The sequence below is a fragment of the Pseudomonas sp. B10(2017) genome (genome assembly GCF_002113295.1).
Taxonomy (GTDB): Bacteria; Pseudomonadota; Gammaproteobacteria; order Pseudomonadales; family Pseudomonadaceae; genus Aquipseudomonas; species Aquipseudomonas pudica.
The window spans coordinates 113,135-226,894 of record NZ_NEJU01000006.1 but is presented as its reverse complement, the minus strand read 5'-3'; the positions used below and the strand labels follow the sequence as shown (position 1 = coordinate 226,894).

Genomic DNA, 113,760 nt, shown 5'->3' with positions numbered 1-113,760 from the left:
TCGTCGCCACCTCCGTTCTACAACTTCGCCCACATGCCTGAGAAGGTTGGCCTGGATGCCTGGCACGAAGCCAAGGAAGCCGGCGTCGCCTACAAGCCTGCAGCCAAGTACGAAGCGATCCACATGCCGAGCAACACCTCCACCGGTTTGTTCATGGGCCTGTTCCTGACCGTCTTCGGCTTCGCCTTCATCTGGCACATCTGGTGGCTGGTTGGCGCGAGCCTGGTTGCAACCATCGCTGTCTTCGTTCGCCACGCTGCGCGTGACGACCAGGGCTACATGGTTCCGGCCGAAGAAGTGGCGCGCATCGAAGGCGAGCGCATGAAAGCGCTGGCCAAAGCAGGTGCTCTGCCTGCCGGCGCACGTGTCGAATCGTTTGAGCGGGTGTAATCAATGTCCAGTCAAGTAATGCACGGTGCTGCTCATGGTCACGACCATGGGCATGACGACCACCACCACGACTCGGGCCAGATGACCGTACTCGGTTTCTGGCTGTACCTGATGACCGACTGCATCCTGTTTGCGTCGCTCTTCGCCACCTACGCGGTGCTGTCCGGCAGTTTTGCCGGCGGCCCGTCGGGTCATGACATCTTCCAGCTCGATTTCGTAGCTGTTGAAACGCTGTTCCTGCTGCTGTCCTCGATCACCTTCGGCTTCGCCATGCTGAAGATGTTCGATGGCAAGAAAGCTGGCGTACTGGGCTGGTTGGCTGTGACCTTCCTGTTCGGTGCAGGCTTCATCGCGATGGAAATCTACGAATTCCATCACCTGATCGCCGAAGGCTTCGGCCCGCAGCGCAGTGGCTTCCTGTCGGGCTTCTTCGCCCTGGTAGGTACCCACGGTCTGCACGTGACCGCCGGCCTGATCTGGATGGCGATCATGATGTACCAGATCAACAAGCACGGCATCACGCCGACCGCCAAGACCCGCATGAGCTGCCTGAGCCTGTTCTGGCACTTCCTGGACGTGGTCTGGATCTGCGTATTCACCGTCGTCTACCTGCTGGGAGTTCTGTAATGGCTAACGCACACGACACTCATCACGAAGGTAACCACGGCAGCGTCAAGTCGTACATGATCGGCTTCATCCTGTCGATCATCCTGACTGCGATCCCGTTCGGCCTGGCCATGTCGCCAAGCCTGCCGAAGAACCTGACCGTTCTGATCATTGTTGCCATGGCCGTGATCCAGGTAGTAGTACACCTCGTGTACTTCCTGCACATGGACCGCTCGAAAGAGCAACGCAACAACGTTTCGACGTTCCTGTTCACCACTCTGGTGATCGCTCTGCTTGTCGGCCTGTCGCTGTGGATCATGTTCAGCATCCACTTCGAAATGTTGGCCAAGTGAGGTAAGACTGCATGTCCGTTAAGCACTTTATCCAAATCACCAAACCGGGGATCATTTTCGGTAACGTGCTTTCCGTGGCAGGCGGTTTCTTCCTTGCCTCGAAGGGCCATGTGGATTTCGCCCTGTTCCTGGCGGTGGTGATCGGTACTTCGCTGGTGGTCGCGTCCGGATGCGTGTTCAACAACTGCATCGACCGTGACATCGACCACAAGATGGAGCGCACCAAGAACCGCGTCATGGTCCAGGGCGGCATGTCGCTGCCCCTCGCGCTGATCTACGCCACCCTGCTCGGGGTGGCGGGTTTCAGCCTGCTGTATGTCCAGGCCAACCCGCTGTCGGCGTTCTGTGCGCTGATCGGTTTCATCGTCTACGTCGGTTTCTACAGCCTTTGGCTGAAGCGTAAATCGGTGCACGGCACCTTGGTCGGCAGCCTGTCTGGTGCCATGCCTCCGGTGATCGGCTACTGCGCCGTGAGCAACAGCTTCGACCTGGCTGCGGTTACCCTGCTGGTGATGTTCAGCCTGTGGCAGATGCCGCACAGCTTTGCCATCGCGATCTTCCGCTTCAAGGATTACAGCGCTGCCAACATTCCGGTCCTGCCGGTGGCACGTGGCATCCTCGCGGCGAAGAAGCAGATCGTGCTGTACGTGCTGGCCTTCGTGCTCGCGACCCTGATGCTTACCCTCGGCGGTTACGCCGGCCTCGGCTACCTGGCCGTGGCAGCAGCCATGGGCCTGTACTGGCTGTACATGGCCTGGGGTGGCTACAAGGCCGAGGACGACAGCAAGTGGGCCCGCAAGGTGTTCGGCTTCTCCATCCTCACCGTCACTGCCCTGAGCGTGATGATGGGTGTGGACAGCCAGACCGCTGCGGATGTGCTGATGACATACGCACGCTGATACTGCTGCCTGTTTCACGAAAACCCCGGCCACTGTGCCGGGGTTTTTTTATGGTGTTTTCCTGGGTTCTGAGCGTAGTACGCTCACTGTGGGAGCAGGGTAACTCGCGAAGAAGCCGGCCCTGAAAACATAAAATTCATATTTTCAAAAAATACATCTGAAAAATTTTAAAAAAACAGGAAATTGTCATTTACATGGCTACCGTCTCGGCATTATCTTCTGATCCAGGCCGCCACATCGGCCAGCGTCGCTCGGACGGTTCCGGGCGCTTACGTACTCAGAGGAAGCCATGGCCAACCCAGGTTCGCCGCGCCGCTTTGCGCGCATCGATCGTCTCCCCCCTTACGTCTTCAATATCACTGCCGAACTCAAGATGGCTGCCCGCCGCCGTGGCGAGGACATCATCGACCTGAGCATGGGCAACCCCGACGGCGCCACCCCACCGCACATCGTCGAAAAGCTGGTGCAGGTCGCCCAACGTGAAGATACCCACGGCTACTCCACCTCTCGTGGCATCCCGCGCCTGCGTAGGGCCATCTCCAACTGGTACAAGGAACGCTACGAGGTCGAGATCGACCCGGAAAGTGAAGCCATCGTCACCATCGGCTCGAAGGAAGGCCTGGCGCACCTGATGCTGGCTACTCTCGACCAGGGCGACACGGTGCTGGTGCCCAACCCCAGCTACCCGATCCATATCTACGGGGCGGTGATCGCCGGAGCCCAGGTGCGTTCGGTGCCATTGGTGCCGGGAGTGGACTTCTTCAACGAACTCGAGCGGGCCATCCGCGAATCGATCCCCAAGCCGAAGATGATGATCCTCGGTTTCCCGTCCAACCCCACCGCGCAGTGCGTGGAGCTGGACTTCTTCGAGCGCGTGGTGGCCCTGGCCAAGCAGTATGGCGTGCTGGTGGTGCATGACCTGGCCTATGCCGACATCGTCTACGACGGCTGGAAAGCCCCGTCGATCATGCAGGTGCCGGGGGCCAAGGACATCGCGGTGGAGTTTTTCACCTTGTCCAAGAGCTACAACATGGCTGGCTGGCGGATCGGCTTCATGGTCGGCAACCCCGAGTTGGTCAGTGCCCTGGCGCGGATCAAGAGCTACCACGACTACGGCACCTTCACCCCGCTGCAGGTAGCCGCCATTGCAGCACTGGAAGGCGACCAGCAATGTGTGCGGGACATCGCCGAGCAATACCGCCAGCGCCGCAACCTGTTGGTGAAGGGGCTGCACGAGCTGGGTTGGATGGTCGAGAACCCCAAGGCCTCGATGTACGTGTGGGCGAAGATCCCGCCGCAGTATGCGCACCTGGGTTCGCTGGAGTTTGCCAAGAAGCTGCTGGCCGAGGCCAAGGTATGCGTATCGCCGGGGATCGGCTTTGGTGATTATGGTGATGACCATGTGCGCTTTGCCCTGATCGAGAACCAGGACCGTATTCGCCAGGCGATTCGCGGGATCCGGCAGATGTTCCGGGCTGATGGGGTGGCCCGCAAATAAGCTGTTGGGGCCGCAAAGCGGCCCCGACTGACTCAAAGGCGATTTTTCCACCTGCATCCCACCGATTGATCTACCTATTTTTCTGCACTCATTTCTCACCACAGAGACCCACAAATGAGTGTTTTCACCGCCTACTTCTGCGGTACCGGTTCCCACCGCTTCGACGACGCCAACCCCAACTTCTGGAATGGCGAGCTGGTCTCGACCCTGGCCAGCAATGACCAGGGCCGCGAGTTTGCACACTGGATAGCCGTTGACGGCCCCGGCAGCGGCAACCTTCAGGACGACAACCTTTTCGTCGAGCCTGGCGGTTACTTCAACTGGACCGGCCAGTTGTTCGGTCGCGGCTGGGAAGAGAACGTCAACCATGTGCTGCAGGTGATAAAAGGCGAGAGCAGCTGGCAGCGCACCAAATTGAGCGAAGAAGAATACGAGCGACTGAAGAGCGCCGGCGTACCTATTCCGGATGCGTCCTCCACGGCTTCGTGGTTCTGGCGCACCTATGACTACGGTGACAGACACCCGACTCCACAGGAGCTGCAGGAGCGCATCATCAAGCTGTTCCGCAAGTCGCGCTTGCCGACCCAGGTGAATCTGGTGGGCTGGAGCAGGGGAGGGATCAGCTGCCACATGCTGGCTAACGCAATGGTGCAGGACCCAGTATTGCGCCGGATACCGGTGAACATCTTTGCCATCGACCCGGTGCCAGGGATCGGCAATGTGCAAGCCGAGCGCGTGACACTGGCTGATAACGTCAGGGAGTATGTCGGCTTCTATTCGCGGGACGAGCGCTCCAAAGGTTTTGCCTGCGTGATTCCTTCCGTCGCGAAGGCGACGCGAATCTGCGTCTACCCGATGCCAGGCCGGCATGCCACGCTGGTGGGCAATGCCTCGGCGGATGGTGCGGGCAAGGGCAAGGTGCTGGCAGAGCCGGGACTGATCGTCCGACATTTTGCCGAAGTCTGCCTGACCCGCTGGGGCGTGCAGCTAGACAAGCGGCTGACCTTGGGCGATAGCCAGTTGATGGAGTATCACCAGCTCATGGCGGCGGCTGACAAGCAGTATCAGGCCATGCGCAGTAAGTCCTACACCGTACTCACCGAAGGTGAAAAGAACGATCGGCTGGTGCATTGCGGCGAAGCGCGTACGTACTTCAGCAAGGTGCAGGGCGACGACTACGATCCGAGCGCCGGCCTGGCTTTACAGCGTTGGGATGCTGCGACTTACAAGTCCATCTGTTAGCACTTGCGGGCGGCCGGATCAGCGGCACATTTTTTTGTATTGCCCCTCTATCCAGCCGCCCCCTCTTGGATTGAAAATGGCGCCGCGGGCCAGCCCCGATAACAACAACCTTCCCTCCGTGCCATCATGTCCGAATACAACCCTTGCCTTGACTGCGGCGCCTGCTGCGGGTACTTCCGTGTGTCCTTTTTCTGGGGCGAATGCCAGTCTGCCGGGGGCCTAGTGCCGGATGACCTGGTGGTGCAGATCAACCCCACGCGCGTTGCCATGATCGGCACCGATGCCAAGCCTTGCCGCTGTGTCAGCCTGCAGGGCGAAATCGGCCGAGAGGTGGCTTGCACCATCTACGCCAACCGTTCCAGCCCCTGCCGCGAGTTCGAGGCGTCGTGGGTGGGTGGGGTGCATAACCCCAGCTGCGACGATGCACGTGCCGCGTATGGCCTGCCACCGCTGACCCCGCCGGGGGCCAACGAGCCGCATTGGCCGGATGATGGGGCTGAGGTGGCCTGAACGTATTTCGTTAGCCTCTACCGGCCCTTTCGCGGGTGAACCCGCTCCCACAGGGATCGCGCCGCGCTCAAGGCTGGTGCAGTACCTGTGGGAGCAGGTTCACCCGCGAAAGGGCCATTAGCTGCAAGAAGATTGCGGACCTGAAACCAAATGCTTCTGGTTTCTTGGGATTGGGGGTTAACCTGCGAAATTGGCTAAGACACTGGTCAATGACAATGGTAGTGGGATTGAACCGCGGAGATTGAGTAATGGCCCGATCTGCCTGGCGGGCTGGCCAGTAGCGACTGACAGATGCATGCCGAAAGGTTTGTGGTGGTTGAGATCGGGCGCCGCGCGGGCGGCACTCGATTTCCGCACCACCACCCACCCCACATGAAGTTAAACTGTCATCTCCCCAGCAATGGACAGGAGATCCGGCGTGACCCCACCCCGCAGTTTCCCCAGTGACCTCTGCCTCGACAGCCCGCGTCTGCAATTGCGCCCCATGCGCCATGCCGATGCCGCGCAGTGGCTGGCTATCATGGCCGACCCCGAGGTCATGCGTTATTGGCACCATGCCCCCTGGCAAGACCTTGCCGAAGCCGAAAGCGCCCTGGCCGCCGACCGCGAAGCCTATGCCAATGGCGACCAGCTCAAGCTTGGCATGTACCGCCGTGACAACGGCGAACTGATCGGTATGGTCCAGCTGTTCAACATCGATGATGTATCCCGCCGTGGTGAAATCGGCTACTGCCTGGCCAGCGCGGTGCAGGGCAGAGGCTATATGGACGAAGCACTGACCTGCTTCATCGACTACCTCGCCCACACCCTGCACATGCGCCGCCTGGAAGGCGAGATCGATCCGCGTAACCAAGGTTCGGCACGTACTCTGGAGCGCCAGGGCTTCGTGCTGGAGGGCACATTGCGTGCGCGCTGGTGCGTTGCCGGCGAGTTGTCCGATTCAGGTATATATGGCCTTCTGCTAGAGCCCCCGGTTGCCTAGGAAGTAAATCTCTTGCCCGTTTTCTACCTGAGTTTCAGCTTGCTGCTGTACCTGCTCGCACTGTTCTTTGATGGCGCGCTAATGAGTGGCGACCGCCACATGCCCGCCCTGCAGATGCTGTTGTACGGGCCCTGGGGCATGCCCTTCGGTTTGTACCAGTGGTTTGCCAACCCGCTGCTGGCCCTGGCGGTCCTTGCCCATCGGCGCTTTCGCCGGATGGCATTGCTGGTCGGGCTTGTGGCTGTGTATCTGGCGGCCAGCAGCTTTGGAATTGACCGCCTGCCGGACAATCAGAGCTATGAGTTTCATGACCTGGCCGGTTTCGGTGCCGGTTTCTACCTGTGGCTGGCGGCGATGGTGGTGTTTTGCGTGGGCCAGGCCTGGCATTGCTGGAGGGCCCGCAGTACCGACGACATGCCGGGCTGGAGCTGGCTGGATGTGGTGTTGATCGCGGCGCTTGGCGTGGCGCTGTATGCGGCGACGCAGATGCCGTCGCTGCGCTTCGAGCCGGGCAAGGTGCTGATGCCGCCGGAACAGCCGCAGGCGCTGTGATACCCACAAGGAGGGGTTGATGACCAAGCATTACCTGACGGGCCTGGCATTGGCCTGTGTGCTGCCGCTGGCTTTGGCGGATGATTACACGCCGGGTTACGGGCAGTGCATGGACAAGGCGTCCAGCACCGTTGCCATGAGCGAGTGCATTCGGGCCGAGACGCAGTTGCAGGACCAGCGTTTGAACCGGGTGTACAAGCAATTGATGGGCAAGCTGGATGACGGGCAACAGAAGAGCCTGCGTGATGTACAGCGCAAGTGGCTTGCCTACCGCGATGGCAATTGCCGGTTCCATGTGCAGGCCAGTGGCGGGACCATGGCGCAGCTGGAAGGTGGGAGCTGTGTGATGGGCATGACCCGCGACCGGGCGGCGGAGCTGGAGCGGGTGCTCAGCCCTGGGCTGTGAGGTTTTCTGTACTGGCCCTATCGCCGGCAAGCCAGCTCCCAAAGGGAGCGCATACTCTGTCAGGCAGTGCAATACCTGTGGGAGCTGGCTTGTCGTGGCGACGAACCGCGGCGATGGGGCGCGAAGCGGCCCCCTTTTTACTTGGGTTCGCGCAACGCCCGGGCCCTGAGGTACTCGCGCACTTCCACCGCATCCCCGGCAAACTCGATACGCTCTGTTTTCGCTGCACGCTGGTAGGCATACATCGGGTCGTAATACTCGTTCAGCAACCCTTCGATCCAGCCCCGGTGCAGGTCTACCGAGCCGTCTCGCTGTTGTTCTTCCAGGGCCTGGCGCAGGATTTCCGACAGCCGCTGATAGCGCTCTCCCCCCAAGCGCTTGTAGATGTTGGCCATGCTCTGCAGCATGCGTTCGGCAAACAGCCGGGGGCCCTCTTCTGCACCATGTACACTCACGAACTCGGCGCTGAGATTGATCACGTAGTCACGCAGAATGCGTTCCACCCTGTTGGCGAAGCTGTCCTCCAGCCACACCAGCGGATACTGCTGCATGCCCTGGTACAGCTCCAGCGGCACCGTGCAACTGCCCACAATGCGGCCTTCATCCTCCAGCACGAACTGCTCGATGCCACGGGCGCGCTTCTTCAGCACGTCGATGGCCAACCTGTTTTCGAAGTCGATCTGCGCCGGCTGCGCAGTGGCGCGTTTGCCGAAGCTGGAACCACGGTGGTTGGCATGGCCTTCCAGGTCGAGCACGTTATCCAGCTGGTGCAGCACGTCGGTCTTGCCGGTGCCGGTCAGGCCGCCTACCAACACGAAATCGCATTGCTCCACTGCCTGCTCGGTGGTCTCCAGGAGGAAGGTACGCATGGCCTTGTAGCCACCTTTCACGCGCGGGTACTGGATACCCGCCTCATCGCGCAACCAGCCCTGCACGATCTGCGATCGCAGGCCGCCACGGAAGCAGTACAGGTAGCCTTCCGGGTGAGCCTTGGCGAACGCTGCCCAGGCCTCCAGGCGTGCCTGCTTGGTGGCGCCGCTGACCAATTGGTGGCCCAGGGCGATAGCGGCGGCCTGGCCCTGTTGCTTGTAGCAGGTGCCGACCCTCTGCCGCTCCTGGTCATTCATCAGCGGCAGGTTGACGGCACCGGGGAAGGCGCCCTTGGCAAATTCGACAGGTGCACGCATGTCCATCATCGGCACATCGTCGAGGAACAACTGGCGGAAGTCGGTGCAGTCGGGGCGCATCAGATCACCTCGACCGCGTGGCTCTGTCGCTCGACCAGCTTGCCGATCGGTGCCAGCTGCAGGCCCAGTTCGGCGGCCACCGCCAGGAATTCGCCTTCACCTTCCGGGGTAACCGCCACCAGCAGGCCGCCGCTGGTCTGCGGGTCGCACAGCAGGTGCTTCTGGTCGTCGCTCAGGGCGCCAATCTTGTGGCCGTAGCTGTCGAAGTTGCGCAGGGTACCGCCGGGGATGCAGCCCTCGGCCAGGTAGTGGTCGACACTGGGCAGGCGCGGGACGGCTGCATAGTCCAGGTGAGCGGTAAGGCCACTGCCTTCGGCCAGTTCCACCAGGTGGCCCAACAGGCCGAAACCGGTGACGTCGGTCATGGCCTTGACCCCGTCAAGCTTGCCGAAGCGGCTGCCGGGGGTATTGAGGGTGCACATCCAGTCGCGGGCCAGGCCCTGGTCCTGGGGGCGCAGCTTGGCCTTTTTCTCGGCGGTGGTGAGGATGCCGATACCCAGTGGCTTGGTCAGGTACAGGCGGCAGCCTGCGCTGGCGGTGTCGTTGCGCTTTAGGTGGCGCTTGCTGACCACGCCGGTGACGGCCAGGCCGAAGATCGGCTCGGGGGCGTCGATGGAGTGGCCGCCGGCCAGCGGGATGCCGGCTTCGGCGCATACCGCGCGGCCACCGCGGATCACTTCGCGGGCCACTTCCGGGGGCAGCACGTTGACTGGCCAGCCGAGGATGGCAATGGCCATCAGCGGGTCGCCGCCCATGGCGTAGATGTCGCTGATGGCGTTGGTGGCGGCGATGCGGCCGAAGTCGTACGGGTCATCGACGATCGGCATGAAGAAGTCGGTGGTCGAGACCACGCCGCGCTCGTCATCCAGCGCGTACACGGCGGCGTCGTCGCGCGAGGCGTTGCCCACCCACAGTTTCGGGTCCAGGGCCTGGGTGCCGCTTTCAGCGAGGATCACATCCAGCACCTTGGGGGATATCTTGCAGCCACAGCCGGCACCATGGCTGTACTGGGTCAGGCGAATCGGCTCGCTCATGTGCACCTCAGGGGGTCAATTTGATGCGCGATTGTAGCAAAGCTGGCCTTTGCGCCTGCGGCTCTTATAATTCCCGTCGTCGGCGCATAGGCCGACCTTTCCCCGCTATTGAACCGGAGAACACCCATGCTCAAACGCCCTCTGGCGCTCGCCGCCGGCCTCGTGCTGTCTTGCTGTGCCGCTGTTGCCCAGGCTGCCGACACCCTGCGGGTCAGCGCCATCCCTGACGAAGCACCGACGGAACTGCAGCGCAAGTTCAAGCCTTTGGGCGAGTACCTGGCCAAGCAGCTGGGCATGGAGGTGAAGTTCGTGCCCGTGGCCGATTACCCGGCGGTTGTCGAGTCGCTGGCTTCAAACCGCCTGGACCTGGCCTGGCTGGGGGGCTTCACCTTCGTACAGGTGCACCTGAAGGACCCTGCCGCCACGCCGCTGGTGCAGCGTGAACAGGATGCGCAGTTCACTTCCAAGTTCATTACCGCCAACCCCAGTGTGAAGAGCCTGGCCGACCTCAAGGGCAAGTCGTTTGCCTTCGGTTCCATCTCGTCCACCTCGGGCAGCCTGATGCCGCGTTACTTCATGCTCAAGCAGGAAAACATCAAGCCTGAAGACTACTTCGGCCGCGTTGCCTACTCCGGCGCCCACGATGCCACCGTGGCCTGGGTACAGGCTGGCAAGGTCGATGGCGGCGTGCTCAACGCCAGCGTGTGGCAAAAACTGGTGGATGCGGGCAAGGTCGATACCGCCAAGGTGAAGGTGTTCGCCACCACCCCGACCTACTTCGACTACAACTGGACCGTGCGCGGCAACATGGACCCGGCGCTGAAAGAGAAGATCAAGAAAGCCTTCCTCGACCTTAACCCGGCCAACCCGGAGCACAAGGCGATCCTCGACCTGCAGGCGGCCAGCCGCTTCATCGAGACCAAACCTGAGAACTACGTGGGCACCGAGCAGGCTGCGCGCGAGGCCGGCCTGCTCAAGTGACATCGACAGTGGCTTCCAACGTGGCTATCCAACTGCACGGGGCCGGGCTGCGCCATGGCCAGGTGCGTGCGCTTGATGCCGTGAGCCTGTGCATCGGCCAGGGCGAGCGTGTTGCCATCATCGGGCCTTCGGGGGCGGGCAAGTCCAGCTTGCTGCACCTGATGGCGACCGCCATCCAACCCAGCAGCGGGCGCCTGGAACTGCTCGGCGAACAGCCCTGGGCGCTGTCCGCCAGAGCCCGCCAGCGTCTGCGTGCGCGGGTCGGCCTGGTGCACCAGGCACCACCCTTGCCACCGCGCCAGCGGGTAGTGACGGCGGTGCTGGCCGGCCGACTGGGGCAGTGGGGTGTGCTGCGCGGCCTGCTCAACCTGCTGTACCCCAGTGATGTGCCGGGGGCGCGCCAAGCGCTGGCCGAGCTGGGCTTGGCGGACAAGCTGTTCGTGCAGTGCGGGCAGCTGTCCGGAGGCCAGTTGCAGCGGGTGGGTATTGCCCGGGCGCTGTACCAGCGGCCGCAGGTATTGCTGACCGACGAGCCGGTGTCGGCCATGGACCCGGTGCTGGCTGACCACAGCCTGGCCTTGCTCAACCGCCATGCACAGGCCAATGGCGTGACCCTGGTGGCGAGCCTGCATGCCGTGGACCTGGCGCTGGCGCATTTCCCGCGGGTGATTGGTATCCGCGAAGGGCAGGTGGCGTTCGACTGCCCGGCACAAGCGGTGACCGAGCAGTTGCTGGATGCGCTGTACGCCAACGAACAACTGGCCTCACCGCCAAGCCAGGGGCCGACGTTGACCGTGCAGATTCCGCGATGCTGAAGCTTGATGCCCGCGACCCGGCGCTGCTGCCGCGGTTGCTGCTGGCCCTGCTGGCGGTGGCGGTGCTATGGCCTGGCATCCGCTTGAGCGAACTGAACCCCGGGGTACTGCTGCAGGAAGAGAACCGCCAGCAGATCGCCAGTTTCACCAGTGCCTTCTGGCCACCGGCACACGATGCCGGTTTCCTGTCGCTGCTGTATGAAGCCACCCTGCAGACCCTGGCCGTAGCCACGGCCGGCATGGCGCTGGCGTTGCTGCTGGCGGTCCCTGCCGGGTTGCTGGCCAGCCGCGCCCTGTCGCTGCGCGCCGCCTCCCGTGGGGGCCGGGCCGGCTTGTGGTCGCGTCTGCTGCGCCTGCCGGTGCGCTGGTTGCTGATATTCCTGCGCAGCGTGCCGGAAATCGTCTGGGCGTTGCTGTTCGTTCGGGCCGTGGGGCTGGGGCCGACGGCGGGCGTACTGGCCATTGCCATCACCTACAGTGGCATGCTCGGCAAGGTCTACGCCGAGATCTTCGAGTCGGTCGACCAGCGCCCGGCCCATGCCTTGCTGCAGGCGGGTAGTGGCCGCCTGGCTGCGTTTCTCTACGGCATATTGCCAAGTGCGGTGTCCGAAGTGGTGTCCTACACCGTGTACCGCTGGGAGTGCGCGGTACGTGCCTCGGTGGTGATGGGCTTTGTCGGTGCTGGCGGGCTGGGGCAGCAGATCGACCTGTCGATGCGAATGTTCGCTGGGGCGGAAGTGGCCAGCATGCTGCTGACATTCCTGGTCCTGGTGATGCTGGCAGACTTGCTCAGCCGCTTCCTGCGCTGGAGGCTGGCATGAACCGGGTCATCAATTTGCTGGTGCTAGGCGCCATCGTGGCTGCGGTGATGGCCTCGTTCGCATACCTGGAGCTGGACTTGCAGGCGCTGGTCGGCAACGGCGGGCTGGGGCAGATGGGCGAATATGCCGGGCGTTTCCTGCACCCGGACCTGTCTGCTGGGCAACTGCGTGCGGTTGCGCACGGGGCGCTGGAGACCCTGGCCATGTCCGGCCTGGGCACCTTGTTGGCCATGCTGCTGGGCATGCTGTTGGCGCTGCCGGCCGCTGACCGGTTCGGTTGGCCGCTGCAGGCCTGTGCGCGGTTGTTGCTGAATGCCCTGCGGGCCATCCCGGAACTGGTGTGGGCCGCGCTGACGGTGCTGGCGGCCGGGCTTGGGCCGAATGCCGGTACCCTGGCCTTGGCGCTGCATACCGCTGGTGTGCTGGGGCGGCTGTTTGCCGAGGCGCTTGAGAATGCACCGCCGGAGCCGGCGGCGGCCATCCGCTTGCAGGGTGGTAGCCAGGTGGCGGCATTCTGCTTTGGCACGTTGCCCAATCTGTGGCCGCAGTTGCTGGCGTATAGCCTGTATCGGTGGGAGAACAATATCCGCATGGCCAGCGTGCTGGGGTTTGTCGGTGCGGGTGGGTTGGGGCAGATGCTGTACACCACCTTGAGCCTGTTCCAGGAGGCCCAAGCCAGTACCGTGATCATCGGGATGCTGGTACTGGTGTTACTGGTGGATGCATTGAGTGATGTGTTGCGCCAGCGCTATGTGCGGGCCTGATCGATAGCCGGGGCTGCAAAGCAGCCCCGGCTATCGATCAGGCACCACCAACTTCGGCACACTGCGCTTCCCGCTGCATCGACTCCAGGTTGCGTTCGATCGTCTCGCAAATGCTGTCCATCTGGATCTGGTGTTCACTGAGTCTGAACGGGCTCTGCAAATCCGTCCCGATCCGCTCGATGGCCAGCAGCATGAAGCCCACCACCGTCGAAGCCAGCGGCGTGAACCAGCCCAGCGATTCCACCAGCCCCACCGGTACGATCAGGCAGAACAGAGTGATGAACAGCCGCGGAAAGTACACGTAAGGGTAGGGCAGCGGCGTATTGGCGATCCGTTCCATGCCACCCTGGGCATTGGACAGGTCCACCAGCGTCGATTCCAGCCTTGCCAGGCGAATGCTGTCCAGCCGCCCGGCCTGGTACTCACGCGCCAGCAATGCCGCCGAACCACTCAAAATGTCGTTAGCGAAATTGTTCGAGCGGTTGCGCCGCTCGAATTCCGCAGGCGGGATGAACGCCATCAGTTCATCCGGGCAGCGCTCACCCTTCAAGTGTGCCGCCAGGCAGTTCACATAGGCGATATGCCTGCGCAGCAGGGTAGCCTTGACCGGGTTCAGGCCATCTTCCGGGTCATCGATCAGGGTCAGCGCCTGCCGTGCGAAGCTGCGCGAACTGTTCACCAACGCCCCCCACAAGGTGCGCGCTTCCCACCAGCGGTTGTAGGCGCTGCTGTTGCGAAAGCTCACCAGCACCACCAGCGCCGAGCCCAGCAAGGTCAGCGGAATCAGCGGCAGGGTGAACTTGCTGTTGAAGAACAGCATGAAATCGATGGTGACCAGCACATCCCAGATCAACAGCCAGAACAGCGACCAGCCGATGTAGCCGACGGTCTTCACGACCAGGCGGTACTTGCGGGTGATGATGTCTTTCACGCGGGGTACCTCGAAGCGCGGGTGATGCAGGATCGGACGTCGAGGGATGGGCATGGTTCGGTGTGGTTCGTCAGGGGTTGTTACCAGACGTGTTCACAGAAAGCCCGAGCGTGCGGCGCTCACCCAGTAGCGACGTCTGGCAGTGACGCTTGCAGGTCACTGCCGCCGTGATCCATACGGAGGTGGACGCCGAGCAGAAACTATTGCACCGGATCACTCACCGGCTTGGCAAAGATGGCCTTGAGTTCGCTGGTCATCGGGAACTCCAGGTTCAGGCCTTTAGGCGGAATCGGCTGTTCGAACCAGCGCTGGTAGATCCCGTTGATTTCCCCTGAGCTGTACAGCTCGCCCAGCGACGCGTTCACCAGGGCGAGGAACTGCGGGTCATCCTTGCGCACCATGCAGCTGTAGATTTCCCGTGATTGCTCTTCCCCGACCACCACCCAATTGTGCGGGTCGCGGGCCTTGGCGCGTTCGCCGTAGAGCAATGCATCGTCCATGTAGAACGCCGCCGCCCGACCGGACTGCAACATCTGGAAGGCCTCACCATGGTCCTTGGCGCTGATCACGTACATGTTCATCTTGTTATCGACGTTGTAGCTTTTCAGATAGCGTTCGTTGGTGGTGCCTGCGGTAGTCACCACATTCTTGCCGCGCAGGTCGGCGAAACTCTTGATCCCGCTGTCCTTGGCCGTCAGCAACTGGCCTTTGACATAGATGAACCCGTAGGAAAACGCCACCTGTTTCTGGCGCTCTGCGGTGACGCCGGTCGAGCCGCACTCCAGATCAACGGTACCGTTCTGCACCAGCGGAATGCGGGTTTGCGATGTCACCAGGTTGTATTTCACCCTGAGCTGGGGCAATGCCAGCTTCTGCTTTACCCGCTCGACGATCTTGTTGGCCAGGTCTACCGAGTAGCCCATGGGTTGTCCCGAGTGGTCGCCCACATAAGAGAACGGTACTGAAGCATCGCGATAGCCCAGGGTGATGCTGTTGGCTCTGGCAATCTTGCCCAGGGTAGGCCCCAGCGCTGCTTCGTCAGCATGGGCCTGGGTGCCTAGCAACAGGCCAAGGGTGCAGCCGATCAACGTGATTTTTCGCATTGTTATTCTCCGTTGTAGATGAGGGGATCAGAGACATGCTGCAGTACGGTTATTTCCACCAGCCGCACGGGCGGTGAAACCCTGCAGGTCGATGGAGGGGCGGCGTTGGCCGATCAGTTCACTCAGCAGACGTGCGCTGGCGCAGGCCAGGGTAAAGCCCAGAGCACCATGGCCAAGGTTCAGCCACAGGTTGCGATACGCCGTTGCGCCCAGCAGCGGCACGCCGCTAGGCGTGGCCGGACGCATGCCGGCCCATTCGATGGCGTAGTCATAATTGCCGGCATTGGCGAAGGTCTCGCGGGCCTGGCGCCTGAGCAAGGCCAGGCGCTTGGGGTCCAGCGTCGGATCGAAACCGACAATGTCGACCATCGCCGCCACCCGCAACTGCTCTCCGATCCGGGCGTAGACGATCTTGCGGTCGTAGTCGGTGATGCTCAGGTCCGGCGCCCGGTGCTGGGCGCCGATCGGTACTGTCAGGCTATAACCCTTGAGCGGATACAGCGGCAGGTCGATGCCTGGCAGTGCCAGCAACGCACTGCGATGGCCGGCCGCAATCACCAGGTGCTCCACCGGCAGCACTTCGTCGTCCAGTTCAATCGCATTCACCATGCCATGCGCATGGCGAATTCCGGACACCGCCTGGCCCAGACGAAACTTGCAGCGTCCCGACGCCTGCAAGCGCGCCGCCAGCTGCTGGCAAAAGCTGTAGCAATCGCCGACCTCTTCATCCGGGGTATAGATGGCGCCGACAAAGGGCGCCTCCATCAGCGCTGGGTCCAGACGGGCACAGTCGGCGTGCGATAGCACCTGTTGTTGCTGGGGCACGGCAAGGTTCTTGCGCGCATGCTCGAAGCTGCTGGCCTTGCGGAAGGTGACCAGCTTGCCGTTGCGCCGCCAGTTGAAACCACCCAGGCCGTCCTCCTCACGCCAGGCTTGCAAGGTCGACTGGCTCAGCAGGGCGAGGCGCAGCAGATGGCCGGCGTTGGCGCGGTTGACCGAGGAGCGGCAAGCACCAAGGAAGGCTGCCATCCAGCGCCACTGCGCACGATCGAAGCGCGGGCGCAATCGCAGCGGCGATTCACCGCGCAGCATCCAGCCAATGGCCTGCAATGGCACGCCGGCGTCGGCCAGGGGCGCCACGTAGCGATAGGACAGCTGGCCGCCGTTGGCGAAGCTGGTTTCACTGCCCAACGAATCGCGAGCCTCGATCAGCGTCACGTCAAAGCCGTCGCGTACCAGTGCATAAGCGGTTGACAGGCCAATGACGCCACCGCCGATGATGCATACATGCTGAGCCATGTCAGTCCTTGGTCGTGGTTGGAACGAGGCTGAGGTTAGGGCCAGGTGACAGGTGGCGAAAAATGAATAAAGATCGCTGAGCCATAAACAAAGGTTATGGACTTGCCATGCGCCTTCGCCATATCGAGATTTTCCAGGCCATCCGCCAGACCGGCTCGGTCAGCGGTGCCGCACAGTTGCTGCACGTTTCCCAACCTGCCGTGACCAAGGTTCTGCAGCACGCCGAGCAGCAACTGGGCTTTCCGTTGTTCCTGCGGGTGCGCGGCAAGCTGCAGCCCACACCCGAGGCGCTGGAGCTGGAGCGTGAGGTCGACAAGGTCACGGAGAGCCTGCAAGGGGTGCGACGCCTGGCGCAAAGCCTGCGTCGCGCGCCAGGCCACAGCCTGCGGATCGGTGCGACCCCGGCACTGGCCCTGTCGCTGCTGCCGCCGGCCATTCATGAATGGACCCAGCGGTACCCGGAAATCGCCTGCGAGCTGTCCAGCGCCCACAGTCGCGAACTGGTGCAGAACCTGTTGATGCGGGAGATCGACGTCGCCCTGACCCTGCAACCGCCAGATCACCCTGCGCTCAAGGCTCAGGCACTGGCCAGCGGGGTGTTGGTAGCGTTGGCGCCGGCAGGTTATTGGCCACAGGAAGATGAAGGCAAGCCGCTGTCGTTGATGGCATTGGCCGATGCGCCCTTGATCGGGCTGTCCAGCGCCGACCCGCTGTCGGTGCGCCTCGACAGCTACCTCAAGGCTGTGGAGCCGCCGCCACGGGTGAGCATTGCGGTGCAGACCTATTCACTGGCCAGGGCGATGGTCGAATCCGGTGCTGGGCTGGCCGTCATCGACCCCTTCACCGCCCTTGGCGCGGCGCCTGGGGTGACCGCTATTCGTCCGCTGGCCCCGGCGTTGCCGATCACCTTGTATGCGGTGACCCGCGTTGCCGAACCGTCAGCGCATACACTGAGCGAGCTGCTGACGATTTTCAGCAGCCGTGCCCAGGGGCAGCTGGATCGCTGGCGCTGATTGCAGATATGCCCGGAAAGCGCATCAATGTCAGCCCGGACTCTCATGGAACTGCACATAACTAATTGAATTAGCAGGGACATTGTGGGAGCGGGCGTGCCCGCGAACACCGGCGGAGCCGGTGCCATACACCGCGTTGGGCGTTTCGCGGGCTCGCCCGCTCCCACAAGGGAATATGACACGCTCTCGAACATTGTTCCCTGTGCGACAGCGCAGCCCAGATCGCAGGCGAAAAAAAACCGACCATAAGGTCGGTTTTTTTCGGATCTTGGTGCCCCGAGGGAGACTCGAACTCCCACTCCTTTCGAAAACGGATTTTGAATCCGCCGCGTCTACCAATTCCGCCATCAGGGCATGTGGCGCGCAGTATAGAGAGCCGCCGCTGGTCGGTCAATCGGCTTTCATGGTCAATTTTCACACATTGGGCTAAACTTCCCGGCCCTGCCGAACCGAACATTATCATGCGCGTCGCCGATTTTTCCTTCGAACTCCCCGATTCCCTGATCGCCCGCCACCCGTTGGCCGAGCGCCATGGCAGCCGTCTGCTGGTGCTCGATGGGCCAACCGGCGCGCTGGCGCACCGGCAATTCCCCGACCTGCTCGAGTACCTGCGCCCGGGTGACCTGATGGTGTTCAACAACACCCGGGTGATTCCGGCGCGCCTGTTCGGCCAGAAAGCTTCCGGCGGCAAGCTGGAAGTGCTGGTCGAGCGCGTCCTCGACAGCCACCGGGTGCTGGCGCATGTCCGTGCCAGCAAGGCGCCGAAGGAAGGCGCGGTGATCCTCATCGATGGCGGCGGCGAGGCCGAAATGGTCGCGCGCCATGACACGCTGTTCGAGCTGCGCTTCACCGAAGAAGTGCTGCCACTGCTCGACCGCGTCGGCCACATGCCGCTGCCGCCGTACATCGACCGCCCCGACGAGGGCGCTGACCGTGAGCGCTACCAGACCGTGTATGCCAAACGTGCCGGTGCGGTCGCCGCGCCCACCGCAGGCCTGCACTTCGACGAAGCGCTGCTGGAAAAGATCGCCGCCAAGGGCGTCGAGCGGGCTTTCGTCACCTTGCACGTGGGCGCGGGCACCTTCCAGCCGGTGCGGGTCGACAAGATCGAAGACCACCACATGCATAAAGAGTGGCTCGAAGTGGGCCAGGATGTGGTCGATGCCATCGAGGCCTGCCGCGCCCGTGGCGGCCGGGTGGTTGCGGTCGGCACCACCAGCGTGCGTTCGCTGGAGAGCGCCGCGCGCGATGGCGTGCTCAAGGCCTTCAGCGGCGACACCGACATCTTCATCTACCCGGGCCGGCCGTTCCATGTGGTCGACGCGCTGGTCACCAATTTCCACCTGCCGGAGTCCACGCTGCTGATGCTGGTCTCGGCCTTCGCCGGCTACCCCGAGACCATGGCCGCCTACGCGGCGGCGGTCGAGCAGGGGTACCGCTTCTTCAGTTACGGTGATGCCATGTTCATCACCCGCAATCCGGCGCCACGCGGGCCCGAGGATCAAGCATGAGTCGCACCTGTCGAATGTCCTTCGAACTGCTGGCCACCGACGGCAAGGCCCGTCGTGGCCGCATCACCTTCCCACGGGGCACCGTGGAAACCCCGGCGTTCATGCCGGTGGGCACCTATGGTACGGTCAAGGGCATGCTGCCGCGCGACATCGAGGCCATCGGCGCCGAGATGATCCTGGGCAACACCTTCCACCTGTGGCTGCGTCCGGGCACCGAGGTGATCAAGAAGCACAACGGCCTGCACGACTTCATGCAGTGGAAAGGCCCGATCCTCACCGACTCCGGTGGCTTCCAGGTGTTCAGCCTGGGCGCCATGCGCAAGATCAAGGAGGAGGGCGTGACCTTCGCCTCGCCGGTTGATGGCGCCAAGGTGTTCATGGGCCCGGAAGAGTCGATGCAGGTGCAGCGTGACCTGGGCTCGGACGTGGTGATGATCTTCGACGAGTGCACCCCGTACCCGGCGGAGCACGACGTGGCGCGCGCGTCCATGGAGCTGTCGCTGCGCTGGGCCCAGCGCTCGAAGAACGCCCACGCCGACAACACCGCGGCGCTGTTCGGTATCGTCCAGGGCGGCATGTACCAGGACCTGCGCATGCGCTCGCTGGAGGGCCTGGAAAACATCGGCTTCGACGGCCTGGCCATCGGCGGCCTGTCGGTGGGCGAACCCAAGCATGAAATGATCAAGGTGCTGGATTATCTGCCAGGCCAGATGCCTGCTGACAAACCTCGTTACCTTATGGGGGTAGGCAAACCGGAAGATCTCGTTGAGGGTGTGCGCCGCGGCGTCGACATGTTCGACTGCGTGATGCCGACGCGTAACGCGCGCAACGGTCATCTGTTCGTCGATACAGGGGTGATCAAGATCCGCAATGCGTTCCATCGCCACGATGATTCGCCGCTGGATCCGACCTGTGACTGCTACACCTGCACCAACTTCTCCCGCGCCTATCTCCATCACCTGGACAAGTGCGGCGAAATGCTGAGCAGCATGCTGAATACCATCCACAACTTGCGCCATTACCAGCGCTTGATGGCCGGTTTACGCGAGGCTATTCAACAGGGTAAATTGGCCGCCTTTGTCGACGCCTTCTACGCCAAGCGCGGGCTTCCTGTGCCGCCTTTGGACTGACTGTCCGCATCCATTATTAGAAAATTACATTAGGAGTGCCCAATGAGCTTCTTGATCCCCGCCGCATACGCGGACGCCGCAGCACCTGCCGCCGGCCCAGCCGGTACCGGCTTCGAGTGGATTTTCCTGGTCGGTTTCCTGGTCATCTTCTACCTGATGATCTGGCGCCCGCAGGCCAAGCGTGCAAAAGAGCAGAAGAACCTGCTGAGCAACTTGCAGAAGGGTGACGAAGTTGTCACCAACGGCGGCATCGCCGGCAAGATCGTCAAGGTTTCCGATGATTTCGTGGTACTGGAAGTTTCCGACAACGTCGAGCTGAAGTTCCAGAAGGGTGCCATCGCGGCCACCCTGCCAAAAGGTACGCTCAAGGCTATCTGAGTTACCGGTTTCATTTTTCCAGTCGGGGCGCGCAAAGCGCCCCGCGTCTTGAACGGGCGGCGTGATGCTGAACAAATACCCTCTGTGGAAATACGCACTGATCGTGCTGGTACTGGCGATCGGTTTTATTTATTCCGCTCCCAACCTCTACCCGGATGATCCGGCGGTACAGATCAGTGGTGCCAGTTCGGCGCTGCAGGTGAACCAGGCTGACCTCGACCGCGTCAGCAAGGCGCTGGGCGATGCCAAGATCGCTGTGAAGGGCGCTAGCCTGGGTGAGAAGGGCAGCGGGCTGATCCGCCTGACCAATCAGGAAGACCAGCTGCCAGCCAAGGATGTAGTGCGCAAGGCACTGGGCGATGATTACGTCGTGGCCCTGAACCTGGCCCAGACTACCCCGCAATGGCTGCGCAACCTGGGCGCAAGCCCGATGAAGCTGGGCCTGGACCTGTCCGGTGGTGTGCACTTCCTGCTGGAAGTGGACATGGACAAGGCCATGAACGCCCGCATGAAAGTCTACGAAGGCGAGGTCAAGACCTTGCTGCGCAAAGAGCGCATCCGCTACCGCAGCCTGCCTCAGCAGGATGGCGGTATCATGCTGGGCTTCGCTGACGATGCTACCCGCGAACAGGCCCGTGCCCTGATCCGCAAGAATTTCAACGACTTCGACCTGACCACCACCGAGCGCAACGAGCTCGCCGTGCTGCGTCTGGCGCTGACCCAGGCGAAAGTCGCCGAGATCCGCGAATACTCGATCAAGCAGAACCTCACTACCGTCCGCAACCGGGTCAACGAGCTGGGCGTGGCCGAGCCGCTGGTACAGCGCCAGGGCGCCAACCGCATCGTGGTCGAGCTGCCAGGCGTGCAGGACACTGCCGAAGCCAAGCGTATCCTGGGTAAAACCGCCAACCTGGAGTTCCGTTTCGGTGCAGAGCCGGGCGCGTCCAAGGCCACTACCGAGGTGTTCGAGTTCCGTGAAGGCGGCCGTTCCGCCGCGGTCGAGCGCGGCCTGATCATCACCGGTGACCAGGTAACCGACGCCCAGGCCAGCTTCGACGAGCAAGGTCGCCCGCAGGTGAACATCCGCCTCGATGGCCACGGTGGCGAGCTGATGACTCGCGCTACCCGCAGCAACGTCGGTCGCAGCATGGCGGTGATCTTCATCGAGCAGAAGCCGGTCACCCGCTACGTCAAGCAGACCGTCGACGGCGTCGAGAAGGACGTTGCCGTACAGAGCTTCCAGGAAGAGAAGAAGATCATCAGCCTGGCGACCATCCAGTCGCCGCTGGGCAGCCAGTTCCGCATCACCGGCCTGAACGGCCAGGGCGAATCGTCCGAACTGGCCCTGCTGCTGCGTGCCGGTGGCCTGGCTGCGCCAATGTACTTTGCTGAAGAACGCACCATCGGCCCAAGCCTGGGTGCTGACAACATCACCAAGGGTATTGATGCGTCGCTGTGGGGCATGCTGTTCGTCTCGCTGTTCATCATCGCCATCTACCGCGCCTTCGGTGTGATCGCCACCATTGCCCTTGCAGGCAACATGGTCCTGCTGCTGGCGCTGATGTCGCTGCTGGGCGCAACTCTGACCCTTCCGGGTATTGCCGGTATCGTGTTGACCATGGGTATGGCGGTGGACGCCAACGTGCTGATCTTCTCGCGTATCCGCGAAGAGCTGAACGCTGGCATGTCGGTGCAGCGCGCCATTCACGAAGGCTTCAATCGCGCCTATACCGCGATCATCGACGCCAACCTGACCAGCCTGCTGGTCGGCGGCATCCTGTTCGCCATGGGTACCGGCCCGGTCAAAGGCTTTGCGGTCACCATGTCCCTCGGGATTTTCACCTCGATGTTCACCGCCGTCATGGTGACCCGTGCAATGGTCAACCTGACCTGCGGCGGGCGTGACATCAAGAAGCTGTGGGTTTGAGGGAGCTGCGATGAAAACCATCAACTTCATGGGCGTGCGCAATGCCGCGTTCGCCGTTACCGTGCTCCTCACCGTGCTGGCGCTGTTCAGCTGGTGGCAGAAGGGCCTTAACTTCGGCCTGGACTTCACCGGCGGTACGCTGATCGAGCTGACCTACGAGCGCCCGGCCGATCTCAAGGCGGTGCGTGCCGAGCTGGTCAATTCCGGCTTCAACGAGGCGGTGGTGCAGAGCTTCGGCGCCACCACCGACCTGCTGGTGCGCATGCCGGGCGATGACCCGCAGCTGGGCAACAAGGTTGCCGAGGCCCTGCAGAAGGCTGGCGGCGACAACCCGGCCAAGGTCAAGCGTGTCGAGTTCGTTGGCCCGCAGGTGGGTGAAGAGCTGCGTGACCAGGGCGGCATGGGTATGCTCCTGGCCTTGGGCGGCATCCTCATCTACCTGGCATTCCGCTTCCAGTGGAAGTTCGCCGTGGGTGCGATCGTCTCGCTGATCCACGACGTGGTGGTGACCCTGGGTATCCTGTCGTTCTTCCAGATCACCTTCGACCTGACGGTACTGGCGGCGGTGCTGGCGATCATTGGCTACTCGCTGAACGACACCATCGTCGTGTTTGACCGGGTGCGCGAAAACTTCCGCGTCATGCGCAAGGCCTCGCTGATCGAGAACATCAACGTTTCCACTACCCAGACCCTGCTGCGTACCATCGCCACTTCGGTTTCCACCTTGTTGGCCATTGCCGCGCTGCTGTTCTTCGGTGGCGACAACCTGTTCGGCTTCTCGCTGGCCCTGTTCATCGGCGTCATGGCCGGTACCTATTCGTCGATCTATATCGCCAACGTGGTGCTGATCTGGCTGAACCTGAGCAGTGAAGACCTGATCCCGCCGGCCAAGACCGACGGTGTGGACGACCGTCCGTAAGGCGTGCTCTACGCCGTTTGGCGGCCCAAAAGGCGTGAGTGTTGAACTCGCGCCTTTTTTTTTACTCCAAGGCTGGGAGAAGGCGGGTCGGACCCGCGGGTTATGATCAGGAGGTTCATGTGAACAAATCAATGCTTGTGGGTGCGGTACTGGGTGCTGTCGGTGTGACTGCCGGAGGTGCTGTCGCGACCTACAGCTTGGTCAACAAGGGGCCTGAATATGCACAGGTCACCGACGTGCAACCGATCAAACAACAGGTAAAAACCCCCCGTGAGGTCTGCAAGGACGTCGCCGTGACGCGGCAGGCGCCGGTCAAGGACCAGCACCAGATCGCCGGTACCGTGGTGGGCGCCATTGCCGGTGGCCTGCTGGGTAACCAGATCGGTGGTGGTAGCGGCAAGAAGATCGCCACCGTGGCCGGTGCGGTCGGTGGTGGTTATGCCGGTAACAAGGTGCAGGAGGGCATGCAGGAGCGTGACACCTACACTACCACGCAAACCCGCTGCAATACGGTCAACGACATCAGCGAGAAAGTGGTGGGCTACAACGTGAAGTACACCATTGGCGACAAGGTGGGGCAGGTGAAGATGGATCACGAGCCCGGGTCGACCATTCCGCTGGACAAGAATGGCAAGCTGATCCTGAGCGAAGCCGGGCAGTAATTTGAGTTGCCTGTACCGGCCTCTTCGCGGGTGAACCCGCTCCCACAGTGATCGCACAACCCTGTGGGAGCGGGTTCACCCGCGAAGAGGGCGGCACAGGCAATGCAAAACTGTCAGGCACAAAAAAAGCACCCCTAGGGGTGCTTTTTTGTTTGCCGGCAATCCGCGCTTAGCGCTTCATGTTCTCTGGCAGGTGCGGCTGGATAGCAGTCAGCACGGCCTTGAAGCACTTGATGTTGCCCGCAACGATATGGCCCTTGTCGAGGAAGTCATGGCCACCGTTGAAGTCGCTCACCAGTCCGCCCGCTTCCTGGATCAGCAGAACGCCGGCTGCCATGTCCCATTCGGACAGGCCCGACTCCCAGAAGGCGTCGAAACGGCCGGCGGCCACATAGGCCAGGTCCAGGCTGGCGGAGCCCGCGCGGCGGATGCCAGCGGTCTGGCCAGTCAGGGCGCGGAACATGCCCAGATAGTTGTCCAGGTCAGCCATCTGGCTGTCACGGAACGGGAAGCCGGTGCCCAGCAGGGCGCCTTCCAGGCTGGTGCGCGAGCTGACACGCAGGCGGCGGCCGTTGAGCTGGGCGCCACGGCCACGGCTGGCGGTGAATTCTTCCTGGCGAACCGGGTCGACGATCACGGCGTGCTCAAGGCGGCCACGGTATTTGCAGGCGATGCTGACCGCGAAGTGCGGGATACCACGCAGGAAGTTGGTGGTGCCATCCAGCGGGTCGATGATCCACAGGTAATCCTTGCCTTCTTCGCCGCTACCCGCGTGCAGGCCGGTTTCCTCGCCCTGGATGGAGTGGTTCGGGTAGGCCTTGCGCAGGGCGTTGACGATGCTCTGCTCGGCGGCGCGATCGACTTCGGAGACGTAATCCTTGGCCTCTTTCTCATCGACCTTGATGCTATCCAGGCGTTCGATGGAGCGGAAAATCAGTTCACTGGCGCTGCGAGCGGCGCGCAGGGCGATATTCAGCATAGGCTGCATGGGCGGGTCACCTGGAGATGTTAAAGAAGAAAGCCGATCATTCTAGCAGAAAACTTTGGCGGCAGAAGTGTCACATTTGCTTTCGTGGCGTTACGTCTGTCGGTTCTGTAAGATCGAAGGCCCTGATTCCTGCATCTGTGAGCACAACACCTTGCTGCAAAATATTCGTGTTGTTCTGGTCAATACCAGCCACCCCGGCAACATCGGCGGCGCTGCACGTGCCATGAAAAACATGGGCTTGTCGCGTCTGGTGCTGGTGCAGCCGAAAGAATTCCCCGCCGTGGATGCCAGTGCCCGAGCCTCGGGTGCCGACGATGTGCTGGACAACGCCCAGGTGGTCGACAGCCTCGAGCAGGCGCTGGTCGGCTGTAACCTGGTGATGGGCACCAGCGCTCGTGAGCGGAGCATCCCCTGGCCGCTGATCGGCCCGCGCGAGTGCGGTGCCAAGGCGGTGGAGCACGCCAACGGTGGCGAGGAAATCGCCCTGGTGTTCGGGCGTGAACACGCCGGCCTGACCAACGAAGAACTGCAGCGATGTCACTTCCACGTGCACATTCCCTCCAACCCCGACTTCAGCTCGTTGAACCTGGCCGCCGCTGTCCAGGTGCTCTCCTACGAGGTGCGCATGGCCTGGCTTGCCGCTGGTGCGGTGCCGGGCAAGGTCGAGAAGGTTGACGCCAGCGAGCTGGCGACCATGGACGAAATGGAGCTGTTCTACGACCACCTGGAAAAGACCCTGGTCGGTATCGGCTTTCTCGACCCCGAAAAGCCCAAGCACCTGATGCCGCGCCTGCGCCGGCTGTATGGGCGGGTGGCGGTCGAACGTTCGGAAATGAGCATTTTGCGCGGCATCCTCACCGAGACCCAGAAAGTGGTCCGGGGCGAGCCGCATAAACGGAAGGACTGACAGATGTTCGAACGCCTGCGTGAAGATATTCAAAGCGTATTCCACCGTGACCCTGCTGCGCGCAACGCCTTCGAGGTGCTGACCTGCTACCCGGGCATGCACGCCATCTGGCTGCATCGGCTGGGCAATGCCCTCTGGAAGCGTGATTTCAAGTGGCTGGCCCGCCTGGTGTCCAACTTCGGTCGCTGGCTGACCGGTATCGAGATCCACCCCGGCGCCACCATCGGCCGGCGCTTCTTCATCGACCACGGCATGGGCATCGTAATCGGCGAAACCGCCGAAATCGGCGACGATGTCACCCTTTACCAGGGCGTGACCCTGGGTGGTACCAGCTGGAACAAAGGCAAGCGCCACCCCACCCTGGAAAACGGCGTGGTGGTAGGGGCGGGGGCTAAGGTGCTGGGCCCGTTCACCGTCGGTGCCGGAGCCAAGATCGGTTCCAATGCGGTGGTGACCAAGGCAGTGCCAGCTGGCGCCACTGCGGTCGGCATCCCGGGGCGAATCATCGTCAAGAGCGAAGACAATGAGGTCGAGGCCAAGCGCAAGGCCATGGCCGAGAAGATCGGTTTCGACGCCTATGGTGTCAGTGGCGACATGCCCGACCCGGTGGCTCGTGCCATCGGCCAGATGCTCGACCACCTGCAGGCAGTCGACGAGCGGCTGGAGGGCATGTGCGGCGCCCTGACCAAGATGGGCAGCGATTACTGCGCCAAGGAACTGCCAGCCCTGCCGGAAGATGACTTCACGGAAGTTGCCCAGGTGGCTCAGCGCGACACTCAATCGCATTGATTGCGCCGCGCTGAAATCACGGTGACATACGGGGCGTGTGCTCACGCCCCCTGTCTGCTACAATCGCGCCCGCCTCCCTGATGCAAACCCGACTAAAGCACTAGGTCTAATAGTTGACTTAAATGCTCGGGAATCGCATACTCGCTCACATCCTGTAACTCCCGTGGTACCCAATAGCCATGCGACTGACTACCAAAGGCCGATACGCCGTGACCGCCATGCTCGACCTGGCGTTGCACGCGCAGCATGGGCCGGTGTCTTTGGCCGACATTTCCGAGCGCCAGGGCATTTCCCTCTCTTATCTGGAACAGCTGTTCGCCAAGCTGCGCCGCAGCAGCCTGGTCTCCAGCGTGCGTGGTCCAGGCGGTGGCTACCAGCTGTCGCGAGGCATGGAAACCATCCAGGTGGCCCAGGTCATCGACGCGGTCAACGAATCGGTCGATGCCACCCGTTGCCAGGGCCTCGGGGACTGCCATGCCGGTGACACCTGCCTGACCCACCACCTGTGGTGCGACCTCAGCCAGCAGATCCATGAATTCCTCAGCGGTATAAGCCTGGCCGACCTCGTCATGCGCCGTGAGGTGCAGGAAGTCGCCCAGCGCCAGGACCTGCGTCGTGTCGCAGGCCGAACCGCCCAGCTGGACAAGATTGAGACGTCCGCCGTCGATTGATCCCACCGGGACGACGAGCGACGCCACCGCCTGATAGGAGAGACAAATGAAGTTGCCGATCTACCTCGATTACTCCGCGACCACCCCGGTCGATCCACGCGTGGCCCAGAAGATGGCCGACTGCCTGCTGGTCGACGGGAACTTCGGTAACCCGGCTTCGCGCTCCCACGTCTTTGGCTGGAAAGCCGAGGAAGCGGTCGAGAACGGTCGTCGCCAGGTTGCCGAGCTGATCAACGCCGATCCGCGCGAAATCGTCTGGACCAGTGGTGCCACCGAGTCCGACAACCTCGCACTCAAGGGCGTCGCGCACTTCTATCAGACCAAGGGCAAGCACATCATCACCTCCAAGATCGAGCACAAGGCGGTCCTGGATACCGCTCGCCAGCTGGAGCGTGAAGGTTTCGAAGTCACCTACCTAGAGCCAGGCGAAGACGGCATCGTCACTCCGGCCATGGTCGAGGCGGCGCTGCGCGACGACACCATCCTGGTATCGCTGATGCACGTGAACAACGAAGTCGGCTCGATCAACGATATCGCCGCCATCGGTGAACTGACCCGCTCGCGAGGCGTGCTGTTCCACGTTGACGCCGCGCAGTCGGCCGGCAAGGTCGAAATCGACCTGCAGAAGCTGAAGGTCGACCTGATGTCGTTCTCGGCGCACAAAGTCTATGGCCCGAAAGGCATCGGCGCGCTGTACGTCAGCCGCAAGCCGCGTGTACGCCTGGAAGCCATCATTCACGGCGGTGGCCATGAACGCGGCATGCGTTCGGGCACCCTGCCGACCCACCAGATCGTCGGCATGGGCGAAGCCTTCGCTATCGCCAAGCAGGAAATGGCCGCAGAAAACGTGCGCATCAAGGCCCTGAGCGACCGCTTCTTCAAGCAGGTTTCGGACCTCGAAGAGCTTTACGTCAACGGCAGCAAGACTGCCCGCGTACCACACAACCTGAACCTGAGCTTCAACTACGTCGAAGGCGAATCGCTGCTGATGTCTCTGAAGGACATCGCCGTATCGTCCGGTTCGGCCTGCACCTCCGCGTCGCTCGAGCCGTCCTACGTACTGCGCGCCCTGGGCCGCAACGACGAGCTGGCGCACAGCTCGATCCGCTTCTCTTTCGGCCGCTTCACCACCGAAGAAGAAGTCGACTACGCCGCGCAGAAAGTCTGCGAGGCCGTCAACAAACTGCGTGAGCTGTCGCCGCTGTGGGACATGTACAAAGACGGCGTTGACATCTCCAAGATCGAGTGGGCCGCCCACTAAGCAGTCGCCGGCAAGAGCGGCTCCCTGATGAGGAAGGAATTGCACCATGGCATACAGTGAAAAGGTCATCGACCACTACGAAAACCCGCGCAACGTCGGCAAGATGAACGCCGAAGACCCGGACGTCGGTACCGGCATGGTCGGCGCCCCGGCCTGCGGTGATGTGATGCGCCTGCAAATCAAGGTCAACGAGCAGGGCGTGATCGAAGACGCCAAGTTCAAGACCTACGGCTGCGGTTCGGCCATCGCTTCCAGCTCCCTCGCCACCGAGTGGATGAAGGGCAAGACCCTGGACGAAGCCGAGACCATCAAGAACACCCAGCTGGCCGAAGAACTGGCGTTGCCGCCGGTCAAGATCCACTGCTCGGTACTCGCCGAAGATGCCATCAAGGCAGCCGTACGCGATTACAAGCAGAAGAAAGGCTTGATCTAAGTCGCCTGTTGCGAGGTAAGGAGTCCTGATGGCTATCAGCATGACAGAAGCCGCCGCCAACCACGTGCGGCGTTCCCTGGAAGGGCGCGGCAAGGGCGAAGGCATTCGCCTGGGCGTGCGCACCACCGGTTGCTCGGGCCTGGCCTACGTGCTGGAGTTCGTCGACGAGCTGGCGGACGAAGACCAGGTGTTCGAGAACCATGGCGTCAAGGTGATCATCGATCCCAAGAGCCTGGTCTACCTCGATGGCACCGAACTGGACTTCGTCAAGGAAGGGTTGAATGAAGGCTTCAAGTTCAACAACCCCAACGTGCGCGGTGAGTGTGGCTGCGGCGAAAGCTTCAACGTTTGAGGCTGGCTGTGGGTACTCCTTGTCATTTCGCATTGTTTGACCTCCAGCCAAGTTTCCGCCTGGATCTCGACAAGCTGGCCACTCGCTATCGCGAGCTGGCCCGCGAAGTCCATCCCGACCGCTTTGCCGACGCTTCCGAGCGCGAGCAGCGCGTGGCGCTGGAAAAGTCCGCGGCCCTCAACGACGCCTACCAGACACTGCGCAGTGCGCCGCGTCGCGCCCGCTACCTGCTGGCCATCGGCGGCCACGAAGTGCCTCAGGAGGTCACGGTCCACGACCCTGACTTCCTGTTGCAGCAGATGCAATGGCGTGAAGAGCTCGAAGAACTGCAGGACGAAGCCGACCTCGATGGCGTGGCTGTGTTCAAGAAGCGCCTGAAAGCCGCTCAGGACACGCTGAACGAGGACTTCGCCGCCTGCTGGGACGCCCCTGGCGAGCGTGACAAGGCCGAGCGCCTGATGCGCCGCATGCAGTTCCTCGACAAGCTCGCTCAAGAAGTGCGCCAACTGGAAGAGCGCCTCGACGATTAACCCGGTGCTGCCCGTGATGGCACCTAAGGTATTCAGATAAGCATGGCCCTACTGCAGATTGCCGAACCCGGTCAAAGCCCTCAGCCGCATCAGCGCCGCCTGGCGGTGGGGATCGACCTGGGTACCACCAACTCCCTGGTCGCCGCACTGCGCAGCGGCCGTAGCGAGCCCCTGCCCGACGCACAGGGCAACGTCATTCTGCCGTCCGCGGTGCGCTACCTCGAAGGGCGCAGCGAAGTGGGGCAGGCTGCGCGGGATGCCGCTTCCAGCGACCCGCTGAACACAGTGCTGTCGGTCAAGCGCCTGATGGGGCGCGGCCTGGCCGACGTCAAGCAACTGGGCGAGCAGCTGCCGTACCGCTTCGTTGGCGGTGAGTCGCACATGCCGTTCATCGACACAGTACAGGGGCCTAAAAGCCCGGTGGAAGTGTCCGCCGACATCCTCAAGGTGCTGCGCGAGCGTGCCGAAGCCACCCTGGGTGGTGAACTCGTCGGTGCCGTGATCACCGTGCCGGCCTATTTCGACGATGCCCAGCGCCAGGCCACCAAGGACGCTGCGCGCCTGGCCGGCCTGAACGTGCTGCGCCTGCTCAACGAGCCGACCGCCGCAGCCGTGGCCTATGGCCTGGACCAGAATGCCGAAGGCGTGGTGGCCATCTATGACCTGGGCGGCGGTACCTTCGACATTTCCATCCTGCGCCTGACTGCCGGCGTATTCGAAGTGCTGGCCACCGGTGGCGATACCGCCCTGGGTGGTGACGACTTCGACCACGCCATTGCTGGCTGGATCATCGAGCAGGCCGGGCTGTCGTCCGACCTGGACCCGGCCACCCAGCGCGCGTTGTTGCAGACTGCCTGCGCTGCCAAGGAAGCCCTGACCGACGCCGATGTGGTCAGCGTCAGCCATGGCACCTGGCAGGGCGAGCTGAGCCGCGCCGGCTTCGAAGCCATGATCGAGCCCATGGTTGCCCGCAGCCTCAAGGCCTGCCGCCGCGCCGTGCGTGACAGCGGTATCGAGCTGGAAGAAGTCAGCGCCGTGGTCATGGTCGGTGGCTCGACCCGCGTACCGCGTGTGCGTGAAGCTGTCGGCGCACTGTTCGGCCGCACTCCGCTGACCTCGATCGACCCCGACCAGGTGGTGGCCATCGGTGCCGCCATCCAGGCCGATACCTTGGCCGGCAACCGCCGCGAAGGTGGCGAACTGCTGCTGTTGGATGTCATCCCGCTGTCGCTTGGCCTCGAGACCATGGGCGGGCTGATGGAGAAGGTGATCCCGCGCAACACCACCATCCCGGTGGCGCGTGCTCAGGAGTTCACCACTTACAAAGATGGCCAGTCGGCCATGATGATCCACGTGCTGCAGGGCGAGCGCGAGCTGATCAGCGACTGCCGCTCGCTGGCGCGCTTCGAGCTGCGTGGCATCCCGGCCATGGTCGCCGGAGCGGCGAAAATCCGCGTCACCTTCCAGGTCGACGCCGACGGCCTGCTCAGCGTCGCCGCCCGCGAGCTGGGCTCGGGCGTGGAAGCCAGCATTCAGGTCAAGCCATCCTACGGCCTGACCGACGGCGAAATCGCCCGCATGCTCAAGGATTCCTTCGAACACGCAGGTTCCGACAAGCAGGCCCGCCAGCTGCGCGAGCACCAGGTGGACGGCGAGCGCCTGCTCGAAGCGGTACAGGGCGCCCTGGACGCCGACGGTGAGCGCCTGCTCAGCAGTGACGAGCGCGACGCCATCGAATTCCAGATGCAAGAACTACGTGATTTGCTGGCCGGCACCGATGGCGCAGCCATCGAGCAACAGACCAAGCGTCTGTCGCAGGTGACCGACGCATTTGCCGCCCGTCGCCTTGATTCGACGGTCAAAGCCGCACTGGCCGGGCGCAACCTGAATGAGATCGAGGAGTAACCGATGCCGCTGGTGACATTCCTGCCGCATGAGAAGTTCTGCCCCGAAGGGCTGACCGTGGAAGTCGAGACCGGGACCAACATCCTGGAGCTGGCCCACGACCATCACATCGAGATGGAAAGCGCCTGCGGCGGCGTCAAGGCCTGCACCACTTGCCACTGCATCGTGCGCAAGGGCTTCGACTCGCTCGAAGAAGCCGACGAACTGGAAGAGGACATGCTGGACAAGGCCTGGGGCCTGGAGGCTCAATCGCGCCTCGGCTGCCAGGTGGTCGTCGCTGACCAGGATCTGGTCATCGAGATCCCCAAGTATTCGCTCAACCACGCCGCCGAAGCGCCGCACTGAGGTTTGCCCCATGAGCCTGAAATGGATTGATGTACTTGAGATCGCCATCCAGCTTGCAGAAAGCAAGCCGGAAGTCGATCCTCGTTATGTGAATTTCGTCGATCTGCACCGCTGGGTGCTGGCGTTGCCAGAATTCAGCGACGATCCGTCACGCGGCGGTGAGAAAGTGCTCGAGGCCATCCAGGCGGCCTGGATCGAAGAAGCCGACTGAACGCGTCCTGCAGGTTAGGCAATCCCCTGGAACCCGCGTATAATTCGCGGGTTTAATTTTTCGCAACACTCATTTTTCTGGAGTTTTCCATGGCTGTTCAACGTACTTTCTCCATCATCAAGCCTGACGCCGTTGCCAAGAACGTCATCGGCGAGATCACCACTCGTTTCGAGAAAGCCGGCCTGCGCGTCGTCGCTTCGAAAATGAAGCAACTGTCCAAAGCCGAAGCCGAAGGCTTCTACGCCGAGCACAAAGAGCGCGGCTTCTTCGCTGACCTGGTTGCCTTCATGACTTCCGGCCCGGTCATCGTTCAGGTTCTGGAAGGCGAAAACGCCGTTCTGGCCAACCGCGAGCTGATGGGCGCCACCAACCCGAAAGAAGCTGCTGCCGGCACCATCCGTGCTGACTTCGCCGTTTCCATCGACGAAAACGCTGTTCACGGTTCCGACTCGGAAGCTTCGGCTGCCCGCGAAATCGCTTACTTCTTCTCCGCTACCGAGCTGTGCGACCGCATTCGCTAAGCGAAGCAGGTCTTGGGTGATTCCATGAGTGACATGACTGGCAAGATCAACCTGTTGGGCCTGACCCTGCAGGAAATGGAAAAATTCTTCGAGTCGATCGGAGAGAAGCGTTTTCGTGCCGGTCAGGTCATGAAATGGATTCACCACTTTGGCGTCGACGATTTCGCCGCCATGACCAATGTCGGCAAGGCCTTGCGCGAAAAGCTCGAGGCCGTTGCCGAGATTCGGGGCCCGGAAGTGGTCAGTGAAGACATTTCCGCCGACGGTACCCGCAAGTGGGTGGTCCGCGTTGCCTCCGGCAGCTGCGTCGAGACCGTCTACATCCCCACCGACGATCGCGGCACCCTGTGCGTGTCGTCGCAAGCCGGCTGTGCCCTGGACTGCAGCTTCTGCTCCACCGGCAAGCAAGGCTTCAACAGCAACCTCACCGCCGCCGAAGTGATCGGCCAGGTGTGGCTTGCCAACAAATCCTTCGGGACCGTTCCGGCCAAGATCGACCGCGCCATTACCAACGTGGTCATGATGGGCATGGGCGAACCCCTGCTGAATTTCGACAATGTCATCGCCGCCATGAAGATCATGATGGAAGATCTGGGCTATGGCATTTCCAAGCGTCGCGTCACACTGTCCACCTCGGGCGTGGTGCCGATGATCGACGAGCTGGCCAAGCACATCGACGTGTCGCTGGCCCTGTCGCTGCACGCACCGAACGACGAACTGCGCAACAAGCTGGTACCGATCAACAAGAAGTACCCGCTGAAGATGTTGCTGGAATCGTGCATGGGCTACATGTCCACCCTGGGTGGCAAGCGCGTGCTCACCATCGAGTACACCCTGCTCAAGGACGTAAACGACCAGCCTGAGCATGCTGCGCAAATGATCGAGCTGCTGCGCGACGTACCATGCAAGATCAACCTGATCCCGTTCAACCCGTTCCCGCACTCCGGCTACGAGCGGCCAAGCAACAACGCCATCCGCCGTTTCCAGGACCTGTTGCACCACGGTGGCTTCAACGTCACTACCCGCACCACCCGTGGTGATGACATCGACGCTGCCTGTGGTCAGCTGGTCGGCCAGGTCAACGACCGCACCCGCCGCAGCGAGCGCTACATCGCTGTGCGCCAGCTGTCCGCGGACGCCGAGCTGCAAGACAGCCCCGCCAGCCACTGACCGGGACCTTGCCCATGAGCCTGCGCGCCGCGCTGTCGATCCTTGCGCTTTCGCTGCTGGCCGGCTGCGTGTCGGGCGGTGCGGGCGACCCCCTGGCCAGCCGCCAGGGCAGGGCAGAGGCGGGGCGGGCCTATGTGCAGCTTGGGCTGGGTTATTTGCAACAGGGTTTGACCGAGCAGGCCAAGGCGCCGCTGGGCAAGGCCCTGGCCCTGGATGGCGGAGATGCCGACGCGCACGCCGCCCTGGCGCTGGTCTTCCAGGCCGAAGGCGAGCCGGCGCTGGCCGAAGCTCACTTTCGCAAGGCGCTGCACGCACGCGCGGGCGACACGCGAATTCGCAACAATTACGGCAGTTTCCTTTATGCTCAGGGGCGATTTGCCGAGGCCGAGCAGATGTTTCGCCTTGCCAGCGCCGATACCCTGTATCCTGAGCGCTCACGCGTGTACGAGAACCTGGGCCTGACCGCTCTGAAGCTCGAGCGCCGCGACCAGGCCCATGCGTATCTGCTGAAAGCTTTGCAACTCAACCAGCGGCAGCCGAAAGCCTTGCTGGAAATGGCTGAGTTGTCCTACGAAAACAGGCATTATGTGCCGGCCCGGGAATACTACGATCGTTTCAGCCAGTTGAGCGACCACGATGCCCGTAGCCTGCTGCTGGGCAGTCGCCTTGCCAGGGTATTCGACGAGCAGGGCACACTGGCCGAGCTGGGCCAGCAATTACAACGACTTTATCCCGGTACGCCGGAATATCAGCAATACCTGTCGGAGCAACGATGAAAGCCGCGCATCCCGAAGTAGCAGTAGCGCCTGGCCAGAACCCCGGTGAGCTTTTGCGTCAGGCCCGTGAGAACCGGGACTGGTCACAAGCCGAGGTGGCCCGCAAGCTCAACCTCACTGTCAGTTCGTTGAACCACGTGGAAACCGGCGCCTTCGACAAGCTGCCGGGGCATACCTTCGCCCGTGGTTATATCCGCGCCTATGCCAAGCTGATGGACCTGGACCAGGCTGCCCTGGTGGAGGCCTTCGACCGTTACACCGGCACCCACGCCAAAGGCAGCGACGTGCACTCGCTGGGCCGTATCGAAGAGCCGGTGCGGCTGTCTCACAATATCCTGCGCGGCGTCAGCCTGCTGCTGCTGGTAGCCGTGGTCGGTGGCGGCTTCGTCTGGTGGCAGGACCAGGGCAGCCTGCGTGGCAAGGACCTGGCCAAGATCGCCCTGGAGCACGTCGAAGTCGAAAGCGCCGACGGTACCACCCAGATTCACCCGCTCGATGAGCCTGAAGACCAGGCTGTCTCCGCTGGGCAGCAGCCCGAGAGCGCGCCGCTGCCGCTGGAGCAGGGCGCTGCCGAGCAGCCTGCCGCCGCCGAACAGGCACCGGCAAGCCCGGCACCTGCTGCTACCGCTGCCGCGGTGCCAAATCCAGCCCAGCAGGCGCCTGTGCCACCGGTCGCCAGCGCCCCTGCTGCAGCGCCTGCGCCGGTAGCACCGGTTGCCCCGGCTCCGGCCCCGGCGGCTGTTGCACCTGCTACGCCCGTAGCGGCCGTGGCCGCTGCCGAGCCTGTTGCCCCTGCCGTGGTGCCGACTGGCAGCGCCAAGGTCGCCATCCAGTTCGTCGCCGATTGCTGGACCCAGGTCACCGACGGCAACGGCAAGGTGCTGTTCAGCGCCATCAAGCGCAAGGGGGACAACCTCGAGCTGACCGGCAAGCCGCCGTTCTCGGTACGCCTGGGCTTTGCCCGTGGCGCCCAGGTCAGCTACAACGGCCAGGCCGTCGATGTTGCCCCGTTCACCAGTGGCGAGACAGCTCGCCTGAAGTTGGGACAGTAATCATGCACGGCGAATCTCCGATCAAACGTCGCGAATCCCGCAAAATCTGGGTCGGCAATGTACCGGTGGGTGGTGATGCCCCCATCGCGGTGCAGAGCATGACCAACACCGACACCAACGATGTTGCCGCCACCGTGGCGCAAATCCAGCGCCTGGTCGATGCCGGCGTGGACATCGTGCGCGTCTCGGTACCGGACATGGACGCCGCCGAGGCGTTCGGCCGCATCAAGCAGCAGGTCAGCGTGCCGCTGGTTGCCGATATTCACTTCGACTACAAGATCGCCCTGCGCGTGGCCGAACTGGGCGTCGACTGCCTGCGTATCAACCCGGGCAACATCGGCCGTGAAGACCGTGTGCGTGCGGTGGTCGATGCCGCCCGTGACCGGGGTATCCCGATTCGTATCGGCGTCAACGCCGGCTCGCTTGAAAAGGACCTGCAGAAGAAGTATGGCGAACCGACCCCGGCGGCGCTGGTCGAGTCGGCCCTGCGCCACGTCGAGCACCTCGACCGGCTGGACTTCCAGGACTTCAAGGTCAGCGTCAAGGCCTCCGATGTGTTCATGGCCGTGGAAGCCTACCGCCTGCTGGCCAAGCAGATCGTGCAGCCGCTGCACCTGGGCATCACCGAAGCCGGTGGCCTGCGTTCGGGGACGGTGAAATCCGCTGTCGGCCTCGGTATGCTGCTGGCCGAAGGCATTGGCGATACCATCCGTATCTCGCTGGCGGCCGACCCGGTCGAGGAAGTGAAAGTCGGCTACGACATCCTCAAATCGCTGCACCTGCGCTCGCGTGGCATCAACTTCATCGCCTGCCCGAGCTGCTCGCGGCAGAACTTCGATGTGGTCAAGACCATGAACGAGCTGGAAGGGCGCCTGGAAGACCTGCTGGTGCCGCTGGACGTGGCGGTGATCGGTTGCGTGGTCAACGGCCCGGGCGAAGCCAAGGAGTCCCATGTGGGGCTGACCGGCGGCACGCCGAACCTGGTCTATATCGACGGCAAGCCGGCACAGAAGCTGACCAACGACAACCTGGTCGATGAACTGGAAAAGCTCATCCGCCAGAAAGCGGCCGAAAAGGCCGAAGCCGACGCGGCGCTGATCGTCCGTGGCTGACACACAGAATTCGTAAGGACTTTTCGTGAGCAAATCGCTGCAAGCCATCCGTGGCATGAACGACATCCTGCCAGAACAGTCGCCACTGTGGCGCTACTTCGAAGGCACCGTGGCCGGCCTGCTGGACACCTACGGGTACAGCCAGATCCGCACGCCGATCGTCGAGTTCACCGAGCTGTTCAAGCGCTCCATCGGTGAAGTGACCGACATCGTCGAAAAAGAGATGTACACCTTCGAAGACCGCAACGGCGATTCGCTGACCCTGCGCCCCGAAGGCACCGCTGCCTGCGTGCGTGCCGTGCTCGAACATGGCATCACCGGCAACGGCCAGGTGCAGAAACTGTGGTACATCGGCCAGATGTTCCGCCACGAGCGCCCGCAGAAGGGCCGCTACCGCCAGTTCCACCAGATTGGCGTGGAAGTGTTCAACCTGGACGGCCCGGACATCGACGCAGAGCTGATCATGCTGACCTGGCGCTTGTGGGGCCTGCTGGGCATCCAGGACGCAGTCAAGCTGGAGCTCAACAGCCTGGGCACCAGCGAAGCCCGTGCACGCTACCGTGATGCGCTGGTCGAGTTCCTCTCGGCGCGCCTGGAGCAACTGGACGAAGACAGCCAGCGCCGCCTGAAGAGCAACCCGCTGCGCATTCTCGACAGCAAGGACCAGAACACCCAGGCGGTGCTGGTCGGCGCGCCGAAGCTGGAAGACTACCTGGACGAAGAGTCGCGCGTGCACTTCGAGGGCCTCAAGGCCCGCCTGGACGCTGCCGGCATTCCGTTCGTGATCAATACCAAGCTGGTGCGTGGCCTGGACTACTACAGCAAGACCGTGTTCGAGTGGGTCACCGACAAGCTCGGCGCCCAGGGCACCGTCTGCGCCGGCGGCCGTTACGACGGCCTGGTCGAACAGATGGGCGGCAAGCCGACCTCGGGCGTCGGTTTCGCCATGGGCATCGAGCGCCTGATCCTGCTGCTCGAAACCCTGGGCAAGGTGCCCGAGTCCATCAGCCGCCAGATCGACGTCTACCTGTGCGCCTTTGGCGAACAGGCGGAACTGGCCGGCCTGCGCCTGTCCGAAGGCCTGCGCGACCGCCTGCCGGGCCTGCGCCTGGCTGTCAACGCCGGCGGTGGCAGCTTCAAGAGCCAGTTCAAGAAAGCCGACAAGAGCGGCGCGCTGTTCGCGCTGATCCTCGGCGACGACGAACTGGCCAAGCAAGAGATCGGCTTCAAGCCCCTGCGTGGTCAGGGCGAACAACAGAACATTGCCTGGGATGCTCTGGCTGAGCACCTGGAAACCGCGATCGCGCAGGCGTAACGCGGTTCAACAAGCGAATAGGCGAAAAGGAGTATTGGGGTGTCGAGTACCGATGATGAACTGGCAGGGGTCAAGGACTGGTGGAACCGTAACGGCAAGCCGCTGCTGACCGGTGCCCTGCTGGCTGGCGTGGTGGTGTTGGGCTGGAATACCTGGCACAAGTACCAGAACAATCAGTCGCAAGGTGCCTCGCAGCTGTACCAGGCCTTGCTGGAGACCAGCCTGACGCCGACTGGCCAGCCTGACGCGACCAAGGTCGCGGAGCTGGCCGGCAAGCTCAAGAGCGAGTTCGGCGGTACCGCCTACGCCCAGTACGGCAGCCTGTTCGTGGCCAAGGTCGCGGTCGAGACCGGCAAGCTTGACGATGCTGCTGCCGAGTTGAAGAGCGTGCTGGACAAGCCGGCCGATGCCACCCTGGGCGAAATTTCGCGTCAGCGCCTGGCTCGTGTGCTGGCTGCCCAGAACAAGGCCGAGGACGCCCTCAAGCTGCTCGATGGCGACGCCGACAAAGCCTTCCTGGCCAGCCGCGAAGAGTTGAAAGGTGACCTGCTGGTGCAACTGGGGCGCGCCGACGACGCGCACAGCGCTTACGAGAAAGCCAAGGCTGCGTTGTCCGATGAGGCGGCGGTCGGTGGCCTGCAATTGAAGCTGGATGACTTGGCCAAAGGGGACGCGTAAGTGATCGGTTGGAAACATGCAGCAGTGCTGACCCTGGCCGTACTGGCCGCAGGTTGCAGCAGCAACAGCAAGAAGGAACTGCCTCCGGCCGAGCTGACCAAGTTCACCGAGGAAGTGGTGCTGAAGAAGCAGTGGAGCCGTTCGATCGGTGATGGCCAGGGTGAGACCTACAACACCCTGGTACCTGCCATCGAGAACGACCGTATCTACGCCTCCGACGTCAACGGCGAAGTCTTTGCTCTCGACCGCATCACCGGCGACGTGGTATGGAAGAAGGACCTCGAGCTGCCGGTATCCGGCGCTGTCGGCGTGGGCTACGGCCTGGTCATGATCGGTACCCTCAAGGGTGAAGTCATCGCCCTGGACTCCAGCACCGGTGAGGAGCGCTGGCGCTCCCGCGTCACAAGCGAAGTGCTGGCCCCGCCTGCCAACAACGGTGAGGTGGTGGTGGTGCAGACCCAGGACGATCGCCTGATCGGCCTGGATGCCGCCACTGGCGACCGTCGCTGGATCTACGAAAACACCCCGGCCGTGCTGACCCTGCGTGGCACCGGCGCGCCGATCGCCACCAACCGCCTGGCCGTCGCCGGCCTGTCCACCGGCAAGGTGGTGGCGGTGGATATCAACAACGGCGTGCCGGTTTGGGAGAGCCGCGTGGCAATTCCGCAGGGCCGTTCCGAGCTGGACCGAGTGGTCGATATCGACGGTGGCCTGCTGCTGTCGGGTGGTACCCTGTACGTCAGCACCTACCAGGGCCGCGTCGCGGGCCTGGACCTGGAAAGCGGCCGCGTGCTGTGGCAGCGTGATGCCTCCAGCTACGTGGGTGTCGCCCAGGGCTACGGTAACGTCTATGTCAGCGAAGCTTCCGGTACTGTCGAAAGCGTCGACGAGCGCTCGTCCAGCGCCCTGTGGACCAACGACACCATGGCTCGCCGCCAGCTGACCGCACCTGAGGTGTTCTCCAGCTACGTGGCGGTGGGCGACTTCGAGGGTTACCTGCACCTGCTGAGCCAGGTCGATGGCCGCTTCGTCGGCCGTGAGCGTATCGACAGTGATGGCCTGCGTGCCCGCCCACTTGTGGTCGGCGACACCATCTACGTCTTCGGCAACAGCGGCAAGCTCGAGGCACTGACCATCCGCTGAAGCTATGCTTGAAGCCTTGGCGGGCTTCAAGCCGCGGCGCAGGACACGCCGCCCGAACTCCGGCCGCTGCCTTGCAGCGGCCTTTGCATTTTCAAGAATTCAAGAGTGGAGAGCCGAATGGTTCCCGTAATCGCCCTGGTGGGCCGCCCGAACGTCGGCAAATCCACCATGTTCAACCGCCTGACCAAAACCCGCGATGCCATCGTCGGTGACCTGTCGGGCCTGACCCGTGACCGCCAGTATGGTGATGCCAGCTGGCAGGGTCGTTCCTTCATCCTGATCGACACCGGCGGTATCACCGGTGACGAAGTGGGCATGGACGAGAAAATGGCCGAGCAGTCGCTCATGGCCATTGAAGAAGCCGACTATGTGCTGTTCCTGGTCGATGCCCGGGCCGGCATGACCGCTGCCGACCAGATGATCGCCGAGCACCTGCGCAAGCGGAACAAGGAAGCGATCCTGGTTGCCAACAAGATCGACAACATCGATGCCGACGTGGCTCGCGCGGAGTTCTCGCCGCTGGGCATGGGCAACGCCATCCCGGTGGCCGGCTCCCAGGGCCGCGGCATCAACGCGCTGATGGAGGCTGTGCTCGGCCACCTGCCACGCGACCAGGTCGAAGAAGCGCTGGACGCCGAAGTCGCCGAGGGCGAAGAGGCGGTGCGCATCCCTGGCCCGAGCGAGAAGGATGGTATCAAGATCGCCATCATCGGCCGCCCCAACGTCGGCAAGTCGACCCTGGTCAACCGCATGCTCGGCGAGGAGCGCGTGGTGGTGTACGACCAGCCGGGCACCACCCGCGACAGTATCTACATCCCGTTCGAGCGCGATGACGAGAAGTACACCTTCATCGACACCGCCGGCGTGCGCAAGCGCGGCAAGATCCACGAGGAAGTCGAGAAGTTCTCGGTGGTGAAGACGCTGCAGGCGATCAAGGACGCCAACGTGGTGATCTTCGTCATGGACGCCCGCGAAGGCGTGGTGGACCACGACCTGAACCTGCTGGGCTTCGCCCTGGAAGCCGGCCGCGCCATCGTCATCGCCCTGAACAAGTGGGACGGCATGGAGCCGGGCGAGCGTGACTACGTGAAGACCGAGCTGGAGCGCCGGCTGTTCTTCGTCGATTTCGCCGACATCCACTTCATCTCCGCCCTGCACGGCACCGGCGTGGGCCACCTGTACAAGTCGGTGCAGGCCGCGTTCAAGTCGGCGGTGACCCGCTGGCCGACCAGCCGCCTGACGCAGATCCTCGAAGATGCCGTGAGCGAGCACCAGCCACCACTGGTCAATGGCCGCCGCATCAAGCTGCGCTATGCCCACCTTGGTGGTGCCAACCCGCCGCTGATCGTGATCCACGGCAACCAGACCGACAAGATTCCCAAGTCGTACTCGCGTTACCTGGAGAACACCTACCGCCGCGTGCTGAAGCTGGTCGGTACGCCTATCCGCATCGAGTACAAGGGCGGTGAGAACCCGTACGAGGGCAAGAAGAACACCCTCACCGACCGCCAGGTCAACAAGAAGCGCCGCCTGATGTCGCACCACAAGAAGGCCGAGAAGAAGCGCCGCGACAAGCGCTGATTCCGCGCCAGCTTCTTCGCGGGTAAACCCGCTCCCAGGTCCCAGACAGTTTTCGAATTCTGTGCAGTACCTGTGGGAGCGGGTTTACCCGCGAAGGGGCCCTTTGATCCAGCGCAATCCCCCTATTGTTTCAACCTTTTTCCTGACCGCTCGATCCGCTATGCTCGGACTCCACCCCGTGCCGGATACACCCCAGGAAAGAGGGCTCCATGATCCGCAGCAAACTGCCGAATGTCGGCACGACCATCTTCACCACCATGTCCCAGCTCGCCGTGCAGACGGGCGCGCTCAACCTGTCGCAAGGTTTCCCCGACTTCAATGGCCCGCAGGCACTGCTCGATGCAGTCGGCCGGCATGTGGCCGCCGGGCATAACCAGTATTCGCCGATGACCGGCTTGCCGGCCCTGCGCCAGCAGGTGGCGGCCAAGGTCGCGCGGCTTTACGGCGAGCAGGTGGATGCCGACCAGGAAGTGACCATCACCCCTGGCGCCACCGAGGCGATATTCTGCGCCATCCAGGCGGTGGTGCATGCTGGTGACGAGGTGATTGTCTTCGACCCTTGCTACGACAGCTACGAGCCGTCCGTGGAACTGGCCGGTGGCCGCTGCGTGCATGTACAGCTGAGCGACGGCGATTTCCGCATCGACTGGCAGAAGTTCAGCGATGCCCTCAGCCCGCGCACGCGCATGGTCATCCTCAATTCGCCGCACAACCCAAGCGGTGCGCTGATCACTCGCGATGACCTCGACCAGCTGGCGCGGCTGATCGCTGACCGCGATATCTACCTGGTCAGCGATGAAGTATATGAACACCTGGTCTACGACGGTGTGCGCCATGCCAGCGTGCTGGCCCACGAGCAACTTTACCGACGCGCCTTCGTGGTCAGCTCGTTCGGCAAGACTTATCACGTTACCGGCTGGAAGACCGGCTACGTTATCGCCCCGCCAGCACTGAGCGCCGAGCTGCGAAAGGTGCACCAGTACGTCAACTTCTGCGGGGTGACCCCGCTGCAGTGCGCCCTGGCCGATTTCATGGCCGAGCACCCCGAGCATATCGATGAACTGCCGGCCTTCTACCAGGCCAAGCGAGACTTGTTCTGCGGCTTGCTGGAAGGCTCGCGGTTCCGTTTCACCCGCACGGCGGGTACCTATTTCCAGCTGGTGGACTATTCGCAGATCCGCCCGGACCTGAACGATGTCGACATGTCGCTGTGGCTGACCCGTGAGCACGGCGTGGCGACCATCCCGGTGTCGGTGTTCTACCAGCAACCCATCCCCGAGCAACGCCTGGTCCGCCTGTGCTTTGCCAAACGAGAGGAGACGCTGCATCAGGCAGCGGAAAAACTATGCGCGATCTGAGCACACTGCCGAATCTGAAAGTCGCTCTTGTGCAGACCACCCTGGCCTGGCACGACCGCGAGGCCAACTATGCGCACTTCGAGGTGTTGCTGGAGCAGGTGGGTGAAGTGGACCTGGTGATCCTGCCGGAAATGTTCACTACCGGTTTCTCTATGCAATCGGAAAGCCTGTGCGAGCCGGAAAACGGCCCGACCTACAAATGGCTGAAGGCCCAGGCGAAGAAGTACAAAACGGTGATTACCGGCAGCGTGATCATCCAGGCCGCTGATGGCAGCCACCGCAACCGCCTGCTGTGGGCCCGGCCGGATGGCGAGATCTTGCACTACGACAAGCGCCACCTGTTCCGCATGGCCGGTGAGCACAAGCATTACACCCCGGGCGAACGCCAGGTGCAGTTCGAGCTCAAGGGCTGGCGGATTCGCCCGCTGATCTGCTACGACCTGCGCTTCCCGGTGTGGAGCCGGGATGCCCAGGACACCGACCTGTTGCTGTACACCGCAAACTGGCCGGCTGCGCGCCGCCAGCACTGGAACCGCCTGTTGCCGGCGCGGGGTATCGAGAACCTGTGTTATGTGGCTGCGGTGAACCGGGTGGGCACCGACGGCAAAGGCTTTGCCTATTCCGGCGACAGCCAGGTGCTGGACTTCCAGGGCGAGAGCCTGCTCAGTGCCGGGGAGGCGGACGGGGTGTTTACCGCGGTGTTGAGTGCGGCGGAACTGGCGGCCTATCGGGCCAAGTTCCCGGCCAATCTGGATGCTGACACCTTCGAGCTGCACTGACAGTCTGTACCGGCCTCTTCGCGGTTAAACCCGCGAAGAGGCCGGTGCTGGTTACATCGGTTTCCGATCAGTACACATCCCGCCGATACCGCCCATCCTCTATCAGCTGTTGCATTACAGCTTCCCCGAGGATGGCATTGAGCGCGGCATCTACCCCGGCAGCCATGCCTTGCAGGCTGCCGCAGACATACACACAAGCGCCATCCGCCACCCAGCGCTTGAACTCTTCAGCCTGCTGCAGCAACACATCCTGCACATACACCTTCTCGGCCTGATCCCGCGAAAATGCCAGGTCCAGGCGTGCCAGGTCGCCGCTTTCCAGCCAGCCTTGCAGCTCGTCACCACACAGCAGGTCATGCGCCCGGTTACGTTCGCCGAACAGTAGCCAGTTGCGCTGCTCGCCGGCATTCACCCGTGCGCGGAGCAGGCTGCGCAGGCCGGCCAGGCCAGTGCCGTTGCCGATCAACACCAGCGGTGCAGCAGTTTCCGGCAGGTGGAAGCTGCTGTTGCGCCGCAAACGCATGCTCAGCGTACCGTCAAGCGGCAGGTACTCGGTCAGCCAGCCGGAACCCAGGCCCAGGTTGCCATCGGCATGGCGTTCCTGGCGCACGATCAGCTCCAGCACGCCATCACTGGCGATCGAGGCAATCGAGTACTCGCGGCTGCCGATCGGTACCAGTGCGTCGACCAGAGCTTGCGGCTGAAGGCCGATCAGGTGATCGCGACGGGTCGGCAACTGGCGGCCGGCCAGGGCCTGGGCGAGGGTTTCGCCCAGGCCATTCACTTGCACCTTGGCCCCGGTGTCCAGCGCCATGCCATCGAGGAAGGCGTCGATCCTCGGCTGGCCATTGAGCGGCAGGATCTCCACCAGGTCACCGGCTTCCCAGCTGGCAGGCTGTTCCGGTCGCAGGCCCAGCAGGTACACCGGCTGGCCTTGGCTGCCCGGGTTGAGCAGTTCACGTCGCACCAGCGACCAGCTGCCGAAACTCGGCGGCTGCCAGGCAGCCACTGGCTGGGCGCCAGTCAGTTGCACCAGCTCCTGCTGCCACTGCTGCAGCGCGGCCTGGTCGGCGTTGTCCACTTCCACCGGGCTGAATGCACTGGTGGCACCGCGTTCACCCAGCCATGCCTGCAGGCGGCGGGCGAAGCCGCAGAAGTGCGGATACTGGCGGTCACCGAGGGCGAGCAGGGCATAGCTGAGGTTCTCCAGCGCCCAAGGTTGGCCGAGCACCTTGCGTTCGAAGGCGCGGGCGCTGTCGGGGGCTTCGCCGTCGCCGAAGGTGCTGACCACGAACAGTGCACGGCGGGCCTGGCGCAGGTCGCTTTCATCCAGTTCTGCCAGGGCGCGTACCTGCACTGGCAGGCCGGCGGCCTGAAGCTGCCCGGCGCTCTGCCAGGCCAGTTGTTCGGCAAGCCCGCTCTGGCTGGCAAAGCTGATCAGCCAGCTGTCGCCGCTGGTAGTATTGCTGGTGACGTTGCCACGGGCGGCACGCACCTGGCGCTTCTTGCGCCGGCGGTCGAGGTACAGCAGCCAGCCGGTGACGAAGAACAGCGGCATGGTCAGGCTGGCGATGGTGACGATGATGCGCCCCGGCAGCCCGAAGTATTCGCCCACGTGCAGGGCGTAGACGCTCTGCAGCAATTGGGCCTTGAAGGACTTGTCGGTATAGCGGTCATGTCTTTTCACTTGGCCGCTGGCCGGGTCCAGCACCAGGGTGTTGAAGGCACGTGGGTGGTCGGCGTTGTCCAGCAGGTAGAACAGGTTGGCCGGCTGGCCGCCTACGGGTGGCAGGCGCAGGTTGTACATCGCCAGGCCCGGGCCGGCCGCGACCTTGAGATTGGCCCATATCGCGTCGTAGTCGACCACCAGTGGTGGGGCGTTCTTGTCGATCTTCTGCGGCCCGTGGCGGCCACGGCCTTCGCCGCGCTTTTGCTGCTGGCCGGCGGCCGGCGCGTCGGCCAGCAGCTTGTTCAGGCCTTCGCGGTACCACTCGTAGGACCAGAACAGCCCGGTCAGGGCGAACAGCAGGTAGAACAGCAGGCACCAGGTGCCGGCCACCGCGTGCAGGTCCCAGTTGAAGGCGCGGCCTTTCTTGGCCCAGTCGAGGGTCAGCCAGGTGCGCCAGTCCAGCGCCTTGCGCGGCCAGCGCAGGTACAGGCCGGAGAGGCAGAAGAACACCAGCATCAAGGTGCAGGCACCGGTGATCTGCCGGCCGCTGTCGCCCATGGCCAGGAAGCGGTGCAGGTTGAGCATGAGGTTGAAGAAGCCTTGCCCGGCCACTTCTCCCTTGAGTTCGCCGGTGTATGGGTCTGCGTAGCGCAGCGGGCCACGGCGCTCGCCTGGTGGCGGGGTGAAGGAGACGCGTGCGGCGTTGCCTTCGCGCACATCGACCCACAGCATCGCTACCTTGTCGTGCTGCTGGGCCTCGACCCGCTGGACCAGTTCGGCCGGTGGCAGCACGCCCTCCGGGCGCACCTGGACCTTCAGGACATCGGCATTCAGCGCGCGCAGCAGCTCTTCCTGAAACGAGTACAAGGCCCCGGTGATACCCATCCAGGCCAGCACCAGGCCAGCGGTGATGCCAAAGAACCAGTGCAATTGGAACAGCGTCTTCTTCACCACATGATCACCTTGTGTTTCTGCCGCACACCGCGCGGCGTGCATTATGCCTTGATACGCAAAAGCCCCGCTCACGGGAATGAACGGGGCAGGGTGGGCTAGTCAGTCAGGCTTGTGTTGTCTGTACCGGCCTCTTCGCGGGTGAACCCGCTCCCACAGGTACTGCACTGACCTCAGGTCCAGGGATATCTGTGGGAGCGGGTTCCCCCGCGAAAGGGCCGGCACAGGCGCAGCCCATTCAACAGATCAGTCCCATCCCGGCGTCAGAAGTGGAAGCTGGTGGTCAACAGTGCAGTCCGCCCAGCGGCCTGGTTGGCATAGTGCCCACTGTAGGCCTTGTCGTAGTAGACCTCGTTGGTGAGGTTCTGCACGTTCAACTGCAGGTCGACGTGCTTGGTCAGCTTGTAGCTTGCCATGGCGTCGTAGCGCCAGTACGAGTCGACCATCACGCTGTTGGTGGTGTTGCCGAACACTTCATCGACATAGAAGGCACCACCACCAATGGTCAGCTTCGGGGTGACGTTGTAGGTGGTCCACAGGGTCAGGCTGTTGTTCGGTGTGTTGGGCAACTGATTGCCATCGTTGTAACCATCGACGAACACCGTGCCAACCCGCTGCGCGCCGCCGTCGACGAGCTTGGCATCCAGGTAGGTGTAGCCAGCGAATACCTGCCAGGCGTCGGTCAGCTTGCCGCTGGCGCTGAGCTCCAGGCCATCGACACGGGTCTTGCCGATGTTCTGGTAGGTGTTGTTATCCACCAGAACACGAGCGTCTTCCTTCTCGGTGCGGAAAATGGCTGCGGTCAACGCCAGGCGTTCGTCGAGCAGATCCCACTTGGTACCGATTTCGTAGTTGGTGGTTTTTTCCGGTTTCAGCTCGCTGGTGGTGGTGGCCGTGAGCAGTGCGTTGCCGTCGGAACCTTCGCCGAGCGAAGCGCCAGGCGGGGTGGCGGAGGTGGCATAGGACACATAGATGCTGCCGTTCTCGGCAGGCTTCCAGGTCAGGCCCAGTTGGCCAGTGACGAATTCACTGGTGTCCTCGGTCTTGAAGCTGGTGGAGCCGTTGGCCGCTTTGGTCTTGACCTTGGTGTCGAAGTGGTCGTAACGCAGGCCCATGGTCAGCAACCAGGCCGGGTCGAGTTCCAGCGTGTCGGTGAAGTAGATGGCGCGCGTGTTGCCAGAAGTATCGGCACCGGCTTCGGTGCGGCTGATGGTGCCGTCCCACTCTTCATGCGGATTTGGGTTCGGGAACGAGGTGCAGACACCAGAGATCTGGCCTGTTGCGCTCGAGCAGTTGCCAGCGCTGAAACCGGTGACGTCATATCCTGATTTCACCGATGTTTCCCGGCTGAGCTCGATACCAGTGGAGAAGCTGTTCTTCATGCCACCAACATAGAAATCACCATACAGGTCGGTCTGGTTGGTGGTCGTGCGGGTGTTGGCGACACGGTTGTTCGGGCGACGCCAGACTTCACCGTTGAGGATGTTGCCCTTGCTGTCGTCTGGCTGGCTGTAGATGTAGTCCTGCAGCGTGTTGCCGTGGCGCAAGGTGTTCTTGATGGTCAGCGAGTCGCTCAGATCGTGCTCGATGCTGATGGTCGAAATATCTGCACGGCTCTTGGAGAAATCGCGACCGACCAGGCCGTAGTAGTTGCTGCTGCTGCCACCGCCGTGGGTCGGCTTGTCCGGGTTGGCCGAGGTGCGAGCGGCCGAGCTGCCGGAGCGCAGGCTGTAGGGAATACCCGAATCCGGCAGGTCGTCGCTTTCGACGTGGTAGTAATCAAGGCTCACGCGGGTATCGGTGCCCAGACCGAACACCAGCGAAGGAGCCACGCCCCAGCGGTCGTAGTTGACCTCATCGCGGCCGGCGACGTTGCTTTTGTGGGTCATCAGGTTCAGGCGGCCAGCGACGCTGTCGCTGAACTGGTAGTTGCCATCCAGGGTGTAGCGCTGGGTCTGATCGCTGCCCCAGGTCCAGGCGCCGTCGAGCGAATTGCCCAGGTGCGCACGCTTGCTGACCATGTTGATGGTGCCACCGGCAGCGCCGCGGCCAGCGATCGAGGAGTTCGGGCCCTTGGCAACTTCCACCGACTCGATGGCGAAGATTTCGCGGGTTTGCGAACCGGTATCGCGCACGCCGTCCAGGTACATCGAGCTTTGGCTGTCGAAGCCGCGAATGAATGGGCGATCGCCGGAGGGGTTGCCACCTTCGCCGGCACCCATGGTGATGCCCGGCACGGTGCGCAGTGCATCTTGCAGGGTCAAGGCGCTGGTGTCCTTGATCACTTGCTGCGGGATCACGGTGATCGAGCGTGGGGTATCTACCAGCGGCGCGGTGTACTTCTGCGAGGAGGCCTTGTCGACCTTGTAATCGGTGCTGGCCTGTTCAGCCTTGCCGTTGACGCTGGTGGCGTCGAGGGTGATAGCGTTGCTGGCGGCCGGGTCGGCTGCATAGGCAGAGGAGGCACTGAGGGCAACGCCGATGGCAGACACGATCAGGCGTGGTGAACTCACTGCAGATGGTACGGATTGGCGCATTGCTAAGGACCTTCCCCAAGGTGGTAAGGCCGCGGATCTTAATGTAAGCAATTGTGAGTCACAATTGAGAGTAGTTACCATTCGTGAAGAATTTACAATCTTTACAATTTCCGTTTACGGTTTCATCAAGCTGAAACGTCTTAAGCGGCGAATGGGGCTTGTGAAGCGCAAAAGGGAATCAATATCATTGGCACCTTTACAATTTCCAACGGTGGCGCCGCCATGCTGCTTCACATCCCCGGCCTGTTCGACGCCGATGAACTGGCCCGTATCCGCGAGGCGCTGGAGCAGGCCGACTGGGCCGACGGCAAGATCACGGCCGGCTATCAGTCGGCCAAGGCCAAGCACAACCTGCAGTTGCCGGAAGGCCACCCGTTGGCCAAGGAGATCGGCACTGCACTGATCGACCGCCTGTGGCAAACCCCGCGCTTCATGTCTGCAGCCTTGCCGCACAAGGTGTTCCCGCCACTGATCAACTGCTACCGCGAAGGCGGCAATTTCGGCTTCCACATCGACAATGCCTTGCGCCAGCCCAAGGGCAGCCCGGAGCGGGTGCGTACCGACCTGTCTTCCACGCTGTTCCTCAGCGAGCCGAACAGCTACGACGGCGGCGAGCTGGTGATCCAGGACACCTATGGCGTGCAGCAGGTCAAGCTGGCAGCCGGTGACCTGGTGCTGTACCCCGGCACCAGCCTGCACAAGGTCAACCCTGTTACCCGAGGCCAGCGTTACGCCGCGTTCTTCTGGACCCAGAGCCTGGTGCGCGAGGACAGCCAGCGGGCGTTGCTGTTCGAGATGGACAATGCCATCCAGCAACTGACTGCCGATGTGCCGGACCATCCATCATTGCTGCAACTGACCGGCACCTACCACAACCTGCTGCGCCGCTGGGCCGAGGTCTGAATCGTGTCCTATCAGTTGCGGCGTGAGGAAGTGGTCGATGTGGCCGGTTTGCAGGCCATGCTGGAAGAAAGCCCTGGCAAGGCCGCCCAGGCGATCCTGGCGGCGGCCGGGCAGGGCGCGGTGGAGGCACAGTTGCTGCTGGGGCAGATCCTGCTGGACGGGCGCGGCATTCAGGCGGACGCTGCCGTCGCCAGGCGCTGGTTCGGCATCGCCGCGCAGGGCGGCAGTGCCATGGCGCACAACATGCTGGGGCGTTGCCTGGAGCATGGTTGGGGTGGTGAACCAAGCCAGGCGCAGGCAGCCATCCACTATGCGCGTGCGGCCGATGCCGGGCTGGACTGGGGGCTTTACAACCTGGGCAACCTGCTGGCTACCGGGCGCGGCATACCGGCCAACCAGGCGCAGGCGCTGATGTGCTACGAGAAGGCCGCGCACATGGGCCATGCCAAGTCGATGAACCTGTACGGGCGTTACCTGGAGCAAGGCATCGCCACGGCGCCCAACCCGGCACGGGCGGTGCGCTGGTACCGGCGTTCGGCCCAGGCGGGGGACTTTCGTGGCATGTTCAGCCTGGCGCTGGTGCTTGTCGAGCGGGGGCAAGTGGCGGAAGCCGGGCCTTGGCTGGAACGAGCGCGGGTCGAGGGAAACATGAATTTCCTGCGCAGCGCGCTGGTGACCTTGCAGGGTGCGGGGCCGGTGTTGATGGCCTTTGCGGCGCGGTATGCCGAGGAGATCGAACGGCGGGAAGCTTGAGGTTCCCTCAAGGCCCGCAGTACCTGTAGGAGCAGCCTTGTGCTGCGAAGAGGCCGGCATGACAAAAGATGGCCTTTGGCAGCTATGGCCTCTTCGCAGCACAAGGCTGCTCCTACAGGGAGTTGCACAGGCCTGAAGGCGGAAAGCACAAGTGAAAACGGGGCCTTGCGGCCCCGTTCTGCATTACAGGTAGTAAGCCTTCAGCGGCGGGAAGCCGTTGAACTCCACTGCGCTGTAGCTGGTGGTATAGGCACCGGTCGACAGCCAGTACAGGCGGTCGCCGATGGCCAGGTTCAAGGGCAGGCCATACTTGTAGTGCTCGTACATGATGTCGGCGCTGTCGCAGGTAGGGCCGGCAATGACCACTTCTTCGGTCTCGCCTTTCTTCTCGGTCCAGATCGGGAACTTGATGGATTCGTCCATGGTTTCGATCAGACCAGAGAACTTGCCCACGTCGGTGTAGATCCAGCGCTCGACGGCGGTGCGCGACTTGCGTGCAACCAGGACCACTTCGCTGACCAGGATACCGGCGTTGGCAATCAGCGAACGGCCCGGCTCGAGGATGATTTCCGGCAGGTCGTCACCGAAGTCTTCCTTCAGGAAGCGGATGATCTCTTCGGCGTAGGTTTCCAGGCTGTTGGTGCGGGTGATGTAGTTGGCCGGGAAGCCGCCACCCATGTTGATAAGCTTCAGCTCGATGCCGTCTTCTTCCTTCAGGCGCTCGAAGATCACCTTTACCTTGGCGATGGCAGCATCCCACACGCTGATGTCGCGCTGCTGCGAGCCGACATGGAAGGAAATGCCGTAAGGCACCAGGCCCAGGTCGCGGGCGAGGATCAGCAGGTCCATGGCCATGTCGGTCTGGCAGCCGAACTTGCGCGACAGCGGCCAGTCGGCAGTGGTCGAGCCTTCGGTGAGGATACGCACGTACACCTTCGAACCCGGTGCGGCCTTGGCGATGTTGCGCAGGTCGGCTTCCGAGTCGGTGGCATACAGGCGTACGCCCTTCTCGTAGAAGTAGCGGATGTCCTTGGACTTCTTGATGGTGTTGCCGTAACTGATACGGTCAGCGCTGACGCCGCGGCCCAGCACCTTGTCCAGTTCGTAGATCGAGGCGATGTCGAAGCTCGAACCTTTCTCTTTGAGCAGGTCGATGATTTCCACGGCCGGGTTGGCCTTGACCGCGTAGTACACCTTGGCGAATTCGAAACCAGCACGCAGGTCGTCGTAGGCCTGGCTGATCATCTGGGTATCGATGAGTACGAACGGGGTTTCCTGCTTGTCGGCGAACGCCTTCATTTTCTGGAAGGTGTCACGCGCGAAATAGTCTTCGACCTGGATCGACATGCTCAGGGACTCCATGGGCAAACTGAAAATTTAAGTGGCTGCAAACTGAACGTCCTCCGTATCCCCACTTTGGTTCGCCTACTCAGTACTTGAGCCGGATGGATCGTTTCCAGCATGGACGTTCGGCGCGCACTTTAGGGCGTGAAGAATGCAGAATCAACAGGCAATCCGGGCGTGATCGACGCGGATCGACGACCTGCCATTTGAATAACCGACCCATGTGACCGGCTGATGTTCCCGGCGAGGTTTCAAGCGTAAAAAATTGTGGAATGGGTCGTGTTGCGGCCTTCGCGGGTAAACCCGCTCCCACAGGGTTTCCCCTATCGCCGCGGCAACGGGTTTGCCCGCCAAAGGGCCTCAGGTGTTCATATTTATGGCCACATTTTCCTGGCACCGCCGTGCATGAAAAAGACGATAAATTTTTTGTTACCGACTGGCGGAATTGCCGTGTTGGATGAGAAACATTACTATTCGCACCCTTGTCTGCCTCCCTGATGACCCCGACCGTGTCCGGACCCAAAGGCTTCCTCGACCACTACCACGAGCTGATCGGCACCTGGACGCGCAAGTTGCGCAGTCGACAGCAGGCCGAGGACCTCACCCACGATGCCTTTGTTCGGGTACTGGAAAACCCGCGCGAGCAGGTCGAGCAGCCACGCGCCTATCTGCACCAGACCGCACGCAACATTGCCGTGGATGGTTTCCGGCGTGAGGACCGCCGCCAGGCCCTGGAGCTGCAAACCTTCGACGAAGGCGTGGCCGGCAGTGACGACCCCGAAGCCTACGTGCATGCGCTGGAGCTGGCCGACAGTGTCGAGCGGGCGCTGGCCGAACTGCCGCTCAATTGCCGGCAGGTGTTCATCTGGCAGAAGCTCGAAGGCCTGACCCAGGCCGAGATCGCCGAGCGCATGGGGTTGAGCAAGAACATGGTCGAAAAGTATATGATCCGCACGCTCCGGCATCTGCGTGAGCACCTGGATGTGTCGGCATGATGAGTCAGGAGACCTTTTCGATGAAACAGCACGGTACCGATACCGTCCGCGAACAGGCGGCGGCGTGGTTCGCCCGGGTGCAGGATGCGCCGCGCGATGCCGGGCTGCAGGCGCAGCTGCATGCCTGGCTGGAAGGCGATGCACGGCACCGTGATGAGTACCAGCAGCTCGCCCGCCTGTGGCAGGCCGCCGACTTCATCCCGCGCCAGCGCCTTGAAGCGCTGTGTCAGCCGGCCCCGGTACGCCAGTTGCCACGTCGGCGCTTCGCGCGCCAGGCCTTGGCCGCCAGCCTGGCCGCACTGGCGTTGGGCCTGGGCTGGGGCGGCTGGCATTACCAGCAACTGAATCATCAGGGCAGCTTGCAGACCGCCTTCAACGAACGCCGCCAGGTCGAACTGCCGGATGGTTCGCACCTTGAGCTCAATGGGAGCACGCGAGTGCAGGTCGCTTTCAGCGCCGGCCAGCGGCATGTCCGGCTGATGGCGGGTGAAGTGATGTTCACCGTCGCCCATGACAGTGGCAGGCCGTTCGTGGTCGACACCGCTCAGGGTAGCGTGACTGTCACCGGTACCCGTTTCGACGTCCGTCTGGACCCAGCCAGCACCCGTGTGGCGGTGGAGCAGGGCTCGGTGCGTGTGCAGGGCAAGGGCGCCTCGCTGGCGCAGCTCACGGCGGGCCAGGGCTCGCATATAGATGCACAAGGCCAGGTGGCCGCGCCCTATGCGGTGAATACCGGCGCCCTGACTGCCTGGCGCCAAGGCCGGCTGGTGTTCGACAACGCCACCCTGGCCGAGGTGGTGGCCGAAGCTTCGCGCTACCGCAGCCAGCCGCTGCGGGTCGCCCCCGGCAAAGTCGCGCAGTTGCGGCTGTCCAGCACCTTCAGCACCGATGACACCGACGCGCTGCTGCGTGCCCTGCCGAGCATCCTGCCGGTGGCCGTCAAGGCCAACGAAGATGGCTCGCGCGAAATAATCGCGAAATAGATTCAGGTTTTTTTCCGCTCGTTCGTCTTCCCCGCCAGCTGCAACTGCCAAGCATTTCCATTTGCATGCAGTTGGCGTTTATTCCGTACTCCAGGAAGTCTCGACGACGTGAACAACAAGCCCTTCCCACGCTTCCGCGCCCTGGCGCTGGCCCTGGCGGTCAGCGCCGTGGCCGTCAACAGCCAGGCCGCAGAGGCCGGCAGCACTATCCAGATTCAAGCCCAACCCTTGGCATCGGCGCTGAACCAACTGGGCCAGCAGACCAACCTGCAGCTGTTCTTCAGCCCCGAGCTGGTGGCCGGCAAGCAGGCCCCGGCGGTTTCCGGCCAGCTGGCGCCCGAGCAGGCGCTGCAGCAGTTGTTGCAAGGCAGCGGCCTGACCTACGAGATGTCCCAGGGCACCGTGGTGGTGAAGCCGGCTCAGGCCGATGGCATCCTCACCACCGGCAGCCTGGAGCTGGCGCCCACCGACATCAAGGTGGTGGGTGACTGGCTGGGAGACGCCCAGCAGAGCGTGGTGCAGAACCACCCCGGCGCGCGCACCGTGGTACGCCGCGAGGCGATGGTGGAGAAGGGCGCAATGAACGTGCGCGACGTGCTGCGCGGCATCCCTGGTGTGCAGGTGCAGGATTCCAACGGCACCGGCGGCAGCGACCTGTCGCTGAACGTGGGTGTTCGCGGCCTCACTTCGCGCCTGTCGCCACGCTCCACGGTGCTGATCGACGGCATCCCGGCCGCCTTCGCGCCCTATGGGCAGCCGCAGTTGTCGATGGCGCCGATTTCCTCGGGCAATCTCGACAGCATCGACGTGGTGCGTGGCGCCGGTTCCGTGCGTTATGGCCCGCAGAACGTCGGTGGGGTGATCAACTTCGTTACCCGGGCGATCCCGGAGAAGGCCTCGGCGGAGCTGTCCACCACCCTGGAAACCTCCCAGCACGGAGGCTGGAAGCATACCGAGTCGGCCTTCGTCGGCGGCACGGCGGACAACGGCATGGGCGTGGCGCTGCTGTACACCGGGGTGAATGGCAACGGCTACCGTGAAAGCAACAACGGCAACGACATCGACGACGTCATCCTCAAGACCCACTGGGCGCCGACCGACGTTGACGAGTTCTGGCTCAACTTCCACTACTACGACGGCCGCGCCGACATGCCTGGCGGTCTGACCCAGGCGCAGTACGACAGCAACCCGTACCAGTCGCTGCGCGACTACGACTACTTTGCCGGTCGGCGCAAGGACGTGTCGTTCAAGTGGCAGCGCCAGCTCGACGACGCCACCCAGTTCGAAGTGCTGACCTACTACACCGACAGCTTCCGCGGCAGCGCCATTGCCTCGCGCGACATGAAGACCCTGTCGTCGTACCCGCGCAACTACCACACCTTCGCCATCGAACCGCGGCTGTCGCGGATCTTCTTCGCCGGCCCGACCACCCAGGAAGTCAGCGTGGGCTACCGCTACCTGAAGGAAGCGATGCGTGAACAGTCGACCCGCCTGGCGCTGATCGACAACGTGCCGACGCCAACCCCGACCTCCGACGGCCATGTATTCCAGGACCGCAGTGGCGGTACCGAGGCAAGTGCCTACTACATCGACGACAAGATCGACGTGGGTAACTGGACCATCACCCCGGGTATCCGTTTCGAGCACATCAACACCGATTGGCGCGACCGCCCGGTGCTCGGTGCCAACGGCCAGCCGGTGCCGGAGAAGAAACGCAGCATCACCAGCAACGAGCCGCTACCGGCCCTGAGCGTGATGTACCACCTCTCCGATGCGTGGAAGTTGTTCGCCAACTACGAGACCTCGTTCGGCAGCCTGCAGTACTTCCAGCTGGGCCAGGGTGGTACTGGCAACAGCACGGCCAATGGCCTGGAGCCGGAAAAGGCCAAGACCTACGAGCTCGGTACCCGCTATGACAATGGTGGCTTTGCCGGTGAGCTGACGGCGTTCTACATCGACTTCGACGACGAACTGCAGTACATCAGCAACGATGTGGGTTGGACCAACCTCGGCGCGACCAAGCACCAGGGTATCGAGGCTTCGGTGCGCTATGACCTGGACGGGCTGGACCCGCGCCTGGAAGGGCTGTCGGTGAGCGGTGGCTACACCTATACCCGCGCTACTTATGAAGGTGACATTCCTGGCTTCAAGGGCCGTGACCTGCCGTTCTATTCACGCCAGGTGGCCACTGCCGGGGTGCGTTACGCAGTCAACCACTGGACCTGGAACCTGGATGCCTACGCCCAATCCAAGCAGCGCGCGCCGGGTACCGGGATCAATGCCGATGGCAGCTTCAACGGCGACTACATCACCGAGCCGAGTGCGGACGGGCAGTACGGCGATATTCCGGGTTACGTCACCTGGCATGCCCGTGGCGGCTATGAGTTCGGGCCCCAGATGTCCAACCTGAAGCTGGCGGCGGGGGTGAAGAACCTGTTCGACAAGCAGTACTTCACCCGTTCCAGTGACAACAATGCCGGCATCTATGTGGGTGAGCCGCGGACCTTCTATGTTCAGGCCAGTGTAGGGTTCTGAGCCGAGATCGCCGGGGCCGCTGTGCGGCCCATCGCGACACAAGGCCGCTCCCACAGGTACCGCGTCAAGCCCGAGGCTGATGCTGTACTTGTGGGAGCGGCCTTGTGTCGCGAAAGGGGCGCACAGCGCCCCCAGGGATTAAGAAACCACCGCCTCGGCCGGCGAGACAATGCAGGTCTTTGCTCCGCGCGAACGCCCCGAACTCAGGTAAGCCGCAATCGACTCCTGCGTCACCTCGCCCAGGAACACCTGCTCGGCATCCAGCACCGGCAGCCACGCCCGGTTGAACTCGTACATCCGCGACAACAGGATGCGCAAATGTTCATCATGCGACGCCGTGGCATTGAACGGCCGCAGGAAGTCGCCACAAGTCCCTTGCTGGCGATGCATATCACGGCGGCGCACGTAACCCAGCGCCTTGTTCTGTGCATCGGTCACCACCACGTACCGGCGGTCGTGCTCGTCCAGTAGCTCCAGCGCATCGCTCACCGGCGTCTGCGGGCTTACCGACGGCGCATTGTCTGCCGCATCCTCCGCACGCACCAGCAGCAGGCGTTTCAGGGTGCTGTCCTGGCCGACGAAGTTGCTGACGAATTCATCCGCCGGGTGCGCCAGCAAGGTGTCCGGGTGGTCCAGCTGCAACAGCTTGCCGGCGCGGAAGATGGCAATCTTGTCGCCCAACTTGATCGCTTCGTCAATGTCGTGGCTGACCATGATCACGGTCTTGTTCAACGCCCGCTGCATCTCGAAGAACTCGTTCTGGATCATCTCGCGGTTGATCGGGTCGACCGCGCCGAACGGCTCGTCCATCAGCAGCACCGGCGCTTCCGCCGCCAAGGCGCGGATCACGCCGATACGCTGCTGCTGGCCGCCGGACAGCTCGCGCGGGTAGCGCTGCAGGTACTGCTTGGGCTCCAGCTTGATCATGTGCATCAGCTCGCGGGCGCGTTCATGGCACTTCTGTTTGTCCCAGCCGAGCAGGCGCGGCACCACGGTGATGTTCTCCTCGATGGTCATGTTGGGGAACAGGCCGATCTGCTGGATGACATAGCCGATGTGCCGGCGCAGGGTGACCTCGTCCAGCCCGGTGGTGTCTTCGCCATTGATGAATACCTGGCCGGAAGTGGGCGTGATCAGGCGGTTGATCATTTTCAGGGTAGTGCTCTTGCCGCAGCCCGAGGGGCCGAGGAACACGCAGATTTCCCCTTCGTTGACGGTGAGGCTTACCGAGTCGACGGCTTTGACGTCCTTGCCGTTGACGTTGAAGGTTTTGCTGAGGTTCTTCAGTTCGATCATGAGCGCAGTCCTTCTGGAGTCAGGGCACGTTGCAGGGTTTGCAGGAGCAGGTCGGCGATGATCGCCAGCAGGCTGACCAGCACGGCGCCGACCAGCAGCATCGACATGTCGCTGCGGCTGATGGAGGTGAGGATGAGTACGCCAAGGCCGCCAGCGCCGATGGTGGCGGCGATGGTCATGACGCCGATGTTCATCACCACGGCGGTGCGCACGCCGGCAAGGATTACCGGCACGGCGATGGGCAGTTCGACCATGCGCAGGCGCTGACCGAAGGTCATGCCGATGCCGCGTGCGGCTTCACGGATGCCGGGCTCGACGTTGGTCAGGGCCAGGTAGGTGTTGCGCATGATCGGTAACAACGAATACAGGAACACCGCGGTAATCGCCGGTAGCGGCCCGAGGCCCTGGCCGAACCTGGAGTAGAACGGCAGCAGCAGGCCGAACAGGGCGATGGAAGGGATGGTCAGCAGCACGGTGGCGCTGGCCTGCAGCGGGCCGGCAAAGGCCGGGAAGCGGGTCATGAGGATGCCCAGCGGCACCCCGACCAGAATCGCCAGGCCCACGGCGACGCCGACCAGCATGATGTGCTGCCAGGTCAGTTGCAGCACCTGGGCCCAGTCGAGGTGGGCAAACGTGTCGAGCAGGCTCATGGCTGTACCTCGCTAGTCATTGGGTGCTCACGCAGGAAAGCGGCGGCGACCGTGGTCGGGTTCTGGTGTTCGACGTCGACCTTGGCATTGAGCTGGCGCATGGTTTCGTCATCCAGTTGCTCCGCCAGTGGCTTGAGCAGGCTGGCCAGTTTTGGGTTGGCGTCGAGTACCTGTTTGCGCACCACCGGCGCCGCGGTGTAGTCGGGGAAGTAGTGCTTGTCGTCTTCCAGGAGCTTGAGGTTGAACGCGTTCAGGCGACCATCGGTGGTGTACACAAGGCCTGCGAACACCTGGTTGTTGTGCATGGCGGTGTAGACCAGGCCGGCATCCATCTGGCGGATGTTGGCGCGCCCCACTTGCAGGTCGTACATCTGTTTCAGGCCTACCAGGCCGTCCGGGCGGTTGGCGAACTCGGTGTCCAGTGCCACCAGGTGGTTGCGATGGCTTTCGTCGCGCAGTACCTGGTTGAGGTCACTGATCGAATTTATCTGCGGATAAGCCTCGGCGACCTGCTTGGGCAGGCCCAGCGCGTAGGTGTTGCTGAACTTCGATGGGGTCAGCCAGATCAGGTCTTTCTTCGCATCCAGCGCCTTCACCCTGGCGAAGGTGGCCTCGGCACTGGGCATGCGCTCGTCGATATGGTTGTACGACACCAGCGACACGCCGGTGTATTCCCACATCAGGTCGAGTTGGCCGGTTTCCTGGGCCTGGCGCGCGATATTGCTGCCAAGGCCGGTGGTCACGCGCACGTCATAGCCGTTGGCACGCAGGTGTTGCGCGGTGATTTCGGCGAGTACGGTCTGTTCGGTGAACACCCGCGCGCCGATGCGGATCAGCGGTTTGTCCGCCGCCTGGGCGAATCCTGCGAACAGCACGGCGGCGCCAAGCAGCAAGGCGATTTTCTTGTTCATACGTTCCCTATCCTTATTGGGCCAGGCCACGTTCCAGCCAGCGCTTGCTGGAGAAACTCACCGCCGCGTCCAGCGCCAGCGCCAGCAGTGCGGTGCAGGCAGCCCCCAGCAGCAGCTGTGGCTGGTTGTTCAGGGCGATGCCGGGGAAGATCAGGCTGCCCAGGCTGTTGGCGCCAATCAGGAACGCCAGCGGTGCGGTGCCGACGTTCAGCGCCAGGGCCACGCGCACACCACCAACGATGATCGGCACGGCGTTGGGCAGCTCCACCTGCCACAGTTGCTGGCGCGGGGTCATGCCGATGCCGGTGGCGGCTTCCTTGAGCGAGGTGGGGACGTTTTTCAGGCCCTCGTAGGTGTTGCGCACGATCGGCAGGAGGGAGGCGAGGAACAGCGCGAAGATCGCGGGCCCGGCGCCGATGCCGAGGATACTCAGGGCGATGGCCAGAACGGCCAGGGGAGGGATGGTATTGCCAACGTTGAAGAACTGCATGAAGCGCTCGGCTTTGTCGACCCGGTGCGGTCGACTTAACGCAATGCCGGCGGGGATGCCCACGGCCAGCGCCGCCGCCATCGAAGCCAGCACCAGTACCAGGTGCGCTTGCAGGTAGAACCCAAGATCGTCGCGATAACGCGCGATCGTGTCGATGCCGATCCAGTGGACCAGCAGGGCCAGGATGACGAGCACGGCGGCCCATCCCAACAGCCCTTTTCCGTAGCGTTTAGCCACAGGCGGACTCCTTGTGTTGTCGGCGAGCACACTTCTTGGTTGCCGGCCAGTCCTGGCGGCGGGTGGTGTGTTCGCGAGTAGCAGCGTGACGCACGCCGAAGGCTGCGATCAGGCCATGAGCCGAACCCCGTCGGGCCCGAAAATGCTGATGAAACCAGCTCCCCAACCGAAGCGGGTTGCAGGGGAGTGGACGTCTCCGTGGGCGTAAAGGTTCCCATCTGAGGCGGCATTTGGCCAGTGTTAATCACTGGTTAGTCTGAAACTTGACGAGAAAAAGCAGCGGGTTGGTGCGCTGTAGGCGTTGAAATAACTGACCTTTGGCCATTTGTCGTGATAAAGCGGGTGGTTGTTGAATTTGTAATGGCAGTGCCGGCCTCTTCGCGGGCACGCCCGCTCCCACAGGGATCTCCACTGCTGTGCAGGCCTGTGCAGTACCTGTGGGAGCGGGCGTGCCCGCGAAAGGGCCGGAACAGGCACCGCCGGTTCATCAAGTTTTGGTCCCGGCCCAACTTCAGGTATGATATCGCCCCTTTTTAATCCCCCAGTCAGGCGATTTCCCATGACCAACCAGGCCGCCGAAGTCGCGAAGCGCCGCACTTTCGCAATCATTTCCCACCCCGACGCCGGTAAGACCACCATCACCGAGAAGCTGCTGCTGATGGGCAAGGCCATTGCCGTCGCCGGTACCGTGAAGTCGCGCAAGTCCGACCGCCACGCCACCTCCGACTGGATGGAAATGGAGAAGCAGCGCGGCATCTCCATCACCACCTCGGTGATGCAGTTCCCGTACCGCGAGCACATGATCAACCTGCTCGACACCCCCGGCCACGAAGACTTCTCGGAAGACACCTACCGCACCCTGACCGCGGTGGACTCGGCGCTGATGGTGCTCGACGGCGGTAAAGGTGTAGAGCCACGTACCATCGCCCTGATGGACGTGTGCCGCCTGCGCGACACGCCGATCGTCAGCTTCATCAACAAACTCGACCGTGACATCCGCGACCCGATCGAGCTGCTGGACGAGATCGAAGCCGTGCTGAAGATCAAGGCCGCGCCGATCACCTGGCCGATCGGTTGCTACCGCGACTTCAAGGGCGTGTACCACCTGACCGGTGACTACATCGTGGTGTACACCCCGGGCCACGGCCACGAGCGCACCGAAGCCAAGATCATCCAGAAGCTGGACTCGGACGAAGCCCGTGCCCACCTGGGCGACCAGTACGACTCGTTCGTCGAACAGCTGGAGCTGGTGCAGGGCGCCTGCCACGAATTCAACCAGGAAGAGTTCATCAACGGCCAGCTGACCCCGGTGTTCTTCGGTACCGCGCTGGGCAACTTCGGTGTCGACCATGTGCTTGACGCCGTCGTCGACTGGGCGCCGCGCCCGCTGGGTCGGGTTGCCCACGAGCGCACCGTGGAGCCAGTGGAAGAGAAGTTCACCGGTTTCGTGTTCAAGATCCAGGCAAACATGGACCCGAAACACCGCGACCGCATCGCTTTCATGCGCATCTGCTCGGGCAAGTACGAGAAGGGCATGAAGATGCGCCACGTGCGGATCAACAAGGACCTGCGTATCGGCGATGCGCTGACTTTCTTCTCGTCCGAGCGCGAGCAGCTGGAAGAGGCCTATGCCGGCGACATCATCGGGCTGCACAACCACGGCACCATCCAGATCGGCGACACCTTCACCGAAGGCGAGGCGCTGGGCTTCACCGGTATCCCGCACTTCGCCCCTGAGCTGTTCCGCCGGGTGCGCCTGAAGGACCCGCTGAAATCCAAGCAGCTGCGCCAGGGCCTGCAACAGCTGGCCGAAGAGGGTGCTACCCAGGTGTTCTTCCCTGAGCGCAGCAACGACATCATCCTCGGCGCAGTCGGTGTGCTGCAGTTTGACGTGGTCGCCAGTCGCCTGAAGGAAGAGTACAAGGTCGAGTGCGCCTACGAGCCGATCACCGTATGGTCGGCCCGCTGGATCGGCTGTGACGACAAGAAGAAGCTCGAGGAATTCCAGAACAAGGCCATGGAGAACCTGGCCATCGACGGTGGCGGGCATCTGACCTACCTGGCGCCGACCCGGGTCAACCTGTCGCTGATGGAAGAACGCTGGCCGGACATCAAGTTCCGCGCTACCCGCGAGCACCACTGATTTCGAGAGCTTGCTCCTGATTTTCAGGGCCTGCTCCTGCCCCTTGTGGGAGCGGGTTTACCCGCGAATGCGTCGGTAAACTCAACATCGCATTCGCGGGTGAACCCGCTCCCACAGGGACCGTGTCAAGGTCGAAATCAATTCCCGGCCTTGATACTGGTCCAGATCCGCGTGCGAATACGGTCGATCTTGGCCGGCATCGCCTCCAGCGCATACAGCTTGCCCATCACTTCCTCGCTCGGGTAAATCATCGTGTTGCCCTTCATCGCAGGCTCCACCAGCCCGTCCGCCGCGAGGTTGCCATTGGCGTACTGCACATGGTTGCTGATGTTGGCCATCACCTCCGGCTGCAGCAGGTAGTTCATGTAGGCATACCCGGCCTTTTCATCCGGTGCATCGGCCGGCATGGCGACCATGTCGAACCACATCGGTGCACCTTCTTTGGGTATCGAGTAGCCCACCTTCACCCCGTTCTTCGCCTCCTCGGCACGATTCTTCGCCTGCAGCACATCCCCGGAAAAACCCACCACCACGCAGATATCGCCGTTGGCCAGGTCGCCGGTGTACTTCGATGAATGGAAGTAGCTGATGTAGGGCCGCACCTGCATCAGCAGCGCCTTGGCCTTGTCGTAGTCCGCCGGGTTCTGGCTGTGGTGCGGCAGGCCCAGGTAGTGCAGGGCGATCGGTAACAGCTCGGGGCCGTTGTCCAGCACCGCGACGCCGCAGCTTTTCAGCTTGCTCATGTACTCGGGCTTGAAGATCAGGTCCCAGGAGTCCACCGGGACATTGTCGCCAAGCACCGCCTTGACCTTGTCGATGTTGTAGCCAATGCCGGTGCTGCCCCACAGGTACGGGAAGCCGTATTGGTTACCCGGGTCATTTACCTCCAGTGCCTTGAGCAACACCGGGTTGAGGTTGTGCCAGTTGGGCAGCTGCGACTTGTCCAGCTGCTTAAGGGCCTTGCCCTGGATTTGCCGGGCCATGAAGTGGTTGGACGGGAACACCACGTCGTAGCCGGAGTTGCCGGTCATCAGCTTGCCGTCGAGGGTTTCGTTGCTGTCGTAAACGTCGTAGGTGGGCACGATACCGCTGGCTTGCTGGAAGTTCTTCAGTGTGTCGGGGGCAACGTAGCTGGACCAGTTGTAGATCTTCACCGTTTCGGCGGCGCCGGCCACGCTGGCGGCCAGCATCAGGGGGGCGAGAAGGAGCGTGCGCATGTCGGGGTTACCTTGCTTTGTCTGTTGTTATCGAAGGCAGGCGATCAGCGGATCAGAAAATCAGAACGTAAGTCTTGCGAACGGTCTCCTGGATATCCCAGGTGCCCGTGCTGTTGGCCGGTAGCATCAGTGCGTCTCCGGCTTCTATGAACAAGGGCTCTCCACCGTCAGGGGTGAAGGTGCAGCGGCCCTTGGTGAAATGGCAGAACTCCTGCTGCACGATCTGCCGCCGCCAGCGCCCGGGGGTGCACTCCCAGATGCCGGTTTCGACGCCGTCGCTGCGCTCCACGCAGGTGATCGACGCTACCGCCACGGGCTCGCCAAGCGGTACCGCAACGGGGCTGGAGTTATCAAGCACGACGCTGTCGGTGTTCTTGAAATGGGTGATGCTCATGACCGGTAAATCCTGTGTCGGGGAAAGGGAAGTCAGTGCATGAAGCCTTCCATGAAGTCCGCAAGATTGCTGGCAAGGCGCCGCCTCCACGGCGCGCTGGCGGGGTTGGCGAGGGTCCGGTCCTCGTGGACGAAGCTCTGGATGATTGCGTTGTAGCCCAGCCAGCGGCAGGGCTCGGGTGGCCAACTGGCCAGGCTTGAAAGCGGGCGGTTGTCGAGCACCCAGGGTTGCGCGGTCAGTTCGTTGTGCTGGTCGAGGATCAGCGCCGCCAGGGTTCGCCCGCCCAGGTTGGTGGCACCGACGCCTTCGCCGCCGTAGCCGCCGGCCAGGGCGATGCCGCGCTGGCGGTCGCAGAGCATGTGTGGGCGGAAGCGCCGTGCCATGCCCAGGTTGCCGCCCCAGGAGTGGGTGATGCGCACGTGCTTCAGCTGCGGGAACAGTTCGCCGAACAGGTAGCGGCGCAGCTCGATTTCCTGTTCAGTGAGGCGGAAGTTTTCGCGCAGGCGGCCGCCGAAGCGGTAGCCGCCACGGGCGCCGAATACCAGGCGGTTGTCGGCCGTGCGCTGGCCGTAGGTGACCTGGCGGCTGCTCTCGCTGAAGGCCTGGCCCTGGTTCAGGCCGATCTGTTCCCAGGTGGCTTCCGGCAGGGGCTCGGTGGCTACCAGCAGGCTCTGTACCGGCAGCTGATGCTTGCCCAGTGGCGGCAGGCTGACGGCGTAGCCTTCCACGGCGGGTACCAGCCATTGGCAGCGAATGCGCGCCAGCGGGGTGCGCACCTCACCCGGCTGCCAGTCGATGGCTGGGGTGTTCTCGTAGATGGGTACGCCCAGCGCTTCTACCGCCCGGGCCAGACCACGCGCCAGTTTGGCGGGTTGGATGGTCGCGGTGTGCGGGCTGTAGATCGCGCCATAGGCATTGCTGACCCGCAACTGGGCGTCAAGCTGTTCGGGGCGCAGCCAGCGGTAGTCGTCCTCGGTCATGCCCTGGCGATAAAGGTTGTCGAGGTAGGTGCGCAGGCTGCGCTCCTGTTCCGGGTAGCGTGCGGCGCAGTACAGCACGCCGCCTTTGCGGTAGTCGCAGTCGATGCCTTCGCGTTGCAGCACGCCATGTACTTCATCGGGGATGGCATGCAGCAAGTCGATGCTGGCGCGGCGCTGCTGCGGCGACAGGGCGGCCAGAAGGCGGTCTTCGCCGAGCAGGTTGCCCATCAGCCACCCGCCGTTGCGCCCCGAGGCGCCATAACCGGCGATGTAGGCGTCGATTACTGCAATGTTCAGCTGCGGCGCCTGGCGCTTGAGGTAGTAGGCGGTCCACAGGCCAGTGTAGCCAGCGCCGATAATGCATACGTCCGCGTCCAGGTCCTCGCGCAGGGCCGGGCGGGCGCACAACGGCTCGTCTAGCTGGTCCATCCACAGGCTGAGCGTGCGCAGGGGTTGCATCGGGTTCGGCTCCACATCCGTCAGGTCTGTGGGCGATCCTAGTGGTGTCTACGGGCGGCTGTCTTACGTGCGTGCACGCAGGGAAATTTGCTTCAGGTATGCCTTGGGCGTAAGCCCGGTGTGCTCGCGGAAACACTTGTAGAACGCCGACAGGGAGTTGAAGCCGGCATTGAAGGCCAGCTCGTCGATCGTGGCCTCGATGCTGTCGTCATCGAGGCTGGCCATCAGGTGCTGCAGGCGGGCCTGGTTGACGTAGCGGTAGAAGCTTTGCCCTAGCACCTGGTTGAGCAGGTAGGAGATCTGGTTGCGGCTGTAGCCGCTGGCGTGTGCCACCTGCTGCAGGTCCAGCTCCGGGTCCAGGTAGGGGCGCTGGCGCTGGAAGTAGTGTTCCAGGTCCTGGGCCATGGTCGACAGTTGACGGGGCGACAGGCCCAGGCGGCTGGTGGCCGGGCGCGGGCCGGTAGTGGCATGGCCACTGCCGTTCCGGCGGACCAGCGTGGCGTATTCGTTGACCCGCCAGATCAGGCCGTCCTTGACGGTAATCGCCTCGCTGGACTGGAACGCAACCAGGCCGTCGCCGCCTTGGACCGTGACCTGGTACTGAATGAATGCTGTGCAGCCGTCCACGCGGATGCGGTCGCTGTGCACGATATCTTCGCCAGCTTCGTGAGGCAGGCAGGCGCGCACGTAGTCACGCAGTTCCTGATAGCCGAGCACGCGGTTCTGGAAGAAGTCGTGGTACTGAATGTCCGGGTGGTAGAGCGCAATGACGCCGTCGAGATCGCGGTGCTTCCAGCACAGGTGGTAGCGAAGCACGGTGTCGGCGGTAAGCGGGGTCTGCTCGGGGCCGTCAGGGAGGGTTCGGGCGGTCATGAGCCTGATAGTGCATTGCAGAACACCCAGCTGCAAGGGCGCGGATCCGGCATATTGCACGGTTTTGCCAAGCGGCTTGGGGAGTAAACCTTTGATTCGGTTGAGTATGATTTTTTGACCGTGATGGCATGGCGCGTGCACCTGTCAGTTCAACATCGAACAAGGAGAAAGGCCATGCGCTCGATACTGCTCTGGATGATTGGGGTACCGATTCCGGTGATTATTCTGATCTGGTTCTTCATGCATTGAGATTTTAAGGCCACTTTGCGGCCCATCGCGACACAAGGCCGCTCCTACAGGAGATCGCGGTCCCATGTAGGAGCGGCCTTGTGTCGCGATGGGCTGCAAAGCAGCCCCGGCTATCTAGAGGCTAAAGAAACTGCTCGGCATAGTGGCAAGCCACCTGCCGGGTACTCACCTGCCTGAGCGCTGGCACCTCCTTGGCACACCGCTCGGTCGCATACGGGCAGCGCTTGTGAAACGCACACCCATCCGGCGGGTTCAGCGGGTTGGGCAACTCCCCGGCAATGCGGATCTTCGGCTTCAAAGGGTCTGGGTGAATCGCCGGCGTCGCCGACAGCAGCGCCTGGGTATAAGGGTGCAACGGCCTTTCGTAGATATCTTCTTTCGGCCCCATCTCCGCCGGCCGCCCCAGGTACATCACCAGCACCTGATCGGCTACATGCCGCACCACCGCCAGGTTGTGCGAGATGAACACATAGGCAGTGTTGAACTCCTTCTGCAAATCCATGAACAGGTTCAGTACCTGAGCCTGGATCGATACGTCCAGCGCCGAGGTCGGCTCGTCCGCCACCAGCACCTTGGGTTGCAGCATCATTGCCCGGGCCAGGGCGATACGCTGGCGCTGGCCACCGGAGAACATGTGCGGGTAGCGCTGGTAATGCTCGGGGCGCAGGCCGACCTGTTCCATCATCTTCTGCACTTTTTCCCGCCGCTCGGCCTTGCTCAGCGAAGTATTGATCAGAAGCGGCTCGGCCAGCTGGTCACCAATCTTCTGCCGTGGGTTGAGCGAGGCGTAGGGGCTCTGGAACACCATCTGCACGTCGCGGCGCAGTTGTTTGCGCTCGCTCTTGCTGGCGCCTTTCACTTCGGTGCCGGCAATTTGCAGCGAACCGGACGACGGCTCTTCGATCAGGGTCAGCGCGCGGGCCAGGGTCGACTTGCCGCAGCCGGACTCGCCGACCACGGCCAAGGTCTTGCCGGCCTCCAGTTCGAACGACACGCCATTCAGCGCGCGGACCAGGGCGTGGCCCTTGAACAGCCCGCGGGAGACTTCGTAATGCCGGGTCAGCTCCCGGGCGGATAGAACGACGGCCATCACGCCACCTCCTGGTTCAACGGGTAGTAGCAACGCACCAGGCTATGGGCCTGGGGATCGAGGGGCGGGCGCTGGTGCCGGCAGTTGTCCTGCACGTACGGGCAGCGCGGTGACAGCAGGCAACCTACGGGGCGGTCGTAGCGACCGGGGACGATGCCGGGCAGGGTGGCAAGGCGTTCGGCACCGATGCTGTGCTCGGGGATCGCCGCCAGCAACGCTTCGCTGTAAGGGTGGGCGGGCACATCGAACAGCTCCGGCACCTGGCCCACTTCCACGGCCTGGCCGGCATACATCACGCACACCCGCCTGGCCGTTTCGGCGACCACGGCGAGGTCGTGGGTGATCAGGATGAGCGCCATGTTGCGCTCCTTCTGCAGGTTGACCAGCAGCTCCATGATCTGCGCCTGGATGGTCACGTCCAGCGCAGTGGTGGGTTCGTCGGCGATCAGCAGCTTGGGCTCGCCGGCAATCGCCATGGCAATCGCCACGCGCTGGCTCATGCCGCCGGACAGCTGGTGCGGGTAGGCGTCCAGGCGGCTTTCCGCAGCCGGGATCTCGACCTTTTTCAGCAGTTCCAGGGCACGCTGGCGCGCGGCCTTGCCCTTCAGGCCCAGGTGCTGGCGCAGCACTTCCTCGATCTGGTAACCCACGGTGTAGCTGGGGTTGAGCGCGGTCATCGGGTCCTGGAAGACCATGGCGATGTCCTTGCCCACCACCTTGCGTCGCTGGCGACCGCTGAGCTTGAGCATGTCGGTGCCATCGAACGTGAGCGAGTCCGCGGTGATGCGCCCGGGGGCGTCGATCAGGCCCATCAGGGCCATCATGGTCACGGACTTGCCCGAGCCGGATTCGCCGACGATGGCCAGGATCTCGCCGGCTTCCACCGTCAGGTCCAGGCCATCGACCACCGGTACTGCATTGGCGTCGCCGAAGCGCACGTTCAGGTTGTTGATCTGCAACAGTGACATGGCGTTCTCCTCAGGCGGCGTTCTTGAGTTTCGGGTCCAGCGCATCGCGCAGGCCGTCGCCCATCAGGTTGATTGCCAGCACACTGAGCAGAATGGTCAGGCCGGGCAGGCTCACCACCCACCAGGCGCGCTCGATGTAGTCACGGGCCGAAGCCAGCATGGTGCCCCACTCCGGGGTCGGCGGCTGTACACCAAGGCCGAGGAAGCCCAGGGCGGCGGCGTCAAGGATGGCCGAGGAGAAGCTGAGGGTGGCCTGCACGATCAGCGGCGCCATGCAGTTGGGCAGCACGGTGACGAACATCAGCCGTGGCAGCCCTGCACCAGCCAGGCGTGCGGCGGTAACGTAGTCGCGGTTCAGCTCACCCATCACGGCGGCGCGGGTCAGGCGCACGTAGGATGGCAACGACACGATGGCGATGGCGATCACGGTGTTGATCAGGCCTGGCCCGAGGATGGCGACGATGGCCACCGCCAGCAGCAGCGAGGGCAGGGCCAGCATCACGTCCATCAGGCGCATGATCGACGGGCCGAGCAGTTGCGGGAAGAAACCGGCCAGCAGGCCCAGCAGGATGCCTGGGATCAGCGACATCACCACCGACGACAGGCCGATCAGCAGCGACAGCCGCGCGCCCTGGATCAGCCGTGAGAGCAGATCGCGGCCCAGTTCGTCGGTACCGAGAATGAACTGCCAGCTGCCACCTTCGAGCCACACCGGGGGGGTCAGCAGGAATTCGCGATATTGCTCGCTCGGGTCGTGCGGGGCGACCCACGGCGCGAACAGCGCGCAGAACACCACCAGGCACATGAAGGCCAGGCCCATCACCGCGCCTTTGTTGCGGGCGAAGGCTTGCCAGAATTCTTTGTATGGCGAGGGGTAGAGCAGGCTCTGGTCCACCGGGCTGACCGGTGTGACGGATTTCGGAATCGGGCTAGTCATGGCGAAGGCCTCAGCGCTGATGACGGATGCGTGGGTTGGCCAGGCCGTAGAGGATATCCACGACGAAGTTGACCAGGATCACCAGGCAGGCGATCAACAGGATGCCGTTCTGGACCACGGGGTAGTCACGGGCACCGATGGCTTCGATCAGCCACTTGCCGATGCCCGGCCAGGAAAAGATGGTTTCGGTCAGCACCGCACCGGCCAGCAACGTGCCGACCTGCAGGCCGAATACGGTCAGTACCGGGATCAGCGCGTTGCGCAGGCCGTGCACGAACACCACGCGGGCCGGCGACAGGCCTTTGGCGCGGGCGGTGCGGATGTAATCCTCGCGCAGCACTTCGAGCATCGACGAGCGGGTCATGCGGGCAATCACCGCCAGCGGGATGGTGCCAAGCACGATGGCCGGCAAAATCAGGTGCATCACCGCGTCCTTGAACGCACCTTCCTCGTCGCTGAGCAGGGTGTCGATGAGCATGAAGCCGGTCTTCGGCTCGATGTCGTAGAGCAGGTCGATGCGCCCGGAAACCGGGGTCCAGCCCAGGCTTACCGAGAAGAACATGATCAGGATCAGGCCCCACCAGAAGATCGGCATGGAGTAACCGGCCAGGGAAATACCCATCACCCCGTGGTCGAACAGCGATCCGCGCTTGAGCGCAGCGATCACGCCGGCCAGCAGGCCGACGATGCCGGCGAACAACAGGGCGGCGAAGGCCAGTTCGAGGGTGGCCGGGAACAGGGTGAGGAACTCGCTCCACACGCTCTCGCGGGTGCGCAGCGATTCACCGAGGTCACCCTGGGCCAGCTTGCCGACGTAGTCCAGGTACTGGACCGGCAGCGGCTTGTTCAGGCCCAGGCGCTCCATGGCCTGGGCATGCATTTCGGGGTCGACCCTGCGCTCGCCCATCATCACTTCCACCGGGTCGCCGGGGATCAGGCGTATGAGCGCGAAGGTCAGCAAGGTGATACCGAAAAAGGTCGGTATCAGCAGGCCAAGGCGCCGGGCAATAAAGCTCAACATTGTCGGGGTTACCTCATCAGGCCGTGGGGCGATCAGCCCGCTACGGTGGTGCCGCCGGTTCCCGTGTGGGTTGCCGGCGGTCGTTGTTGTTCTACTTCACCTTGGTGGTGGCGAAGTTGTTGTTGGTCAGAGGGTTGATCACGTAGCCCTCCACGTTGTCACGCATGGCGGTGAACATCTTTGGATGGGCCATGCTGATCCAGGGTTGGTCGTCATCGTACACTTTCAATGCCTCGTTATAGAGCCTTGCACGCTCGTCGTTGTCGATCACTTCGCGGGCGCGGCTGATCAACTCCTGGAACTTAGGGTTGCACCAGCGCGCATAGTTCTCGCCGCTTTTGGCGGCATCGCAACTGAGCAGCGGGCTGAGGAAGTTGTCCGGGTCGCCGTTGTCGCCGGCCCAGCCGGTGGACACCAGGTCGGCCTCGCCTTTCTTGGCCCGGCGCAGCATTTCGGCCCACTCCATCACGCGGATGTCCAGCTTCAGGCCGATCTGTTTGAGGTCGGCCTGCAGCATCTCGGCAGACAAACGCGGGTTGGGGTTGGTCGGGCCGCCGCCGTTGCGCGTGAACAGGGTGATTACCGTACCTTCGGGCACGCCCGCCTGCTTGAGCAGATCGCGCGCCTTGGCCAGGTCGCGGGGCGGGTTTCTGTTCTCGTTGTTGTAGCCGATCATGGTCGGCGGGTACGGATTCACGCCGACCAGTGCATTGCCTTTGCCGAACAATTGGTCGACATGGGTCTGGCGGTCGAAGGCCATGTTGATGGCTTTGCGCACGCGAACGTCGCTCAGGTATTTGTGTTCGGTGTTCATCGAGATGTAACCGGTGACCAAGGCCTCGATCTCCTCGACCTTGAGTTTCGGGTCCTGCTTGATCGACGGTACATCATCGGGCTTGGGATAGAGTGCCACCTGGCATTCGTTGGCGCGCAGTTTCTGCAGGCGCACGTTGCTGTCGGTAGCGATAGCGAAGACCAGCGCATCGGCAGGCGGCTTGCCGCGGAAATAGTCCGGGTTGGGCTTGAAGCGAACCTGGGCATCCTTGTTGTAGCGCTGGAAGATGAACGGGCCGGTGCCGATTGGCTTGCTGTTCAACTCGGCAGCCTTGCCGGCCTTGAGCAGCTGGTCGCCGTACTCGGCGGAGTAGATCGAGGTGAAGCCCATGGCCATGTCGCGCAGGAATGGCGCTTCCGGTCGGTTAAGGGTAATCACCACGGTGTGCTCGTCGGCTTTGCTGACCGACTTGAGCAGGTCCTTGAAGCCCATGCTCTCGAAGTACGGGTACCCGACGCTGGTCTTGTCATGCCATGGATGGTTCGGATCGAGCTGGCGATTGAGGCTCCACAGGACGTCATCGGCGTTGAAGTCGCGGGTGGGCTTGAAGTAGTCGGTAGTGTGGAACTTCACGCCCTGGCGCAGGTGGAAGGTGTAGGTCAGGCCGTCTGCTGAAATGTCCCAGCGCTCGGCCAAGGCCGGCTGGACTTCGGTGGTACCGGGCTTGAAGTCGACCAGGCGGTTGAATACCGTCTCGGCAGAGGCATCGGCGGTAACCGCAGTGGTGTACTGGACGATGTCGAACCCTTCAGGGCTGGCTTCGGTGCACACCACCAGCGGTTTGGCCGCCAGTTGCGTGGCGCTGCCCAGGACCAGCGCTGCCAGGGCTAGGCGCAGCGGCAGCGATTTCATGAAAGCTTTCTGCATGGGTTGAAACTCCCTGCTTGCATTGATTCCAGCGTAGCCGCCACGGCCCGCAGCGAAGCAGGCCGTGGCGCCGGCGGTCAGAGAATGTTGAATGGAATGGTGGTCACCACCCGGAACTCATCCAGGCTGCCATCGCCCTGGGCCTTGCTGGCGCGGTGCGCGGTGTAGGTAGCACGGATGCTGGTGTCCTTCAGCGGCCCGCTCTGTACCGCGTAGCTGGTGCCGAAGCCCCACTCGTAGTGGGTTTCGCCATCCAGGCCGTTCACGTCATAGGCGGTACCGCGGTAATGGGTACCATCGATGCCCCAGCCGCGGGCGTTGTACAGGTTGAACTTCAGGCCCGGCACGCCGTACGGCGCCATGTTCAGCACGTAGGAGATCTGCAGCGATTTCTCGTTGGGGCCGTTGAAGTCCGACAGCAGCGAGTTGGCCAGGTAGATGCCGTTGGTTTCGTGCAGGTAGTCGAAGTACTCGTTGCCGTTGACCTGCTGCCAGGAGGCGCTGAGGGTGTGGGCCTGGTGGGTAAGGCCGAACGACAGGCTGTAGGTGTCGTTGTCGATATCGCCCATCTTCTTGCTGCCGGCGTCGACGGTCTTGTAGTAGTTCAGGCCAGTGCTCAGGCTGAGCACTGCGCTGTCGCCGAGCACGTGGTTGGCGCCGAAGTAGTACTGGTTCCAGAAGTCGTCGACCTTGGTGGCGTACAGGCTGGTGCTAAGGCTCTTGAACGGCTGGTAGTTGATGCCGGCGGTGCTGGCGCGGTCGGTTTCAACGCCAGTGGCACTGTACTCGCTGCGGAACTTGCTGAGGCTTTGTTCGGTACGCGGCGAGACGCGGTCGAAGGTGCCAAGATCGAAGCTCAGGTTGTCGAATTCGGCACTGTGCAAAAACGCGCCCTGGAAGCTCGAGGGCAGGGCACGGTTGCCGATGTAGGCGATCATCGGCGTGTCCACCGATTGGCGGCCGACGGTGAGGGTGGTGTTGGACACCCGCGCCTTCACGTTGGCCAGGCCCATCTTGCTCCACTGGCCAACCGGGTCGCCGTCGCTGTGGGTCAGGGTGCGGTTGTTGGGGCCGGCGACGTCCTCGCGGTTCTGTTGCAGGGCGATGGCATTGTAGCCGGCGGCTTCGACGGCGAAGCCGACGGTGCCCTGGGTGAAGCCGGAGCTGTAGTTGAGGATGGTGCCCTGCACCCAGTTCTCGCGGCTGTGAGTGTCGTGGCGGGTGCCGTCGCTCTTGTAGTACTTCCACAGCGGGGCGCGTGCGGCGCGCTCGCGGGCATACCAGTTGCGGGTGCTGCCGGACAGGCTCTGGCCATCGACGAAGCCGCTGGCCTGTTCCTGCTCGCTGCTGCCTTTGAGGGTGATGGGCACGTATTCCTGGCTTTGCGGGTCGGCCTGGGCCACGGTGGATAAGGCACTGATGGATAACGCCAGTGCGGTCAAGGTGAATAGTCTCAAGGTTAAAGCTCCCTTTCTGTTCTTCTAGTTATTGCCTGGCCTTGTGGGCCGGGCTTCTTGCTGCGGTGTTGCCAGGGTTGCCCGGGGTCTCCGGGCTGAATCGGGGAGTTGTGTTGGCTGTGCCGGCCCTTTCGCGGGTAAACCCGCTCCCACAGGGGCACCACAGGTTTCGGCATGTGCGCCGTACCTGTGGGAGCGGGTTTCCCCGCGAAGAGGCCCATGAGGGATAAAGATCAATCAACACTCACACCGGAAAAAACGTTGCGCCCGAAAGGGCTGACCTTGAATTCGGAAACCTTGATGCTGAGCGGTTGGTTGACCGTGGAGTGCGCCACCGGGGTAATCGGCACCTGTTGCTTGAGCCGCTGCTGGGCCTGTTTGTACAGGGCGGTGCGCTGCGCGCGGTCGGTGACCTGCTTGGCCTGCTTGACCAGGCTGTCGTACTGCGGATCGCACCACTGCGAGTAGTTGTTGCTGCCGATGGCATCGCAGTTGTAGAGGGTGCCCAGCCAGTTGTCCGGGTCGCCGTTGTCTCCGGTCCAGCCGATCAGAGCGATATCGTGCTCGCCGCTTTTCATGCGCTTGAGGTACTCGCCCCATTCGTAGCTGACAATGCGCACCTTGAAGCCGAGCTTGCTCCAGTCGGCCTGGAGCATCTCCGCCATCAGCTTGGCGTTGGGGTTGTACGGGCGCTGCACCGGCATGGCCCACAGGGTGATCTCGGTGCCTGGCTTGACCCCGGCCTGCTGCAGTAGCTGCTTGGCCTTTTCAGGGTCGAAGGGCGCGTCCTTGATGCTGTCGTCATAGGACCACTGGGTCGGCGGCATGGCGTTGACTGCCAGCTGGCCGGAATCCTGGTACACGGCCTGGATGATCGCCTGCTTGTTCACTGCCATGTCCATCGCCTGGCGCACTTCCAGGCGGTCGAACGGTGGGTGCTGGGTGTTGTAGGCGATGTAGCCGAGGTTGAAGCCAGGTTGCTGCAGCACTTGCAGTTTGCTGTCGGCCTTGAGTGCAGGCAGGTCGGCGGGGCGCGGGTGCAGGGTGACCTGGCATTCGTTGCGGCGCAGCTTCTGGATGCGCACCGAAGGGTCGATGTTGATCGAGAACACCAGGTTGTCGATCTTCACGTCCTGCGGTGACCAATAGGCCTTGTTGCCCTTGTAGCGGATCTGCGAATCCTTCTGATAACGCTGGAAAACGAACGGGCCGGTGCCAATCGGTTGCTGGTTGATGTCGCTGGGGCGGCCGCTGGCCATCAGCTGTTCGGCGTATTCGGCAGAGAGGATGGAAGCAAAGCTCATGGCCAGGTTCTGAATGAACGCGGCATCGACGCTGTTCAGAGTGAACACCACGGTCAGTGGATCGGTCTTTTCGACACGGGCGATGTTCTTGTCCAGGCCCATGCTGATGAAATAGGGGAACTCGGTCGGGTAGGCCAGGCGGAATGGGTGGTTCTTGTCGAGCATGCGGTTGAAGGTGAACAGCACATCGTCGGCGTTGAAGTCGCGGCTCGGCTTGAAGGTCTTGTTGCTGTGGAATTTCACCCCTTCGCGCAGATGGAAGGTATAGCGCAGGCCATCCTCGGACACCTCCCAGCGGGTCGCCAGGGCAGGGTGCACGGCAGTGCCCCCGCGTTCGAACTCGACCAGGCGGTTGTAGATCGGTTCGGCTGCATCGTTGTCGGTGGCGCTGGTGTACTGGGCAGTGTCGAAGCCGGCGGGGCTGCCTTCGGAACAGAACACCAGGTTGTTGGCCAGCAGGGCCGGTGATTGGCTGATCAGGCCCAGGGCAAGCAGGGCGGAAACTCGGGTGGTATGGCGCATGGCAAGTCCTTTTACGTCTGTTTGCGCCGCCTCGGGGTACGAATGGCGGCAACAGGTCGCCGACCCCGCTGCGGATGGCGGCGGGACGACATGAAAAGGTGGCAAGGTTGGCGGGCACCCGCCGCTCAGCGGGTGCCGTAGCTAGGCTATTTGTCCACGCTGACGCCGTAGAAGGAGTTCAGTCCGAATGGGCTGATCTTGAAGTCCTTCACCTTGGCGCTCATGGGCTGGTACACGGTGGAGTGGGCGATCGGGGTGATCGGCACCTGCTCCTTGAGGATGTGCTGCGCCTTTTGATACAGCTCGGTGCGCTTGGCCTGGTCGGAAGTGGCCTTGGCCTGCTTGATCAGGTCGTCGTAGGGCTTGTAGCACCACTTGGAGAAGTTGTTGCCGTTCATGGCATCGCAGCCGTACAGGGTGCCCAGCCAGTTGTCCGGGTCACCGTTGTCACCGCTCCAGCCGATCAGCATGGCGCCCTGTTCGCCGCCTTTGGAGCGCTTGATGTACTCGCCCCATTCATAGCTGACGATCTTCGCCTTGATGCCGACCTTGGCCCAGTCGGATTGCAGCATCTCGGCCATCAGCTTGGCATTGGGGTTGTACGGACGTTGCACGGGCATCGCCCACAAGGTGATTTCGGTGCCTTCCTTGATGCCAGCTTCCTTGAGCAGTTGCTTGGCTTTTTCAGGGTCGAATGGCGCGTCCTTGATGCTGTCGTCATAGGACCACTGAGTCGGGGGCATGGCGTTGACCGCCAGTTGGCCGGCGCCTTGGTAGACCGACTCGATGATCTTTTTCTTGTCCACGGCCATGTCCAGCGCCTCGCGGACTTTCAGCTGGGCCAGCGGGTTGGCCTCGTTGCTGCCCTTGACCTTGTCCATCACGTTGTAGGCGATGTAGCCGAGGTTGAAGCCGGCTTGCTGCGGCATCTGCAGCTTAGGGTCCTGTTTCAGCGGCTGGATGTCGGCAGGGCGAGGGAACAAAGTGACCTGGCACTCGTTCTTCTTCAGTTTCTGCATGCGCACCGACGCATCGGTGGTGATAGCGAAGATCAGGTTGTCGATCTTCACGTCATCGGGTTGCCAGTAGTCCTTGTTGCCCTTGAAGCGGATCTGCGCGTCCTTCTGGTACTTGCTGAACACGAACGGGCCAGTGCCGATCGGCTTCTGGTTGATGTCGGCGGCCTTGCCGTCCTTGAGCAACTGGTCGGCGTATTCGGCGGACTGGATCGAGGCGAAGCTCATGGCCAGGTTCTGGATGAATGCGGCGTCGACTTCGTTGAGGGTGAACTTGACAGTTTGTTCGTCGAGCTTCTCCAGTTTGGCGATGTTCTTGTCCATGCCCATGTCGGTGAAGTACGGGAACTCGGTGGGGTAGGCCTTGCGGAACGGGTGGTCCTTGTCGAGCATGCGGTTGAAGGTGAACAGCACGTCGTCGGCGTTGAAGTTGCGGGTGGGCTTGAAGTAGTCGGTGGTGTGGAACTTGACCCCTTCGCGCAGGTGGAAGGTGTAGGTCTTTCCGTCGTCGGAGACTTCCCACTTGGTTGCCAGACCCGGGATGACGGCAGTACCGCCACGTTCAAACTGGGTCAGGCGGTTGAACACGGTCTCAGCCGAGGCGTCGAAGTCAGTCCCTGTGGTGTATTGCCCCGGGTCGAAGCCGGCCGGGCTACCTTCGGAGCAGAACACCAGGTTGGACGCGGCGAGGGCCGACGGTGCGCCGGATAGCAAGCCTGCGCCTAGCAGGAACGGAATGACTGCGTGTTTGAGCATGGTGGCCTCATTGTTGTCATTTTTCGATTGAGGTGGCCTCGTGAGCCGACCTGCGGATACTTATGCAGGGGCTGTTCCCAATGCAATATGCCGAGGGATAGTTGACGCCAGAAAAGTGGTACGGTCGTACATGGATGTCGCATTGATATAACTTTCAGCGAAGTTAAACGTTTGCGGGGGCAAAATGATGGCTTTTTGCGGGATGTTGCGGGGGCGGGATTAGTGTAGGAAGCACCTAATTGGTGCGTAGGAAATGTCTGAATCTGCGTTTTTTCGACTGACCTCATCGGCGGCAAGCCAGCTCCCACAGGTACAACACAAGGGCTGAAACCTGTGGTGTATCTGTGGGCGCTGGCTTGCCGGCGGGCGCAATGCGCCCCCGGCGAACTCAAGGCATCTGCACTTCGATCAGGCCATCGGCATTCATGCTCACTTCACTGGTCCCGGCCTCGATGTCCGGCGCCGGTGCCGACTCATCAGCTCCCATGGCCTTCATCGCCATCGGCGCACTTCGCAGGTAAGGGCGTGGGTAACCGCTGCTGTTGAGGTTCAGGCTGACCACTTTATAGCCCTTGCCCCCCAGCGCCTCGGTAGCCAGCTGCGCACGCGCCTTGAAGGCATCCACCGCATCCTTGAGCAGTGCATCCTCGCTGGCCTTGCGCGTGGCCGGGGCGATGGAGAAGTCCATGCCACCCATTTTCAGCTCTTGCAGCAGGTCGGCGGTCAGCTGCGACAGGGCCGGGAAGTTGGCGCTTTCCAGGCGCAACTCGGCGCGCTCGCGCCAGCCGGTGATCTTCTGGCCCTTGCTGTCATATACCGGATAGCTGTTGCGGCTCCCCTGGCTGATCTTCACATCCTTGACCTGGCGCGACTGCTGTACTGCCTTGTTCATGGTTTCGGTGATCTGCTTGGCAAGCTTGCCCGGGTCGGTGTTCTGCGCTTCGCTGTACAGGGTAACGACCATCAGGTCACGCGCCACTTCCTTGCTGACCTCGGCACGCAGCGAGACCTGGTTGTAGCGCGGCTCATCGGCAGCCAGCGCCGGCAGACTGGCGAGCAGGCCGCAGGACAGGATCAGGGCGGTGCCGCGACGTGGGATTTGCATGTGGTACTCCTTGGCAATATAAGGCGTGGGTTGTTGTCATCCATTCCACGCATGGCCCATCAGACCGGCAACAGTGTAGTGGGTTCAAAAGTGCCATCATCAACCTGTGACAAAGTGTGGCGCTTTGCCGCATCGCTGCAGCGAGGCGCCCGGCTTCGGTATACTCCAGCCGATTTTTCTGGAGCACTCATCAGGAGAGCTCATGCTCGCCGCCGTACAACCGCTGTCCGCTACCCGCCAGAACCTCTGGCGCCTGACCGTCATTCGGGTCCTGGTCCTGGCTGCCCAGGCCGGCTCCGTGGGCGTCGCCTACTGGACCGAACTGCTGCCCTTGCCCTGGTTGTCGCTGGCCGGCACCTTGGCCTTGTCTTCGCTGCTGTGCGCCTTCACGGCCCTGCGCCTGCGCCTTTCGTTGCCGGTCACCGAGCTGGAGTACGCCCTGCAACTGGCCTGCGACCTGCTGATCCACAGTGCCTTGCTGTATTACTCCGGCGGCTCGACCAACCCGTTCGTGTCGTATTACCTGGTGCCACTGGCGATTGCCGCAGTCACCTTGCCGTGGCTGTATTCGCTGATCCTTTCCGGCATCGCACTGACCGCCTACAGTCTGCTTTTGGTGCAGTTCTACCCGCTTGAAGGCCTGCCGATGGCGCGGGACAAGATGCAGGTGTACGGCATGTGGCTGAGCATTGCCCTGGCAGCGGCAGTGATTACCTTCTTTGCCGCGCGCATGGCCGAAGAGCTGCGCCGCCAGGAGCAGCTGCGTTCAGAGCGGCGTGAAGAAAGCCTGCGTGACGAGCAACTGCTGGCCGTGGCCACCCAGGCCGCCGGTGCCGCCCATGAACTGGGCACGCCGTTGGCGACCATGAGCGTGCTGCTGAACGAGATGCGCCAGGACCACGCCGACCCGCTGCTGCAGGAGGACCTGCAGATCCTTCAGGACCAGGTGAAGCTGTGCAAGGAAACCCTGCAACAGCTGGTGCGCGCCGCCGAAGCCAACCGTCGCCTGGCCGTGGTGGAGCAGGACGTCACGGCCTGGCTGGACGAGGCGCTCAACCGTTGGCACCTGATGCGCCCGGAAGCCAGCTACCGCTTCCAGCGCCTGCGCGACGGCCAGGTGCCACGCCTGACCCCGCCGCCGGACCTGACCCAGGCCCTGTTGAACCTGTTGAACAATGCCGCCGACGCCTGCCCCGATGACCTTGAAGTGCGCCTGGACTGGGACGCCCATGACATCGTCATCAGCATCCGCGACCATGGCCCCGGCGTGCCGCCGGCCATCGCCGAAGCCATCGGCAAACCCTTCATTACCACCAAAGGCAAAGGCTTCGGCCTGGGCCTTTTCTTGAGCAAGGCCAGCGTGACCCGTGCGGGCGGTTCGGTGAAACTCTATAGTCATGAACAGGGTGGCACCCTGACCGAACTGCGCCTGCCTTATGGCAAGCGAGGAGATGAATGATGAGCGAAGAAAACCAGGTCGAAGGCGAAGAGCTGCCGCACCTGCTGCTGGTGGATGACGATGCCACCTTTACCCGGGTCATGGCCCGTGCCATGAGCCGCCGCGGTTTCCGCGTGAGCACCGCCAGCTCTGCCGAGGAAGGGTTGATCCTGGCCCAGCAGGACCTGCCGGACTACGCCACGCTGGACCTGAAGATGGACGGCGACTCCGGGCTGGTGCTGCTGCCCAAGCTGCTGGAGCTGGACCCGGAGATGCGCGTGGTGATCCTGACCGGTTACTCGAGCATTGCCACCGCGGTGGAAGCGGTCAAGCGCGGTGCCTGCAACTACCTGTGCAAACCGGCGGATGCCGATGATGTGCTGGCGGCGTTGCTGTCGGAGCACACCGACCTGGACACCTTGGTGCCGGAAAACCCGATGTCGGTCGACCGCCTGCAGTGGGAACACATCCAGCGGGTGCTGAACGAGCACGAAGGCAATATCTCGGCCACCGCGCGGGCGCTGGGCATGCACAGGCGGACCTTGCAGCGCAAACTGCAGAAGCGCCCGGTTCGGCGCTGATTCCTGCTGGGCTTGTACCGGCCTGTTCGCGGGCTTGCCCGCTCCCACAGGTACTGCACAGGTCTTGCGGCTTGTGTAATACCTGTGGGAGCGGGCAAGCCCGCGAACAGGCCGGTACTGACAGAAATTTCTCTGTAATACCCCGCGATCCCCGCAAGTCCCGGCCGTTGGCGTATCATTAGCCCCCTAACGGCAACCCCCTCCAGGATCGCTTGCGCATGCTCGCCCTTCTTATCCAGACACTGAACATCACGGCCCCGGTCTTCGCCATGCTGTTCATGGGCGTGCTGCTCAAACGTATCCGCCTGATCGACGACAATTTCAACCGCGTCGCCTCACAGTTGGTGTTCAACGTGTGCATGCCGGCGCTGCTGTTCCTCGGCATCTATCACGCCGACCTGGCCACGGCGGTCAAACCCGGCGTCCTTCTTTATTTCATCGTCGCCACCCTGGCCGGCTTCGCCATAGCCTGGGGCATGGCTATCTGGCGCAGCCCGCTGGCCGACCGGGGCATCTATACCCAGGGTGCGTTCCGTGGCAACAACGGCGTGATCGGCCTGGCCCTGGCCGCCAGTCTCTACGGCGACTACGGCATCTCCCTGGGTGCGGTGCTCGCCGGCCTGGTCATCCTCATGTACAACTCGCTGTCGGCAGTGGTGCTGGCGGTGTACAGCCCGGACCTGAAGTCCGACCCGTGGAGCATCTGCAAAAGCATTCTCAGCAACCCGCTGATCATCAGTGTGCTGGTGGCCACGCCCATGGCGTACGGCCAGGTGCCGCTGCCCAACTGGCTGCTCACCTCGGGCGACTACCTGGCGCAGATGACCCTGCCGCTGGCGCTGATCTGCATCGGTGGCACGCTGTCGATGGCGGCGCTGCGCGACAGTGGCAGGCTGGCCATCGACGCCAGCCTGGTGAAGATGGTCTGGCTACCGCTGCTCGGTACCCTCGGCGCCTGGCTATGCGGCTTCCGCGGCGCCGAGCTGGGCATCCTGTTCCTGTACATCGGCAGCCCGACCGCAGCGGCCAGCTACGTCATGGCGCGGGCGGCCAACGGCAACCATGAGCTGGCGGCGTCGATCATCGTGATTACCACGCTAATGGCGGCGATCACCACCAACATTGGTATTTTCATCTTGCAGTGGGGCGGATGGATCTAGATCCTTGACTGCAAACAACACAAAAAACACAGCCTCACTGAGCTAAAGGACACTTCATGCAAGACCAGAGCACGCCCGAGCGGTTACAGCGCGGGCTGAAGAATCGCCATATCCAGCTGATCGCGCTGGGTGGGGCCATCGGTACCGGGTTGTTCCTGGGCATTGCCCAGACCATCCAGCTGGCCGGCCCCTCCGTCCTGCTGGGCTACGCCATTGCCGGCCTGATGGCCTTCCTGATCATGCGCCAGCTCGGTGAGATGGTGGTGGAAGAGCCGGTGGCCGGCAGCTTCAGCCACTTCGCCCACCAGTACTGGAGCGAGTTCGCCGGCTTCGTCTCGGGCTGGAACTACTGGGTGGTGTACGTACTGGTCGGCATGGCCGAGCTGACAGCGGTGGGTATCTACGTGCAGTACTGGTGGCCCGGCTTCCCCACCTGGGCCACGGCGGCGATCTTCTTCGTGGTGATCAACCTGATCAACCTGACCCAGGTGAAGGTCTACGGCGAGATGGAGTTCTGGTTCGCCCTGGTCAAGGTAGTGGCCATCGTCAGCATGATCGGCTTCGGCGCCTGGCTGCTGGCCAGCGGCCATGGCGGCCCGGACGCCAGCGTGGCAAACCTCTGGCAGTACGGTGGCTTCTTCCCCAACGGCGTCAGCGGCCTGGTGATGGCACTGGCAGTGATCATGTTCTCGTTCGGTGGCCTGGAACTGGTGGGCATCACCGCCGCCGAGGCCGACAACCCGCGTCAGAGCATCCCCAAAGCCACCAACCAGGTGGTGTACCGCATCCTCATCTTCTACATCGGTGCCCTGGCGGTGCTGCTTTCGCTGTACCCGTGGCAGAAGGTGGTGCAGGGTGGCAGCCCGTTCGTGATGATCTTCCACGAACTGGACAGTGACCTGGTGGCGACCATCCTCAATATCGTGGTGCTGACGGCCGCGCTGTCGGTATACAACAGCTGCGTGTACGCCAACAGTCGCATGCTGTTCGGCCTGGCCAGCCAGGGCGACGCACCGCGTCAGTTGCTGAAGGTGAGCCGTAGCGGCGTGCCGCTGACCGCGCTGGGTGTGTCGGCTTTCGCCACCGGGCTGTGCGTGCTGATCAACTACCTGATGCCGGGTGAAGCCTTTGGTTTGCTGATGGCCCTGGCGGTGTCGGCGTTGGTGATCAACTGGGCGAGCATCAGCATCACCCACCTGAAGTTCCGCAAGGCCAAGCTGGCGGCCGGGATCACCCCGTTCTACAAGAGCTGGGGGCACCCGGTCACCAACTACCTGTGCCTGGCGTTCATCGTGCTGATCCTGGTGGTGATGTACCTGACCCCGCCGATTCGCATCTCGGTGATGCTGATTCCGGGGTGGATCCTGGTGCTGTGGGTGGCCTTCAAGATGAAGAAGGCTCGCCAGGCCAGGTAGGTAACACAGTACCGGCCTCTTCGCGGGCACGCCCGCTCCCACAGGTACTGCACAGGTCTCAGAGCCTGTAGGGTCCCTGTGGGGGCGGGCGTGCCCGCGAAGAGGCCGGTACAGGCTACCTATTGATAACTGTCGATCACTTCCTGTGCCGCACGGAACGCATCAATCGCCGCCGGCACCCCCGCATACACCGCGCAATGGAGCAGCGCTTCGCGAATCTCCTCCACCGTACAGCCATTGTTCAACGCACCGCGCACATGCCCCTTGAGCTCCTGCGGGCACTTGAGTGCGGTCAGCGTAGCCAGGGTAATCAGGCTGCGGGTTTTCAGCGGCAGCCCGTCGCGGGCCCACACGCTGCCCCAGGCATGTTCGTTGACGAAGTCCTGCAGCGGTTGGGTAAAGTCGGTGGCATTGCCCAAGGCGCGGTCGACGAACGCATCGCCCATGACCTGGCGCCGAATCTGTTCGCCGGTTTTCTTGCTGTCAGCCATGTTGTTTTCCTTAGTGTTGGCGGCGCCAGGCTCGTGCGGTGGTGTACAGCAACACCATGGCGAGCACCGGCAGTACGTAGAACAGCATCAACCGCTCCAGGCGGCCGGCCAGTGGCATGCCCATGGTGAACGCCGCCACGTGCAGCCCATAGGCCAGGTACAGGCAAAGGAACACCAGGCCTTCGGCGCGGGTGATGCGGTAACCGGAATAGAACACCGGCAGGCTCAGCGCAGCAACACCCAGCATTACCGGCAGGTCGAAGGCCAAGGCGTTGGGCGAGATCGACAGCGGCTCGGGAGCCACCAGTGCGGTCAGGCCCAGCACCGCCAGCAGGTTCAACAGGTTGCTGCCTATCACTGTTCCCACGGCGATTTCTCGTTCACCGCGCAGGGCGGCGATCAGCGCAGCAGCCAGTTCTGGCAGGGAAGTGCAGATGGCAACGACGGTAAGGCCGATGATGCGCTCGGACAGCCCCAGGTCGGTGGCCACCTCCACGGCGGCTTCAAGCAACAAGTGACCCGCCAGGCTCAGCAGACCCAGGCCGGCCAGCACCTGCAGCAGCGTGCCTGACCAGAAGCGCCCGGTGCTGCTGGTGACAGTGGCCGGTGCGGGGTAGGTGCGGGCGTAGTGGCGCGACTGGTGCCAAAGCATTGCCAGGTAGCCGGCCAGGCCGATCAGCAGCAACACCCCTTCGGCCCGGCCCAGGTGGCCGTTGGCGGATAACGCGTAGACCAGGCCGCTGGCGACGATCATCAGTGGAATGTCCAGGCGCACCAGTTGCCGCGACACGCGCAGCGGGATGATCAGTGCGGCCAGGCCGAGGATGACCAGTACGTTGAAAATGTTGCTGCCGATAACGCTGCCCACCGCCACATCTGGCGCGCCCTGGTAGGCGGCCTGCAGGCTCACGGTCATCTGCGGGGCAGTGCTGCCGAAAGCCACCAGGCTCAGGCCGATGATCAGAGGGCGTACGTGCAGGCGCTGGGCCAGGTGCAGCGCTGCGCGTACCAGCAGTTCGGCGCCGCCGATCAGCAACAGCAGGGCGATGCCCAGTTGCAGGAGGCTGAAGGTGGGAAGGATAGCCAGGTCGAAAATGGTCGGACTCCTGTCGCGTCAGTCGCTAAGCCCTTGTACTCGCACGCGCGCGGTTCCGCTACGGATCATGCCGATTTTTTCTGCGGCGGCACGTGAAAGATCGATCAGGCGGCCGCGGGTATGCGGGCCACGGTCGTTGATGCGCACCACGACGCTGCGCTGGTTGGCCAGGTTGGTCACCCGTACCCGGGTGCCGAAGGGCAGGCTGCGGTGGGCTGCGGTGAGCCCGTGCTGGTTGAATGGTTCGCCGCTGGCGGTGCGTTTGCCGTGGTGACGCGCGCCGTAATAGGAAGCGGTGCCGGTCTTGTCGTAACCGTCGGGGTCGATGTCCTGGCTGGCGCAGCCGGCCAGCAGGGAGAAGAGGGCGAGGGTGCTCAGGGATCGCTTTAGCAATTCGAATGCTCCGGTGCGGCCATTCGCGGCTAAAGCCGCTCCCACAGGTACGGCGCTGTACCTGTGGGAGCGGCTTCAGCCGCGAACGAGGGCGAAGCCCTCGCAGGACTACAGGGGTAAAACAATCACCCTTCGAGCTTGGCCTTGAGCAATTGGTTCACTTGCCCCGGGTTGGCTTTGCCTTTGGAGGCTTTCATCGCCTGGCCGACGAAGAAACCGAACATCTTGCCACGCTTGGCCTCGTCGGCTGCGCGGTACTGTTCGACCTGCTCGGCGTTGGCCGCCAGCACTTCGTCGAGCATCTTGTCGATCGCACCGGTATCGGTGACCTGCTTCAGGCCTTTGCTTTCGATGATGCTGTCGGCATCGCCTTCACCGGCGGCCATGGCCTCGAACACGGTCTTGGCGATCTTGCCGCTGATGGTGTTGTCGCGGATGCGCAACAGCATGCCGCCCAGCTGTGCGGCGCTGACCGGCGCCTGGTCGATCTCGATGCCCAGCTTGTTCAGCAGGCTGCCCAGCTCGACCATGACCCAGTTGGCAGCCAGCTTGGCATCGCCACCGATCTTCACCACTTCCTCGAAGTAGTCCGCCTGTTCGCGGCTGGAAGCCAGCACGTTGGCGTCGTAGGCCGACAGGCCGTACTGGTTCTGGAAGCGCTCGACCTTCTGCGTCGGCAGTTCCGGCAAGCCGGCGCGGACGGTTTCGAGGAAGCTGTCCTCGATCACCACTGGCAGCAGGTCCGGGTCGGGGAAGTAACGGTAGTCGTTGGCTTCCTCCTTGCTGCGCATGGAGCGGGTCTCGTCCTTGTTCGGGTCGTACAGGCGGGTTTCCTGTACCACCTTGCCGCCGTCCTCGATCAGGTCGATCTGGCGCTGGATCTCGCTGTTGATCGCGCGCTCGATGAAGCGGAACGAGTTGACGTTCTTGATCTCGCAGCGGGTGCCGAACTCGGCCTGGCCTTTCGGGCGAATCGACACGTTGCAGTCGCAACGCAGCGAGCCTTCGGCCATGTTGCCGTCGCAGATGCCCAGGTAACGCACCAGCGCGTGGATCGCCTTGACGTAGGCCACGGCTTCCTTGGCACTGCGCATGTCAGGCTCGGAGACGATTTCCAGCAGCGGGGTGCCGGCGCGGTTCAGGTCGATGCCGGTGGAGCCGCTGAAGTCTTCGTGCAGGCTCTTGCCGGCGTCTTCTTCCAGGTGCGCGCGGGTTACCCCGATGCGCTTGATGGTGCCGTCTTCCAGGGCGATGTCCAGGTGGCCCTTGCCGACGATCGGCAGGTCCATCTGGCTGATCTGGTAGCCTTTGGGCAGGTCCGGGTAGAAGTAGTTCTTGCGCGCGAACACGTTGCGCTTGCCGATCTCGGCATCGATGGCCAGGCCGAACATGCACGCCATGCGCACGGCTTCCTGGTTCAGTACTGGCAGTACGCCAGGCATGCCCAGGTCAACCAGGCTGGCCTGGGTGTTCGGCTCGGAACCGAAGGTGGTGGCGCTGCCGGAGAAAATCTTCGACTGGGTGGCGAGCTGAGTGTGGATTTCCAGCCCGATCACAACTTCCCATTGCATGTGTGAATTCCTCAGAAGCCGTTGGGGGCGCGGGTGTGCCAGTCGGTCACTTGCTGGTAGCGGTGCGCGACGTTGAGCAGGCGGCCTTCCTGGAAGTATGGCGCCAGCAGCTGCACGCCGACCGGCAGACCATCGACGAAGCCGGCCGGCATCGACAGGCCCGGCAGGCCCGCCAGGTTGGCGGTGATGGTGTAGACGTCTTCCAGGTACGCGGCGACCGGGTCGCTGCTCTTGGCGCCGAGCTTCCAGGCCGGGTTTGGCGTGGTCGGGCCGAGGATCAGGTCGACGTCGTTGAAGGCGGCCATGAAGTCGTTCTTGATCAGGCGGCGGATCTGCTGCGCCTTCACGTAGTAGGCGTCGTAGTAGCCGGCCGACAGGGCGTAGGTGCCGACCATGATGCGGCGCTGCACTTCGACACCGAAGCCTTCGCCACGCGAACGCTTGTACAGGTCGGTGAGGTCTTTCGGGTTTTCACAGCGGTAGCCGAAGCGCACGCCGTCGAAACGCGACAGGTTTGACGAGGCTTCAGCAGGGGCGATCACGTAGTAGGCCGGGATGGCGTGCTGCATGTTCGGCAGGCTGATTTCCTTGACCACCGCGCCGAGCTTTTCCAGCTCCTTGACGCTGGCCTGGACCAGGTCGGCGATGCGTGGGTCGAGGCCGGCACCGAAGTACTCCTTCGGCAGGCCGATGCGCAGGCCCTGCAGCGAAGCATTCAGGTTGGCGCTGTAGTCAGGCACAGGCTCTTCGATGCTGGTGGAGTCCTTGGCGTCGAAACCGGCCATGCCTTGCAGCAGCAGGGCGCAGTCTTCGGCAGTACGGGCCAGCGGGCCACCCTGGTCGAGGCTGGAGGCGTAGGCGATCATGCCCCAGCGCGACACGCGGCCATAGGTCGGCTTGAGGCCGGTGAGGTTGGTCAGTGCCGCCGGTTGGCGGATCGAACCGCCGGTGTCGGTGCCGGTGGTGGCTGGCAGCAGGCGTGCAGCCACTGCCGCGGCCGAACCGCCCGACGAGCCGCCCGGGACGTGCTCGAGGTTCCATGGATTCTTCACCGCGCCGTAGTGGCTGGATTCGTTGGCCGAACCCATGGCGAATTCGTCCATGTTGGTCTTGCCCAGGGTGACCATGCCGGCTTCCGCCAGCTTGGCAACCACGGTGGCGTCATACGGCGCCTTGAAGTTGTCGAGCATCTTCGAGCCGCAGCTGGTGCGTACGCCGTTGGTGCAGAACAGGTCCTTGTGGGCGATCGGTGCACCGAGCAGCGCCCCGGTTTCGCCAGCGGCGCGACGGGCGTCGGCGGCACGCGCCTGGCCCAGGGCCAGGTCTTCGGTGACACTGATGAAGCTGTTGATCTGCGGGTCGAGCTGCTTGATGCGCGCCAGCAGGGCGCCGGTCAGCTCTTCGGAGGAAAACGACTTGTCGGCGAGTCCGCGGGCGATCTCGGCCAGGGTCAATTGATGCATGGCAGGCTCTATCCCTTACTCGATGACTTTGGGAACCAGGTACAGACCGCTTTCGGTCGACGGCGCGATGGCCTGGTAGGCGTCGCGTTGGTTGCTCTCGGTGACCTGGTCGGGACGCAGGCGCTGGCTGGCCTCCAGGGGGTGGGCCAGTGGCTCGATGCCGGTAGTGTCGACCGCTTGCATCTGGTCGACCAGCCCGAGAATGCTGTTCAGTGCGTCAGTAATGCGTGGCAGTTCGCCATCATTCAGGCCCAGACGGGCCAGATGGGCGATCTTTTCCACGTCGCAGCGTTCAAGCGCCATGGGGATCTCCAGGGGAAACAAAGACCGGAATTTGGGTCCGCAGTGAGGAACATGTCAGCTTTCTGGCGGTCTAACGGCCGCGAAATTCTGCTGGCGTGCTCGGAAAAACAGCCAATTTAACATATTGGCTCCTTGCCCAAAATCCCTGCCATTGTTAGAGTTTGCCGCACTTTTTTACCCACGCTTTCCCCAGGGTCACTTTCCCATGTTCAAGAAACTGCGTGGCATGTTTTCCAGCGATCTGTCCATCGACCTGGGTACTGCCAACACCCTTATTTACGTGCGTGAGCGCGGTATCGTCCTGAATGAGCCCTCGGTTGTTGCCATCCGTACCCATGGCAACCAGAAAAGCGTCGTCGCCGTCGGTACCGAAGCCAAGCGCATGCTGGGCCGCACGCCTGGCAACATTGCTGCCATTCGTCCGATGAAGGACGGCGTCATCGCCGACTTCAGCGTCTGCGAAAAAATGTTGCAATATTTTATCAACAAGGTTCACGAGAACAGCTTCCTGCAGCCGAGCCCGCGCGTGCTGATCTGCGTGCCGTGCAAGTCCACCCAGGTAGAGCGCCGCGCCATCCGCGAGTCGGCCTTGGGTGCCGGTGCCCGCGAAGTGTTCCTGATCGAAGAGCCTATGGCTGCCGCCATCGGTGCCGGCCTGCCGGTCGAGGAAGCCCGCGGTTCGATGGTCGTCGATATCGGTGGTGGTACCACTGAAATCGCGCTCATCTCCCTGAACGGCGTGGTCTATGCGGAATCCGTGCGCGTTGGCGGCGACCGCTTCGACGAAGCTATCGTCACCTACGTGCGCCGCAACTACGGCAGCCTGATCGGCGAGTCCACCGCCGAGCGCATCAAGCAGGAGATCGGTACCGCCTACCCGGGTGGCGAAGTGCGTGAAGTCGACGTGCGCGGCCGCAACCTGGCCGAGGGCGTACCGCGTGCCTTCACCCTGAACTCCAACGAAGTGCTCGAAGCGCTGCAGGAATCCCTGGCGACCATCGTCCAGGCGGTCAAGAGTGCGCTGGAGCAATCGCCGCCCGAGCTGGCCTCGGACATCGCCGAGCGTGGCCTGGTGCTGACCGGTGGTGGCGCACTGCTGCGTGACTTGGACAAGCTGCTGGCCCAGGAAACCGGCCTGCCGGTGATCGTCGCCGAAGACCCGCTGACCTGCGTCGCCCGTGGCGGTGGTCGCGCCCTGGAGATGATGGACAAGCACGCGATGGACCTGCTCTCCAGCGAGTGATCCCGCTCGCTGTTCACGAGCGTCCGGTTTACAGGTAGTACGCACAGTGCTACCTGTATGTGCTGGGCTGGCGCCCATTCGGGGCGCCGTATCCATCAACCCGCAACCAGGCTGGTGCGTTGTCCCATGTCCAATGACCTCCTGAGTCGTCCACGAGGAACGGCCCATTAAACCGCTTTTCTCCAAGGGCCCTTCGCTGGGCGTTCGCCTGCTCGTCCTGGTGGTGATGTCGGTCGCGTTGATGGTTGTCGACGCGCGCTTCGACGTGCTCAAGCCCGTGCGCAGCCAGATGGGCCTGGTACTCATGGAGTCGTACTGGATCACCGACCTGCCGCAACGTGCGTGGCAAGGTGTGGCCGGCCAGTTCGGCAGCCGCACCGAACTGATTGCCGAAAACGAAAAGCTCAAGACCGAAGCCCTGCTGCTGCAGGGGCGCCTGCAGAAGCTGGCGGCCCTGACCGAGCAGAACGTGCGCTTGCGCGAATTGCTCAACTCCTCGGCGCTGGTCAACGAAAAAGTCGAAGTGGCCGAGCTGATCGGTGTCGACCCCAACCCGTTCACCCACCGCATCCTGATCAACAAGGGCGAGCGTGATGGCGTGTTCCTTGGCCAGCCGGTGCTCGATGCCCGTGGCCTGATGGGCCAGGTGGTCGAGCTGATGCCGTACACCTCGCGGGTACTGTTGCTGACCGATACCACCCATAGCATCCCGGTGCAGGTCAACCGCAACGGCCTGCGCGCCATCGCCAGCGGTACCGGCAACCCGGAGCGCCTGGAACTGCGCCATGTGGCCGATACCGCCGACATCAAGGAAGGCGACCTGCTGGTCAGTTCCGGCATGGGTCAACGGTTCCCGGCCGGTTACCCGGTGGCCACGGTCAATGAAGTGATCCACGATTCCGGCCAGCCGTTCGCCATCGTTCGTGCCATCCCCACCGCCGCGCTCAACCGCAGCCGCTACATGCTGTTGGTGTTCAGCGACCGGCGCAGCCCGGAACAGCGCGCCACCGATGCCGCCATCGCCCAGGAAGAGGCTGACCGCAAGGGGACCTCGGCTGCAGGCCAGCCGGCTGCGACGGTCGAGCAAGGCGCACCAGCTGGCAGCGCACCTGCCACGCCGGCTACACCAGCGGCCCCGGCAGCCCCGGCAGCGCAGCCTGCAGCCCCGGCTGCTGCACCTGCCACGCCGGCTACCGCGCCTGCCGCACCCGCTCACACCCGGAGGCAATGATGGCTGCATCACGCCGCAACAACGGCTGGGTCATCTGGCTGACTTTCGCCATCGGCCTGCTGCTCAGCGTCTCGCCCATGCCGCAGTTCATGGAAGTGTTCCGGCCTATGTGGCTGGCCTTGCTGGTGTCGTTCTGGACCCTCGCCGTACCGAACAAGGTCGGCATGACCACCGCGTTCGTGCTGGGCCTGGCCGAGGACGTGCTGTACGGAACCCTGCTGGGGCAGAACGCGCTGATCCTCACCCTCATCACCTTCCTGGTGCTGTCGTTGCAGCAGCGCCTGCGCATGTTCCCCATGTGGCAGCAGAGCCTGGTGATCCTGGTGATCTTCGGCATCGCCCAGCTGATCCAGCTGTGGCTCAGCGCGCTGACCGGCAACCGCCTGCCCACCCTGGCACTGGTCTGGTCGGCGGTGATCAGCGCCTTGCTCTGGCCGTGGATCAGTTTCGCCCTGCGCGATCTGCGCCGACGCTTGCATATCAACTGACGGCGCCGCCGCGACTGACAGGGAGATGTCTGCATGACCCCGCTATACCTGGCCTCAGGCTCGCCTCGTCGTCGTGAACTGCTGACCCAGATCGGGGTGCCGTTCAGCGTCGTCAGTGCCCCCATCGATGAAACTCCGCTGCCCGATGAAAGCGCCCCGGCCTACGTCGAGCGCCTGGCCCGGGCCAAGGCCGCCGCCGGCCTGGCCTGCATCGAAGGCCAGGCTGTGGTGCTGGGCGCAGACACTGCCGTGGTGCTCGATGGTCGTATTCTTGGCAAACCGGAAAACCGCGAAGATGCTCTGGCCATGCTGGCCGACCTTTCGGGCCGCGAGCACCACGTACTGACTGCGGTCGCCCTGAGTGATGGACCGCGCGTGCAAAGCCTGTGCGTCACCAGCAAGGTGCGCTTCCGTGCGATCAGCGCCGAGGAAGCGCAACGCTACTGGGCCAGCGGCGAGCCCGCGGACAAGGCCGGCGGCTATGCCATCCAGGGCTTGGGAGCGGTGTTCGTCACCGGCCTTTCCGGCAGCTACTCGGCGGTGGTCGGCTTGCCCCTCAGTGAAACGGCCGAACTGCTTGGCCAATTCGGCATTGCCTGCTGGCAATCGCCCGCGCATACGCCAGAGGTAACAAACCAGCGGTAGCCAGCACTGCATACGCCATCCATCATTACCAAAGACCTTTGACGAGAGCCTGCCATGAGTGAAGAGATCCTGATCAACATCACCCCGATGGAGTCGCGCGTGGCGGTGGTGGAAAACGGGGTGCTGCAGGAAGTGCATGTCGAGCGCACCCAGCGCCGGGGCATCGTCGGCAATATCTACAAAGGCAAGGTGGTGCGCGTGCTGCCGGGCATGCAGGCGGCTTTCGTCGATATCGGCCTGGAGCGCGCGGCATTCATCCATGCCTCGGAAATATCCCAGCGCGAAGGCTCTGCGGTAGAAAACATTACCGCCCTGGTGCACGAGGGGCAGGCCTTGGTGGTGCAGGTGACCAAGGACCCGATCGGCACCAAGGGCGCGCGTCTGACTACCCAGCTGTCGATCCCGTCGCGCTACCTGGTGTACATGCCCCGCAGCAGCCATGTCGGCATTTCGCTGAAGATCGAGGACGAAGCCGAGCGCGAGCGCCTCAAGCAGGTGGTCAGCGACTGCATGGAAAGCGAGAACATCAAGGACGCCGGTGGCTTCATCCTGCGTACCGCTGCCGAAGGCGCACGCGCTGAAGAGATCCTGCAGGATATTCGCTACCTGCGCCGCCTGTGGGAGCAGATTGGCACCCAGATCAAGACCTGCGGCGCGCCCACGGTCATCTACGAGGACCTGGGCCTGGCCCTGCGCACCCTGCGCGACCTGGTCAACCCGAAGATCGAGAAGATCCGCATCGACTCGCGGGAAACCTTCCAGAAGACCACGCAGTTCGTTGGCGAGCTGATGCCGGAAATTGCCGATCGCCTCGAGCACTACCCGGGCGAACGGCCGATTTTCGACCTGTACGGCGTCGAGGACGAGATCCAGCGTGCGCTGGAACGCAAGGTGCCGCTGAAATCCGGTGGCTACCTGGTGGTCGACCCGGCTGAAGCGATGACCACCATCGATGTGAATACCGGCGCCTTCGTCGGCCATCGAAACCTCGAAGAGACCATCTTCAAGACCAACCTCGAGGCCGCCACCGCCATCGCCCGGCAGCTGCGCCTGCGCAACATCGGCGGCATCATCATCATCGACTTCATCGACATGGAAGACGAAGAGCACCAGCGCCAGGTGCTGCGCACTCTGGAAAAGCAGCTGGAACGCGATCACGCCAAGACCAACATTATCGGCATCACCGAGCTGGGCCTGGTGCAGATGACCCGCAAGCGCACGCGGGAAAGCCTGGAACAGGTGCTGTGCGAGCCCTGCCTGGCCTGTCAGGGCCGTGGCAAGCTGAAAACCCCCGAGACTATCTGTTACGAAATCTTCCGCGAGATCCTGCGCGAGGCCCGCGCGTACCAGGCCGAAGGCTACCGCGTGCTGGCCAACCAGAAGGTGGTCGACCGGTTGCTGGATGAAGAGTCCGGTAACGTCGCGGAGCTTGAGGCCTTCATCGGCCGAACCATTCGTTTCCAGGTGGAGTCGATGTATTCGCAGGAACAATACGATGTGGTGCTGCTCTGAGGCCTTCTGAAACGCGCCGCAGGTGGGCCGGGCTGGCAAAACCGGCACGACGGGCCATCATGGATAAACGACCTGGAGGGCCATGGCCATGGGACGTCTGACCCGCGTTCTTGTCGCCTTGACCCGCTGGGGGCTGGGCTTTTGCGCCCTGCTGGCGGTGTTGGTGGCGCTGTATGTCAGCCTCGGCCGCGAACTGGTGCCGTTGGTGGCCGAGTACCGCGCCGATGTGGAGAGCAAGGCCGAACAGTCTTTGGGCCTGCCTGTGCACGTTGGTGCCCTGGAAGGCCGCTGGAGCGGCCTGGCACCGGTGCTGCGGGTGCGCGACCTGCAACTGGGCGAGGGGGCCACAGCCCTGCGCCTGGACGACGTCAAGGTAGTACCCGATGTCTGGGCCAGCATCACCGCCCGCGAGGTACGCCTTGCACGCATTCAGTTGGGCGGCCTGCAACTGATCCTGCGCGAGAACGAGCAGGGCGCCTGGAGCCTCGAAGGCCTGCCGAAGAAAGATGATTCGCCGCTCGATCCTGCCGAGTTGTTGCAGCGCCTGCGCCAGTTGGGCCGTATCGATGTGTTCGACAGCCAGGTCACCCTGCACCCCTGGCAGCGCGACCCGTTGACCATGACTTATGTGAGCGTCGGGCTGCAAGCCGGGGCTTCGCGCCATGCTCTGGACCTGCGCGCGACTCTGCCCGATGGCCAACCCCTGTCGCTGAACCTGCGCGGCCGGGCCACGGCCAACACCTGGCGCGACGGCCAGGTCGAAGCCTACCTGAGCCTGCCACAGAGTGACTGGGCGCGTTGGCTGCCGCCACGCCTGCTGGGCCAGTGGCATGCCGACGCCCTGCGGGCCGGCGGCGAGTTCTGGGTCGATTGGCGCAAGGGGCAGTTGCAGCAGGCCGTCGTACGCCTCAATGCACCGGAGCTGCAGGGCGCCTATGTCGGGCGAAAGGCGGCCAAGCTGACCAACCTGGCGCTGGGTGCCTGGTTCCAGCGACGGGAGCAAGGCTTCGATGTGGTGGTCGACTCCCTGGCCATGGACGTTGGCAAGACCCGTTGGGAATCGCACCTGCAGTTGCGGCAGCGTGCAGGCGAGGACGCTGCCACGGAAAGCTGGCAAGTGCAGGCCGACCGCCTCGACCTCACGCCGTTGACCCCGCTGATCGATGCTCTCGCGCCGCTGCCGGACAAGGTCATGGCCGTGATCGATGGCCTGAAAGTGACCGGCGCGCTGCGCAATGTGCGTCTGGAGGCACGGCCCAAGGCCGAAGGTGACCAGCGTCTGCAATTCGAAGCCAATCTGGAGAAGGTCGGTTTCGATGCCTATCACAATGCCCCGGCAGCCGGTAATGTCAGCGGCAGCATCAGCGGTGACCTCGGCCACGGTGAACTGCGCCTTGATACCGATGCGTTCATGCTGCACCTTTACCCGATCTTCGCCAAACCCTGGCACTACCAGAAGGCCAATGCGCGCCTGACCTGGGCCTTGGACAAGGAAGGTTTCACCTTGGTCGCGCCTTACCTCAAGGTACTCGGCGAGGAGGGCAAGATCGCCGGTGACTTCCTCATTCGCCTGTTGTTCGAGGAGGGCCGCGAGGATTACATGGACCTGCGCGTCGGCCTGACCGAAGGCGATGGCCGCTACACCGCCAAGTACCTGCCCGAGGTGCTCAGCCCCGCCCTCGACGAATGGCTGCGCAGTGCGATCGTCAAAGGCACGGTGGACGAAGGCTACTTCCAGTATCAGGGCTCGCTGAACCATGGCGTCGCGCCGGAAGCTCGCAGCATCAGCCTGTTCTTCAAGGTGCGTGATGCCGCCCTGGACTTCCAGCCGGGCTGGCCGCAGGTGCAGCACGTGGATGGCGATGTGTTCATCGAGGACAGTGGCGTGCGCGTCAAGGCCGAGCGGGGCGTACTGCTCGACACCAAAGTCAGCGATGTGAGCGTCGACATCCCGCATGTCGACGAGGGCCAGCAAAGCCACCTGTACCTCGATGGCAACTTCGACGGCAGTCTGGGCGATGGCCTGAAGATTCTCAAGGAAGCGCCAATCGGCACTGGTGAGATATTCGCAGGCTGGGAGGGCGAGGGGCCGCTCAAGGGCAAGGTCAAGCTCGACATTCCGCTGGCCCACGGGCAGCGGCCGAAAGTGCAGGTGGACTTTGCCACCGACGATGCGCGGCTGAAGGTGGCACCGCCGAATCTGGAGTTGAGCCGCCTGAAGGGCGACTTCAGTTTCGATTTCGACAAGGGCCTGAGCGGCAAGGGCATCAGCCTGCAGGCCTTCGGCAAGCCGGTGACGGCGCAAATCACGGCCGAAGGCCAGCCAGGGCAGATGCAGACCCGCATCAACGCCAATGGCCAGGTCTCGCTCAAGGCGCTGACCGACTGGCTGCAGTTCAAGCAGGCCTTGCCGGCTTCGGGCGACCTGCCCTACCAGTTGCAGGTCAGCCTGGGTAGTCGAGACAACCGACTACGTGTCGACTCCAGTCTCAAGGGCCTGGCCATCGACCTGCCGGCACCGTTCGGCAAGGCTGCGGCGGATGCCCGTGATAGCCGTTTCAGCATGAGCCTGCAAGGCCCTGAGCGGCGCTTCGACGCGGCCTATGGCGACCTTGCCCGCTTTGCCTACGCCGCTCCGGCCGACAAACTGGCCCAGGGCCGTGGCGAGTTGTTGCTGGGCGCAGGTGACGCCCAGCTACCTGCCGGGCAGGGCCTGCGAGTGCGCGGCCGCCTGGAGGCATTGGACCTGGCGCCCTGGCAAGAACGGGCGGCGCAATTGGTGGGTGGCGATCCGGGTGGCAGCGCGCGGCAGAACCTGCAAGGAGTCGACCTGAGCATTGGCCAACTGAAAGCCTTCGGCATGGATCTGAACCAGGCCGTGGTGCGTCTTGCCCGTGTTGGCGCTGCCTGGGATCTGCGCCTCGATAGCAGGGAGGTTATCGGCAACGCACGGGTGCCGGATGCCAAGGGCGCGCCCATGGTCGTGCGCATGCAGACCCTGCGCCTGCCCGCTGCCACCGATGCTGAAAAGCAGGCCGAGGAGGGCCTGGACCCATTGGCTTCATTCGACCCGCGCAAGGTGCCGGCGCTGGACCTCAGCATCGACAAGCTCTATCGCGGTGACGACCTGTACGGCAGTGCGTCGCTCAAGTTGCGGCCGACCGCGCGTGGCGTGACCGCCAGCGACATCGACCTCGACTTCAAGGGCCTGCGTATCGATGGTGGCGGCGGCTGGGAAGGCGAGCCGGGCAGCACCAGCAGCTGGTACAAAGGGCGCCTGGACGGCAAGAACCTGGCGGATGTGCTCAAGGCCTGGGGCTTTGCCCCGACCGTGACCAGCCGCGACTTCCGTCTGGATGTGGATGGCCGCTGGCCGGGTTCGCCGGCCTCGGTGAGCCTCAAGCGCTTCTCCGGCAGCATGGATGCAGCGCTGCGCACCGGTCAGTTCGTCGAGGTTGAAGGCAGCGCCCAGGCGCTGCGGGTGTTCGGCCTGCTGAACTTCAACTCCATTGGCCGGCGCTTGCGCCTGGACTTCTCCGACCTGTTCGACAAGGGCCTGGCCTACGACCGGGTCAAAGGCTTGCTGGTGGCCAGTGACGGTGTCTACGTGACCCGCGAGCCAATCGCCGTGACCGGCCCATCGAGCAACTTTGAGCTGGACGGTACCCTGGACCTGGTAAGCGACCGGGTCGATGCCAACCTGCAGGTGAGCCTGCCAGTGACCAACAACCTGCCGCTGGCGGCCCTGATTGTCGGCGCGCCGGCCGTGGGCGGGGCGCTGTTCCTGGTCGACCGGCTGATCGGCGACCGCGTGTCGCGCTTCGCCAGCGTGCACTACCGTGTCGAAGGTCCTGTGAAAGAGCCTAGAATCACATTTGTGAAACCTTTCGAGAAATCCCGCTAGGAGTGCCCATGAAGGCAGCTGTCATACAGATGGTCAGCCAGGACGATGTGCTGGCCAACCTGCAGCGCGCCGGTGCCCTGCTGGAGCAGGCCGCCATTGGCGGTGCAAGGCTGGCTGTGCTGCCGGAAAACTTCGCCGCCATGGGCCGCAAGGACGCCGCTGCCATCGGTCGCGCCGAAGCGTTGGGTGAAGGTCCGATCCTGCCATGGTTGAAACGCACCGCCCGCGACCTCAAGTTATGGATTGTCGCAGGTACCTTGCCATTGCCACCGGTCGGCCAGCCCGAAGCCAAGGCCCATGCCTGCTCGCTGTTGATCGACGAACACGGTGAAGTGGCGGCACGCTATGACAAGTTGCACCTGTTCGATGTGGACGTTGCTGACAACCGTGGCCGCTACCGCGAGTCCGACGACTACGCCCACGGCGCCCAGGTGGTGGTGGCCGATACGCCGGTGGGGCGGCTGGGGCTGAGCGTGTGCTACGACCTGCGCTTCCCCGAACTGTACAGCGCACTGCGCGCCGCCGGCGCGGAACTGATCACTGCGCCGGCCGCTTTCACTGCGGTAACGGGCGCGGCGCACTGGGAAGTGCTGGTGCGTGCTCGGGCCATCGAGACCCAGTGCTACCTGCTGGCTGCGGCACAAGGCGGAACTCACCCGGGGCCACGGGAAACCCATGGCCATGCGGCGATCGTCGACCCCTGGGGGCGCATCGTCGCGGAACAGGCGCAAGGTGAAGCGGTACTGCTCGCCGAGCGCGACATTGACGAACAAGCGTCCATCCGGGCGCGCATGCCGGTGGTATCGCACCGGCGCTTTTTCTCGCAGGGCGCGTTGCGGCCTGCGCACACCTCGGAGTGACTATGAGCCAGATGTTATCCACCGTCAGCGAGCAGCTCCTGGCCCCAGGCGGCTTGACCCTGGACAGCCTGCAGAGCGTGCTGGGTGAGTTGGCCGGCCCCGGCATCGATGCCGCCGACCTGTATTTCCAGGGGCAGATCTCGGAAACCTGGGCGCTGGAAGACGGCATCGTCAAAGAGGGCAGTTTCAACCTCGACCAAGGCGTGGGCGTGCGTGCCCAGTCCGGTGAAAAGACCGGCTTTGCCTACAGCAACACAATCAACCTCGAAGCGCTGACCTCGGCAGCCCGTGCCGCCCGTTCAATCTCCCGTGCCGGGCAGAACGGCAAGGTACAGGCCTTCCGCAGCCAGGACGTGACCGCCCTTTATCCGGCGGACAACCCGCTGGATGTGCTCAGTCGTGCCGAGAAGGTCGAGCTGCTAAAGCGTGTCGACGCCGCCACCCGCGCCCTGGACCCGCGTATCCAGCAGGTCAGTGTGAGCATGGCCGGGGTCTGGGAGCGCATTCTGATCGCTGCGGCCGATGGCAGCCTGGCCGCCGACGTGCGCCCGCTGGTGCGTTTCAACGTCAGCGTCATCGTCGAGCAGAATGGCCGCCGCGAGCGTGGCGGGCAAGGCGGTGGCGGGCGTACCGACTACCGCTTCTTCACCGAAGAGCGGGTCATGGGCTATGCCCGCGAAGCGCTGCGCCAGGCCCTGGTGAACCTGGAGGCGATCCCGGCACCGGCTGGTACCCTGCCGGTGGTGCTGGGTTCGGGCTGGTCGGGCGTGCTGCTGCACGAGGCCGTCGGCCATGGTCTGGAAGGTGACTTCAACCGCAAGGGTAGTTCGGCGTTCAGCGGCCGCATTGGCGAGAAGGTGGCATCGAGCCTGTGCACCATCGTCGACGACGGCACTCTCGAGGGCCGCCGCGGCTCGCTGAGCGTGGATGACGAAGGCACCCCGACCGAGTGCACCACGCTGATCGAGAACGGTGTGCTCAAGGGCTACATGCAGGACAAGCTGAACGCGCGCCTGATGGGCATGGCGGTCACCGGCAATGGCCGCCGCGAATCCTACGCGCACCTGCCGATGCCGCGCATGACCAACACCTACATGCGTGCCGGCGAAAGCGACCCGCAGGAAATCATCGCTTCGGTGAAGAAGGGCATCTACTGCGCCAACCTCGGCGGTGGCCAGGTGGACATCACCAGCGGTAAGTTCGTGTTCTCGACCAGTGAGGCCTACCTGATCGAAGACGGCAAGATTACCGCGCCGGTGAAAGGAGCGACCCTGATCGGCAATGGCCCGGAAGCGATGAGCCGGGTGTCGATGGTCGGTAACGACCTGGCGCTGGATAGCGGGGTAGGGACTTGCGGCAAGGACGGGCAGTCGGTGCCGGTGGGGGTCGGGCAGCCGACCTTGAAGCTGGATGCGATTACCGTGGGCGGTACAGGGGCGTGATGTCTTCGGGGACCGCTTTGCGGTCCATTCGCAGCACAAGGCTGCTCCTACAGGGATCGCGTATTTCTGTAGGAGCAGCCTTGTGCTGCGAATGGGCTGAGAAGCGGCCCCAGGGTGATCAGCGCAACCCGCGCTGCAGCTCGTCGAGATCGCGGATGTACTTGAACACCTTGCGCGCGGCGGCAGGCGGTTTGTTCCGCGCCTTCTCGTGCTGGGCATGGCGCACCAGCGAGCGTAGTTGCTGGCGGTCGGTGTCGGGGTATTCGTTGACGAAGCGCTCGAGGTCTTCGTCGTTACCGTCGATCAACCGGTCACGCCAGCGCTCCAGGCTGTGGAAGCGTTCGTTGTACTGGCGGGTCGAGCTGTCCATCTGTTCGAGCAAGGCGTGGATGGCATCCAGGTCCTGTACGCGCATCAGCTTGCCGACAAACGACATGTGGCGTTTGCGGGCACCGTGAGCGGTGTGCTTGCTGGCTTCGGCCAGGGCCTTGCGCAGCTCGTCGGTCAACGGCAGGCGAGCCAGGGTATCGGCCTTGAGCGTGGTAAGGCGCTCGCCGAGTTCGACCAGCGCATGCAGCTCGCGCTTGATCTGGGTTTTGCTTTTTTCGCCGTCGAAGGCGTCGTCGTTTGAATCAACCATGGTGGCAGTCCGCTAGAAATCGCCGCCATGATAACCAGTCGGGGGCCGCTTGTCCGGCCCGGTCGTAGAATGACCCTCGCCGAACGCAGAATTTGAGTGGAGAGAACCATGAGTGCAGTCCAGAGCGTAGGTCCGAAAGACCTGCCAGCATTGCAGGAGCAGGTCGAGGCGATCATCGCCGAAGCGCGCCGCCAGGGGGCCAGTGCCTGCGAAGTGGCGGTGTCGCTGGAACAGGGCCTGTCCACCACGGTACGCCAGCGAGAAGTCGAGACGGTCGAGTTCAACCGCGACCAGGGCTTCGGCATCACCCTGTATGTGGGCCAGCGCAAAGGCTCGGCCAGCACTTCGGCCAGTGGCCCGGAAGCAATCCGCGAAACCGTCGCCGCCGCTTTGGCGATTGCCAAGCATACCTCCGAAGATGAATGTTCCGGCCTGGCCGACGCGGCGCTGATGGCTCGCGAGATCCCGGACCTGGACCTGTACCACGACTGGAACCTCGAGCCGGAGAAGGCCATCGAGATGGCCCTGGCCTGCGAGGCGGCGGCATTCGACGCCGACCCGCGTATCCTCAATGCCGACGGCACCACCCTCAATACCCACCAGGGCTGCCGCGTGTATGGCAACAGCCATGGTTTCATCGGCGGCTACGCCTCGACCCGGCACAGCCTGAGCTGCGTGATGATCGCCGAAGGCGACGGCCAGATGCAGCGTGACTACTGGTACGACGTGAACCGCCAGGGTAACTTGCTGGCCGACCCGCGTAGCATCGGCGTGCGCGCTGCCCAGCGTGCCGCCAGCCGCCTGGGGGCGCGGCCGGTGCCGACCTGTGAGGTGCCGGTGCTGTTCTCGGCCGAGCTGGCCGGTGGCCTGTTCGGCAGCTTCCTGTCGGCCATTTCCGGCGGCAACTTGTACCGTAAATCCTCGTTCCTGGAGGGGACCATTGGTCAGCGCCTGTTCCCTGGCTGGCTGACCCTCGACGAGCGCCCGCACATTCCGCGGGCACTTGGCAGTGCCGCGTTCGACGGCGATGGTTTGGCTACCTATGCCAAGCCGTTCGTCGACAAGGGTGAGTTGGTGTCGTACCTGCTGGGTACCTATTCCGGGCGCAAGCTGGGTTTGCCAAGCACGGCCAACGCTGGTGGTGTGCACAACCTGTTCGTCAGCCATGGTGTCGAAGACCAGGCGGCGCTGATCCGGCGCATGGGCCGAGGGTTGCTGGTGACCGAGTTGATGGGGCATGGCCTGAACATGGTGACGGGGGATTATTCCCGTGGCGCGGCGGGGTTCTGGGTCGAGAATGGCGAGATTCAGCACGCGGTGCAGGAAGTGACCATTGCCGGGAACATGAAAGACATGTTCCAGCAGATTGTCGCGATTGGCAGCGATCTTGAGACCCGCAGCAACATTCACACCGGATCGGTGCTTATCGAACGGATGACCGTTGCTGGTAGCTGATCTTTAGCCTGTACCGGCCTCTTCGCGGGTAAACCCGCTCCCACAAGTATTGCGCAGTCTTCAGGTGTGGCGCGGTCCCTGTGGGAGCGGGTTCACCCGCGAAGAGGCCGGTGCAGGCAGTAGAGATCTCTCAATGCAACAAAAGAGACCCGGCCCCCACGCCGGGTTTTTGTTTCATCACTTCCCACTTGAAGTGATTCTGTCTATCAATTAATAATGAATATCATTATCCAGTAACCCGGCGATGATGTTCATGAAACCCGTCCTCCGCGAACTGCCCTACCTGGAAAACTGGCGCTGGCTCAGCCGACGCATCCGCTGTGCGCTCGAGCCCGACGAACCGCGCCTGATCGAGCATTACCTGGCTGAAGGCCGTTACCTGGTGTGCTGCACCGAAACCTCGCCATGGACGGTGGCGCTGACCTCCTTCCGACTGCTGCTGGATACCGCCTGCGACCGCATGCTGCCCTGGCATTGGCGCTGCCTCTGCCTGGACCAGGCCTGGCGCCCGCTGCTGGACCTGCGCAACCTCGACCGCGAGGCCCGGAACCAGCGCTGGCAGCCCTACGCCCTGCAGTTGGCCAACTGCCGCCTGCTGCCGTCGATTTCCCCCGATGAACTGATGCAAGGATTTGATGATGAGTGATACCCGTATCGAGCGTGACAGCATGGGCGAACTGCAGGTGCCGGCCCAGGCCCTGTACGGTGCCCAGACCCAGCGCGCGGTCGACAATTTCCCGATCAGCGGACAGCGCATGCCGGCCCAGTTCATTCGAGCACTGCTGCTTGCCAAGGCTGCCGCGGCCAAGGCCAACGTCGAACTGGAGCAGCTGTCGACTGCGCAGGGCCAAGCCATCGTAACGGCTGTCGAGCAACTGCTGGCGGGGGACTTCATCCAGCATTTCCCTGTGGATGTGTTCCAGACCGGTTCCGGCACCAGTTCGAACATGAACGCCAACGAGGTTATCGCCACTCTGGCCAGCCGCGTGCTGGGTGAGGCTGTCAATGCCAACGACCACGTCAACTGCGGCCAGAGCAGCAACGACATCATCCCGACCACCATTCACGTCAGCGCCGCGCTGGCCCTGCACGAGCAGTTGCTGCCAGCCCTGGCGCACCTGGTGCAGGTGATCGAGGCCAAGTCGGCGCAGGTGCATCAGTACGTGAAGACCGGCCGCACCCACCTGATGGATGCCATGCCGGTGCGCATGAGCCAGGTGCTGGATGGCTGGGCGGCGCAGATCAATGGCGCCAAGGCTCACATCGAAGCGACCCTGCCAAACCTGCAGGCGCTGGCCCAGGGTGGCACCGCCGTGGGTACCGGCATCAACGCCCACCCGCAGTTCGCTGCCGGTTTTGCCCGCCAGCTCAGCAGCCTGACCCAGGTCGAGTTCACCCCCGGGCAGAACCTGTTCGCCCTGATCGGCTCGCAGGACACTGCTGTGGCCCTGTCTGGCCAGCTCAAGACTGCCGCCGTGGCGCTGATGAAGATCGCCAATGACCTGCGCTGGATGAACTCCGGCCCGCTGGCCGGGCTGGGCGAAATCGAGCTGCAAGGCCTGCAGCCGGGCTCTTCGATAATGCCGGGCAAGGTCAATCCGGTGATTCCGGAAGCCACTGCCATGGTCGCCGCCCAAGTGATCGGCAATGACGCCACCATCGCCATCGCTGGCCAGTCCGGCAACTTCGAGCTGAACGTGATGCTGCCGGTGATCGCCCGCAACCTGCTGGAAAGCATCGAGCTGATGGCCAACGTCAGCCGCCTGCTGGCCGACAAGGCCATCGCCAGCTTCAAGGTCAACGAAAGCAAGCTCAAGGAAGCCCTGGCGCGCAACCCGATACTGGTCACGGCGCTGAACCCGATCATCGGCTACCTGAAGGCCGCCGAAATCGCCAAGACCGCCTACAAGCAGGGTCGCCCGATCATCGACGTGGCGCTGGAGCACACCGACCTGTCGCGTGACCAGCTGGAAGCGTTGCTGGATCCGGAAAAACTTACCGCCGGAGGTATCTGACCCCGAGTCACGGCCCAAGCGCCAGCGGTGACCGCGTTGGTCATCGCTTACCCCATGTCTACGGAATTCAACGATATGCCCCATACCTTGCCTGCACTGCCTTACGCCTACGCTGCGCTGGAACCGCACATCGACGCGCAGACCATGGAAATCCATCACACCAAGCACCACCAGACCTACGTCAATGGCCTCAACGCCGCCATCGAAGGCACCGAGTGGGCTGAGTGGCCGGTGGAGAAACTGCTCGGCGCGGTCGGACAATTACCGGAACTTTTGCGTGGTGCGGTGACCAACCATGGCGGCGGGCACGCCAACCACAGCCTGTTCTGGACCGTGATGTCACCGCAGGGTGGGGGAGAGCCGCAGGGCGCTCTGGCGCAGGCCATCGAGGAACAGCTGGGCGGCTTCGATGCCTTCAAGGAGGCCTTCACCAAGGCTGCGCTGACCCGCTTCGGTAGTGGCTGGGCCTGGCTCAGCGTGACCCCGCAGAAAACCCTTGTAGTGGAAAGCAGCGGCAATCAGGACAGCCCGTTGATGCACGGCAACACGCCAATCCTCGGCCTGGATGTGTGGGAGCATGCGTACTACCTGAAGTACCAGAACCGTCGCCCGGAATACATCGGTGCCTTCTACAACGTCATTGACTGGTCGGAAGTGGAGCGCCGCTACCTCGACAGCCTGAAGTGAGTCTTTCCGGTATGCGCTCCAAGGTGATGACTGTCAGCCGTGTGCGCCTGTTTCGGCTGGCGCTTGGGACTTTGCTGTTGCTGGCAGGCACTGCGCTGCTATTGGCGCGCGGCTTCGCCTGGTTGGACCTTGCCTGGCCAGCTTGGGGCTGTGTATCGGCTTGCGCCGGATGATGATGTTTTCACCGGCTTCGCTGTGGGGAGCGGCACATAACTCATTGAATTAGCGGGGACTCTGTGGGAGCGGCTTTAGCCGCGAACAACGGCGAAGCCGGTGCCATGCACCGCGTTGGATTCTTCGCGGCTAAAGCCGCTCCCACACGGGTACGCGTACCGCTTGCACAGGCGATTTGTGCTGAAAAGCTGTTCCCACACGGACCGTGCAGGCCTGCGAAATTCATTCGCCTTCGTCGAAATAATTGTTGATCAGCTCGACCAGCGCTGCCATCGCATCGTCGTCCTGCTCACCTTCGGTATGAAGGTGCACCTGCGTACCTTTGCCGGCCGCCAGCATCATTACCGCCATGATGCTTTTGCCATCCACCAGCTTGTCCGGCGCACGGCCAACCCTGACCTGGCAGGGGAAGCGGCCGGCAACGCCGACGAACTTGGCTGCCGCCCGGGCATGCAGGCCCAACTTGTTGATGATGGTTATTTCACGGGCGGGCATCGTGGGGCGGATCCTTGGGCTAGAGGTCGCGGTGGCGGACCTGGACGTTTTTCAGGGATTGCTGCAGCAGCTGGCCAAGGCGTTCGGTGATGTACACCGAGCGGTGGTGACCGCCGGTGCAGCCAATGGCAATGGTGACGTAGGCACGGTTGCTGGCGGCGAAGCGGGGAAGCCACTTGAGCAGGTAACTGGAAATGTCGTTGAACATCTCTTCGACATCCGGCTGTGCGGCCAGGTAGTCGATGACCGGTTGGTCGAGGCCGGAGTGCTCACGCAGCTCGGGCTTCCAGTAGGGGTTGGGCAGGCAGCGCACATCGAACACCAGGTCTGCATCGACCGGCATTCCGCGCTTGAAACCGAACGACTCGACCAGGAACGCGGTGCCAGGCTCGGGCTGGTTGAGCAGGCGCAGCTTGATCGAATCACGCAACTGGTACAGGTTCAGGCTGGTGGTGTCGATCTTCAGGTCGGCCAGGTCTGCAATCGGCCCCAGCAATTCGCTTTCCACCCGAATCGCTTCCGCGAGCGAGCGGTTGGCGTTGGTCAGCGGGTGGCGCCGGCGGGTTTCCGAGAAGCGCTTGAGCAGCATGTCTTCGTCGGCATCCAGGTACAGCACGTCGCACTGGATATGCCGAGCGCGGGCTTCTTCGAGCAACTCGGGGAAACGCGTCAGGTGGCTGGGCAGGTTGCGCGCGTCGATCGACACGGCGACCTTGGGTTGCAGCAACTCGGTATTGATCAGCGCATTTTCCGCCAGTTGTGGCAGCAGCCCGGCGGGCAGGTTGTCAATGCAGTAGAAACCGTTGTCTTCCAGGACATCGAGGGCGGTGCTCTTGCCGGAGCCGGACCGGCCGCTGACGATGATCAGGCGCATGTTCAGTGCTCGTTCTGTACGTCCAGGACAACCTGGAACAGGGCCTCGCTGCTGGTGGCCGCACGCAGGCGATCACGGACCTCCTTGCGATCGAGCATGCTGGCAATCTGGCGCAGCAGTTCCAGATGGGCATCGGTGGCGGCTTCTGGCACCAGCAGGACGAACAGCAGGTCCACCGGCGCGCCATCGATGGCGTCGTAGTCGATAGGGGCTTCCAGATGCAGCAGGGCGCTGACCGGAGCGGAACATCCTTCAAGCCGGCAGTGCGGGATGGCGATGCCGTTGCCGAAACCGGTCGAGCCGAGTTTTTCCCGGGCGATCAGTTTTTCGAAGACGTCTTGCATCTCCAGTTCGGGCACTTGATCGGCGATGACGGTGGCGACCTTTTCCAGGGCGCGCTTCTTGCTGCCGCCCGGCACGTTCACGAGGGAACGGCCGGGGGTCAGGATGGTTTCAAGTCGGATCATGGATGAGGGGGATCAGCGGGCAGCTGCACCTTGCAGCAGGCTTTGCTGTTTTTCCTTGTGTTTTTTCAATTGGCGGTCGAGCTTGTCTGCCAAGGCGTCGATCGCTGCATACATGTCTTCGTGTTCGGCGTTGGCAACCACTTCGCCGCCGGGAATCTGCAAGGTCGCCTCGACCTTCTGCTGCAGCTTCTCGACTTTCATGATGACCTGCACGTTGGTGATCTTGTCGAAGTGACTTTCCACGCGAGCGAGCTTTTCAAGCACGTAATCGCGCAGTGGCTGGGTGACTTCTACATGCTGTCCACTGATATTGACTTGCATACAGCTTCTCCTTTGTTGCCCGTGCATAAAGAGGCAGATCTTGCACCTGCCCCACAAACGCTGTGGCACATCTCAGGGGCTACATCAGTCGCTTGCGCTCGCTCGACGGTGCGATGCCGAGGGACTCGCGGTACTTGGCGACGGTGCGACGGGCTACCTGGATGCCTTGTGCCTCCAGTAAACCAGCGATCTTGCTGTCACTCAATGGCTTTTTCTGATTTTCCGCCGCAACCAGTTTCTTGATGATCGCGCGGATCGCCGTAGACGAGCATTCTCCGCCTTCGGAGGTGCTGACGTGGCTGGAGAAAAAGTATTTCAGTTCGTAGATGCCACGCGGCGTGTGCATGTATTTCTGCGTGGTTACCCGCGAAATGGTCGACTCGTGCATGCCCACCGCTTCGGCGATGTCATGCAGCACCAACGGCTTCATCGCTTCGTCGCCGTGATCGAGGAAGCCGCGCTGGTGCTCGACGATCTGCGTGGCCACCTTCATCAGGGTTTCGTTGCGGCTTTGCAGGCTCTTGATGAACCAGCGCGCTTCCTGCAACTGGTTGCGCATGAAGGTGTTGTCGGCGCTGGTGTCGGCCCGGCGCACAAAACCGGCATATTGCGGGTTGACGCGCAGGCGCGGAATGGCCTCCTGGTTCAGCTCCACCAGCCAGCGGTCGCTGTCCTTGCGCACGATGACGTCGGGCACCACGTACTCAGGCTCGCTGGACTCGATCTGCGAGCCGGGGCGCGGGTTGAGGCTTTGTACCAGCTCGATGACCTGGCGTAGCTCGTCTTCCTTGATTTTCATGCGACGCATCAGCTGGCTGTAATCACGGCTGCCGAGCAGGTCGATGAAGTCGGTGACCAGGCGCTTGGCTTCGGCCATCCACGGCGTGCTGGCGGGCAGCTGGCGCAGTTGCAGCAACAGGCATTCGCCCAGGGTGCGGGCGGCAATGCCGGCTGGTTCGAACTGCTGGATGCGGTGCAGTACCGCTTCGACCTCGTCCAGCTCGATATCCAGCTCCGGGTCGAAACCGGCGCAGATTTCCTCGAGGGTATCTTCCAGGTAGCCCTGGCCGTTGATGCTGTCGATCAGGGTGACGGCGATCAGGCGGTCGGTGTCGGACATCGGGGCCAGGTTCAGTTGCCACAGCAGGTGGCTTTGCAGGCTTTCGCCGGCCGATGTGCGGGTGGTGAAGTCCCACTCGTCGTCGTCGTTGCTCGGCAGGCTGCTGGCGCTGGTCTGGTAGATGTCTTCCCAGGCGGTGTCGACCGGCAGTTCGTTGGGGATGCGCTCGCTCCACTCACCGTCTTCCAGGGTGTCGGCACTGGTGGTGCTTTCCTGGAAGCTGTTGTCCTGGACTTCGGCGGCCGGCTTGTTCTCGGCGTTGTCCGCCATCGGGTCGCTGTTGTCGAAGTCGTCGCCGTCTTCCTGACGTTCGAGCATCGGGTTCGACTCCAGCGCTTCCTGGATTTCCTGTTGGAGGTCCAGGGTGGAGAGCTGGAGCAGGCGGATGGCCTGTTGCAACTGCGGTGTCATCGTCAGTTGCTGGCCCATTTTTAGGACGAGCGATGGTTTCATGGCTGGGGCTTAATACCTTGTTCGCCGGCGCGCATGCGCCATCCACTACACGAGGGCGCCGGGGCGCCAGATCAAGCAAGTTTTATGCCTTAAATTGTAGCGTTTGCCTAGAGCACTGTAACAACTTTACCCCGGCCTTCAGGGCGATTTGCCAGTACTCCAGGCGCGTGCCGGGGTCAGAGCCGGAACTCGTGGCCCAGGTAAACCTCTTTGACCAGGTCGTTGGCCAGGATGGTTTCGGAGTCGCCTTCAGCGATCAGCCGGCCATCGTTGACGATATAGGCGGTTTCGCAGATATCCAGGGTCTCACGCACGTTGTGGTCGGTGATCAGTACACCGATACCCTTGGCCTTGAGGTGATGGATGATCTGCTTGATGTCGCCGACCGAGATCGGGTCGACACCGGCAAACGGTTCGTCCAGCAGGATGAACTTGGGTGCGGTCGCCAGCGCGCGGGCAATTTCCACGCGGCGGCGCTCACCACCGGACAGGCTCATGCCGAGGTTGTCGCGAATGTGGCTGATGTGGAACTCCTGCAGCAGGCTTTCCAGTTCTTTGCGCCGGCCGTCGCGGTCGAGGTCCTTGCGGGTCTCGAGGATGGCCATGATGTTGTCGGCCACCGACAGCTTGCGGAAGATCGAGGCTTCCTGCGGCAGGTAGCCGATGCCGGCGCGGGCGCGACCGTGCATGGGCTGGTGGCTGACATCGAGGTTGTCGATCAGCACGCGCCCCTGATCGGCCTGGACCAGGCCGACGATCATGTAGAAGCAGGTGGTCTTGCCGGCGCCGTTGGGGCCGAGCAGGCCGACGATCTGGCCGCTGTCGATCGACAGGCTGACGTCGCGTACGACCTGCCGCCCCTTGTAGCTCTTGGCCAGGTGCTGGGCTTTGAGGGTTGCCATTTACTCGGCCTTCTTCTTGGGCTGGATCACCATGTCGATGCGCTGACGCGGCGAGGTCACGTTGCCACCGCGACCGGCGGTTGCCACCTGGGTCTGGGTGTTGTAGACGATCTTCTCGCCTTCGGTGGTGTTGCCTTCGTTCTCGACCTTGGCGCGGTCGGTGAGAATCACCATGTCCTTCTGCGACTGGTACTGGATGGTCACCGCCCAGCCTTTCATCTTGTCCGGTTTGGCTGCGCTCTGCTGCTGCTCGAAGTAGGCCAGGTTGCCCACCGAGGTCACCACGTCGATGTCGCCGGAGGCGGAGCGGGTGATGGTCACGGTGTTGCCTTTGATCATCATCGAACCCTGGGTGATGATCACGTCGCCGGTGTAGGTGGCCACGCCCTGCTTGTCGTCCAGGTGGGCGTTGTCGGCCTGGATGCGGATAGGCTGGTCACGGTCGTTCGGCAGGGCGAGGGCGCTCGCGCTTCCCAGTGCTGCGCTCAGGCTGAGCAAAAGGGGGAGGGTTTTAACGAGCCTCATACTGTCCTCTTACGTTAGAGAGCAAGTCCATCTTGCCTTCTTTCAAATACGCTTTCATTCCTTTGCCCGTAGTTGTGCCACCGGCGCCGTCGATTCTAACGGCTTGCTCGGTCTGCGCATATTGCTTCTGCGGGAACACGGTCATGCGTGAGCTGGTAATGATCATTTCGCGCTGCTTTTCGTCGGTGCGGGCGACCCGTACGTTGTCGATCAGTTCGACTTCGCTGCCGTCCGGGTTGACTTCGGCGCGAGTGCTCTGTACGTGCCAGGGGTATTCGGTACCGCGGTAAAGGTGCAGGTCCGGCGTGGTCAGCAGGGTGATTTCGCTGGCCTTGAGGTGTTCGACCTTGTCGGCAGTCATTTCGTACTGCAGCTTGCCATCGGGCAGGAACTGCAGGCTGTGAGCGTTGACCGCGTAGTAGTCGATGGCGCTTTCGTCGACCTGGGCCACCGGCTTGTCGAGGAAGCTTTCCGGGCTGACATTCCAGTAGCCGATCGCCACCAGCAGGGCGGCGATTACCGCGAGCAGCGCAATGTTGCGGGCTTTCTTGCTGAACATGGGCAGCCTTACAGGTAGTTGGCGTTGGCAGCGTCCAGGGTGCCCTGGGCCTGCATGATCAGTTCGCAGAATTCACGGGCCGCGCCTTCGCCGCCACGTGCCTGGGTCACGCCATGGGCGTGTTGGCGCACGAACGGCGCGGCGTTGGCGACCGCCATGCCCAGGGCCACGCGGCGGATTACCGGCAGGTCGGGCAGGTCGTCGCCAAGGTAGGCCACTTGAGCATAGCTCAGGCCCAGTTCGGCGAGCAGGCCGTCCAGCACCACCAGTTTGTCCTCGCGGCCCTGGTACAGGTGCGGGATGCCGAGGTTCTTCGCCCGGCGCTCGACCACCGGGGTCTTGCGCCCGCTGATGATCGCGGTGGTCACGCCCGAGGCCATGAGCATCTTGATGCCCTGGCCGTCGAGGGTATTGAACGTCTTGAACTCGCTGCCGTCCTCTAGGAAGTACAGGCGCCCGTCGGTGAGCACGCCGTCCACGTCGAACACTGCCAGCTTGATGTTCTTGCCGCGTTGCATGAGGTCCTGGTTCATTCCATCGCTCCTTTACATCACGCCGGCGCGCAGCAGGTCGTGCATGTTCAGGGCGCCGGTGGGGCGGTCCTCGCGGTCCACCACCACCAAGGCGCCGATCTTGTGGTCTTCCATGATCTTCAGGGCCTCGGCCGCGAGCATTTCGGCGCGGGCCGTCTTGCCGTGCACGGTCATTACCTGGTCGATCAGGGTGGTGTGGACATCGATGTTGCGGTCAAGGCTGCGGCGCAGGTCGCCGTCGGTGAAGATCCCCGCCAGCTTGCCATCGGCTTCGACGATCACGGTCATGCCCAGGCCTTTGCGGGACATTTCAAGGAGTGCGTCCTTGAGCAGGGTGCCGCGGGGCACCTGGGGCAGTTCGTCGCCGGCGTGCATCACGTTCTCCACCTTGAGCAGCAGGCGGCGGCCCAGAGCACCACCCGGGTGCGAGAAGGCAAAGTCTTCCGCGGTGAAGCCGCGAGCTTCGAGCAGGGCAATGGCCAGCGCGTCGCCCAGCACCAGCGATGCGGTGGTGGAGGAGGTGGGTGCCAGGTTCAGCGGGCAGGCCTCTTGCTCGACGCGGGCGTCGAGGTTGACCTCGGCAGCCTGGGCCAGGGGCGAGTCCGGGTTGCCGGTCAGGCTGATCAGCTTGATGCCCAGGCGCTTGATCAGCGGCAGCAGGGTGACGATTTCGGCGGTGCTGCCGGAGTTCGACAGGGCAAGGATGACATCATCGCGGGTGATCATGCCCATGTCGCCATGGCTGGCTTCGGCCGGGTGCACGAAAAACGCCGGCGTGCCGGTGCTGGCCAGGGTGGCGGCGATCTTGTTGCCGATGTGCCCGGACTTGCCCATGCCGACCACGACGACCCGGCCCTTGCTGGCCAGGATCAGTTCGCAGGCCTTGACGAAATTGTCGTCGATGCGCGCCAGCAGGGCCTCTACGGCCTCGAGTTCCAGGCGCAGGGTGCGTTGGGCGGATTGGATCAGCTCGCTGGATTGGCTCATGTCGAAAAAGCAATGCCTGATGAAAAGGCGGCGATTATAGCTGCAATGAAAGAAACCCTCACGCTTTCGATTGCCGTGGTGAATGTCTGGTCAGCCTGTCGCAGGGCTGAACGACTCGTTAGCCGGCCTTGGGGCGGTGCTGTCAGCGGTGCTATAGTTCGCCGCTATTCGGCCTGCCTGGGGCGCTTGTGCCTTCCAGATGGAGGCCGACGTCCATTAGGACGAGGCTGCACTAGCAAGGAGTCTAGATGAGTGTGGATAGCGCCTACGCGGTCGAGTTGAAGGGGGTTACCTTCAAACGCGGTTCGCGCAGCATTTTCAGCAATGTCGACATTCGCATCCCGCGCGGCAAGGTCACCGGTATCATGGGACCATCGGGTTGCGGCAAGACCACGTTGCTCCGCCTGATGGGCGCGCAGCTGCGCCCCTCCAGCGGTGAGGTCTGGGTTGCCGGGCAGAACCTGCCGACGCTGTCGCGCAGCGACCTGTTCGACGCTCGCAAGCAAATGGGGGTGCTGTTCCAGAGCGGCGCGCTGTTCACCGATCTCGATGTGTTCGAGAACGTCGCGTTCCCGCTGCGCGTGCACACCCAGCTGTCGGACGAGATGATCCGCGATATCGTGTTGATGAAGCTGCAGGCCGTGGGGCTGCGCGGTGCCATCGACCTGATGCCCGACGAGCTGTCCGGTGGCATGAAGCGCCGTGTGGCGTTGGCCCGGGCGATTGCGCTGGACCCGCAGATCCTCATGTACGACGAACCGTTCGTCGGCCAGGACCCGATCGCCATGGGTGTATTGGTGCGTCTGATCCGCCTGCTCAACGACGCCCTGGGTATTACCAGCATCGTCGTTTCCCACGACCTGGCGGAAACCGCCAGCATTGCCGACTACATCTATGTCGTAGGTGATGGCCAGGTGCTGGGCCAGGGGACGCCTGACGAGCTGATGGGCTCGGACAACCCGCGCATTCGCCAGTTCATGAAGGGCGACCCGGACGGCCCGGTGCCTTTCCATTTCCCTGCGCCTGACTACCGCGCCGACCTGCTGGGAGCGCGTTGATGCGCAGAAAATCCTTACTCGAACGTGTCCGCCTGCTGGGGCGCTCGGCCATTGACGTGCTGGCGGTGCTGGGGCGCTCCTGCCTGTTCCTGTTCCATGCACTGATCGGCCGTGGCGGCATCGGTGGCGGCTTCCAGCTGCTGACCAAGCAGCTGTACTCGGTGGGCGTGCTGTCGCTGGCGATCATCGTCGTGTCCGGCGTGTTCATCGGCATGGTGCTGGCGCTGCAGGGCTTCAGCATCCTGACCAAGTACGGCTCGGAGCAGGCGGTGGGGCAGATGGTCGCCCTGACCCTGCTGCGTGAGCTCGGCCCGGTGGTGACGGCATTGCTGTTCGCTGGCCGTGCCGGTTCGGCGCTCACCGCGGAAATCGGCAACATGAAGTCCACCGAGCAGCTGTCGAGCCTTGAAATGATCGGCGTCGACCCTCTCAAGTACATCGTCGCGCCGCGGCTGTGGGCCGGTTTCATTTCGCTGCCGTTGCTGGCGCTGATTTTCAGCGTGGTCGGCATCTGGGGTGGCTCGTGGGTCGCGGTGGACTGGCTGGGCGTCTACGAGGGCTCGTTCTGGGCCAACATGCAGAACAGTGTTTCGTTCACCGACGACGTGCTCAACGGGCTGATCAAGAGCCTGGTATTTGCCTTCGTCACGACCTGGATCGCCGTATTCCAGGGGTACGACTGTGAGCCCACCTCAGAAGGGATCAGCCGTGCCACCACCAAGACCGTGGTCTATGCCTCGTTGGCAGTGCTGGGTCTGGACTTTATTCTGACCGCCTTGATGTTTGGAGATTTCTGATGCAAAACCGCACCCTGGAAATCGGTGTCGGCCTGTTCCTCCTGGCCGGGATCCTGGCGCTGCTGCTGCTCGCCCTGCGTGTCAGCGGGCTGTCGGCCAGCCCGAGCAGCGATACCTATAAAGTTTATGCCTACTTCGACAATATCGCTGGTTTGACGGTCAGAG

At 63.0% G+C, this 113,760-nt stretch carries 110 protein-coding genes and 1 tRNA gene (2 of these 111 only partly in view); 67 read left to right on the top strand and 44 right to left on the bottom strand.

Annotated elements, in window-relative coordinates:
- From cyoB to CAF92_RS10610, 10 genes are all read left to right on the top strand, one after another.
- Positions 1–390 carry the final stretch of a cytochrome o ubiquinol oxidase subunit I gene (gene cyoB, locus CAF92_RS10655; protein WP_013970980.1) on the top strand. The gene continues 1,629 nt to the left of window position 1, outside the view, so 390 of the gene's 2,019 nt are visible here — the last part of the coding sequence; the start codon falls outside the window, past its left edge; it ends in the stop codon at positions 388–390.
- Positions 391–393: 3 nt separating this feature from the next.
- Complete coding sequence (gene cyoC, locus CAF92_RS10650; protein WP_025337745.1) at positions 394–1,017, top strand: cytochrome o ubiquinol oxidase subunit III; 624 nt, start codon at positions 394–396, stop codon at positions 1,015–1,017.
- Complete coding sequence (cyoD, locus tag CAF92_RS10645; RefSeq protein ID WP_003259128.1) at positions 1,017–1,349, top strand: cytochrome o ubiquinol oxidase subunit IV; 333 nt, start codon at positions 1,017–1,019, stop codon at positions 1,347–1,349. The genes cyoC and cyoD overlap by 1 nt, the downstream gene beginning before the upstream one ends.
- Positions 1,350–1,360: 11 nt before the next feature.
- Positions 1,361–2,248 carry a heme o synthase gene (gene cyoE / locus CAF92_RS10640; protein WP_025337747.1) on the top strand — a complete coding sequence of 296 codons (888 nt, stop codon included), beginning with the start codon at positions 1,361–1,363 and terminating at the stop codon, positions 2,246–2,248.
- A 289-nt stretch (positions 2,249–2,537) separates the two neighbouring features.
- The gene (alaC, locus tag CAF92_RS10635; RefSeq protein WP_085600695.1) at positions 2,538–3,746 is read left to right on the top strand and encodes an alanine transaminase; all 1,209 of its coding nucleotides are present in this window, start codon (positions 2,538–2,540) and stop codon (positions 3,744–3,746) included.
- Positions 3,747–3,860: 114 nt separating this feature from the next.
- Positions 3,861–4,988: a hypothetical protein gene (locus CAF92_RS10630; protein WP_085600693.1), complete on the top strand. Its 1,128-nt coding sequence runs from the start codon at positions 3,861–3,863 to the stop codon at positions 4,986–4,988.
- A gap of 126 nt (positions 4,989–5,114) precedes the next feature.
- The gene (locus tag CAF92_RS10625) at positions 5,115–5,498 is read left to right on the top strand and encodes a YkgJ family cysteine cluster protein (RefSeq protein ID WP_046616073.1); all 384 of its coding nucleotides are present in this window, start codon (positions 5,115–5,117) and stop codon (positions 5,496–5,498) included.
- A 418-nt stretch (positions 5,499–5,916) separates the two neighbouring features.
- Complete coding sequence (locus CAF92_RS10620; protein WP_012270565.1) at positions 5,917–6,480, top strand: GNAT family N-acetyltransferase; 564 nt, start codon at positions 5,917–5,919, stop codon at positions 6,478–6,480.
- A 12-nt stretch (positions 6,481–6,492) separates the two neighbouring features.
- The gene (locus tag CAF92_RS10615; RefSeq protein WP_085600691.1) at positions 6,493–7,032 is read left to right on the top strand and encodes a hypothetical protein; all 540 of its coding nucleotides are present in this window, start codon (positions 6,493–6,495) and stop codon (positions 7,030–7,032) included.
- Positions 7,033–7,051: 19 nt separating this feature from the next.
- Entirely contained in the window at positions 7,052–7,438 is a 387-nt protein-coding gene (locus CAF92_RS10610) for a lysozyme inhibitor LprI family protein (protein ID WP_085600689.1), read from the top strand.
- Positions 7,439–7,575: 137 nt separating this feature from the next.
- Here CAF92_RS10610 and mnmH read toward each other — a convergent pair whose 3' ends face one another.
- Together mnmH and selD are read right to left on the bottom strand one after the other, a co-directional pair.
- Positions 7,576–8,685 (bottom strand): tRNA 2-selenouridine(34) synthase MnmH, encoded by a 1,110-nt coding sequence (gene mnmH, locus CAF92_RS10605; protein WP_085600687.1) that lies wholly within the window; start codon positions 8,683–8,685, stop codon positions 7,576–7,578.
- Positions 8,685–9,719: a selenide, water dikinase SelD gene (gene selD, locus CAF92_RS10600; protein WP_085600686.1), complete on the bottom strand. Its 1,035-nt coding sequence runs from the start codon at positions 9,717–9,719 to the stop codon at positions 8,685–8,687. Before selD ends, mnmH begins: the two co-directional genes overlap by 1 nt.
- Positions 9,720–9,845: 126 nt before the next feature.
- Here selD and CAF92_RS10595 point away from each other — a divergent pair, with 126 nt between their 5' ends.
- The 4 genes from CAF92_RS10595 to phnE are packed head-to-tail and all read left to right on the top strand — an operon-like array spanning position 9,846 to position 13,100.
- A complete protein-coding gene (locus CAF92_RS10595) occupies positions 9,846–10,700 on the top strand; it encodes a putative selenate ABC transporter substrate-binding protein (protein WP_085600683.1) in 855 nt (284 codons plus the stop codon).
- Positions 10,701–10,720: 20 nt separating this feature from the next.
- The gene (locus tag CAF92_RS10590; RefSeq protein ID WP_085600739.1) at positions 10,721–11,515 is read left to right on the top strand and encodes a phosphonate ABC transporter ATP-binding protein; all 795 of its coding nucleotides are present in this window, start codon (positions 10,721–10,723) and stop codon (positions 11,513–11,515) included.
- Entirely contained in the window at positions 11,509–12,336 is an 828-nt protein-coding gene (locus tag CAF92_RS10585) for an ABC transporter permease (protein WP_085600681.1), read from the top strand. The genes CAF92_RS10590 and CAF92_RS10585 overlap by 7 nt, the downstream gene beginning before the upstream one ends.
- Complete coding sequence (gene phnE / locus CAF92_RS10580; protein WP_085600679.1) at positions 12,333–13,100, top strand: phosphonate ABC transporter, permease protein PhnE; 768 nt, start codon at positions 12,333–12,335, stop codon at positions 13,098–13,100. The genes CAF92_RS10585 and phnE overlap by 4 nt, the downstream gene beginning before the upstream one ends.
- Positions 13,101–13,137: 37 nt before the next feature.
- Here the strand turns inward: phnE and CAF92_RS10575 are convergent, their stop codons facing one another.
- The 3 genes from CAF92_RS10575 to CAF92_RS10565 all read right to left on the bottom strand — a co-directional run bounded on the left by CAF92_RS10575 (position 13,138) and on the right by CAF92_RS10565 (position 16,433).
- Positions 13,138–14,031, bottom strand: coding sequence for a bestrophin family protein (locus CAF92_RS10575; RefSeq protein ID WP_085600677.1), 894 nt, complete (start codon positions 14,029–14,031; stop codon positions 13,138–13,140).
- 200 nt (positions 14,032–14,231) lie between these two features.
- Entirely contained in the window at positions 14,232–15,134 is a 903-nt protein-coding gene (locus tag CAF92_RS10570) for a transporter substrate-binding domain-containing protein (protein ID WP_085600675.1), read from the bottom strand.
- Positions 15,135–15,161: 27 nt separating this feature from the next.
- Complete coding sequence (locus tag CAF92_RS10565; RefSeq protein WP_085600673.1) at positions 15,162–16,433, bottom strand: D-amino acid dehydrogenase; 1,272 nt, start codon at positions 16,431–16,433, stop codon at positions 15,162–15,164.
- A gap of 107 nt (positions 16,434–16,540) precedes the next feature.
- On the opposite strand from CAF92_RS10565, the gene CAF92_RS10560 reads away from it, so the two are divergent.
- Positions 16,541–17,446 carry a LysR family transcriptional regulator gene (locus CAF92_RS10560; protein WP_085600671.1) on the top strand — a complete coding sequence of 302 codons (906 nt, stop codon included), beginning with the start codon at positions 16,541–16,543 and terminating at the stop codon, positions 17,444–17,446.
- Between the two features lie 269 nt (positions 17,447–17,715).
- On the opposite strand, the gene CAF92_RS10555 is transcribed toward CAF92_RS10560, so the two are convergent.
- Positions 17,716–17,800 (bottom strand) — tRNA-Leu (locus CAF92_RS10555).
- A gap of 107 nt (positions 17,801–17,907) precedes the next feature.
- Here CAF92_RS10555 and queA point away from each other — a divergent pair.
- The 6 genes from queA to CAF92_RS10525 all read left to right on the top strand — a co-directional run bounded on the left by queA (position 17,908) and on the right by CAF92_RS10525 (position 23,973).
- A complete protein-coding gene (gene queA / locus CAF92_RS10550) occupies positions 17,908–18,957 on the top strand; it encodes a tRNA preQ1(34) S-adenosylmethionine ribosyltransferase-isomerase QueA (RefSeq protein WP_085600669.1) in 1,050 nt (349 codons plus the stop codon).
- Between the two features lie 14 nt (positions 18,958–18,971).
- Positions 18,972–20,087, top strand: a complete 1,116-nt coding sequence (gene tgt, locus CAF92_RS10545; protein WP_013971009.1) for a tRNA guanosine(34) transglycosylase Tgt — start codon at positions 18,972–18,974, stop codon at positions 20,085–20,087.
- A 42-nt stretch (positions 20,088–20,129) separates the two neighbouring features.
- A complete protein-coding gene (gene yajC / locus CAF92_RS10540) occupies positions 20,130–20,465 on the top strand; it encodes a preprotein translocase subunit YajC (RefSeq protein ID WP_003259111.1) in 336 nt (111 codons plus the stop codon).
- 64 nt (positions 20,466–20,529) lie between these two features.
- Positions 20,530–22,392, top strand: a complete 1,863-nt coding sequence (gene secD, locus CAF92_RS10535) for a protein translocase subunit SecD (RefSeq protein ID WP_046615815.1) — start codon at positions 20,530–20,532, stop codon at positions 22,390–22,392.
- A gap of 10 nt (positions 22,393–22,402) precedes the next feature.
- Positions 22,403–23,311, top strand: coding sequence for a protein translocase subunit SecF (gene secF / locus CAF92_RS10530; protein ID WP_085600667.1), 909 nt, complete (start codon positions 22,403–22,405; stop codon positions 23,309–23,311).
- A 119-nt stretch (positions 23,312–23,430) separates the two neighbouring features.
- Entirely contained in the window at positions 23,431–23,973 is a 543-nt protein-coding gene (locus tag CAF92_RS10525) for a glycine zipper 2TM domain-containing protein (RefSeq protein ID WP_013971012.1), read from the top strand.
- Between the two features lie 169 nt (positions 23,974–24,142).
- Here the strand turns inward: CAF92_RS10525 and suhB are convergent, their stop codons facing one another.
- The gene (gene suhB, locus CAF92_RS10520) at positions 24,143–24,961 is read right to left on the bottom strand and encodes an inositol-phosphate phosphatase (protein ID WP_025337769.1); all 819 of its coding nucleotides are present in this window, start codon (positions 24,959–24,961) and stop codon (positions 24,143–24,145) included.
- A gap of 151 nt (positions 24,962–25,112) precedes the next feature.
- Between suhB and trmJ the strand changes: the two genes are divergently transcribed.
- From trmJ to CAF92_RS10415, 21 genes are all read left to right on the top strand, one after another.
- The gene (gene trmJ, locus CAF92_RS10515; protein WP_015269011.1) at positions 25,113–25,868 is read left to right on the top strand and encodes a tRNA (cytosine(32)/uridine(32)-2'-O)-methyltransferase TrmJ; all 756 of its coding nucleotides are present in this window, start codon (positions 25,113–25,115) and stop codon (positions 25,866–25,868) included.
- A gap of 3 nt (positions 25,869–25,871) precedes the next feature.
- A complete protein-coding gene (cysE, locus tag CAF92_RS10510) occupies positions 25,872–26,657 on the top strand; it encodes a serine O-acetyltransferase (RefSeq protein ID WP_046615813.1) in 786 nt (261 codons plus the stop codon).
- A 179-nt stretch (positions 26,658–26,836) separates the two neighbouring features.
- On the top strand, positions 26,837–27,328 hold the full coding sequence (gene iscR / locus CAF92_RS10505; protein ID WP_008092572.1) for a Fe-S cluster assembly transcriptional regulator IscR: 492 nt from the start codon (positions 26,837–26,839) through the stop codon (positions 27,326–27,328).
- A gap of 46 nt (positions 27,329–27,374) precedes the next feature.
- A complete protein-coding gene (locus tag CAF92_RS10500) occupies positions 27,375–28,589 on the top strand; it encodes an IscS subfamily cysteine desulfurase (RefSeq protein ID WP_013971017.1) in 1,215 nt (404 codons plus the stop codon).
- A 46-nt stretch (positions 28,590–28,635) separates the two neighbouring features.
- Entirely contained in the window at positions 28,636–29,022 is a 387-nt protein-coding gene (gene iscU, locus CAF92_RS10495) for a Fe-S cluster assembly scaffold IscU (protein ID WP_003248539.1), read from the top strand.
- Between the two features lie 28 nt (positions 29,023–29,050).
- Positions 29,051–29,374 carry an iron-sulfur cluster assembly protein IscA gene (iscA, locus tag CAF92_RS10490; protein WP_003257854.1) on the top strand — a complete coding sequence of 108 codons (324 nt, stop codon included), beginning with the start codon at positions 29,051–29,053 and terminating at the stop codon, positions 29,372–29,374.
- Between the two features lie 8 nt (positions 29,375–29,382).
- Entirely contained in the window at positions 29,383–29,904 is a 522-nt protein-coding gene (gene hscB / locus CAF92_RS10485) for a co-chaperone HscB (protein WP_046615812.1), read from the top strand.
- A 42-nt stretch (positions 29,905–29,946) separates the two neighbouring features.
- Complete coding sequence (hscA, locus tag CAF92_RS10480) at positions 29,947–31,809, top strand: Fe-S protein assembly chaperone HscA (RefSeq protein ID WP_046615811.1); 1,863 nt, start codon at positions 29,947–29,949, stop codon at positions 31,807–31,809.
- Between the two features lie 3 nt (positions 31,810–31,812).
- A complete protein-coding gene (gene fdx, locus CAF92_RS10475; RefSeq protein ID WP_013971020.1) occupies positions 31,813–32,154 on the top strand; it encodes an ISC system 2Fe-2S type ferredoxin in 342 nt (113 codons plus the stop codon).
- 10 nt (positions 32,155–32,164) lie between these two features.
- The gene (gene iscX, locus CAF92_RS10470; RefSeq protein WP_003257859.1) at positions 32,165–32,365 is read left to right on the top strand and encodes a Fe-S cluster assembly protein IscX; all 201 of its coding nucleotides are present in this window, start codon (positions 32,165–32,167) and stop codon (positions 32,363–32,365) included.
- Between the two features lie 89 nt (positions 32,366–32,454).
- Positions 32,455–32,886 carry a nucleoside-diphosphate kinase gene (gene ndk, locus CAF92_RS10465; protein ID WP_023382208.1) on the top strand — a complete coding sequence of 144 codons (432 nt, stop codon included), beginning with the start codon at positions 32,455–32,457 and terminating at the stop codon, positions 32,884–32,886.
- A gap of 24 nt (positions 32,887–32,910) precedes the next feature.
- Positions 32,911–34,056, top strand: a complete 1,146-nt coding sequence (rlmN, locus tag CAF92_RS10460) for a 23S rRNA (adenine(2503)-C(2))-methyltransferase RlmN (protein ID WP_046615810.1) — start codon at positions 32,911–32,913, stop codon at positions 34,054–34,056.
- Positions 34,057–34,070: 14 nt separating this feature from the next.
- A complete protein-coding gene (gene pilW / locus CAF92_RS10455; RefSeq protein ID WP_085600665.1) occupies positions 34,071–34,832 on the top strand; it encodes a type IV pilus biogenesis/stability protein PilW in 762 nt (253 codons plus the stop codon).
- On the top strand, positions 34,829–35,884 hold the full coding sequence (locus CAF92_RS10450; protein ID WP_085600663.1) for a RodZ domain-containing protein: 1,056 nt from the start codon (positions 34,829–34,831) through the stop codon (positions 35,882–35,884). The genes pilW and CAF92_RS10450 overlap by 4 nt, the downstream gene beginning before the upstream one ends.
- Positions 35,885–35,886: 2 nt before the next feature.
- The gene (gene ispG, locus CAF92_RS10445; RefSeq protein ID WP_038408727.1) at positions 35,887–36,996 is read left to right on the top strand and encodes a flavodoxin-dependent (E)-4-hydroxy-3-methylbut-2-enyl-diphosphate synthase; all 1,110 of its coding nucleotides are present in this window, start codon (positions 35,887–35,889) and stop codon (positions 36,994–36,996) included.
- A gap of 25 nt (positions 36,997–37,021) precedes the next feature.
- Positions 37,022–38,311, top strand: coding sequence for a histidine--tRNA ligase (gene hisS / locus CAF92_RS10440; protein ID WP_085600661.1), 1,290 nt, complete (start codon positions 37,022–37,024; stop codon positions 38,309–38,311).
- Between the two features lie 39 nt (positions 38,312–38,350).
- Positions 38,351–38,989, top strand: coding sequence for a tetratricopeptide repeat protein (locus tag CAF92_RS10435; RefSeq protein WP_015269019.1), 639 nt, complete (start codon positions 38,351–38,353; stop codon positions 38,987–38,989).
- Positions 38,990–40,132 (top strand): outer membrane protein assembly factor BamB, encoded by a 1,143-nt coding sequence (gene bamB, locus CAF92_RS10430; RefSeq protein WP_025337779.1) that lies wholly within the window; start codon positions 38,990–38,992, stop codon positions 40,130–40,132.
- A gap of 117 nt (positions 40,133–40,249) precedes the next feature.
- Positions 40,250–41,713: a ribosome biogenesis GTPase Der gene (gene der, locus CAF92_RS10425; protein ID WP_025337780.1), complete on the top strand. Its 1,464-nt coding sequence runs from the start codon at positions 40,250–40,252 to the stop codon at positions 41,711–41,713.
- Between the two features lie 209 nt (positions 41,714–41,922).
- Positions 41,923–43,071 (top strand): pyridoxal phosphate-dependent aminotransferase, encoded by a 1,149-nt coding sequence (locus CAF92_RS10420; protein WP_085600659.1) that lies wholly within the window; start codon positions 41,923–41,925, stop codon positions 43,069–43,071.
- Positions 43,059–43,850, top strand: a complete 792-nt coding sequence (locus CAF92_RS10415) for an amidohydrolase (RefSeq protein ID WP_085600658.1) — start codon at positions 43,059–43,061, stop codon at positions 43,848–43,850. The genes CAF92_RS10420 and CAF92_RS10415 overlap by 13 nt, the downstream gene beginning before the upstream one ends.
- Before the next feature lie 67 nt (positions 43,851–43,917).
- On the opposite strand, the gene CAF92_RS10410 is transcribed toward CAF92_RS10415, so the two are convergent.
- Together CAF92_RS10410 and CAF92_RS10405 are read right to left on the bottom strand one after the other, a co-directional pair.
- Positions 43,918–46,473 (bottom strand): sulfite reductase flavoprotein subunit alpha, encoded by a 2,556-nt coding sequence (locus CAF92_RS10410; protein ID WP_085600656.1) that lies wholly within the window; start codon positions 46,471–46,473, stop codon positions 43,918–43,920.
- 260 nt (positions 46,474–46,733) lie between these two features.
- The gene (locus CAF92_RS10405; protein WP_085600654.1) at positions 46,734–49,007 is read right to left on the bottom strand and encodes a TonB-dependent siderophore receptor; all 2,274 of its coding nucleotides are present in this window, start codon (positions 49,005–49,007) and stop codon (positions 46,734–46,736) included.
- A gap of 222 nt (positions 49,008–49,229) precedes the next feature.
- Here CAF92_RS10405 and CAF92_RS10400 point away from each other — a divergent pair, with 222 nt between their 5' ends.
- Together CAF92_RS10400 and CAF92_RS10395 are read left to right on the top strand one after the other, a co-directional pair.
- Positions 49,230–49,910 (top strand): Fe2+-dependent dioxygenase, encoded by a 681-nt coding sequence (locus CAF92_RS10400; protein ID WP_085600652.1) that lies wholly within the window; start codon positions 49,230–49,232, stop codon positions 49,908–49,910.
- Between the two features lie 3 nt (positions 49,911–49,913).
- Positions 49,914–50,663, top strand: coding sequence for a tetratricopeptide repeat protein (locus CAF92_RS10395; protein WP_085600650.1), 750 nt, complete (start codon positions 49,914–49,916; stop codon positions 50,661–50,663).
- A 183-nt stretch (positions 50,664–50,846) separates the two neighbouring features.
- Here the strand turns inward: CAF92_RS10395 and CAF92_RS10390 are convergent, their stop codons facing one another.
- Positions 50,847–52,010: a type III PLP-dependent enzyme gene (locus CAF92_RS10390; RefSeq protein WP_015269027.1), complete on the bottom strand. Its 1,164-nt coding sequence runs from the start codon at positions 52,008–52,010 to the stop codon at positions 50,847–50,849.
- Between the two features lie 494 nt (positions 52,011–52,504).
- Between CAF92_RS10390 and CAF92_RS10385 the strand changes: the two genes are divergently transcribed.
- From CAF92_RS10385 to CAF92_RS10375, 3 genes are all read left to right on the top strand, one after another.
- The gene (locus CAF92_RS10385; RefSeq protein ID WP_046615799.1) at positions 52,505–53,002 is read left to right on the top strand and encodes a sigma-70 family RNA polymerase sigma factor; all 498 of its coding nucleotides are present in this window, start codon (positions 52,505–52,507) and stop codon (positions 53,000–53,002) included.
- Between the two features lie 20 nt (positions 53,003–53,022).
- Positions 53,023–53,985, top strand: a complete 963-nt coding sequence (locus CAF92_RS10380; RefSeq protein ID WP_085600648.1) for a FecR family protein — start codon at positions 53,023–53,025, stop codon at positions 53,983–53,985.
- 108 nt (positions 53,986–54,093) lie between these two features.
- Positions 54,094–56,520 carry a TonB-dependent siderophore receptor gene (locus CAF92_RS10375; protein WP_085600646.1) on the top strand — a complete coding sequence of 809 codons (2,427 nt, stop codon included), beginning with the start codon at positions 54,094–54,096 and terminating at the stop codon, positions 56,518–56,520.
- A 138-nt stretch (positions 56,521–56,658) separates the two neighbouring features.
- On the opposite strand, the gene CAF92_RS10370 is transcribed toward CAF92_RS10375, so the two are convergent.
- From CAF92_RS10370 to CAF92_RS10355, 4 genes are read right to left on the bottom strand one after another with little or no spacing between them, the layout of a single operon-like run.
- Positions 56,659–57,816 carry a betaine/proline/choline family ABC transporter ATP-binding protein gene (locus CAF92_RS10370; protein ID WP_085600644.1) on the bottom strand — a complete coding sequence of 386 codons (1,158 nt, stop codon included), beginning with the start codon at positions 57,814–57,816 and terminating at the stop codon, positions 56,659–56,661.
- Positions 57,813–58,466, bottom strand: a complete 654-nt coding sequence (locus CAF92_RS10365; RefSeq protein ID WP_046615795.1) for an ABC transporter permease — start codon at positions 58,464–58,466, stop codon at positions 57,813–57,815. Before CAF92_RS10365 ends, CAF92_RS10370 begins: the two co-directional genes overlap by 4 nt.
- Positions 58,463–59,377, bottom strand: coding sequence for a glycine betaine ABC transporter substrate-binding protein (locus tag CAF92_RS10360; protein WP_085600642.1), 915 nt, complete (start codon positions 59,375–59,377; stop codon positions 58,463–58,465). The genes CAF92_RS10365 and CAF92_RS10360 overlap by 4 nt, the downstream gene beginning before the upstream one ends.
- 13 nt (positions 59,378–59,390) lie before the next feature.
- The gene (locus CAF92_RS10355; RefSeq protein ID WP_046615793.1) at positions 59,391–60,104 is read right to left on the bottom strand and encodes an ABC transporter permease; all 714 of its coding nucleotides are present in this window, start codon (positions 60,102–60,104) and stop codon (positions 59,391–59,393) included.
- Positions 60,105–60,663: 559 nt separating this feature from the next.
- Between CAF92_RS10355 and CAF92_RS10350 the strand changes: the two genes are divergently transcribed.
- On the top strand, positions 60,664–62,247 hold the full coding sequence (locus CAF92_RS10350) for a peptide chain release factor 3 (RefSeq protein WP_003257876.1): 1,584 nt from the start codon (positions 60,664–60,666) through the stop codon (positions 62,245–62,247).
- Positions 62,248–62,384: 137 nt separating this feature from the next.
- Here the strand turns inward: CAF92_RS10350 and CAF92_RS10345 are convergent, their stop codons facing one another.
- From CAF92_RS10345 to CAF92_RS10280, 13 genes are all read right to left on the bottom strand, one after another.
- Complete coding sequence (locus CAF92_RS10345) at positions 62,385–63,464, bottom strand: polyamine ABC transporter substrate-binding protein (protein WP_046615792.1); 1,080 nt, start codon at positions 63,462–63,464, stop codon at positions 62,385–62,387.
- A gap of 52 nt (positions 63,465–63,516) precedes the next feature.
- Complete coding sequence (locus CAF92_RS10340; protein ID WP_046615791.1) at positions 63,517–63,858, bottom strand: cupin domain-containing protein; 342 nt, start codon at positions 63,856–63,858, stop codon at positions 63,517–63,519.
- A gap of 32 nt (positions 63,859–63,890) precedes the next feature.
- Complete coding sequence (locus CAF92_RS10335) at positions 63,891–65,297, bottom strand: FAD-binding oxidoreductase (protein ID WP_085600640.1); 1,407 nt, start codon at positions 65,295–65,297, stop codon at positions 63,891–63,893.
- Between the two features lie 63 nt (positions 65,298–65,360).
- A complete protein-coding gene (locus CAF92_RS10330) occupies positions 65,361–66,170 on the bottom strand; it encodes a nuclear transport factor 2 family protein (protein WP_085600638.1) in 810 nt (269 codons plus the stop codon).
- Positions 66,171–66,540: 370 nt separating this feature from the next.
- Complete coding sequence (locus tag CAF92_RS10325) at positions 66,541–67,509, bottom strand: peptide ABC transporter ATP-binding protein (RefSeq protein WP_024086321.1); 969 nt, start codon at positions 67,507–67,509, stop codon at positions 66,541–66,543.
- Positions 67,509–68,477 (bottom strand): ABC transporter ATP-binding protein, encoded by a 969-nt coding sequence (locus CAF92_RS10320; protein WP_046615788.1) that lies wholly within the window; start codon positions 68,475–68,477, stop codon positions 67,509–67,511. The genes CAF92_RS10325 and CAF92_RS10320 overlap by 1 nt, the downstream gene beginning before the upstream one ends.
- Positions 68,478–68,487: 10 nt before the next feature.
- Positions 68,488–69,414, bottom strand: coding sequence for an ABC transporter permease subunit (locus tag CAF92_RS10315; protein ID WP_025337799.1), 927 nt, complete (start codon positions 69,412–69,414; stop codon positions 68,488–68,490).
- Positions 69,415–69,424: 10 nt separating this feature from the next.
- Complete coding sequence (locus tag CAF92_RS10310; RefSeq protein ID WP_012316108.1) at positions 69,425–70,435, bottom strand: ABC transporter permease subunit; 1,011 nt, start codon at positions 70,433–70,435, stop codon at positions 69,425–69,427.
- 91 nt (positions 70,436–70,526) lie between these two features.
- The gene (locus CAF92_RS10305) at positions 70,527–72,137 is read right to left on the bottom strand and encodes an ABC transporter substrate-binding protein (RefSeq protein ID WP_172827466.1); all 1,611 of its coding nucleotides are present in this window, start codon (positions 72,135–72,137) and stop codon (positions 70,527–70,529) included.
- A gap of 77 nt (positions 72,138–72,214) precedes the next feature.
- Positions 72,215–73,594 (bottom strand): OprD family porin, encoded by a 1,380-nt coding sequence (locus tag CAF92_RS10300; protein WP_046615787.1) that lies wholly within the window; start codon positions 73,592–73,594, stop codon positions 72,215–72,217.
- A 233-nt stretch (positions 73,595–73,827) separates the two neighbouring features.
- Positions 73,828–75,420 carry an ABC transporter substrate-binding protein gene (locus CAF92_RS10290; RefSeq protein WP_085600634.1) on the bottom strand — a complete coding sequence of 531 codons (1,593 nt, stop codon included), beginning with the start codon at positions 75,418–75,420 and terminating at the stop codon, positions 73,828–73,830.
- Positions 75,421–75,566: 146 nt separating this feature from the next.
- Entirely contained in the window at positions 75,567–77,192 is a 1,626-nt protein-coding gene (locus CAF92_RS10285; RefSeq protein ID WP_085600632.1) for an ABC transporter substrate-binding protein, read from the bottom strand.
- A gap of 388 nt (positions 77,193–77,580) precedes the next feature.
- Positions 77,581–78,297: an SIMPL domain-containing protein gene (locus CAF92_RS10280; protein WP_015269044.1), complete on the bottom strand. Its 717-nt coding sequence runs from the start codon at positions 78,295–78,297 to the stop codon at positions 77,581–77,583.
- A 202-nt stretch (positions 78,298–78,499) separates the two neighbouring features.
- Here CAF92_RS10280 and CAF92_RS10275 point away from each other — a divergent pair, with 202 nt between their 5' ends.
- From CAF92_RS10275 to CAF92_RS10260, 4 genes are all read left to right on the top strand, one after another.
- A complete protein-coding gene (locus CAF92_RS10275; RefSeq protein WP_025337805.1) occupies positions 78,500–79,756 on the top strand; it encodes an ATP-binding protein in 1,257 nt (418 codons plus the stop codon).
- Positions 79,756–80,316, top strand: a complete 561-nt coding sequence (locus tag CAF92_RS10270; RefSeq protein WP_025337806.1) for a response regulator transcription factor — start codon at positions 79,756–79,758, stop codon at positions 80,314–80,316. Before CAF92_RS10275 ends, CAF92_RS10270 begins: the two co-directional genes overlap by 1 nt.
- Positions 80,317–80,534: 218 nt before the next feature.
- Positions 80,535–81,476 (top strand): AEC family transporter, encoded by a 942-nt coding sequence (locus CAF92_RS10265; protein ID WP_085600630.1) that lies wholly within the window; start codon positions 80,535–80,537, stop codon positions 81,474–81,476.
- A gap of 56 nt (positions 81,477–81,532) precedes the next feature.
- On the top strand, positions 81,533–82,891 hold the full coding sequence (locus CAF92_RS10260) for an amino acid permease (RefSeq protein ID WP_046615783.1): 1,359 nt from the start codon (positions 81,533–81,535) through the stop codon (positions 82,889–82,891).
- Between the two features lie 119 nt (positions 82,892–83,010).
- On the opposite strand, the gene CAF92_RS10255 is transcribed toward CAF92_RS10260, so the two are convergent.
- The 6 genes from CAF92_RS10255 to gatC form a co-directional block, all read right to left on the bottom strand.
- Positions 83,011–83,382: a carboxymuconolactone decarboxylase family protein gene (locus tag CAF92_RS10255; protein ID WP_046615782.1), complete on the bottom strand. Its 372-nt coding sequence runs from the start codon at positions 83,380–83,382 to the stop codon at positions 83,011–83,013.
- 10 nt (positions 83,383–83,392) lie between these two features.
- A complete protein-coding gene (locus CAF92_RS10250; RefSeq protein WP_085600628.1) occupies positions 83,393–84,436 on the bottom strand; it encodes a calcium/sodium antiporter in 1,044 nt (347 codons plus the stop codon).
- Positions 84,437–84,496: 60 nt separating this feature from the next.
- Complete coding sequence (locus CAF92_RS10245; protein WP_046615780.1) at positions 84,497–84,871, bottom strand: septal ring lytic transglycosylase RlpA family protein; 375 nt, start codon at positions 84,869–84,871, stop codon at positions 84,497–84,499.
- A 125-nt stretch (positions 84,872–84,996) separates the two neighbouring features.
- On the bottom strand, positions 84,997–86,442 hold the full coding sequence (gatB, locus tag CAF92_RS10240) for an Asp-tRNA(Asn)/Glu-tRNA(Gln) amidotransferase subunit GatB (protein ID WP_013971062.1): 1,446 nt from the start codon (positions 86,440–86,442) through the stop codon (positions 84,997–84,999).
- An 11-nt stretch (positions 86,443–86,453) separates the two neighbouring features.
- The gene (gene gatA / locus CAF92_RS10235; protein ID WP_024086328.1) at positions 86,454–87,905 is read right to left on the bottom strand and encodes an Asp-tRNA(Asn)/Glu-tRNA(Gln) amidotransferase subunit GatA; all 1,452 of its coding nucleotides are present in this window, start codon (positions 87,903–87,905) and stop codon (positions 86,454–86,456) included.
- Between the two features lie 15 nt (positions 87,906–87,920).
- Entirely contained in the window at positions 87,921–88,208 is a 288-nt protein-coding gene (gatC, locus tag CAF92_RS10230; RefSeq protein ID WP_003255165.1) for an Asp-tRNA(Asn)/Glu-tRNA(Gln) amidotransferase subunit GatC, read from the bottom strand.
- Positions 88,209–88,413: 205 nt separating this feature from the next.
- Here gatC and mreB point away from each other — a divergent pair, with 205 nt between their 5' ends.
- From mreB to tldD, 8 genes are all read left to right on the top strand, one after another.
- The gene (gene mreB / locus CAF92_RS10225) at positions 88,414–89,451 is read left to right on the top strand and encodes a rod shape-determining protein MreB (RefSeq protein WP_003255163.1); all 1,038 of its coding nucleotides are present in this window, start codon (positions 88,414–88,416) and stop codon (positions 89,449–89,451) included.
- Between the two features lie 226 nt (positions 89,452–89,677).
- Positions 89,678–90,682: a rod shape-determining protein MreC gene (mreC, locus tag CAF92_RS10220; RefSeq protein WP_046615778.1), complete on the top strand. Its 1,005-nt coding sequence runs from the start codon at positions 89,678–89,680 to the stop codon at positions 90,680–90,682.
- Entirely contained in the window at positions 90,682–91,170 is a 489-nt protein-coding gene (mreD, locus tag CAF92_RS10215) for a rod shape-determining protein MreD (protein WP_015269051.1), read from the top strand. Before mreC ends, mreD begins: the two co-directional genes overlap by 1 nt.
- A 33-nt stretch (positions 91,171–91,203) precedes the next feature.
- Positions 91,204–91,815 (top strand): nucleoside triphosphate pyrophosphatase, encoded by a 612-nt coding sequence (locus tag CAF92_RS10210; RefSeq protein WP_046615777.1) that lies wholly within the window; start codon positions 91,204–91,206, stop codon positions 91,813–91,815.
- A gap of 54 nt (positions 91,816–91,869) precedes the next feature.
- Complete coding sequence (rng, locus tag CAF92_RS10205; protein ID WP_013971067.1) at positions 91,870–93,327, top strand: ribonuclease G; 1,458 nt, start codon at positions 91,870–91,872, stop codon at positions 93,325–93,327.
- An 82-nt stretch (positions 93,328–93,409) separates the two neighbouring features.
- Positions 93,410–97,231, top strand: a complete 3,822-nt coding sequence (locus tag CAF92_RS10200; RefSeq protein ID WP_085600626.1) for a YhdP family protein — start codon at positions 93,410–93,412, stop codon at positions 97,229–97,231.
- A gap of 8 nt (positions 97,232–97,239) precedes the next feature.
- The gene (locus CAF92_RS10195; protein ID WP_085600624.1) at positions 97,240–98,091 is read left to right on the top strand and encodes a carbon-nitrogen hydrolase family protein; all 852 of its coding nucleotides are present in this window, start codon (positions 97,240–97,242) and stop codon (positions 98,089–98,091) included.
- Positions 98,092–98,093: 2 nt separating this feature from the next.
- Positions 98,094–99,533 carry a metalloprotease TldD gene (gene tldD, locus CAF92_RS10190; protein WP_085600623.1) on the top strand — a complete coding sequence of 480 codons (1,440 nt, stop codon included), beginning with the start codon at positions 98,094–98,096 and terminating at the stop codon, positions 99,531–99,533.
- Positions 99,534–99,651: 118 nt separating this feature from the next.
- Here the strand turns inward: tldD and yjgA are convergent, their stop codons facing one another.
- On the bottom strand, positions 99,652–100,173 hold the full coding sequence (yjgA, locus tag CAF92_RS10185) for a ribosome biogenesis factor YjgA (protein WP_003255152.1): 522 nt from the start codon (positions 100,171–100,173) through the stop codon (positions 99,652–99,654).
- Positions 100,174–100,281: 108 nt separating this feature from the next.
- Here yjgA and pmbA point away from each other — a divergent pair, with 108 nt between their 5' ends.
- The 4 genes from pmbA (at position 100,282) to CAF92_RS10165 (ending at position 104,330) form a co-directional block, all read left to right on the top strand.
- Positions 100,282–101,628, top strand: a complete 1,347-nt coding sequence (pmbA, locus tag CAF92_RS10180) for a metalloprotease PmbA (protein ID WP_046615774.1) — start codon at positions 100,282–100,284, stop codon at positions 101,626–101,628.
- Between the two features lie 244 nt (positions 101,629–101,872).
- Complete coding sequence (locus tag CAF92_RS10175; RefSeq protein WP_046615773.1) at positions 101,873–102,274, top strand: hypothetical protein; 402 nt, start codon at positions 101,873–101,875, stop codon at positions 102,272–102,274.
- A complete protein-coding gene (locus CAF92_RS10170) occupies positions 102,267–103,643 on the top strand; it encodes a lyase family protein (protein WP_085600621.1) in 1,377 nt (458 codons plus the stop codon). Before CAF92_RS10175 ends, CAF92_RS10170 begins: the two co-directional genes overlap by 8 nt.
- A gap of 75 nt (positions 103,644–103,718) precedes the next feature.
- Positions 103,719–104,330, top strand: coding sequence for a superoxide dismutase (locus tag CAF92_RS10165; protein ID WP_085600619.1), 612 nt, complete (start codon positions 103,719–103,721; stop codon positions 104,328–104,330).
- A 396-nt stretch (positions 104,331–104,726) separates the two neighbouring features.
- Here CAF92_RS10165 and CAF92_RS10160 read toward each other — a convergent pair whose 3' ends face one another.
- The 10 genes from CAF92_RS10160 to CAF92_RS10115 form a co-directional block, all read right to left on the bottom strand.
- Positions 104,727–104,999, bottom strand: a complete 273-nt coding sequence (locus CAF92_RS10160) for an HPr family phosphocarrier protein (protein ID WP_013971075.1) — start codon at positions 104,997–104,999, stop codon at positions 104,727–104,729.
- A gap of 19 nt (positions 105,000–105,018) precedes the next feature.
- Positions 105,019–105,873: an RNase adapter RapZ gene (rapZ, locus tag CAF92_RS10155; protein ID WP_085587488.1), complete on the bottom strand. Its 855-nt coding sequence runs from the start codon at positions 105,871–105,873 to the stop codon at positions 105,019–105,021.
- 2 nt (positions 105,874–105,875) lie between these two features.
- Complete coding sequence (gene ptsN / locus CAF92_RS10150; protein ID WP_046615769.1) at positions 105,876–106,340, bottom strand: PTS IIA-like nitrogen regulatory protein PtsN; 465 nt, start codon at positions 106,338–106,340, stop codon at positions 105,876–105,878.
- Positions 106,341–106,352: 12 nt separating this feature from the next.
- Positions 106,353–106,661 (bottom strand): ribosome hibernation-promoting factor, HPF/YfiA family, encoded by a 309-nt coding sequence (hpf, locus tag CAF92_RS10145; RefSeq protein ID WP_003255135.1) that lies wholly within the window; start codon positions 106,659–106,661, stop codon positions 106,353–106,355.
- 79 nt (positions 106,662–106,740) lie between these two features.
- Positions 106,741–108,234: an RNA polymerase factor sigma-54 gene (locus CAF92_RS10140; RefSeq protein WP_046615768.1), complete on the bottom strand. Its 1,494-nt coding sequence runs from the start codon at positions 108,232–108,234 to the stop codon at positions 106,741–106,743.
- Between the two features lie 176 nt (positions 108,235–108,410).
- Positions 108,411–109,136, bottom strand: a complete 726-nt coding sequence (gene lptB, locus CAF92_RS10135; protein WP_046615767.1) for an LPS export ABC transporter ATP-binding protein — start codon at positions 109,134–109,136, stop codon at positions 108,411–108,413.
- Complete coding sequence (gene lptA, locus CAF92_RS10130; protein ID WP_015269063.1) at positions 109,137–109,661, bottom strand: lipopolysaccharide transport periplasmic protein LptA; 525 nt, start codon at positions 109,659–109,661, stop codon at positions 109,137–109,139.
- Positions 109,648–110,220: an LPS export ABC transporter periplasmic protein LptC gene (gene lptC / locus CAF92_RS10125; protein ID WP_046615766.1), complete on the bottom strand. Its 573-nt coding sequence runs from the start codon at positions 110,218–110,220 to the stop codon at positions 109,648–109,650. The genes lptA and lptC overlap by 14 nt, the downstream gene beginning before the upstream one ends.
- Before the next feature lie 8 nt (positions 110,221–110,228).
- A complete protein-coding gene (locus tag CAF92_RS10120; protein ID WP_024086339.1) occupies positions 110,229–110,753 on the bottom strand; it encodes an HAD family hydrolase in 525 nt (174 codons plus the stop codon).
- 12 nt (positions 110,754–110,765) lie between these two features.
- Entirely contained in the window at positions 110,766–111,740 is a 975-nt protein-coding gene (locus CAF92_RS10115) for an SIS domain-containing protein (RefSeq protein ID WP_003257920.1), read from the bottom strand.
- Between the two features lie 248 nt (positions 111,741–111,988).
- Here CAF92_RS10115 and CAF92_RS10110 point away from each other — a divergent pair, with 248 nt between their 5' ends.
- The 3 genes in view from CAF92_RS10110 to mlaD are tightly spaced (each overlapping or abutting the next) and all read left to right on the top strand, a layout consistent with a single transcriptional unit that may run on beyond the window.
- Complete coding sequence (locus tag CAF92_RS10110) at positions 111,989–112,798, top strand: ATP-binding cassette domain-containing protein (protein WP_012270662.1); 810 nt, start codon at positions 111,989–111,991, stop codon at positions 112,796–112,798.
- On the top strand, positions 112,798–113,595 hold the full coding sequence (gene mlaE, locus CAF92_RS10105; RefSeq protein WP_013971083.1) for a lipid asymmetry maintenance ABC transporter permease subunit MlaE: 798 nt from the start codon (positions 112,798–112,800) through the stop codon (positions 113,593–113,595). The genes CAF92_RS10110 and mlaE overlap by 1 nt, the downstream gene beginning before the upstream one ends.
- Positions 113,595–113,760, top strand: partial view of an outer membrane lipid asymmetry maintenance protein MlaD gene (gene mlaD / locus CAF92_RS10100; RefSeq protein ID WP_003257921.1) — the start only. 320 nt of this gene lie beyond the right edge of the window; 166 of the gene's 486 nt are visible here — the first part of the coding sequence; its start codon is at positions 113,595–113,597; its stop codon lies beyond the right edge, outside the window. Before mlaE ends, mlaD begins: the two co-directional genes overlap by 1 nt.

Coding starts and splice junctions, on each gene's coding strand:
- cyoC (WP_025337745.1), top strand. CDS start 394: ATGTCCAGTCAAGTAATGCACGGTGCTGCTCATGGTCACGACCATGGG.
- cyoD (WP_003259128.1), top strand. CDS start 1,017: ATGGCTAACGCACACGACACTCATCACGAAGGTAACCACGGCAGCGTC.
- cyoE (WP_025337747.1), top strand. CDS start 1,361: ATGTCCGTTAAGCACTTTATCCAAATCACCAAACCGGGGATCATTTTC.
- alaC (WP_085600695.1), top strand. CDS start 2,538: ATGGCCAACCCAGGTTCGCCGCGCCGCTTTGCGCGCATCGATCGTCTC.
- CAF92_RS10630 (WP_085600693.1), top strand. CDS start 3,861: ATGAGTGTTTTCACCGCCTACTTCTGCGGTACCGGTTCCCACCGCTTC.
- CAF92_RS10625 (WP_046616073.1), top strand. CDS start 5,115: ATGTCCGAATACAACCCTTGCCTTGACTGCGGCGCCTGCTGCGGGTAC.
- CAF92_RS10610 (WP_085600689.1), top strand. CDS start 7,052: ATGACCAAGCATTACCTGACGGGCCTGGCATTGGCCTGTGTGCTGCCG.
- mnmH (WP_085600687.1), bottom strand. CDS start 8,685: ATGCGCCCCGACTGCACCGACTTCCGCCAGTTGTTCCTCGACGATGTG.
- selD (WP_085600686.1), bottom strand. CDS start 9,719: ATGAGCGAGCCGATTCGCCTGACCCAGTACAGCCATGGTGCCGGCTGT.
- CAF92_RS10595 (WP_085600683.1), top strand. CDS start 9,846: ATGCTCAAACGCCCTCTGGCGCTCGCCGCCGGCCTCGTGCTGTCTTGC.
- CAF92_RS10585 (WP_085600681.1), top strand. CDS start 11,509: ATGCTGAAGCTTGATGCCCGCGACCCGGCGCTGCTGCCGCGGTTGCTG.
- phnE (WP_085600679.1), top strand. CDS start 12,333: ATGAACCGGGTCATCAATTTGCTGGTGCTAGGCGCCATCGTGGCTGCG.
- CAF92_RS10570 (WP_085600675.1), bottom strand. CDS start 15,134: ATGCGAAAAATCACGTTGATCGGCTGCACCCTTGGCCTGTTGCTAGGC.
- CAF92_RS10565 (WP_085600673.1), bottom strand. CDS start 16,433: ATGGCTCAGCATGTATGCATCATCGGCGGTGGCGTCATTGGCCTGTCA.
- CAF92_RS10560 (WP_085600671.1), top strand. CDS start 16,541: ATGCGCCTTCGCCATATCGAGATTTTCCAGGCCATCCGCCAGACCGGC.
- queA (WP_085600669.1), top strand. CDS start 17,908: ATGCGCGTCGCCGATTTTTCCTTCGAACTCCCCGATTCCCTGATCGCC.
- tgt (WP_013971009.1), top strand. CDS start 18,972: ATGTCCTTCGAACTGCTGGCCACCGACGGCAAGGCCCGTCGTGGCCGC.
- yajC (WP_003259111.1), top strand. CDS start 20,130: ATGAGCTTCTTGATCCCCGCCGCATACGCGGACGCCGCAGCACCTGCC.
- secD (WP_046615815.1), top strand. CDS start 20,530: ATGCTGAACAAATACCCTCTGTGGAAATACGCACTGATCGTGCTGGTA.
- secF (WP_085600667.1), top strand. CDS start 22,403: ATGAAAACCATCAACTTCATGGGCGTGCGCAATGCCGCGTTCGCCGTT.
- suhB (WP_025337769.1), bottom strand. CDS start 24,961: ATGCAGCCTATGCTGAATATCGCCCTGCGCGCCGCTCGCAGCGCCAGT.
- cysE (WP_046615813.1), top strand. CDS start 25,872: ATGTTCGAACGCCTGCGTGAAGATATTCAAAGCGTATTCCACCGTGAC.
- iscR (WP_008092572.1), top strand. CDS start 26,837: ATGCGACTGACTACCAAAGGCCGATACGCCGTGACCGCCATGCTCGAC.
- CAF92_RS10500 (WP_013971017.1), top strand. CDS start 27,375: ATGAAGTTGCCGATCTACCTCGATTACTCCGCGACCACCCCGGTCGAT.
- iscU (WP_003248539.1), top strand. CDS start 28,636: ATGGCATACAGTGAAAAGGTCATCGACCACTACGAAAACCCGCGCAAC.
- iscA (WP_003257854.1), top strand. CDS start 29,051: ATGGCTATCAGCATGACAGAAGCCGCCGCCAACCACGTGCGGCGTTCC.
- hscA (WP_046615811.1), top strand. CDS start 29,947: ATGGCCCTACTGCAGATTGCCGAACCCGGTCAAAGCCCTCAGCCGCAT.
- fdx (WP_013971020.1), top strand. CDS start 31,813: ATGCCGCTGGTGACATTCCTGCCGCATGAGAAGTTCTGCCCCGAAGGG.
- iscX (WP_003257859.1), top strand. CDS start 32,165: ATGAGCCTGAAATGGATTGATGTACTTGAGATCGCCATCCAGCTTGCA.
- ndk (WP_023382208.1), top strand. CDS start 32,455: ATGGCTGTTCAACGTACTTTCTCCATCATCAAGCCTGACGCCGTTGCC.
- rlmN (WP_046615810.1), top strand. CDS start 32,911: ATGAGTGACATGACTGGCAAGATCAACCTGTTGGGCCTGACCCTGCAG.
- pilW (WP_085600665.1), top strand. CDS start 34,071: ATGAGCCTGCGCGCCGCGCTGTCGATCCTTGCGCTTTCGCTGCTGGCC.
- CAF92_RS10450 (WP_085600663.1), top strand. CDS start 34,829: ATGAAAGCCGCGCATCCCGAAGTAGCAGTAGCGCCTGGCCAGAACCCC.
- ispG (WP_038408727.1), top strand. CDS start 35,887: ATGCACGGCGAATCTCCGATCAAACGTCGCGAATCCCGCAAAATCTGG.
- der (WP_025337780.1), top strand. CDS start 40,250: ATGGTTCCCGTAATCGCCCTGGTGGGCCGCCCGAACGTCGGCAAATCC.
- CAF92_RS10420 (WP_085600659.1), top strand. CDS start 41,923: ATGATCCGCAGCAAACTGCCGAATGTCGGCACGACCATCTTCACCACC.
- CAF92_RS10415 (WP_085600658.1), top strand. CDS start 43,059: ATGCGCGATCTGAGCACACTGCCGAATCTGAAAGTCGCTCTTGTGCAG.
- CAF92_RS10405 (WP_085600654.1), bottom strand. CDS start 49,007: ATGCGCCAATCCGTACCATCTGCAGTGAGTTCACCACGCCTGATCGTG.
- CAF92_RS10400 (WP_085600652.1), top strand. CDS start 49,230: ATGCTGCTTCACATCCCCGGCCTGTTCGACGCCGATGAACTGGCCCGT.
- CAF92_RS10390 (WP_015269027.1), bottom strand. CDS start 52,010: ATGTCGATCCAGGTCGAAGACTATTTCGCGCGTGACACCTTCCAGAAA.
- CAF92_RS10385 (WP_046615799.1), top strand. CDS start 52,505: ATGACCCCGACCGTGTCCGGACCCAAAGGCTTCCTCGACCACTACCAC.
- CAF92_RS10380 (WP_085600648.1), top strand. CDS start 53,023: ATGAAACAGCACGGTACCGATACCGTCCGCGAACAGGCGGCGGCGTGG.
- CAF92_RS10370 (WP_085600644.1), bottom strand. CDS start 57,816: ATGATCGAACTGAAGAACCTCAGCAAAACCTTCAACGTCAACGGCAAG.
- CAF92_RS10365 (WP_046615795.1), bottom strand. CDS start 58,466: ATGAGCCTGCTCGACACGTTTGCCCACCTCGACTGGGCCCAGGTGCTG.
- CAF92_RS10360 (WP_085600642.1), bottom strand. CDS start 59,377: ATGAACAAGAAAATCGCCTTGCTGCTTGGCGCCGCCGTGCTGTTCGCA.
- CAF92_RS10350 (WP_003257876.1), top strand. CDS start 60,664: ATGACCAACCAGGCCGCCGAAGTCGCGAAGCGCCGCACTTTCGCAATC.
- CAF92_RS10345 (WP_046615792.1), bottom strand. CDS start 63,464: ATGCGCACGCTCCTTCTCGCCCCCCTGATGCTGGCCGCCAGCGTGGCC.
- CAF92_RS10340 (WP_046615791.1), bottom strand. CDS start 63,858: ATGAGCATCACCCATTTCAAGAACACCGACAGCGTCGTGCTTGATAAC.
- CAF92_RS10335 (WP_085600640.1), bottom strand. CDS start 65,297: ATGCAACCCCTGCGCACGCTCAGCCTGTGGATGGACCAGCTAGACGAG.
- CAF92_RS10330 (WP_085600638.1), bottom strand. CDS start 66,170: ATGACCGCCCGAACCCTCCCTGACGGCCCCGAGCAGACCCCGCTTACC.
- CAF92_RS10325 (WP_024086321.1), bottom strand. CDS start 67,509: ATGGCCGTCGTTCTATCCGCCCGGGAGCTGACCCGGCATTACGAAGTC.
- CAF92_RS10320 (WP_046615788.1), bottom strand. CDS start 68,477: ATGTCACTGTTGCAGATCAACAACCTGAACGTGCGCTTCGGCGACGCC.
- CAF92_RS10315 (WP_025337799.1), bottom strand. CDS start 69,414: ATGACTAGCCCGATTCCGAAATCCGTCACACCGGTCAGCCCGGTGGAC.
- CAF92_RS10310 (WP_012316108.1), bottom strand. CDS start 70,435: ATGTTGAGCTTTATTGCCCGGCGCCTTGGCCTGCTGATACCGACCTTT.
- CAF92_RS10305 (WP_172827466.1), bottom strand. CDS start 72,137: ATGCAGAAAGCTTTCATGAAATCGCTGCCGCTGCGCCTAGCCCTGGCA.
- CAF92_RS10290 (WP_085600634.1), bottom strand. CDS start 75,420: ATGCGCCATACCACCCGAGTTTCCGCCCTGCTTGCCCTGGGCCTGATC.
- CAF92_RS10285 (WP_085600632.1), bottom strand. CDS start 77,192: ATGCTCAAACACGCAGTCATTCCGTTCCTGCTAGGCGCAGGCTTGCTA.
- CAF92_RS10280 (WP_015269044.1), bottom strand. CDS start 78,297: ATGCAAATCCCACGTCGCGGCACCGCCCTGATCCTGTCCTGCGGCCTG.
- CAF92_RS10275 (WP_025337805.1), top strand. CDS start 78,500: ATGCTCGCCGCCGTACAACCGCTGTCCGCTACCCGCCAGAACCTCTGG.
- CAF92_RS10270 (WP_025337806.1), top strand. CDS start 79,756: ATGAGCGAAGAAAACCAGGTCGAAGGCGAAGAGCTGCCGCACCTGCTG.
- CAF92_RS10265 (WP_085600630.1), top strand. CDS start 80,535: ATGCTCGCCCTTCTTATCCAGACACTGAACATCACGGCCCCGGTCTTC.
- CAF92_RS10260 (WP_046615783.1), top strand. CDS start 81,533: ATGCAAGACCAGAGCACGCCCGAGCGGTTACAGCGCGGGCTGAAGAAT.
- CAF92_RS10255 (WP_046615782.1), bottom strand. CDS start 83,382: ATGGCTGACAGCAAGAAAACCGGCGAACAGATTCGGCGCCAGGTCATG.
- gatB (WP_013971062.1), bottom strand. CDS start 86,442: ATGCAATGGGAAGTTGTGATCGGGCTGGAAATCCACACTCAGCTCGCC.
- gatA (WP_024086328.1), bottom strand. CDS start 87,905: ATGCATCAATTGACCCTGGCCGAGATCGCCCGCGGACTCGCCGACAAG.
- gatC (WP_003255165.1), bottom strand. CDS start 88,208: ATGGCGCTTGAACGCTGCGACGTGGAAAAGATCGCCCATCTGGCCCGT.
- mreB (WP_003255163.1), top strand. CDS start 88,414: ATGTTCAAGAAACTGCGTGGCATGTTTTCCAGCGATCTGTCCATCGAC.
- mreC (WP_046615778.1), top strand. CDS start 89,678: ATGTCGGTCGCGTTGATGGTTGTCGACGCGCGCTTCGACGTGCTCAAG.
- mreD (WP_015269051.1), top strand. CDS start 90,682: ATGGCTGCATCACGCCGCAACAACGGCTGGGTCATCTGGCTGACTTTC.
- CAF92_RS10210 (WP_046615777.1), top strand. CDS start 91,204: ATGACCCCGCTATACCTGGCCTCAGGCTCGCCTCGTCGTCGTGAACTG.
- rng (WP_013971067.1), top strand. CDS start 91,870: ATGAGTGAAGAGATCCTGATCAACATCACCCCGATGGAGTCGCGCGTG.
- CAF92_RS10200 (WP_085600626.1), top strand. CDS start 93,410: ATGGCCATGGGACGTCTGACCCGCGTTCTTGTCGCCTTGACCCGCTGG.
- CAF92_RS10195 (WP_085600624.1), top strand. CDS start 97,240: ATGAAGGCAGCTGTCATACAGATGGTCAGCCAGGACGATGTGCTGGCC.
- tldD (WP_085600623.1), top strand. CDS start 98,094: ATGAGCCAGATGTTATCCACCGTCAGCGAGCAGCTCCTGGCCCCAGGC.
- yjgA (WP_003255152.1), bottom strand. CDS start 100,173: ATGGTTGATTCAAACGACGACGCCTTCGACGGCGAAAAAAGCAAAACC.
- pmbA (WP_046615774.1), top strand. CDS start 100,282: ATGAGTGCAGTCCAGAGCGTAGGTCCGAAAGACCTGCCAGCATTGCAG.
- CAF92_RS10175 (WP_046615773.1), top strand. CDS start 101,873: ATGATGTTCATGAAACCCGTCCTCCGCGAACTGCCCTACCTGGAAAAC.
- CAF92_RS10170 (WP_085600621.1), top strand. CDS start 102,267: ATGAGTGATACCCGTATCGAGCGTGACAGCATGGGCGAACTGCAGGTG.
- CAF92_RS10165 (WP_085600619.1), top strand. CDS start 103,719: ATGCCCCATACCTTGCCTGCACTGCCTTACGCCTACGCTGCGCTGGAA.
- CAF92_RS10160 (WP_013971075.1), bottom strand. CDS start 104,999: ATGCCCGCCCGTGAAATAACCATCATCAACAAGTTGGGCCTGCATGCC.
- rapZ (WP_085587488.1), bottom strand. CDS start 105,873: ATGCGCCTGATCATCGTCAGCGGCCGGTCCGGCTCCGGCAAGAGCACC.
- ptsN (WP_046615769.1), bottom strand. CDS start 106,340: ATGATCCGACTTGAAACCATCCTGACCCCCGGCCGTTCCCTCGTGAAC.
- hpf (WP_003255135.1), bottom strand. CDS start 106,661: ATGCAAGTCAATATCAGTGGACAGCATGTAGAAGTCACCCAGCCACTG.
- CAF92_RS10140 (WP_046615768.1), bottom strand. CDS start 108,234: ATGAAACCATCGCTCGTCCTAAAAATGGGCCAGCAACTGACGATGACA.
- lptB (WP_046615767.1), bottom strand. CDS start 109,136: ATGGCAACCCTCAAAGCCCAGCACCTGGCCAAGAGCTACAAGGGGCGG.
- lptA (WP_015269063.1), bottom strand. CDS start 109,661: ATGAGGCTCGTTAAAACCCTCCCCCTTTTGCTCAGCCTGAGCGCAGCA.
- lptC (WP_046615766.1), bottom strand. CDS start 110,220: ATGTTCAGCAAGAAAGCCCGCAACATTGCGCTGCTCGCGGTAATCGCC.
- CAF92_RS10120 (WP_024086339.1), bottom strand. CDS start 110,753: ATGAACCAGGACCTCATGCAACGCGGCAAGAACATCAAGCTGGCAGTG.
- CAF92_RS10115 (WP_003257920.1), bottom strand. CDS start 111,740: ATGAGCCAATCCAGCGAGCTGATCCAATCCGCCCAACGCACCCTGCGC.
- CAF92_RS10110 (WP_012270662.1), top strand. CDS start 111,989: ATGAGTGTGGATAGCGCCTACGCGGTCGAGTTGAAGGGGGTTACCTTC.
- mlaE (WP_013971083.1), top strand. CDS start 112,798: ATGCGCAGAAAATCCTTACTCGAACGTGTCCGCCTGCTGGGGCGCTCG.